The sequence below is a fragment of the Peribacillus sp. NPDC096448 genome (assembly GCF_044762675.1).
Lineage (GTDB): Bacteria > Bacillota > Bacilli > Bacillales > DSM-1321 > Peribacillus > Peribacillus frigoritolerans_B.
The window spans coordinates 115,343-230,685 of sequence record NZ_JBIWEU010000009.1 but is presented as its reverse complement, the minus strand read 5'-3'; the positions used below and the strand labels follow the sequence as shown (position 1 = coordinate 230,685).

At 40.5% G+C, this 115,343-nt stretch carries 107 protein-coding genes, 4 pseudogenes and 3 riboswitches (2 of these 114 running past the window's edge); of the genes and pseudogenes, 21 read left to right on the top strand and 90 right to left on the bottom strand.

The genetic code is table 11. The features are described 5' to 3' along the window. The 5 genes in view from ACIQ0C_RS16890 to ACIQ0C_RS16870 are tightly spaced (at most 44 nt apart) and all read right to left on the bottom strand, a layout consistent with a single transcriptional unit that may run on beyond the window. Window positions 1-499 carry the 5' end (the start) of an amidohydrolase family protein gene (locus ACIQ0C_RS16890; protein WP_403062017.1) on the bottom strand. 500 nt of this gene lie to the left of the window's left edge, so only the first 499 of its 999 coding nucleotides appear in the window; its start codon is at window positions 497-499; its stop codon lies off the left edge, out of view. Further along, window positions 484-1,044, bottom strand: coding sequence for a 3-hydroxyanthranilate 3,4-dioxygenase (locus ACIQ0C_RS16885; protein ID WP_403062014.1), 561 nt, complete (start codon window positions 1,042-1,044; stop codon window positions 484-486). Before ACIQ0C_RS16885 ends, ACIQ0C_RS16890 begins: the two co-directional genes overlap by 16 nt. Window positions 1,045-1,088: 44 nt before the next feature. Continuing rightward, window positions 1,089-1,838, bottom strand: a complete 750-nt coding sequence (locus ACIQ0C_RS16880; RefSeq protein ID WP_403062011.1) for an IclR family transcriptional regulator — start codon at window positions 1,836-1,838, stop codon at window positions 1,089-1,091. A gap of 32 nt (window positions 1,839-1,870) precedes the next feature. Beyond that, window positions 1,871-3,352 carry a 4-hydroxyphenylacetate 3-hydroxylase family protein gene (locus ACIQ0C_RS16875; RefSeq protein ID WP_403062008.1) on the bottom strand — a complete coding sequence of 494 codons (1,482 nt, stop codon included), beginning with the start codon at window positions 3,350-3,352 and terminating at the stop codon, window positions 1,871-1,873. Window positions 3,353-3,363: 11 nt separating this feature from the next. Beyond that, window positions 3,364-3,831 carry a flavin reductase family protein gene (locus tag ACIQ0C_RS16870; RefSeq protein WP_403062005.1) on the bottom strand — a complete coding sequence of 156 codons (468 nt, stop codon included), beginning with the start codon at window positions 3,829-3,831 and terminating at the stop codon, window positions 3,364-3,366. A 270-nt stretch (window positions 3,832-4,101) separates the two neighbouring features. On the opposite strand from ACIQ0C_RS16870, the gene ACIQ0C_RS16865 reads away from it, so the two are divergent. Together ACIQ0C_RS16865 and ACIQ0C_RS16860 are read left to right on the top strand one after the other, a co-directional pair. Beyond that, window positions 4,102-4,887: a protein kinase domain-containing protein gene (locus ACIQ0C_RS16865; RefSeq protein WP_403062002.1), complete on the top strand. Its 786-nt coding sequence runs from the start codon at window positions 4,102-4,104 to the stop codon at window positions 4,885-4,887. Continuing rightward, complete coding sequence (locus ACIQ0C_RS16860; protein WP_403061999.1) at window positions 4,878-5,108, top strand: hypothetical protein; 231 nt, start codon at window positions 4,878-4,880, stop codon at window positions 5,106-5,108. Before ACIQ0C_RS16865 ends, ACIQ0C_RS16860 begins: the two co-directional genes overlap by 10 nt. A gap of 333 nt (window positions 5,109-5,441) precedes the next feature. On the opposite strand, the gene ACIQ0C_RS16855 is transcribed toward ACIQ0C_RS16860, so the two are convergent. The 16 genes from ACIQ0C_RS16855 to ACIQ0C_RS16780 form a co-directional block, all read right to left on the bottom strand. After that, a complete protein-coding gene (locus ACIQ0C_RS16855; protein WP_403061996.1) occupies window positions 5,442-5,714 on the bottom strand; it encodes an HU family DNA-binding protein in 273 nt (90 codons plus the stop codon). A gap of 176 nt (window positions 5,715-5,890) precedes the next feature. Then, window positions 5,891-7,402 carry a cobyric acid synthase gene (locus ACIQ0C_RS16850; RefSeq protein WP_403061993.1) on the bottom strand — a complete coding sequence of 504 codons (1,512 nt, stop codon included), beginning with the start codon at window positions 7,400-7,402 and terminating at the stop codon, window positions 5,891-5,893. 14 nt (window positions 7,403-7,416) lie between these two features. After that, window positions 7,417-7,953, bottom strand: coding sequence for a cob(I)yrinic acid a,c-diamide adenosyltransferase (locus ACIQ0C_RS16845; protein WP_403061990.1), 537 nt, complete (start codon window positions 7,951-7,953; stop codon window positions 7,417-7,419). A 14-nt stretch (window positions 7,954-7,967) separates the two neighbouring features. Next, window positions 7,968-8,531, bottom strand: a complete 564-nt coding sequence (locus ACIQ0C_RS16840; protein WP_403061987.1) for a nitroreductase family protein — start codon at window positions 8,529-8,531, stop codon at window positions 7,968-7,970. Next, window positions 8,510-9,319, bottom strand: a complete 810-nt coding sequence (gene cobA / locus ACIQ0C_RS16835; RefSeq protein WP_402841251.1) for a uroporphyrinogen-III C-methyltransferase — start codon at window positions 9,317-9,319, stop codon at window positions 8,510-8,512. The genes ACIQ0C_RS16840 and cobA overlap by 22 nt, the downstream gene beginning before the upstream one ends. Before the next feature lie 38 nt (window positions 9,320-9,357). Beyond that, a complete protein-coding gene (locus ACIQ0C_RS16830) occupies window positions 9,358-10,749 on the bottom strand; it encodes a cobyrinic acid a,c-diamide synthase CobB (protein WP_403061984.1) in 1,392 nt (463 codons plus the stop codon). Between the two features lie 16 nt (window positions 10,750-10,765). Further along, window positions 10,766-11,890, bottom strand: coding sequence for a cobalt-precorrin 5A hydrolase (locus tag ACIQ0C_RS16825; protein WP_403061981.1), 1,125 nt, complete (start codon window positions 11,888-11,890; stop codon window positions 10,766-10,768). Next, entirely contained in the window at window positions 11,887-12,663 is a 777-nt protein-coding gene (gene cobM, locus ACIQ0C_RS16820; protein WP_403061978.1) for a precorrin-4 C(11)-methyltransferase, read from the bottom strand. The genes ACIQ0C_RS16825 and cobM overlap by 4 nt, the downstream gene beginning before the upstream one ends. Further along, on the bottom strand, window positions 12,660-13,367 hold the full coding sequence (gene cobI / locus ACIQ0C_RS16815; protein WP_402841240.1) for a precorrin-2 C(20)-methyltransferase: 708 nt from the start codon (window positions 13,365-13,367) through the stop codon (window positions 12,660-12,662). The genes cobM and cobI overlap by 4 nt, the downstream gene beginning before the upstream one ends. Further along, on the bottom strand, window positions 13,360-14,574 hold the full coding sequence (gene cbiE, locus ACIQ0C_RS16810; RefSeq protein WP_403062092.1) for a precorrin-6y C5,15-methyltransferase (decarboxylating) subunit CbiE: 1,215 nt from the start codon (window positions 14,572-14,574) through the stop codon (window positions 13,360-13,362). The genes cobI and cbiE overlap by 8 nt, the downstream gene beginning before the upstream one ends. Beyond that, window positions 14,558-15,670, bottom strand: a complete 1,113-nt coding sequence (locus ACIQ0C_RS16805; protein ID WP_402841237.1) for a cobalt-precorrin-5B (C(1))-methyltransferase — start codon at window positions 15,668-15,670, stop codon at window positions 14,558-14,560. Before ACIQ0C_RS16805 ends, cbiE begins: the two co-directional genes overlap by 17 nt. Window positions 15,671-15,675: 5 nt before the next feature. Next, complete coding sequence (locus ACIQ0C_RS16800; RefSeq protein ID WP_402841234.1) at window positions 15,676-16,323, bottom strand: precorrin-8X methylmutase; 648 nt, start codon at window positions 16,321-16,323, stop codon at window positions 15,676-15,678. 12 nt (window positions 16,324-16,335) lie between these two features. Continuing rightward, window positions 16,336-17,106, bottom strand: coding sequence for a precorrin-6A reductase (gene cobK / locus ACIQ0C_RS16795; RefSeq protein WP_403061975.1), 771 nt, complete (start codon window positions 17,104-17,106; stop codon window positions 16,336-16,338). Further along, the gene (locus ACIQ0C_RS16790; RefSeq protein ID WP_403061972.1) at window positions 17,103-18,023 is read right to left on the bottom strand and encodes a sirohydrochlorin chelatase; all 921 of its coding nucleotides are present in this window, start codon (window positions 18,021-18,023) and stop codon (window positions 17,103-17,105) included. The genes cobK and ACIQ0C_RS16790 overlap by 4 nt, the downstream gene beginning before the upstream one ends. An 18-nt stretch (window positions 18,024-18,041) precedes the next feature. Then, window positions 18,042-19,679 (bottom strand): precorrin-3B C(17)-methyltransferase, encoded by a 1,638-nt coding sequence (gene cobJ, locus ACIQ0C_RS16785; RefSeq protein WP_403061969.1) that lies wholly within the window; start codon window positions 19,677-19,679, stop codon window positions 18,042-18,044. A gap of 14 nt (window positions 19,680-19,693) precedes the next feature. Then, window positions 19,694-20,062 carry a (2Fe-2S) ferredoxin domain-containing protein gene (locus ACIQ0C_RS16780; RefSeq protein WP_402841223.1) on the bottom strand — a complete coding sequence of 123 codons (369 nt, stop codon included), beginning with the start codon at window positions 20,060-20,062 and terminating at the stop codon, window positions 19,694-19,696. Window positions 20,063-20,213: 151 nt separating this feature from the next. Continuing rightward, a riboswitch (cobalamin riboswitch) is annotated at window positions 20,214-20,403 on the bottom strand. Window positions 20,404-20,603: 200 nt separating this feature from the next. Continuing rightward, window positions 20,604-20,799, top strand: a riboswitch (cobalamin riboswitch). Here ACIQ0C_RS16780 and ACIQ0C_RS16775 point away from each other — a divergent pair. The 5 genes from ACIQ0C_RS16775 to ACIQ0C_RS16755 all read left to right on the top strand — a co-directional run bounded on the left by ACIQ0C_RS16775 (window position 20,783) and on the right by ACIQ0C_RS16755 (window position 23,658). Beyond that, window positions 20,783-20,941, top strand: coding sequence for a hypothetical protein (locus tag ACIQ0C_RS16775; protein ID WP_403061966.1), 159 nt, complete (start codon window positions 20,783-20,785; stop codon window positions 20,939-20,941). It overlaps the preceding riboswitch by 17 nt. Window positions 20,942-20,974: 33 nt before the next feature. Beyond that, complete coding sequence (locus tag ACIQ0C_RS16770) at window positions 20,975-21,718, top strand: energy-coupling factor ABC transporter permease (protein WP_402841218.1); 744 nt, start codon at window positions 20,975-20,977, stop codon at window positions 21,716-21,718. 1 nt (window position 21,719) lies between these two features. After that, window positions 21,720-22,031, top strand: a complete 312-nt coding sequence (locus ACIQ0C_RS16765; protein ID WP_095390296.1) for an energy-coupling factor ABC transporter substrate-binding protein — start codon at window positions 21,720-21,722, stop codon at window positions 22,029-22,031. Further along, window positions 22,018-22,794 (top strand): cobalt ECF transporter T component CbiQ, encoded by a 777-nt coding sequence (gene cbiQ / locus ACIQ0C_RS16760; RefSeq protein ID WP_403061963.1) that lies wholly within the window; start codon window positions 22,018-22,020, stop codon window positions 22,792-22,794. Before ACIQ0C_RS16765 ends, cbiQ begins: the two co-directional genes overlap by 14 nt. 18 nt (window positions 22,795-22,812) lie before the next feature. Continuing rightward, window positions 22,813-23,658, top strand: coding sequence for an energy-coupling factor ABC transporter ATP-binding protein (locus tag ACIQ0C_RS16755; protein ID WP_403061960.1), 846 nt, complete (start codon window positions 22,813-22,815; stop codon window positions 23,656-23,658). A gap of 110 nt (window positions 23,659-23,768) precedes the next feature. On the opposite strand, the gene ACIQ0C_RS16750 is transcribed toward ACIQ0C_RS16755, so the two are convergent. From ACIQ0C_RS16750 to ACIQ0C_RS16705, 10 genes and pseudogenes are all read right to left on the bottom strand, one after another. Next, complete coding sequence (locus ACIQ0C_RS16750) at window positions 23,769-23,987, bottom strand: YozQ family protein (RefSeq protein ID WP_370022896.1); 219 nt, start codon at window positions 23,985-23,987, stop codon at window positions 23,769-23,771. 167 nt (window positions 23,988-24,154) lie between these two features. Next, complete coding sequence (locus ACIQ0C_RS16745; RefSeq protein ID WP_403061956.1) at window positions 24,155-25,582, bottom strand: alanine/glycine:cation symporter family protein; 1,428 nt, start codon at window positions 25,580-25,582, stop codon at window positions 24,155-24,157. Between the two features lie 444 nt (window positions 25,583-26,026). Next, window positions 26,027-27,601 carry a class I adenylate-forming enzyme family protein gene (locus tag ACIQ0C_RS16740; RefSeq protein ID WP_403061953.1) on the bottom strand — a complete coding sequence of 525 codons (1,575 nt, stop codon included), beginning with the start codon at window positions 27,599-27,601 and terminating at the stop codon, window positions 26,027-26,029. A 27-nt stretch (window positions 27,602-27,628) separates the two neighbouring features. Continuing rightward, window positions 27,629-28,801: an acyl-CoA dehydrogenase family protein gene (locus ACIQ0C_RS16735; protein ID WP_403061950.1), complete on the bottom strand. Its 1,173-nt coding sequence runs from the start codon at window positions 28,799-28,801 to the stop codon at window positions 27,629-27,631. A 166-nt stretch (window positions 28,802-28,967) separates the two neighbouring features. Then, window positions 28,968-29,873 carry a LysR family transcriptional regulator gene (locus ACIQ0C_RS16730; RefSeq protein WP_403061947.1) on the bottom strand — a complete coding sequence of 302 codons (906 nt, stop codon included), beginning with the start codon at window positions 29,871-29,873 and terminating at the stop codon, window positions 28,968-28,970. 116 nt (window positions 29,874-29,989) lie between these two features. After that, on the bottom strand, window positions 29,990-31,228 hold the full coding sequence (locus ACIQ0C_RS16725; protein ID WP_403061944.1) for an MFS transporter: 1,239 nt from the start codon (window positions 31,226-31,228) through the stop codon (window positions 29,990-29,992). A gap of 281 nt (window positions 31,229-31,509) precedes the next feature. Further along, window positions 31,510-33,501: an alkyl/aryl-sulfatase gene (locus ACIQ0C_RS16720; RefSeq protein WP_403061941.1), complete on the bottom strand. Its 1,992-nt coding sequence runs from the start codon at window positions 33,499-33,501 to the stop codon at window positions 31,510-31,512. Between the two features lie 354 nt (window positions 33,502-33,855). Further along, entirely contained in the window at window positions 33,856-34,341 is a 486-nt protein-coding gene (locus ACIQ0C_RS16715) for a DUF2975 domain-containing protein (RefSeq protein WP_403061939.1), read from the bottom strand. 214 nt (window positions 34,342-34,555) lie between these two features. Beyond that, window positions 34,556-34,869 (bottom strand): annotated as a pseudogene (locus tag ACIQ0C_RS16710) (transposase); the annotation flags it as partial. 240 nt (window positions 34,870-35,109) lie between these two features. Continuing rightward, a complete protein-coding gene (locus ACIQ0C_RS16705; RefSeq protein WP_403061936.1) occupies window positions 35,110-35,988 on the bottom strand; it encodes a LysR family transcriptional regulator in 879 nt (292 codons plus the stop codon). 244 nt (window positions 35,989-36,232) lie between these two features. Between ACIQ0C_RS16705 and ACIQ0C_RS16700 the strand changes: the two genes are divergently transcribed. Both ACIQ0C_RS16700 and ACIQ0C_RS16695 read left to right on the top strand, forming a co-directional pair. After that, window positions 36,233-36,862, top strand: a complete 630-nt coding sequence (locus tag ACIQ0C_RS16700) for a chromate transporter (protein ID WP_403061933.1) — start codon at window positions 36,233-36,235, stop codon at window positions 36,860-36,862. 49 nt (window positions 36,863-36,911) lie between these two features. Beyond that, window positions 36,912-37,457, top strand: coding sequence for a chromate transporter (locus ACIQ0C_RS16695; RefSeq protein WP_403061930.1), 546 nt, complete (start codon window positions 36,912-36,914; stop codon window positions 37,455-37,457). Window positions 37,458-37,811: 354 nt separating this feature from the next. Here the strand turns inward: ACIQ0C_RS16695 and ACIQ0C_RS16690 are convergent, their stop codons facing one another. The 4 genes from ACIQ0C_RS16690 to hutG all read right to left on the bottom strand — a co-directional run bounded on the left by ACIQ0C_RS16690 (window position 37,812) and on the right by hutG (window position 42,011). Further along, window positions 37,812-39,119, bottom strand: coding sequence for a Na+/H+ antiporter NhaC family protein (locus ACIQ0C_RS16690; protein WP_403061927.1), 1,308 nt, complete (start codon window positions 39,117-39,119; stop codon window positions 37,812-37,814). A 189-nt stretch (window positions 39,120-39,308) separates the two neighbouring features. Further along, window positions 39,309-39,416, bottom strand: a riboswitch (SAM riboswitch). 411 nt (window positions 39,417-39,827) lie between these two features. Next, window positions 39,828-40,499 (bottom strand): SOS response-associated peptidase, encoded by a 672-nt coding sequence (locus ACIQ0C_RS16685; RefSeq protein WP_403061924.1) that lies wholly within the window; start codon window positions 40,497-40,499, stop codon window positions 39,828-39,830. A gap of 60 nt (window positions 40,500-40,559) precedes the next feature. Then, on the bottom strand, window positions 40,560-40,715 hold the full coding sequence (locus tag ACIQ0C_RS16680; RefSeq protein WP_153246094.1) for a hypothetical protein: 156 nt from the start codon (window positions 40,713-40,715) through the stop codon (window positions 40,560-40,562). A gap of 339 nt (window positions 40,716-41,054) precedes the next feature. Beyond that, on the bottom strand, window positions 41,055-42,011 hold the full coding sequence (gene hutG, locus ACIQ0C_RS16675; protein ID WP_403061921.1) for a formimidoylglutamase: 957 nt from the start codon (window positions 42,009-42,011) through the stop codon (window positions 41,055-41,057). Between the two features lie 240 nt (window positions 42,012-42,251). On the opposite strand from hutG, the gene ACIQ0C_RS16670 reads away from it, so the two are divergent. Then, window positions 42,252-42,491 (top strand): GyrI-like domain-containing protein, encoded by a 240-nt coding sequence (locus ACIQ0C_RS16670; RefSeq protein WP_403061918.1) that lies wholly within the window; start codon window positions 42,252-42,254, stop codon window positions 42,489-42,491. A 659-nt stretch (window positions 42,492-43,150) separates the two neighbouring features. Here the strand turns inward: ACIQ0C_RS16670 and ppsA are convergent. Beyond that, window positions 43,151-45,766: a phosphoenolpyruvate synthase gene (gene ppsA / locus ACIQ0C_RS16665; RefSeq protein ID WP_403061915.1), complete on the bottom strand. Its 2,616-nt coding sequence runs from the start codon at window positions 45,764-45,766 to the stop codon at window positions 43,151-43,153. Between the two features lie 599 nt (window positions 45,767-46,365). Further along, window positions 46,366-46,770: a VOC family protein gene (locus tag ACIQ0C_RS16660; protein ID WP_403061912.1), complete on the bottom strand. Its 405-nt coding sequence runs from the start codon at window positions 46,768-46,770 to the stop codon at window positions 46,366-46,368. A gap of 470 nt (window positions 46,771-47,240) precedes the next feature. Between ACIQ0C_RS16660 and ACIQ0C_RS16655 the strand changes: the two are divergent. Next, window positions 47,241-47,324, top strand: a pseudogene (locus tag ACIQ0C_RS16655) (ArsR/SmtB family transcription factor); the annotation flags it as partial. A gap of 82 nt (window positions 47,325-47,406) precedes the next feature. After that, the gene (locus tag ACIQ0C_RS16650) at window positions 47,407-47,904 is read left to right on the top strand and encodes an SRPBCC domain-containing protein (protein WP_403061909.1); all 498 of its coding nucleotides are present in this window, start codon (window positions 47,407-47,409) and stop codon (window positions 47,902-47,904) included. Between the two features lie 97 nt (window positions 47,905-48,001). On the opposite strand, the gene ggt is transcribed toward ACIQ0C_RS16650, so the two are convergent. The 4 genes from ggt to ACIQ0C_RS16630 form a co-directional block, all read right to left on the bottom strand. Further along, the gene (gene ggt, locus ACIQ0C_RS16645) at window positions 48,002-50,077 is read right to left on the bottom strand and encodes a gamma-glutamyltransferase (RefSeq protein WP_403061906.1); all 2,076 of its coding nucleotides are present in this window, start codon (window positions 50,075-50,077) and stop codon (window positions 48,002-48,004) included. Between the two features lie 218 nt (window positions 50,078-50,295). Next, the gene (locus ACIQ0C_RS16640) at window positions 50,296-52,290 is read right to left on the bottom strand and encodes a TRAP transporter permease (RefSeq protein WP_403061903.1); all 1,995 of its coding nucleotides are present in this window, start codon (window positions 52,288-52,290) and stop codon (window positions 50,296-50,298) included. Then, window positions 52,283-52,789: a DUF1850 domain-containing protein gene (locus ACIQ0C_RS16635; protein ID WP_403061900.1), complete on the bottom strand. Its 507-nt coding sequence runs from the start codon at window positions 52,787-52,789 to the stop codon at window positions 52,283-52,285. The genes ACIQ0C_RS16640 and ACIQ0C_RS16635 overlap by 8 nt, the downstream gene beginning before the upstream one ends. 80 nt (window positions 52,790-52,869) lie before the next feature. Further along, complete coding sequence (locus ACIQ0C_RS16630) at window positions 52,870-53,844, bottom strand: TAXI family TRAP transporter solute-binding subunit (protein ID WP_403061897.1); 975 nt, start codon at window positions 53,842-53,844, stop codon at window positions 52,870-52,872. Between the two features lie 436 nt (window positions 53,845-54,280). Between ACIQ0C_RS16630 and ACIQ0C_RS16625 the strand changes: the two genes are divergently transcribed. Beyond that, on the top strand, window positions 54,281-55,192 hold the full coding sequence (locus ACIQ0C_RS16625) for a LysR family transcriptional regulator (protein WP_403061894.1): 912 nt from the start codon (window positions 54,281-54,283) through the stop codon (window positions 55,190-55,192). A 526-nt stretch (window positions 55,193-55,718) separates the two neighbouring features. Here the strand turns inward: ACIQ0C_RS16625 and ACIQ0C_RS16620 are convergent. Further along, window positions 55,719-56,549: pseudogene (locus ACIQ0C_RS16620) on the bottom strand (NAD(P)/FAD-dependent oxidoreductase); the annotation flags it as partial. Between the two features lie 38 nt (window positions 56,550-56,587). Between ACIQ0C_RS16620 and ACIQ0C_RS16615 the strand changes: the two are divergent. Further along, window positions 56,588-56,746, top strand: a pseudogene (locus ACIQ0C_RS16615) (NAD(P)-binding protein); the annotation flags it as partial. 200 nt (window positions 56,747-56,946) lie between these two features. Here the strand turns inward: ACIQ0C_RS16615 and ACIQ0C_RS16610 are convergent. From ACIQ0C_RS16610 to ACIQ0C_RS16595, 4 genes are all read right to left on the bottom strand, one after another. After that, complete coding sequence (locus tag ACIQ0C_RS16610) at window positions 56,947-57,195, bottom strand: ferredoxin (protein ID WP_402841174.1); 249 nt, start codon at window positions 57,193-57,195, stop codon at window positions 56,947-56,949. A gap of 89 nt (window positions 57,196-57,284) precedes the next feature. Continuing rightward, complete coding sequence (locus ACIQ0C_RS16605; RefSeq protein ID WP_403061891.1) at window positions 57,285-58,079, bottom strand: alpha/beta fold hydrolase; 795 nt, start codon at window positions 58,077-58,079, stop codon at window positions 57,285-57,287. A 218-nt stretch (window positions 58,080-58,297) separates the two neighbouring features. Next, window positions 58,298-59,086: an SDR family NAD(P)-dependent oxidoreductase gene (locus tag ACIQ0C_RS16600; protein ID WP_403061888.1), complete on the bottom strand. Its 789-nt coding sequence runs from the start codon at window positions 59,084-59,086 to the stop codon at window positions 58,298-58,300. Window positions 59,087-59,456: 370 nt separating this feature from the next. Continuing rightward, on the bottom strand, window positions 59,457-60,737 hold the full coding sequence (locus ACIQ0C_RS16595; protein ID WP_403061885.1) for an MFS transporter: 1,281 nt from the start codon (window positions 60,735-60,737) through the stop codon (window positions 59,457-59,459). A 733-nt stretch (window positions 60,738-61,470) separates the two neighbouring features. On the opposite strand from ACIQ0C_RS16595, the gene ACIQ0C_RS16590 reads away from it, so the two are divergent. Next, the gene (locus ACIQ0C_RS16590) at window positions 61,471-62,493 is read left to right on the top strand and encodes an NAD(P)H-dependent amine dehydrogenase family protein (protein ID WP_403061882.1); all 1,023 of its coding nucleotides are present in this window, start codon (window positions 61,471-61,473) and stop codon (window positions 62,491-62,493) included. 302 nt (window positions 62,494-62,795) lie between these two features. Here the strand turns inward: ACIQ0C_RS16590 and ACIQ0C_RS16585 are convergent, their stop codons facing one another. The 24 genes from ACIQ0C_RS16585 to ACIQ0C_RS16470 all read right to left on the bottom strand — a co-directional run bounded on the left by ACIQ0C_RS16585 (window position 62,796) and on the right by ACIQ0C_RS16470 (window position 88,031). After that, window positions 62,796-63,551 (bottom strand): IclR family transcriptional regulator, encoded by a 756-nt coding sequence (locus ACIQ0C_RS16585; protein ID WP_403061879.1) that lies wholly within the window; start codon window positions 63,549-63,551, stop codon window positions 62,796-62,798. 163 nt (window positions 63,552-63,714) lie between these two features. Next, complete coding sequence (locus ACIQ0C_RS16580; RefSeq protein ID WP_403061876.1) at window positions 63,715-65,439, bottom strand: PAS domain-containing sensor histidine kinase; 1,725 nt, start codon at window positions 65,437-65,439, stop codon at window positions 63,715-63,717. Between the two features lie 23 nt (window positions 65,440-65,462). Then, window positions 65,463-65,924 carry a GAF domain-containing protein gene (locus ACIQ0C_RS16575; RefSeq protein ID WP_403061873.1) on the bottom strand — a complete coding sequence of 154 codons (462 nt, stop codon included), beginning with the start codon at window positions 65,922-65,924 and terminating at the stop codon, window positions 65,463-65,465. Continuing rightward, window positions 65,914-66,567, bottom strand: coding sequence for a response regulator transcription factor (locus tag ACIQ0C_RS16570; RefSeq protein ID WP_402841099.1), 654 nt, complete (start codon window positions 66,565-66,567; stop codon window positions 65,914-65,916). The genes ACIQ0C_RS16575 and ACIQ0C_RS16570 overlap by 11 nt, the downstream gene beginning before the upstream one ends. Window positions 66,568-66,665: 98 nt before the next feature. After that, window positions 66,666-67,319, bottom strand: coding sequence for a sensor histidine kinase (locus tag ACIQ0C_RS16565; RefSeq protein WP_403061870.1), 654 nt, complete (start codon window positions 67,317-67,319; stop codon window positions 66,666-66,668). Between the two features lie 188 nt (window positions 67,320-67,507). After that, window positions 67,508-69,016, bottom strand: a complete 1,509-nt coding sequence (locus ACIQ0C_RS16560) for a nitrate/nitrite transporter (protein ID WP_403061867.1) — start codon at window positions 69,014-69,016, stop codon at window positions 67,508-67,510. Next, window positions 69,009-69,296 carry a hypothetical protein gene (locus ACIQ0C_RS16555; protein WP_403061864.1) on the bottom strand — a complete coding sequence of 96 codons (288 nt, stop codon included), beginning with the start codon at window positions 69,294-69,296 and terminating at the stop codon, window positions 69,009-69,011. The genes ACIQ0C_RS16560 and ACIQ0C_RS16555 overlap by 8 nt, the downstream gene beginning before the upstream one ends. Beyond that, complete coding sequence (locus tag ACIQ0C_RS16550) at window positions 69,283-69,594, bottom strand: hypothetical protein (protein ID WP_402841089.1); 312 nt, start codon at window positions 69,592-69,594, stop codon at window positions 69,283-69,285. Before ACIQ0C_RS16550 ends, ACIQ0C_RS16555 begins: the two co-directional genes overlap by 14 nt. 5 nt (window positions 69,595-69,599) lie before the next feature. Continuing rightward, entirely contained in the window at window positions 69,600-69,791 is a 192-nt protein-coding gene (locus ACIQ0C_RS16545) for a hypothetical protein (RefSeq protein ID WP_403061861.1), read from the bottom strand. Continuing rightward, window positions 69,781-70,308 carry a Rieske (2Fe-2S) protein gene (locus tag ACIQ0C_RS16540; RefSeq protein ID WP_403061858.1) on the bottom strand — a complete coding sequence of 176 codons (528 nt, stop codon included), beginning with the start codon at window positions 70,306-70,308 and terminating at the stop codon, window positions 69,781-69,783. The genes ACIQ0C_RS16545 and ACIQ0C_RS16540 overlap by 11 nt, the downstream gene beginning before the upstream one ends. Before the next feature lie 11 nt (window positions 70,309-70,319). Then, a complete protein-coding gene (locus ACIQ0C_RS16535) occupies window positions 70,320-70,880 on the bottom strand; it encodes a 4Fe-4S dicluster domain-containing protein (protein WP_402841081.1) in 561 nt (186 codons plus the stop codon). Further along, window positions 70,881-73,052 (bottom strand): molybdopterin oxidoreductase family protein, encoded by a 2,172-nt coding sequence (locus tag ACIQ0C_RS16530; protein ID WP_403061855.1) that lies wholly within the window; start codon window positions 73,050-73,052, stop codon window positions 70,881-70,883. Beyond that, window positions 73,039-74,121 carry a hypothetical protein gene (locus tag ACIQ0C_RS16525; protein ID WP_403061852.1) on the bottom strand — a complete coding sequence of 361 codons (1,083 nt, stop codon included), beginning with the start codon at window positions 74,119-74,121 and terminating at the stop codon, window positions 73,039-73,041. Before ACIQ0C_RS16525 ends, ACIQ0C_RS16530 begins: the two co-directional genes overlap by 14 nt. 448 nt (window positions 74,122-74,569) lie before the next feature. Then, window positions 74,570-75,565, bottom strand: coding sequence for a 5-oxoprolinase subunit C family protein (locus ACIQ0C_RS16520; protein WP_403061849.1), 996 nt, complete (start codon window positions 75,563-75,565; stop codon window positions 74,570-74,572). Beyond that, window positions 75,562-76,320, bottom strand: coding sequence for a 5-oxoprolinase subunit PxpB (pxpB, locus tag ACIQ0C_RS16515; protein ID WP_403061846.1), 759 nt, complete (start codon window positions 76,318-76,320; stop codon window positions 75,562-75,564). Before pxpB ends, ACIQ0C_RS16520 begins: the two co-directional genes overlap by 4 nt. A gap of 22 nt (window positions 76,321-76,342) precedes the next feature. Beyond that, the gene (locus tag ACIQ0C_RS16510) at window positions 76,343-77,134 is read right to left on the bottom strand and encodes a putative hydro-lyase (protein WP_402841070.1); all 792 of its coding nucleotides are present in this window, start codon (window positions 77,132-77,134) and stop codon (window positions 76,343-76,345) included. An 88-nt stretch (window positions 77,135-77,222) separates the two neighbouring features. Then, on the bottom strand, window positions 77,223-78,362 hold the full coding sequence (locus tag ACIQ0C_RS16505) for an NRAMP family divalent metal transporter (RefSeq protein ID WP_402841172.1): 1,140 nt from the start codon (window positions 78,360-78,362) through the stop codon (window positions 77,223-77,225). A 120-nt stretch (window positions 78,363-78,482) separates the two neighbouring features. Then, a complete protein-coding gene (gene pxpA / locus ACIQ0C_RS16500; protein WP_403061843.1) occupies window positions 78,483-79,241 on the bottom strand; it encodes a 5-oxoprolinase subunit PxpA in 759 nt (252 codons plus the stop codon). 254 nt (window positions 79,242-79,495) lie between these two features. Further along, a complete protein-coding gene (gene solA / locus ACIQ0C_RS16495; RefSeq protein WP_403062089.1) occupies window positions 79,496-80,260 on the bottom strand; it encodes an N-methyl-L-tryptophan oxidase in 765 nt (254 codons plus the stop codon). Window positions 80,261-80,582: 322 nt separating this feature from the next. Continuing rightward, on the bottom strand, window positions 80,583-80,720 hold the full coding sequence (locus ACIQ0C_RS16490; RefSeq protein ID WP_403061840.1) for a hypothetical protein: 138 nt from the start codon (window positions 80,718-80,720) through the stop codon (window positions 80,583-80,585). 217 nt (window positions 80,721-80,937) lie between these two features. Continuing rightward, a complete protein-coding gene (gene hutI, locus ACIQ0C_RS16485) occupies window positions 80,938-82,236 on the bottom strand; it encodes an imidazolonepropionase (protein ID WP_403061837.1) in 1,299 nt (432 codons plus the stop codon). Continuing rightward, window positions 82,233-83,909: a urocanate hydratase gene (gene hutU, locus ACIQ0C_RS16480; RefSeq protein WP_402841053.1), complete on the bottom strand. Its 1,677-nt coding sequence runs from the start codon at window positions 83,907-83,909 to the stop codon at window positions 82,233-82,235. The genes hutI and hutU overlap by 4 nt, the downstream gene beginning before the upstream one ends. Window positions 83,910-84,944: 1,035 nt before the next feature. Further along, window positions 84,945-86,414, bottom strand: coding sequence for a helix-turn-helix transcriptional regulator (locus ACIQ0C_RS16475; RefSeq protein ID WP_402841051.1), 1,470 nt, complete (start codon window positions 86,412-86,414; stop codon window positions 84,945-84,947). 297 nt (window positions 86,415-86,711) lie between these two features. Then, window positions 86,712-88,031 (bottom strand): MFS transporter, encoded by a 1,320-nt coding sequence (locus ACIQ0C_RS16470; protein WP_403061834.1) that lies wholly within the window; start codon window positions 88,029-88,031, stop codon window positions 86,712-86,714. A 456-nt stretch (window positions 88,032-88,487) separates the two neighbouring features. Between ACIQ0C_RS16470 and ACIQ0C_RS16465 the strand changes: the two genes are divergently transcribed. The 3 genes from ACIQ0C_RS16465 (at window position 88,488) to ACIQ0C_RS16455 (ending at window position 91,258) form a co-directional block, all read left to right on the top strand. Next, window positions 88,488-89,093: a TetR/AcrR family transcriptional regulator gene (locus ACIQ0C_RS16465; protein ID WP_402841045.1), complete on the top strand. Its 606-nt coding sequence runs from the start codon at window positions 88,488-88,490 to the stop codon at window positions 89,091-89,093. A 156-nt stretch (window positions 89,094-89,249) separates the two neighbouring features. Beyond that, window positions 89,250-90,692 carry an FAD-binding protein gene (locus tag ACIQ0C_RS16460; protein ID WP_403061831.1) on the top strand — a complete coding sequence of 481 codons (1,443 nt, stop codon included), beginning with the start codon at window positions 89,250-89,252 and terminating at the stop codon, window positions 90,690-90,692. Further along, the gene (locus ACIQ0C_RS16455; protein ID WP_403061828.1) at window positions 90,689-91,258 is read left to right on the top strand and encodes an MFS transporter; all 570 of its coding nucleotides are present in this window, start codon (window positions 90,689-90,691) and stop codon (window positions 91,256-91,258) included. The genes ACIQ0C_RS16460 and ACIQ0C_RS16455 overlap by 4 nt, the downstream gene beginning before the upstream one ends. Window positions 91,259-91,507: 249 nt before the next feature. On the opposite strand, the gene ACIQ0C_RS16450 is transcribed toward ACIQ0C_RS16455, so the two are convergent. Beyond that, window positions 91,508-92,392: a DMT family transporter gene (locus tag ACIQ0C_RS16450; RefSeq protein ID WP_403061825.1), complete on the bottom strand. Its 885-nt coding sequence runs from the start codon at window positions 92,390-92,392 to the stop codon at window positions 91,508-91,510. Then, the gene (locus ACIQ0C_RS16445; protein ID WP_403061822.1) at window positions 92,393-93,349 is read right to left on the bottom strand and encodes a DMT family transporter; all 957 of its coding nucleotides are present in this window, start codon (window positions 93,347-93,349) and stop codon (window positions 92,393-92,395) included. A gap of 111 nt (window positions 93,350-93,460) precedes the next feature. On the opposite strand from ACIQ0C_RS16445, the gene ACIQ0C_RS16440 reads away from it, so the two are divergent. Beyond that, window positions 93,461-94,804 (top strand): aminotransferase-like domain-containing protein, encoded by a 1,344-nt coding sequence (locus ACIQ0C_RS16440; protein WP_403061819.1) that lies wholly within the window; start codon window positions 93,461-93,463, stop codon window positions 94,802-94,804. Between the two features lie 526 nt (window positions 94,805-95,330). On the opposite strand, the gene ACIQ0C_RS16435 is transcribed toward ACIQ0C_RS16440, so the two are convergent. From ACIQ0C_RS16435 to ACIQ0C_RS16405, 7 genes are all read right to left on the bottom strand, one after another. Then, a complete protein-coding gene (locus tag ACIQ0C_RS16435) occupies window positions 95,331-95,930 on the bottom strand; it encodes a nitroreductase family protein (protein WP_402841028.1) in 600 nt (199 codons plus the stop codon). 109 nt (window positions 95,931-96,039) lie between these two features. Further along, on the bottom strand, window positions 96,040-97,017 hold the full coding sequence (locus ACIQ0C_RS16430; protein ID WP_403061816.1) for a ring-cleaving dioxygenase: 978 nt from the start codon (window positions 97,015-97,017) through the stop codon (window positions 96,040-96,042). Between the two features lie 438 nt (window positions 97,018-97,455). Continuing rightward, on the bottom strand, window positions 97,456-98,379 hold the full coding sequence (locus ACIQ0C_RS16425) for a DMT family transporter (RefSeq protein ID WP_403061813.1): 924 nt from the start codon (window positions 98,377-98,379) through the stop codon (window positions 97,456-97,458). Between the two features lie 470 nt (window positions 98,380-98,849). Beyond that, window positions 98,850-99,035, bottom strand: coding sequence for a 2-oxo acid dehydrogenase subunit E2 (locus tag ACIQ0C_RS16420; RefSeq protein WP_403061810.1), 186 nt, complete (start codon window positions 99,033-99,035; stop codon window positions 98,850-98,852). Continuing rightward, on the bottom strand, window positions 99,036-100,019 hold the full coding sequence (locus ACIQ0C_RS16415) for an alpha-ketoacid dehydrogenase subunit beta (RefSeq protein WP_402841017.1): 984 nt from the start codon (window positions 100,017-100,019) through the stop codon (window positions 99,036-99,038). Window positions 100,020-100,031: 12 nt separating this feature from the next. Then, window positions 100,032-101,027, bottom strand: coding sequence for a thiamine pyrophosphate-dependent dehydrogenase E1 component subunit alpha (locus ACIQ0C_RS16410; protein ID WP_402841014.1), 996 nt, complete (start codon window positions 101,025-101,027; stop codon window positions 100,032-100,034). 533 nt (window positions 101,028-101,560) lie between these two features. Beyond that, window positions 101,561-102,013, bottom strand: a complete 453-nt coding sequence (locus ACIQ0C_RS16405) for a MarR family winged helix-turn-helix transcriptional regulator (RefSeq protein ID WP_403061807.1) — start codon at window positions 102,011-102,013, stop codon at window positions 101,561-101,563. 122 nt (window positions 102,014-102,135) lie between these two features. On the opposite strand from ACIQ0C_RS16405, the gene ACIQ0C_RS16400 reads away from it, so the two are divergent. Continuing rightward, window positions 102,136-102,576 (top strand): GNAT family N-acetyltransferase, encoded by a 441-nt coding sequence (locus tag ACIQ0C_RS16400; protein WP_403061804.1) that lies wholly within the window; start codon window positions 102,136-102,138, stop codon window positions 102,574-102,576. A 239-nt stretch (window positions 102,577-102,815) separates the two neighbouring features. Here the strand turns inward: ACIQ0C_RS16400 and ACIQ0C_RS16395 are convergent, their stop codons facing one another. Both ACIQ0C_RS16395 and ACIQ0C_RS16390 read right to left on the bottom strand, forming a co-directional pair. Next, a complete protein-coding gene (locus ACIQ0C_RS16395; RefSeq protein WP_403061801.1) occupies window positions 102,816-104,084 on the bottom strand; it encodes an erythromycin esterase family protein in 1,269 nt (422 codons plus the stop codon). A gap of 29 nt (window positions 104,085-104,113) precedes the next feature. Beyond that, a complete protein-coding gene (locus ACIQ0C_RS16390; protein WP_403061798.1) occupies window positions 104,114-104,485 on the bottom strand; it encodes a hypothetical protein in 372 nt (123 codons plus the stop codon). A gap of 304 nt (window positions 104,486-104,789) precedes the next feature. Between ACIQ0C_RS16390 and ACIQ0C_RS16385 the strand changes: the two genes are divergently transcribed. Beyond that, complete coding sequence (locus ACIQ0C_RS16385) at window positions 104,790-105,314, top strand: divergent PAP2 family protein (protein WP_403061795.1); 525 nt, start codon at window positions 104,790-104,792, stop codon at window positions 105,312-105,314. A 167-nt stretch (window positions 105,315-105,481) separates the two neighbouring features. On the opposite strand, the gene ACIQ0C_RS16380 is transcribed toward ACIQ0C_RS16385, so the two are convergent. From ACIQ0C_RS16380 to ACIQ0C_RS16340, 9 genes are all read right to left on the bottom strand, one after another. Beyond that, window positions 105,482-106,189: a GntR family transcriptional regulator gene (locus ACIQ0C_RS16380; RefSeq protein ID WP_034312712.1), complete on the bottom strand. Its 708-nt coding sequence runs from the start codon at window positions 106,187-106,189 to the stop codon at window positions 105,482-105,484. 262 nt (window positions 106,190-106,451) lie between these two features. Then, complete coding sequence (locus tag ACIQ0C_RS16375) at window positions 106,452-107,504, bottom strand: YeiH family protein (protein WP_402841003.1); 1,053 nt, start codon at window positions 107,502-107,504, stop codon at window positions 106,452-106,454. 45 nt (window positions 107,505-107,549) lie between these two features. Then, window positions 107,550-108,299: a PIG-L family deacetylase gene (locus ACIQ0C_RS16370; RefSeq protein ID WP_403061790.1), complete on the bottom strand. Its 750-nt coding sequence runs from the start codon at window positions 108,297-108,299 to the stop codon at window positions 107,550-107,552. 152 nt (window positions 108,300-108,451) lie between these two features. Beyond that, window positions 108,452-109,804, bottom strand: a complete 1,353-nt coding sequence (locus ACIQ0C_RS16365) for an aminotransferase (RefSeq protein WP_403062086.1) — start codon at window positions 109,802-109,804, stop codon at window positions 108,452-108,454. Window positions 109,805-109,954: 150 nt separating this feature from the next. Beyond that, complete coding sequence (gene xsc / locus ACIQ0C_RS16360; protein WP_403061787.1) at window positions 109,955-111,718, bottom strand: sulfoacetaldehyde acetyltransferase; 1,764 nt, start codon at window positions 111,716-111,718, stop codon at window positions 109,955-109,957. 174 nt (window positions 111,719-111,892) lie between these two features. Continuing rightward, on the bottom strand, window positions 111,893-112,723 hold the full coding sequence (gene phnX / locus ACIQ0C_RS16355; protein WP_403061784.1) for a phosphonoacetaldehyde hydrolase: 831 nt from the start codon (window positions 112,721-112,723) through the stop codon (window positions 111,893-111,895). Between the two features lie 69 nt (window positions 112,724-112,792). Then, the gene (locus ACIQ0C_RS16350) at window positions 112,793-113,251 is read right to left on the bottom strand and encodes a hypothetical protein (protein ID WP_403061781.1); all 459 of its coding nucleotides are present in this window, start codon (window positions 113,249-113,251) and stop codon (window positions 112,793-112,795) included. Window positions 113,252-113,415: 164 nt separating this feature from the next. Continuing rightward, window positions 113,416-114,828, bottom strand: a complete 1,413-nt coding sequence (locus tag ACIQ0C_RS16345) for an amino acid permease (RefSeq protein WP_403061778.1) — start codon at window positions 114,826-114,828, stop codon at window positions 113,416-113,418. Between the two features lie 373 nt (window positions 114,829-115,201). Further along, on the bottom strand, window positions 115,202-115,343 hold the final stretch of the coding sequence (locus ACIQ0C_RS16340; protein ID WP_403061775.1) for a YitT family protein. Its footprint extends 491 nt past the window's final position; the window shows 142 of its 633 coding nt (coding positions 492-633); the start codon falls outside the window, past its right edge; the stop codon is at window positions 115,202-115,204.

Sequence of the window (115,343 nt, the reverse complement as noted above, 5' to 3'; positions counted from 1 at the left end):
CAGCCATTTGAAAGAATTCCAATAATACAGGTGAATCCAGATTCTCTCCATTTACGTTAGTACCTATCTCGATCCCCGCCAGGCCAAGTTCAAATTTACATCGTTCCATTTCACCAATTGCCGCTTTCATATCCTGAAGCGGTACAGTACCTAGACCGATGAACCTGTCAGGATGCCTGTTCACAGTTTCAGCAATGAAATCATTCTGGAACTGGGACAAGTATAGCGCCTGATCTATTGGCGCCCAGTATGAAAATGTCACTGGCACCGGTGAGAGCACCTGCATATCGACTCCTTCGGCATCCATATCCTGAATGCGCTTTTCAGGGTCCCATACCTGGTCAGTCACTTTCCTGAATAAATTTCCGCTTACCATGATATCCGCTCCGCATGAACATTTCCGCTCTAGAACTGGCCAGCGTCCCTGACCAAATTTACCGGTTAAGTCGGGCAGGTCCAATGGAAGAATATGTGTATGAAAATCTATTCGCATTTCCAAGCCTCAACGTTTTCTGACATGACATGACCGCATTCACCACAGGTGCGAAGTTCTTTACTACCGTTGAAGGCCTCGATGGCTTCTTTTACCTGGACCTCAATATTCGTCAATTGGATCGTAACTTTGTGCATCTCATGGTTACAATTCCCGCAGAACCAAACAAAATCTTCCAGCTCATCTTTAGCACGCTTGCGTTCCATGACAATGCCGTAAGTATCAGGTACACGATGAGGGGAATGAGGTACATCAGCAGGCAGCATGAACATTTCCCCTTCTTTAACCTCCACTACTTCGCGTTCGCCGTGTTGGTTGATGCATTCTACATAGCAGGAGCCCTTTATCTGATAAAATAGCTCGTCAGAAGGGTCTACATGAAAATCACGCCGATAATTCGGACCACCCAAAAGCATGACAATGAATTCGGAATCCTCCCAGAGCACTTTGTTATTAACCGGCGGTTTCAATAAATTTTTATTGTCTTCAATAACTTTCATTAGATTTAATGATCTAGCCTGTAATTTTGAAGATTGAGCATATCCTTTCATAAATAAACTACCCCCTATTTTAATTTCCACAATAGTCCAAAAATTCACACTAACGACATATAACCCACTTGTTTTGAAATCATTTGTGCTGAACGAATCACAGACTGAATAATTCTCGTTTTTTCCTTCCCAATCATATAATTCCGCTCCCCGACAAGGTTAAGTGCCGCAATGACTTGGCCATTATACGATTTAATGGGTGCTGCAACACCATATAACCCAAAATCATTTTCATCATCACTAATCGCAAATCCTTGTTTACGGATGTCCTTTAACTCTTCATTCAGTTGATTAATGCAAGTAATCGTGTTCGTTGAGTGCTTCAATAGCCCTTTTGCAAGGGTAGGCTGAATGAAGGATGGGTTAAAGGCAAGTAATACTTTCCCGGTGCTGGTACAATGAGCTGGTTTTCTTGCTCCTATATATGTGGTCATATGCTCGGCATGAGGGGACGACATTTTCATCACAAACCTGACTTCGCCTTCGTGAAACATCCCGATGTGAGAATTACCTCTGAATTGCAGAACAAGATTACTGATAATTGGACCTGCCTCATAATGAATATCCTGCTGATACATGACTTTACTGCTCCACTCAAGCAACTTCCATCCAAGCCGGTACTTTCGATCTTTGCCTTGGATCAGCATCCCATCCTTGCACATCGTTTTCACTAGATGATGAGAAGAGCTTGGACTCATATTCAATTTTTCAGCTATTTCCTTATTTCCAAGTGAAGGTTCTTCATTTGTGAATAAATCAAGTATCTTTATTAGCTTCTCAACGGACGAAATCATGACGTTCCCCCCTCCCTATTCAACTATAAAAATTACTGTTTAACCGCATCGATGGCTACTTGCACCGGTTTGTTAAGTACTTCATCGACCATGGCAAAGTTCTTGTTTTTCTTATATTTATTATAAAAAATCGCTCTTTTCCGAACTGGATCACCCGTGTAATAGCGTTCGTATTGAAGGAGGCGCTGTCCAAATGCTTCCCCGCATAAATCCCAAGCCAGTTTAAACACCCGAACGCGCTCTTCCGCCGAAACCCCGCTTCGTCCTCCATAATATTTATCGATATCTACTCGCAATTCCGGATTATCAAAATCGGCTCCTGTCGGAGACATCAACAGCCCGCCAGCTCCGATGGTCTGGATAACCTCGATGGCACGGGGATACATCTCAGGAAGGAAGCCGCGAATCGTTTCCAATGCATCCGGATTTGGCCGGGCCTCACCGTAGTCATTAATCGTATATTCATATTCCGCTACCCGAAGCAGTGAACGGATGACTTCAACGGATTGAACAAGTTCACCCAAATCACGCTGTACATGCAGGAATCCATCAACTCCGATAGAGTCTGCCACTTTACAAGCAACCTCAACGGCAAATGCCAGTTTAATATATCCACGCACTCCTGATTGGTGAGCAGGCTGTTCAGCGATCCCCGTCATTGGATACAAGCGGTTTGCCGCCTCCACATTGTTGTATAGGAAGACGCGATTCCAAGGAACCAGTACATCATTGAATACTAGCAGTGCATCCATCTCCTCATAGCGGGAGGCCAGGGGATGGTCGAACATCGAGCGTGTACCGTCCTGCATTGGTTCCCGGCAGATTATGCGCAGTCCGGGCGTATCGATCGGCAATGCAAATGCAACCGCGTGACGTTCATCTCCTGGTGTGAATCCTGGGAAAGAATAGATAATCACTTCATCTGTAATCGGTGCCAGGGTTGCTAACATTTTAGCACCGCGTACAAGTATTCCTTCTTCTCTTTCCTCAACGGTCCCTAAGTGGGTATATGTTTCTTTTTGTTCATGGGATTGCTTGCTTCGATCATTTTGAGGATTAATGATTGCATGCGTTAAGAATAAATCATTGTCACGAATATAGGTATAATAATCCTTGATGTTCTTTGACCATTCTTTGTTGTATTTATCAAGAAACCAGGAGTTATGTGCCATGGATGTGACCACGACATTTAAAAAGTCCGGCGTTCTCCCCATGAGTCCATATGTCATCCTTGCATACACTTCAAATAATTTACTTCTGTTTTGCAAATCCTCCGATGTCTTCGGGAATAAGAAAGCATTGTTAACACGTTCTCCGGTTTCTTTGCATATGTGAGTGATTTCATCTTGATATTCCGGGTCATGTTGAATGTCATACAACTTCGCAATTTCTTGAATTGGCTGTTTAAAAATTGGCTCATTATAAATATCCTCAACAACTCTTCCACCAAGCCAGACTTCCGGTTTCCTTGATTTAATTCTATTAATATATTCTTCGCCGGTTTTAATGCCCATAAGAATCCCCCTTATTTTACAAGTTGTTTAGCAGACCCCATTTTCCCCCGATAAAAAGTAAGCGCTTCCAAATCCTCGAAATGTAACTCCTGGATTTCACCGATGAACAATACATGGTCACCAGCATCATACTCTCTCCATGGTTTGCATTCCATCCAGGCAACACTTCCATTTATTTTTGGTGATATCCCCTTGTTATCCCAGTCAATTTCAAGTGTTTCCTGTTTGCTGCCCGCAAATTGCCATGCAATGGATTCTTGTTCATCCGACAAAATATTAATGGTAAAAGATTTATCTTTCATGCTAGTGCAGGCTTTTGCTTCTTTATGAATTGATACTAAAGCAAGCGGGGGATCCAAGGAAACCGAGGTAAATGAATTCACAGTGATGCCCTTTTGAACTTTTTCATCAAACCAGCTCACTATCGTAACTCCGGTTGGGAATTTACCAAAGCAATTTCTCAACTCGCGCCCATCCATCTAATCACCTCCTACTCTTTTATTATGAATTCATTATAGTAAACTTAATAATTTTAAAAATCATATAATTTCATATTATGAAATTTAAGGAAAAACTTTTTAATAGCTCTTTTTAATTATAAAAGAACTCTCCGAATAAAAGACTTTCATTACCGCATCACCAAAAATCAGTGTTAAACTAACCATGACCATACATATTTCCAGCATAGTTATAATGGTCTTTTTTGGTCTTGACTAGAATATTTGAAAGTGGTGAGGGAAGTTTCAATTTTGCGTTCCTTTAGAAAGTTCTACCAATTCATTGTGGATATTCCTTTTAAAAAAAGTGTTGTTTTGAATTACCGCTACGAGGTAAAAGCTGTAATCGGAACAGGAAGCTACGGTATTGTTTATCGTTGCAATGATTTGAAAATGAATGAAAATATCGTGATCAAGCAGCTCCGAAAAAGTAAACGCCGCAGCAAAAAAGAGCTGAAACAGTTTGAAAATGAAATTTCCATATTACGAATGCTAAACCACAAAAACATCCCCAAATTTCACGAGAAATTTTCACAAGACGGAAATGTTTATTTTGTGATGGATTTCATAGAAGGGGATAATTTAGAAGACCATATTTTCTTGAATCAAATAACGTTCAATGAGAAAGAGTCTCTATTATTTCTGGATGAGCTGGTCGGTTTAGTATCTTATCTACATGACCATGACATTTTCCATCAAGATTTACGAATACCAAATATTTTACTTAAGAACCATCAGCCCATATTGATAGACTTTGGTTTGTCTAAGATGATCAATTCGGCCAACCTCGCAAAAGACTCCATTTTGCAGCTGAAAAGGCAGGATTTTTACGACTTGGGGGAAATACTTCTATATGTACTTTATACGACGTACGCTTCCAAAAGTAAAAAGGCTCTTCCTTGGACAGAAGAGCTTTCGTTAGAAAAAGAAACCGTGCATATACTGAAAAGGTTATTAAGCATCCAAGAACCTTATTCAGATATTAAAGAAATCTCAATGGACCTGCAGGCTGCATTGAAGTCAAAGAAATGGAATTAGCTGCTGCTGCCCCGCCCTTTTCTCTTGTAGCGGTCACTTCCACTCATGGGATACCTTTTGTATCCCCGGCTGCTGCTGCTGCTGCCTCGGCGATAATGCCCATGTCTTCGCTCACTGCTGCCTTGGGAAAGCTGTTTGATTTTTTTCATTATTTTCTTCAGCATATCTTTCACCTCTTTTATTTTGGTTTTAAAGCTTGTTATTCATTTAGCCTAACATAGTCACAGTATAAACCTTATTAATAAGTACTATTTTTTTTTTTCATTTGTGTTACATTCCATTACTGCCTTATGGAGTGGGCTTCTTTCATTGTTGAGCATGGAACGCCCTAAATCCCTTCGATTGAAAACGGCACCAAATATCAAAAATATCCAATCATTAAAACTCCTAATGGCCTTTTCAAAATCGAATGGGTAACAAAATCGATTGTTTACCCTTTCCCAATTCAGTGAACTTTTGGTAACTTAAGATTGATATTAGCCAGGTTAAACCGAATCAGTAAACAAAAAACCCTGGCGAATATTGCATCGCCAGGGTTTTTCTTCGTTCACCTTTTATTTTACAGCTTCTTTTAATTCCTTACCTGCTTTAAAAGCAGGTACTTTACTAGCTGCAATTTGTATTTCTTCGCCAGTTTGCGGGTTTCTACCTGTACGGGCAGCACGGGCACGCACTTCAAATGTACCAAAACCAACTAATTGGATTTTTTCTTCTTTAGCAAGTGTAGCAGTGATTGTTTCAAACAATGCATCCACTACTTTTTTTGCTTCGTCTTTTGTCAGTTCAGCCTGTGCTGCAACACTGCTCACTAATTCTGTTTTATTCATATGAACACCTCATCCTTTTATTTTGTATAAAATATGTAGAGAAGACAACATAACATATCTTGTATGCCTCTGTCACTTAATATGGCTAAATAAAAGGAATTGTAGCTCAAAATTGATCTTTTTTGAAGATAAAAGGGCTTTGATCAACATTAAACTAAGCACCGTCTGACTCTTGTTCAACTTTCTGCAGTTTCCAGCTGCAGCCATTGATAGATGGTATCCATATCAATGTTTTCTTCCAGATGGGATGCCAAGAGATTGTACGCTTCCTCTCTACGTTCCGAGTCGCTTTGGACGTTTTCCTTCACTTCTTCCAACCCCTTGTCCCGTCGAATTTGGTTAACTAGTATTCTAGTGAACAGGCGATTATGGAATATCCCATGAAGATATGTTCCCATTACTTTGTTGTCATCGGAAATGGCTCCATCCTCTCTTCCATCCTTCAATAAAAGAAAGGGCCTTACTTGTGTCTTCGTTCTGCCTAAATGTATTTCGAAACCTTTAAGATTCATTTGACTTTCCATTATCCCAGCAGAAAGGACACCTTCCATTTGTACCGTTTTCTTTTCTGCTTGAAATACGGTTTCCACCGGGAGAAGCGAGAGCCCCTCTGCGTTCTCACCGTCACCCTCGACAGCGTCAGGGTCGAAAAGTTTAGTCCCTAGCATTTGAAAACCGCCGCATATGCCAAAGATCATCTTTCCTTGTTTCCGCAGTTCATTGATGGCTCCATCCAATCCCATACGTTTCAACCACGCTAAATCTTCCATCGTGTTTTTTGTACCCGGCAAAATGAGCAGATCGGGATTACCTAACTCATGGACACTGCTTACCAGTCGGACACCTACTCCGGGTTCATCGAAAAAAGGGTCCACATCTGTAAAATTGGAGATCCGCGGAAACCTCAGGACGGCTACATCGATCGGAAACTCAGCCTTTTTAGGTTTTTTAAAACGTAAGGAAGAAAGGGCCAGTGAATCTTCCGCTTCAATATTCACGTCTAGATAGGGCAGCACCCCGAGAACCGGAATCCCGGTTTCCTTTTCCACCCATTCAATGCCATCGTCCAACAATTCACGCATGCCACGAAATTTATTGATGATGATCCCCTTTACACTATCTCGTTCATCTTGATCCAATAAAGCAAGTGTGCCAATGATGGACGCAAATACTCCACCACGATCAATATCGGCCACTAAAATGACAGCCGCATCCGTGAGTTTAGCCATTCGCATATTCGCGATATCCCGGTCCTTAAGGTTAATTTCAGCCGGACTTCCTGCCCCCTCGAGTACGATGATGTCATAGTCTTCCTGAAGTTTTTCAACCGATTTTTGGATGATGGGCATGGCTTCCTGGACAAATTGGGACCGATAGCTTTTTGCATTCATATCAAGAAAATGCTTTCCGTGCACGATGACTTCCGAAACCATATCCTGCTTCGGTTTCAGTAATATCGGATTCATATCGGTCGTTGCCGTGATCCGTGCTGCTTCCGCTTGCACTCCCTGAGCCCGTCCGATTTCACCGCCATCCAAGGTTACATAAGAATTCAAAGCCATGTTTTGTGATTTGAATGGGACGACACGTAATCCTTTATTGGAAAATACCCGGCAAAATGCCGTACAAATCAAACTTTTCCCTACATCGGATGACGTCCCTTGTATCATGATGGATCTTGCCTTCATTACGCTCACCTCCTTTAAAACTCCAATCCTTTGACAGCGCCGATGCCCTCGTCATAATAATGCTTGGTCGCCTCAATCGATGAAACCAAATCGGCCATATCCATAAGCTCTGGCTTGGCATCCCTGCCGGTAATGACTATATGCATATGAGCGGGACGATTTCGAATCGCATCGATGACTTCAGTCAATGGCAAGACATCTTCAATCGGGAATTTGGAAATCGCTAATGCATTGTTCAACTCATCCAAAACAAGTAAATCAATGCCGGGATCAGTAAGGGCCAGTTTCGCCTTTTCCCAAGCCAACGATAATGCATTGCGATGCTCTTCTGGTGTTTTGGTCCATGTAAAACCAATACCTAGCTGTTCCATTTCAACTCCTAATTTTCTCAAAGCCAATGCTTCCCCATATGTACGCTCTGGAGATTTTATGAACTGAAGGTATTTGACATTCATTCCTCTGCCGATTGCCCTTAAAGTCACCCCTAATGAGGCAGTCGTCTTCCCTTTCCCGTTTCCCGTATAAATAAGCATTAATCCTCTGCGTGCCACTCACTCACCTACCTTCATAGCCAAACTGTTTTTTCTATGTATGAAGTCCTTTTAGTAGCAGGAACCGGTTGATCGCCTTTAGGGTATCCGACAAAAATGGTGCCGATCACTTTTTTATTTTCCGGTGAACCGATAAACTCGTGCAGGCGTTCATCCCTGACAAGACCCACTCCTCTAGTGCGCCAAACGAATCCAAGACCAAGTTCTTTTGCCGCAAGCCACATCGAATGGACGGCACAACAAGAAGCGAATACATTGTCTTCGGATGAATCTGGATCATCAGGCAAAATATCAGAAGTCACGACAATGATAAGCGGTGTCGTCTTTACAACTTCCAATGAACTGTCAATCAATTTTGGTTTGGTCGGGAAGCGTTCATGTAAATACCTTTCTGCCAACCTTTCATAACGTTGCTTCGCTTCTCCCTTGATTACATAAAAACTCCAAGGTTCACGCAATCGGTCGTTAGGGGCATAGGTAGCCGCTTCCAATAGCTGCCTGATCTTTTCGTCTTCCACTTCTTTTTCTTCGTAATTCCTTATTGCCCTGCGTTCCTTCAATTCTTGAATGATGGACATTCCGACTCATTCCCTTCAATAATGGACTCTGATTCAATCACTCTTTCAAACCATTGGATTTTTTCTCTTAATTGGACGACATCCCCTACTAGAAAGATTGACGGATTTTGAATTTCTTCTTTTATAGCCTTCAAAGAAATCGAATTCAAAGTACCGGTAATCGTCCTTTGTTTATCTGTCGTGCCCCATTCAATGACAGCCACTGGCGTTTTGCCGTCCCTGCCATGCTCCATCAATTTTTCACAGATAAACGGCATATTACCTATTCCCATATAAAAGGCGATGGTATCGATGCCTTGAGCCAATGCCTGCCAATTCAGGTTATCCTGCCCCTTGTAATCACGGCCATGGCCTGTCACAATGGCATAACTTGAGGCATGATCACGGTGTGTTACCGGGATGCCCGCATAGGCCGGTGCTGCGATTCCCGCTGTGATTCCTGGGACGATATCATATTCAATCCCGTTAGCAGCCAGTATCTCCGCTTCCTCACCGCCCCGCCCAAAGACAAATGGATCCCCACCCTTCAGACGGGTGACGTTTTTCCCCTGTAAGGCTTTCTCCACTAAAAGTTCATGTATTTCATTTTGAATGAGATGATGTTTTCCTGGTGATTTCCCGCAATACACCAGTTCTGCATCTTCTTTTGCATAGTTTAATAGTTCTGGATTGACAAGCCTGTCATATGCAATGACATCCGCCTTTTGGATACATTCCAGTCCATATACCGTAATCAGTTTCGGATCTCCGGGACCCGCACCGACCAGATGAACTTTTCCCGGTTTCATGCTCGCGCCTCCTCTTAATCTTCAAAAAATACCTTTTCCTAGTTGATAGTTTCATGGGTAGATCTGTTTTTTTGTTTTAAGCAAGCATCGATCCAGTTCTTTGCAAGCGTTGGATTGGAAGCAAAATGAAAGTGAGTATACCCAGCAACAAGGTTACCTAATACACATCCCTCTTGTTTCGAACCGAATCTGCCTTTGGCTTCATAAGCATGTGTAAGATCATCATCCGCTTCGAATGTCGAATAGTGGAATTCATGACCTTTTGCCTGCTCCACTTCATTGATCAAAAAATTGCCTGGAGTTCCTGTAATTTCACGGTACCCAAGTGCTGCAAGTTTTTTCTGCATTTTAATCCTGCCCGGTATAATACCTGCCATCTGATGCGTTTCTCCGGAAGTCGTTTCAATCGATTTGCTCAAAAACATGAAACCGCCACATTCCGCTAGAGTCGGCATCCCCTTTTCAATGGAGCTTCTGATGGATCTGATAGCACCCACGTTACTGGAAAGTTCAGCTGCAAATTCCTCAGGAAAACCGCCTCCAAGGTATAAACCATCAGCATCCGATGGAACTTCTTCCCCTTTTAATGGAGAAAAATACTTGATGTTCGCCCCATATGCTTCAAGCAACTCAAGGTTTTCCTGATAATAAAAATTGAAGGCTGCATCTTTTGCGACGGCAATGCACACGCCCTTTCCATGTTGGGATTGAAATATATTTGAGTTTCCACTGGAAACGGAGCTCGTCTTGGACAAACGGTACAACTGATCGATATCGATCGTTTCCATGACTAATTGTGCAAGTTTATCGAAAAACGGATTTAGTTCCCCGCGTTCAATGGCAGGAATTAAACCCAAATGACGGCTAGGAATATCAATATCCATTTCCCGCTTCATATACCCGAGCACCGGAACATCGCATTCTTGCTCAATGGCTGATTTGACAATTTTGTAATGCCCTGCACTTCCCACCTGATTGGCAATGACCCCAATGATGTTCGGACCGGTCGAAAACTCTTGAAATCCTTTTACAATGGCAGCTGCACTCCTTGCCATGCTGGCACAGTTGACTACCAACAGGACAGGGCTTTGCGTGATGATGCTGATTTCAGCCGTCGATCCTGTATTGGCTAAAGGACTTTTGCCATCGAAAAAGCCCATGACTCCTTCGATGATCGATATATCAGCTCCGGTGCCTGCTTTGTTAAGTATTTCCCGGACAGTGTCATGTTCGAACATCCAACTGTCAAGATTGCGTGAAATACGCCCTGTAACTGCGGTATGATAAGTAGGATCAATATAGTCTGGACCACATTTGAATCCTTGGACAGTATAGCCTTTCTTCAGGAGGGCTGCCATGATCCCGATGGTCAATGTCGTTTTACCGACCCCGCTTCCGGTACCCGCAATTACCAATCTTCTATCATTCATATTTGTTCCTCCCTCCTTAAAAAGGAATGATCCCCACTGATATGGTTACGTTCCCCGATTTTTTCTTAACCAGCTCCAATTGTTCAGCTTTAGTATAAATCCTCACTGCCGGTTCACTCACGCCATAAGCACCCGTGTATTTAAACACTGTATCGGACGGCGCTTCGATTTTGGCTTGATTAAGCTCTTCCGGTTCATAATACACGAATTCCCAGCCATATTTTTCAACCACTTCATTCAAGCCGATTTCGTCTTTCTTTAAGGAAATTGTACAGATTGCTTTAACGCTTTTTAATGAAAACGATAATTCGGCTAGCGTTTCTGCAATCACCAGCTCAATTTCAGCAGCCGTCGTTCCCCTATTGCACCCGATACCGAGAGCAATGACTTTTGGACGATATACGATCCCATTTTCAAGGATCCTCGTTTCCGACTGGTTAAGCATGCGGTGAGTCACGACCAGAGCTGCTTGCGGCTTTGCTTGAAGCGCTTCTTCAATGGATGGGTATACGATTATTCGTTCAGGTAATGCCGTTTCATAAGGCCACCAGTTCCGTTCACCTGATTCCTGTACAACGGCAACATGCTCTTCATTTACAACGGATGCACTTACTGGCGTCAATTTTTCTGCGGAATCCCAAATCCAGCCGAAGCGCTGGCCGAATAAGTCAACAGGAATCGTTTTTTGTACATCCGAAGCCGTCGTGATTATAGCTCTTGCGTCAATGGCTGCAGCCACTTCCTTAGTCAGTTCATTTGCACCTCCCAGATGCCCTGAAAGTACACTGATAACATTTTCCCCTTTATCATCAATGACTACGACACCTGGATCCGTTTTCTTATCCTTTAAAATTGGTGCAATCATCCTGACTACTGCCCCGAGTGAAATAATTAATATGATTCCTTTATATTCCTTGAATAAAGCTGGCAATAGCATACGGACACTGCCCGAAAAAAGCTGGATCTGTTTATGCTCTTCGTCCCCTTTTTCAAACTTGCTCATGTAATATAGATCGGAATTCGAAAAAACGGTATGTAATTTTCGTGCCAGCTCGACACCATGCTTTGTAATCGCCACGATCGCATAAGTATGGTACCGTTTAATGGGAGCAAGTTCCGCTTCTTTCAATTCAATGATCATGGTTTAACACCTTTTCTGAAACCGTGGGTAAAACTAGCATCATATAGTTTGGAACGGTATTCATCTTTATCATGGATGTTAGGGTCCAAAGCCCATCCAGCCAAAATCATCGCGTGCTTGCGGATACCATTTTGACGCATGGCATCATCTAAGTTCACTAACGTGGTTCGAACGATTTTTTGGTCCGGCCATGTTGCCCGTTGAATGACCGCGACCGGTGTATCATCCTTCCAACCGGCTTCCTGGAGTTCTTTAACGATTTTTTTGGTCAAGGTCGCACTCAAGAAAAGGGCAATCGTACAATGATGACTTGCCAAATCACGTAACTTCTCAAATTCCGGAACAGGCGTACGTCCTTCAGCTCTCGTTAATATGAGTGTCTGGGTTAAATCAGGGATAGTCAGCTCTGCTCCTATCGCCGCTGCTGAGGCGAATACCGAACTCACGCCAGGAACCACCTCATAACCAATGCCCTCTTTCTTCAATAGGACAATTTGTTCCATGATTGCACCGTACATAGCAGGATCACCTGTATGGATTCTGGCAACCATCTTTCCTTCCTTAACACGATCAACCATGATGCCAACAATTTCTTCCAAATGCATTCCAGCCGTTTTCAGCACCTCGGCATCGGGTTTTGCCTTAGCAATCAATTCTTCATTCACTAATGAATCCGTATATAAAATTACATCGGCCGTTTGGAGAATGTTCAATCCTTTTACAGTAATCAAATCCGGGTCACCCGGGCCGGCACCTACAATATATATCTTCATTTTCTCACCACCATCAATGTTAAGTATTCTAGTTCAAGTCCTTCCAATTCACTCACTTTCCAAATCACTTCTTCATCGGAAGTGACTTTGGTTACGACCGAGGCCTTATCAAGCAAGTCCAAATCTTTTAAAACGGTGATCATTAAATCGATGACCTTTGCCACCTTGATGAAAACCACGGCATCATGATCTTCGATCGCCTTCTTCATCGCTTCATAATCATCCCTTGCAGGAACTATTGCAACATGATCATCACCATCAGCCAAAGCGATGCCCAGCCTTGACGCTGATCCATTAAAGGAAGAAATGCCCGGGACCGTCTTGATTTCGACTTCGGGATGCAACTCCTGCATCAATTTCATCATATGTATGAACGTACTATATAAAAGCGGATCGCCTTCCGTAACGAAAGCAACATCTTTACCTTCATTTAATTTTTGCCAAACTTTTTCAACCGTTCCGTTCCATTCCCGATCCAAAATGGCTTGATCTTTCGTCATCGGAAAAACAAGGCCCAGCATATCCTTCTCTTCAGGACGAATGTAAACTTCAACTATGCGATGGGCGTAGCTTTTACTCCCTTTCCTTTTTTTGGGATACGCAATGACCGGAGATTCCTGGATCACGCGAAATGCCTTTACTGTAATAAGCTCTGGATCGCCCGGGCCCACGCCTAGGCCATATAATGTACCAAGATTACTCATTCATGTCTTCCTTTCGTTGTGCAGTAATGATAAAAACCGGATTAAGCGGTACAAATCTGTTCATTCCCAATATTGGCTTACTTCTGGAGATTTGCGCATGCATGATGGCTGTGTGAAAACCAGCTTCCGCAAATGCCTCATTAGCCCGGTAAAGATTCTCGATCGTTGCGGCATTCAGAACGATCCTGCCGCCTTCTTTAAGCCGTTTGCAGCAAATATTGATCAGCTCTCCCATTTCGCCGCCAGTCCCGCCAATGAAGATCGCATCAGGATCAGGAAAAGTTTCCAATCCCTGTGGGGCTTTACCATGAATCGCCGTAATATCGGTACGGAATTTACGTTGGTTTTGATAACAGTTTTCTAAATCAGGTTCATTTTTTTCAATTGCGAAAATTTGACCTTCGGATGCAAGCTTGGCGGCTTCAATTGCCATTGAGCCCGTACAGGTCCCAACATCCCAAACTATGCTGTTTTTCCTGAGATTCAACGCATGCAGGCTCAATACCCGAATTTCCTTTTTGGTTATGAGTCCTTTATCCGGCTTCCGCTGCGAAAATTCTTCATCTTCTATCCCCAAGGACCAGCTTGGACCTTCTGATTTCCTTTTCAAAATGACGACATTCAACGGGGAAAATTCCCGCTCCATCATTTCATCAAGTTCATACCAGCCAGAGTCTTCGCTTTCCCCTTGAAGGTTTTCAGCCACAAATGCCCGGTATTCCGTCATTCCAAATGAAAGGAGATATTTAGCCAGTTGATTGGGACTATTTTCACCGTCTGTAAGCAAGGCAACTTTCGCTTTTCCATCAATCCTTTGTGCCAGCCCTTTCATACTGCGGCCATGAATGCTAACCAGGAAGGCATCTTGCCAGCTTTCCCCCATTTTTGCAAAAGCAAGCTGAATTGAACTGAAGTATGGGTAAATCTCCATGTTGATTTTGCTGGAAAGATAGCCTCCCATTCCATAAAACAATGGGTCTCCGGAAGCTAAGACAACGGTTGGACGAATTTCATCCTGCAGTTGTTCCACCACCTTTTTCAAACCGCCCTTTATGACAATCTTTTTGCCAGAATAGTTCGGAAAGAAGGATAAAACCCGTTCACCTCCGACCAGCACTTCACTTTCTTCTATCCATTGGGCATATTGAGGCAGTAAGCTTTCCTGACCGTTATCCCCTATCCCGATTAATTTAATCGATTGACTCAATTCCAACAGCCCTTCCCAATAATTGTCCTTTTAACGAATAAATCGCCGTTTCCATTTCAATGCCGCCCTTCACTTGGTTTATCGCAGAGTGACAGCAGGATTCACATAATTTATTAAAAAAGTCAAAATTATTAATGGCTGACATCATATCCCCGACTTGTGACGCTGTATTTGCATTCTTGATTTCAAGTACGAGATCATCGTCAGCTCCGACGCTTTGGGCTATTTCCGATAGAAAACCAAAGTCGACCGGGGCACTTTTAGAATGCACCATCATCACACCTTGAGCCACTTTTGAGAATTTACCCATCATACCGACCAGTGATACCTTTTTAATTCCCTGCCTCTTACATTGCTTAAGTGAAAAGCCAACAAAGTCACCCATTTCAATAAAGGCTTCCTCAGGTAAGTCTTGAAGCAGGCCCATTGCATACTTTTCACTGCGCCCGCCAGTCGTTAAGACAAGATGATCACACCCGCTCGCTTTGGCGACACTGATAGCCTGGACGATACTTGCCATATAGGCGGAACTGGAAAAAGGGACGACAGTGCCCCTTGTTCCCAAAATGGAAATGCCTCCCACAATCCCCAAGCGGCCATTTAATGTTTTTTTCGCTATTTCTTCACCTGCGGGTACGGAGATGACGACCTTCACGCCTCTATTGACCTTAAATTCTTCCAGTGTTTGCTGCACAGTGGTTAAAATCATTTTGCGCGGTACAGGATTAATGGCCGCTTCCCCTACAGGAACGGGAAGCCCGGGTTTGGTCACACGACCAACTCCGGTCCCTCCATCCAGGAAAATCCCAGGTACATCCGACCAGCTGACAGTAGAGATAATATGTGCCAGATGGGTGGCATCGGGATCATCTCCGGCATCTTTAATCGTTTCTGCACTAACCGCATTTTCCGATATTTCATATTTCTCAATAGTGAAAGTGGCATCTCGGCCGATTGGCAAGGAAATGGTTGCCTCCTCAAGTGCATCCCCCGTGATCAAAGCGGTCAATGCCGCTTTGGTCACGGCTGTCGAACACGCCCCCGTCGTATAACCATGACGCATTTGTGAGGGGTCTTTTTTCACTTTCTTTTCCATGTTTTTTACCTATCTGCTAAAAGGGAAATCGCGTTCAATGCTGCAACCGTGACAGTACTTCCACCTTTTCGGCCAATATTCGTAATGAATGGAACTTCTGTGATCTTAGCCAGTTCCTCTTTCGATTCTGCTGCAGAAACAAACCCAACAGGCATTCCAATGATTAAGTCCGGTTTTGCAATCCCTTCTTTAATAAGGCGAATGAGCTCAAGTAAAGCTGTAGGTGCATTGCCAATGGCATAAATGCCCCCTTCATTTTCCTTTACGGCTTTTTGCATCGAAATGATTGCCCTTGTCGTATTCAAACGTTTTGCCTCGACCATCACATCCGGATCTGAAATATAGCAATGAACGTCCCCGCCATGCTTTTGAAATCGTTTTTTGCCTGTACCGCTCTCGATCATTTGCACATCCGCAATGACATGTCTGCCTTTGCGAATGGCTTCCACACCAGCTTGAATGGCATTTGGATGGATGATGACACTTCTTCCCAATTCAAAATCCGCTGAAGCATGAATGACCCGGCGGACGATCTTCCATTCATCTTCAGAAAAATCATGATTGCCCATTTCTTCAGCTATGATCGAGAAGCTATAATCATATATTTTGTCTGGGTCCACCGTTAGTGGTTTAAAATCCGTTTTAAAGTCCATCTTGCATTCCTCCTAATTTTGATTTAGCTGTTTATTCAATTCGGCGATGACATGATCAAAACTTGAATGAACATTTTGATAGTCAACATCCGGTCGCGATATCATGATTGTCTCTATTCCACATTCCAAAGCGGCTTCCAATTTCTCATCAACCGCACCGACCTTGCCACTTTCTTTCGTTATCATCAATGTGACCCCATATTGTTCATATAGAGCTTTATTTAATTCTTTGGAAAATGGCCCTTGAATCGCAACGATATTTTTTTGTTCAATGCCCAGCTGCGCACATTTTTCCATATTGTCCATGCGAGGCAGCATTCTCGCTATGACTCTGGTATTCTCGAGCCCTACCAATTCTTTTGCAAACACGGCCAGGGTTTTACTTCCGGTCGTAAGCATGATGACTCCCCGTTTTGCTGCGGCAAGCTTGGCAGCTTCCTCATAATCACGGACGACTATCAATTTATCATTCTGAAACCGTTGACTTTCACGCTCATAACGAATATAAGGAACATTGGCTGCCTTTGCTCCGTTAAGGGCGTTTTTGGATGCTTCTTCGGCAAATGGATGACTTGCATCGACTACAGCCTGAAAACCTTTTGCAGTTATTAAAGATGTCATATCTTCTGCAGATAATCGGCCAATCCGGGTGGATATGCCTGCATCTTGCAAACTTTTAGCTGCCGACCCGGTTACAACAGTTGCCAAAACCTTAAATCCCACCTGCTGCATCTCAACCGCTAATTCCCTTGCATCACTTGTACCCGCCAAGAACAAAATCATTTTGACGACCCCACCACTTGCCCATCATGATCATGATCGTGGTCGTGATGATGGTCGTGATGATGGTCGTGACCGTGGTCGTGGTCATGATGGTGATGATGGTGAGCATGTCCATGTTCCTCGACATGTTTACGATAGTTTTCCAAATCACGTGCCCCGCTTGACCTGCCTTCACTGGCTTCAATAACTCGTTCTTGCAGAATGTTCTGTAATGTTGGATGATATCCAAAATACTTCGCTAAAATGAATTCTCGATCATGATATTGCTCTTGATAGCCTTTCAGCATATCCTCCATTCTTTCCATCAACACCCCAGTGAAGAGGAAATATGGCAGCATCACTATTTTTTTTGCCCCTAATCGGATGCATCGTTCAATCCCTTCGTCAACGTGCGGGTCCGTTACACCCATGAAGGCCGTTTCGACCCATTTAACGTTTAATTTTTCCCATAATAATCGTGAAATTTTATATATATCACTATTTGCATCAGCATCACTGCCACCTCGGCCAATTAGCAATATCGCTGTCTCATAATGTTCAGAGGTCGTATCGAATCCCGCTTCCTCAAGACGGTCTGTCAGGATCGTCAATACATCATGGTGGACCCCGATCGTTTGGCCGTATGTGAATTTCACTTCTGGATACTTGGTTTTCCCATCCTCTATTTCAGCTGGGATATGTAATTTCGAATGTCCTGCATGCAACAAAATGATCGGTATGACGATGACTTCAGTAGCCCCTCGTTTTACACAATTATCAATGCCTTTGGATATATTCGGTGCCGCAAATTCCAAGAAGCACGTTTCTACTAGGAAACTCTCATCCAATGCCGGAATCATATTTTCAATAAAATGAATGACTTCTTCGTTTCCCGAAGCCAAGCGGCTTCCGTGTCCTACAAACAAAACTGCTTTCATTTACTTTCCCCCTCTTGATTAGTCTTCACAAGGCGCAGGCTCTATGTTTATTTTGGGAGCGATGTCCTGATAAGAAAAATTCTGTATCTTTTTCGAACGTTTGAAGTATTTAAAAAGCCGCTCATTTGGATGGGCATTTTGCTTATACTCCGCGACAATGTCCGTAATCAGTTCAACAAGCTGTTCCGGTTCAATGCCTTCCGCAACCGGCTGACCTGGATGGGCTGTTCTTCCAACCGGTTTAGCTCCAAGAAATAAGTCGAACTTCCCTTTTCGGAAGACAATCCCGATATCATCCATAACAGCACTGTAACACGCCATCCCACACCCATTAAAACCGATGTTCAGTTCCTTGGGCATTTTCATTCCGCCAAGCACCCGGTGTATTTCATCCGCATAAGGAATGGATTCCGCTTTTTCACCATCACAGAAATCACAGGCTTTTAATGTCAGTACATCTCCAATCGGCGATAATAAAAAGTTTGCTGATTGCAATTTCCCCGTAATGACTTCCGGATCCGTTGTCGGAATCTTTAATACGATTTTATGATTTGGCGTGTATTCCATCGTTCCCTTTTCCCCGACTACTTCCGCAAGAGTCATCATTTGTTTGGGAGTGAATTGTTTATTCGCCACACCTGGACTAACGGCAAGTTCGAATACCGACTCCATTTTTTGCTGAACAATTGGCTCAATGGATTGCTGAACGGTTTGACCCTTGACTCTTGACAGTGCTTCCATTGCCATTTCAAAGGAAGCTGGCTTCTTTTCTGGTGCTTTTGTAAGTAATCCAACTCCTACAGCGGACTCGGTTAAGTCTTCTTGATCTAATGCCCACGGTTCCGCTTCCTTTTGCAGTCGCTGATGAGGCTTCAATGTTTGCTTTTCCGAATTCAACGTATATTTTCTTTGATAGCCTCTCGGTGTGATGATTTTGTCGTCATATAAAAAGGTGGATGAATTACCGATGATGACGGTGGTCAACATTCCAATATCGTGATTCAACATATCCTTTAAATTGGTAATGACAATATCCTGCCTATCGCGATAAGCACTTTTCACCAACCCGACAGGAGTATCCGGCGAGCGGTAGCGAAGAAGAATTTTCTGTGTTTCAACAATTTGCCGGGTCCGCCTGCCGCTGCGCGGATTATACAGCGCAATGACAAAGTCTGCCATGGCAGCTGCTTCAACCCTTTTCGCGATCAGTTCCCAAGGAGTTAAATGATCACTGAGGCTGATCGTACACGAATCGTGCATGACTGGAGCCCCTAGTAAAGACGCACATGAGTTGATTGCAGAAATGCCAGGAATGACTTCAATGCCCACTCCAGTTTCTTCTTTCCAGCCTTTTTCAATCAATACTTCATAAACTAACCCTGCCATTCCGTAAACTCCGGCATCCCCACTGGAAATCACCGCCACTTTCTTTCCCAACTCCGCTTGTTTCACTGCTTCCTGTGCACGTGAGACCTCTTCGGTCATCCCCGTACTAATGATCGTTTGATCTGTAAGCAGTCCCTGAATGAGTTCAACATAAGTTTTATAACCAATGATGTAGTCACTTTCCTGAAGGGCTTCGACGGCACGTTTGGTAATTTGTTCAAAATTCCCTGGTCCAAAGCCCACGACGAATAATTTACCGTTTGTACTCATTAAGACATCTCCTTTTACGCTTTGTTCTTTGAAATACCCGTATGAGCTGGAAAATCTGGATTAGGGGTCATATCCCCGTCATTGAATTGGTAGATCATCTGTGGAACAAACCCACCATCATCGATATTATTGACGATCTGCCGGCCGAAATCGGGCGTTTCCACTCGATACCAGTTTCCTTGGGGATAGGCAATCACTACGCAGGCATCCTTACATCTTCCGTTACAGCGTGTCCTGGTTGTATGGATTTTCAGATCCAGTCCTTTTGAAGTAATTTCATCGCGAATCGCTTGGGTTACTTCTTCCCCGCCCTTTTTCATGCAGCTGCTCCCATTACAAATCAGCAGATGCGTATTTGTACCCGTCAAGTTCCAAGTAGTCATCTTCTTCCTCCTGAGTTCAGGGAAAAGGCAAAATAAAAAACCTTAACATTAAGAGTCAAGGTTTAAAAAACTATATGAATGAGGAGCTAAAGGCAAGTATGCCAAATCCCCCCAAAATCGTCATAGTCCTTCTACCTTTCCCTCCGAAAAGTATCATGCAATTTTAAAAGCAGGTTTCCTGGCTTACGCTTCATTTTACTTTGTCCCTTCCCGGCATCATGCCAGTGGCTATCGACAATTTCATCAGCGTTTACAGTAGCGGGGGCTGCATCGGATTTTCACCGATTTCCCTATTATCCCTTGCTTATTCACACAAGGGCACTTTTAAAATGAAATATTTGGTTTTATTACACATTTCTAACTAACATAATCTATCATATAACAACTTTATCAAAATTCAATAGTTTATTCCGACTGTTTAGAAAAGTTTAATAGTGTAAAACCAGTTACAATCCTTACCTCGCAACAAACTTCGGCCCGAAAAAAAAGATAGTGTAGCTGGAATTATTTCTTTATGGTACACTATACGAGAATTTTCAAATAATTACATAAGTTTCATGGTGTTGAATTTTTCGGAATTCAGCTTAAAAGGGAAGCCGGTGAAAATCCGGAGCGGTCCCGCCACTGTAAAGGGAAGTTCCATTACTTTAACTTAAATCCACTGTCAAATAAGATGGGAAGGATGTAATGGGATGATGAACCAAAGCCAGGAGACCTGCCATGAAGCGTGAAACTGTTTCAGCCTACGAGGATGGGCGTGCGGATCAGGCAGAATGGCCCATGGTTGGTTCATGCTGCAAAATTCCTGTTCATTACGCACTTCTTTCCTTTGGGAGAAGTGCTTTTTATTTTGGGCGCCGCTTTTCTTCTCAAGATTGATCAGAAAAATTATAAGTGTTGAAAGGAGAAAGAATGAAAAGGACCAATTGGAAAACTATTTATTTTGTCATTTTACTGCTTTTTGTTCCAAAACGGGCATCGGCCATGCATATAATGGAGGGCTTTTTACCCATAGAATGGGCTATATTCTGGTGGGGTTTGACGCTTCCATTTTTAATCTTGGGTTACCGGTCCATTAGGTCCAAAGTAAGGGAAAACCCAGAAACAAAAATGATACTTGGCCTATCGGGCGCATTTGTATTTATATTATCGGCGCTAAAGATTCCTTCCGTTACAGGAAGTTCTTCGCACCCTACCGGAGTTGGTTTGGGTTCCATATTATTCGGACCATTGGCCATGAGTGTCGTTGGCTCCATCGTTCTGTTATTTCAAGCTGTTTTACTGGCTCACGGAGGATTGACGACATTAGGCGCCAATGCATTTTCCATGGCCGTTTGCGGACCGTTCATTGCATACTTTGTCTTCAAGGGCGCAACTAAATTGGGGTGGTCTTTTTCACTTGCCGTATTTTTGGCAGCTGCTTTTGGGGATTTGGGAACCTATGTGGTAACTTCCGTTCAACTTGCTCTTGCTTTTCCTTCCGAGGTAGGAGGATTCATGGCCTCTTTCAGTAAATTTGCAGGGATTTTTGCCCTGACCCAAATTCCCTTGGCAATCAGTGAGGGGTTATTGACAGTCGTCGTGATGAATTTCTTGAAAAAATACAATCTAGGCGAATTGAAATTGCTGCGAGTTTTATCTAAGGAGGCCCGTTAACATGAAAAAAAGTTTACTGCTGCTTTTCCTGGTCGTCATTCTTGCCACCATACCGTTAATCACCCAACAAGGAACGGAATTTGGCGGTGCAGACGGCGAAGCTGAAGAGGCCATCACTAAAATCCAGCCGGAATACAAGCCATGGTTCAACAGTATTTGGGAGCCGCCGGGTTCAGAAACCGAGAGCTTATTATTTGCGCTGCAAGCTGCAATCGGAGCTGGTTTCATTGGGTATTTCATAGGTGTAACGAGACAAAGGAATAAGCAAACCAAACAAGAAATCCCCGAAAAATCGAAGCATGTTACTCATTGATAAATATGCCTATTTCAATGGGCTAAAGGATGTACATCCGTTGGAAAAGATGGTTTTTGCACTCTCCCTTTTGCTATTTACATTAACGGTAAGGGATATGGCCGTTTCGCTCATCACTTTTACGGTGATGAGCGCTTTAATCATTTTTGCGGCAAAAATCCCGCTTTCTTATTATTTTAAATTACTTCTATTACCGGGATTTTTTATACTATCAGGAACAATTACCATCCTTTTTTCTTTTACAAGTAAATTTACTTCGATTTCGGATTTATGGTGGTCCTGGAAGTTCGGGAACTGGCAAATATTCATCAGCGTTGACAGCGTCAGTACGGTGGCCAATTTGATCACTGTCGTATTCGGCAGTATCAGCTGTTTATATTTCCTTACCTTAACTACACCCATTACAGTCATCCTATCCGTGCTGCGAAAACTTAAAGTGCCTTCCTTATTGGTCGATTTAATAGAATTGACCTATCGCTTCATCTTTATTTTTTTAGATACAGCTTTGGCCATTCACCAATCACAAGCTTCACGGCTGGGATATGGTTCGTTAAGGAAAGGCATTCGATCTCTCGGATTACTAATCTCATCATTATTTTTAGGAGTATTGCAGCGCTCTAGACAGTTGACGATGGCCATGAACGCGAGAGGCTATCAGGAGAACCTTTCTTATATCGAGGATACTTACGCCTATTCCTCACGCAATTGGCTGATCACGATTGTAATACTAGGAAGCTTAATCTTTATTAATGGATATTTGTAAATTGGAGGCAACCCAACAATGGACGAGCATATTTTTCATATAGAAGGCCTCACCCATCAGTTCACAGATGGAACCTTCGCTTTAAAAGAACTTTCGCTATCGGTACAACACGGTAAAAAAATTGCATTATTAGGTAATAATGGTGCTGGCAAATCAACTTTATTCCTTCATTTAAATGGTCTATTACAACCTACTGCGGGAAAGATCAGGTTTAAGGGCAAGAAAATGAAATATGACCGTAACGCATTATTATCATTAAGAAAGCAAGTCGGTATCGTTTTTCAAGATCCCGACTCTCAGCTTTTTTCCGCTAATGTACAACAGGATATATCGTTTGGACCAATGAATTTAGGATGGGATAAAAGTGCAGTCCAGGAGAAAGTAAATTGGGCAATGGCTGAAACGGAAGTAACGGAACTGAAAGACAGACCTACCCATTTTTTGAGCCTTGGGCAAAAAAAACGTGTTGCCATTGCAGGGGTACTTGCCATGGAACCCGATGTCTGGCTCCTGGACGAGCCTACCGCTGGATTGGATCCTTATTTCTCCAGACAAATCATGAATCTGCTGGACAGTATCCACCACCCTGACAAAACGATAATCCTATCAACTCATGATGTTAATTTAGCTTACCAATGGGCTGATGAAGTCGTGGTCATGAACGATGGTAAGGTCATATACCAAGGGGACCCTGTTTCCGTTTTCCATGATGAAGACGTTTTGCTGCAGGCACATCTGGAGAAACCGTGGGTTTTTGAAATGTTTCAAGCCCTTCTTCAATCAAGGAATCTTGCAGAAAGGGACCTTTTCCCAAGAACGAAGGAAGAATTGCTTCAAAAATTGGAGACAGAAAGGATTTATTAATAAAGTATCCCCTAGCTTCTGTTTCATCTTTCCAAAAGCTAGGGGATCACCGATATATCTTTAAAATAGCTGGCGAAAATCCTTGTTCCTAAAAAACAAAAATCCCAGTATTACTTTTCTTCCTCTGATCTTTCTTTTGCAATCTCTATATCTCTTCCGTTTACATCATCAATGACTGCCTTTATCTCGCCCTCCGCATAAGTATCCGAGACTTGTTCGTGGGTTCTAGCCAGTCCAGAAGATAAAGGATCTTCCCGTTTATAATCGCTGACATCATATATTCTCCCCGCAACTTCTGAAGATTCATTTTTTGATTGCTTGCTATCCATTGTTTTCACTCCTAGTTTTTATTTTATCATTGCAGTATTAAAGACAAAGGTATTTTGTGTAAAAAACGAAGCAATATTCAGCAATGATAAAAAAAGGAGGAAAAAGCAAAAAAAGCTTACAAGTAAAATCCCCTTTCAAGGACTTTACATGTAAGCTTAATGAGAGCTTAGCCCTCCTTCTTCCCATCCACATTATCGGATGGGTCCCCCCAACATTCCACATTCTTCAAACCTTTAATATTGTTCACATGGAAAACAGGATTTTTCCCACTTTTCTTTTGCTTTTGATAATCCGCCAGTGCAGCAAATGCAATTTTCCCTAGTAATGCAATGGCGATCAGGTTGATAATGGCCATAAGGGCCATAAGCAAGTCAGCCAGTCCCCAAACAAAATCCAGTGAGGCAAGCGAACCGAATATCACCATTCCTACGACTGCGACGCGATAGATGTTTAACCAAACCTTATTTTCATTGATGAAGCCAATGTTCGACTCTCCATAATAATAGTTGCCCACAATGGAGCTAAAGGCGAATAACAGTACAATAATGGCAAGAAAAATACCTGCCCAAGATCCCAATGCCGTCCCAAGGGCATTTTGGGTAAGAACGATACCATCCGTTTCCTTCGATGTATAAAGACCAGAAAACAAAATGATGAAGGCAGTCGAACTGCAAATGATGAGTGTATCGACAAAAACACCTAGAGACTGAATGAGCCCTTGCTTGACGGGATGACTGACATCAGCTGTAGCACCAGCATTTGGTGCACTACCCATCCCGGCTTCATTAGAAAATAGGCCGCGCTTGATCCCCTGCATCATGGCGGCTCCCAATACTCCGCCAGCTACTTCTTTTATTCCATTGAATGCACTTTCAAAGATCAATGCAAAAACACCAGGTAATTCGGTAATGTTCATGATGATGATAATCAACGCCACTATCACATAGGCTCCTGCCATGATCGGAACGATGACTTCAGAGACCTTTGCAACCATTTTGATCCCGCCAAAAATGATGACAGCCGTGACCATAGCCAAGATGATTGCCGTAACCCACTTTTCAATCCCAAACGATTCGTTGAATGCGCTTGTAATCGTATTGGCTTGTACTGAGTTGAAAGCTAGTCCAAATGTAAGCGAAATCAACACAGCGAAAGTGATGCCCATCCAACGGGCATTCAATGCCTTTTCCATATAATACGCAGGACCGCCGCGGAATGCATCCCCATCCTTGACCTTATAGATTTGGGCAAGTGTACTTTCAATGAATGCGGAAGCAGACCCAATCAGTGCTATTAACCACATCCAGAAAACGGCTCCAGGTCCGCCCGTCGTGATCGCGATGGCAACACCTGCAAGGTTACCCGTTCCTACCCGCGATGCCGTACTTATGCAAAATGCCTGAAAGGATGTTACACCTTTTTTATCCGCAGTGGCCCCTTCTCCCAAAAGCCTGAACATTTCCCCTACCATTCTGAATTGGACAAACTTCGTGCGGATGGTAAAATAAAGACCCAATCCGACCAACATGATGATCAATATGGAAGACCATAACACATCATTTGTCTCACTAATAAAATTTTCTAAAATCTCCATTAAGACAAACACCTCTACTTAACTCTAATTATTATTATAAAAACATATACAACTATAATTTATTTCCCGATTCATTAGGGAGATAAACAAATGAAGCCCATAAAAAAAAGGAAATTCCAGAATGAATCTCCAATACAATAATATTATATCCTAACATTCAATTTTTTTCATTCATGAATTGGTGGAATCGATAGAAAAAAAATAATATTTCAATATCATTAAACATTCTTCCACACTTCAATTAACATTCACTGCAACGTTTTTTTATTCCATTATTTTCAATAACACTCAAAAAACACCTTGGATATTAAAAGCCTCACACGTCCTGATTCCCAGATTAACGTGTGAGGCTTTTTTCCATTCCTCTGCTCTATCTTATATTCCGGTTTGCTGTAGGTGTAAATGTTAAATTAGGCCTGTTATGATACCCTTGTTCTGCCTCTCCTAAATGGTTAGAATACCTTGTGCATACAGCTTTCTTAATTCTTTCTTATCTATTTTTCCGATAGGCGTTAATGGAAACTTATCAAGAAAGTAGGCTACTTTAGGAACCATATACTTTGAGGTTCTTTGTTTGCAGAAATCAATTAATTCCTCACTAGTACAGCTCAATCCTTCACGCAGTGTTACCACGACACACACTACTTCTCCCCAATCTGGATGGGGAACGCCGATGCAAGCACTTAATGCAACAGAAGGGTGCTGGTTCACCACTCGCTCCACTTCTGAAGAATATACGTTCATCCCGCCTGTAATGATCATATCTTTCTTCCTATCTACAATATAAAGGTAACCGCTTTCATCCCATTTGCCAATATCCCCGGTGTAGAACCAGCCATCACGGATGTATTCTTGGGTGAGATCCGGCCTTTGATAATAGCCCACCATCATCGCTGGTGATTTTACGATGATTTCTCCAAGCTCGGTTGGTTTTACATCATTTCCATTCTCATCTATCATTCGAACTTCAGTAAGAATGCATGGTTTTCCACAGCTTTTCAAAATCTCCGAATTATTATGATAAGCCCAAACATGAGCGCTCTTCGATAATCTGCTAATGACAATATTACATTCTGTCATGCCGTATTGCTGACGCATGATAGGGCCAAATACTTCAAAAGCTTCTTTAAGGCGCTTTTGAGAAATCGGTGACGCGCCGTAGAAGATATTGCGCATGGAGCTCATATCATATTCCATCTTCTTTGTCTGATCAAGGAGCCTGTATAACATGGTCGGTACCATGAATGTCGTCGTAATTTTATATTCCTTTATCGCCTGTATGAATGCTGCAGCGTCGAATGAGCGCATCACATAGATATGGACGCCCGAAACAAGGGATCTCCAAAGTAATGAACCAGCTGAATGCACAATGGGCGTACTTAGCAATACCCGGTCACGGTCGTCCAGCGGGTCTTCGATGGCTGCAGAAAGTATGGCTGCCCCGAGTCCTTTCTGGGAATGCATGACGCCTTTGGGTGTACCCGTTGTCCCTCCTGTATAGGACAGAAGGGCAATGTCATCTTCTCCAGCTAATGGCAAGTCTAAATTATTTATTTCACCAGGCCATTGAAACCGTTCAAACTCCTCCGGATAATGAATATTAAAGCCTGGGAGCCCAATGACATGAACATCTTCCTTCTTCATTTCTCCTAAATACTCAAAGAAGGTGTCAAAGTGTGTCTGTGTAGCAATTATGACCACTTCTGGTTTTGCTTCCTTTAAAATGAATTGTATTTCTCGTTTCCCCAGTTTTTCACTTAATGGCACTAAGGTAGCCCCGCATTGCTGGACGGCCAAACCAAACATCACACTTTCCAAACTGTTTGGAATGATGGTCGCTATGCGGACGCCCCTTCCTGCACCTAAACGCAGTAAATAAGAAGTTATAAGTTCTGTTTTCTTCCATAACTCCTCGTAGGTTATCGTTTCTCCGTTTGGCAATAAGGTAATAGCTGGCAGTTCGCCGAATCGTTTCATTCCTTTATTCATCAGTGACTGAAATGTCAACTTATGCAGCATATATTTTTTCCTCCTTCGAAAAAGTTTTTACCCTTTTAATAGTGCTTTGGCAATTGTATTTTTTTGAATCTCTGACGTTCCGCTCAGAATCCGATACATCCGTGCACTCCTGTACATTTTTTCTACTGGATGCCCTTTTGCCAAGCCTTTGGAGCCAAAGATTTGGACAGCCTTGTCAGCCACACGGCTATTTACCTCTGAAGCAAACAGCTTGGCCATCGACGTGCCGGCCCGATCCTCTTTTCCTTGATCAATTTTTTCAACCACATCATAGACCATGCACTTTGCTGCATAGATTTCCGTCGCCATTTCTGCGAGCATATGCTGAATTGCCTGGAAGTCACCGATGGGCCGGCCATGTTGGACTCGCGTTTTAGCATGTACAATAGATAAATCGAGTAGGTGTTGAGCCATTCCGATGAAGCCGGCGGCATGGGATGCGCGATTTGTGTTTATTCTTTTTAATCCGAGCAGCAATCCTTTTCCTGGCTCACCGATAATATTGGCGGCAGGCACCCGACATTGATTGAAATTCAATTCAGCATGTATGCGTTCTCCTGATAGGGGAACTTGAATGTCTCCTAGTTCAAACCCAGGATGTTGGGGTGTTTTTTTATCAACTAGGAAAGCAGTGATCCTTTCTTTTTCTCCTTGTTGGGTTTCTTTCGCTATGACAATGGCGAAATCAGCATAGGGTGCAGCACTGATAAAATGTTTTTTTCCGTTTAATATATAATCATTTCCGTCTTTAACGGCTGTTGTTTCGATAGCAAAGGCATCCGAACCGGCATTGGGTTCTGTAAGGGCAAAGCAGCAGCTTGCTTCTCCCGTCACAACGGGCATCACATATTTTTCTATTTGCTCCGGTGTAAAACTTTCCAACATCTGACCAATTCTTAGCGGCCCGCCAATCTCCCCTATAACCTGCCCCCATAAAACCGCCCCGGAACGTGCCAATTCTTCCTTGAACATGCATAATCCTTTTAAGCTTACATCTTGTCCACCATATTTTTCAGGGAGGTTAATTCCGTAAAAGCCCAATTCCCTGGAACGTGTCCTTGCCCATTTTATGGCTTCCATCGGAATATCCTCTTCAGCGTTCAATCCATGCTCCTGTTCATATGGAAGCAATTCATTTTGAATGAAATCCTGCAACTTTGTTTGAAGTACCTCTAATTTTTCTTCCTGGGTCGTTACCATGATTTTCCCCTTTCACTTTTATCGTTGTGTACTTTTCAAATATTTTAAATATTATAAAATTAATTTTAAACGTAAATAATATTTAAGTAAAATAAGGATATATGATGTAAATATAAAAAAAATTGATGTAAACAAAAAAATATTAGTTCCCTATCATCATAGGAAACTAATATTTAAGATTGGTGTAGAATTCGAGACATTTAATAAACTCCCTGGCAGCTTTTGAAAAATACTGCTTCTTAGAGCGAACGTAACCGAATTCCATGGTGTTATTTTCCAGTTCCACCAAAGGAATGGCCACAAGTTCCCCGCTTAGGAAATAGGGGTCGCTGTTAACTCCAATATCATAGGAAAAGGCAATCGCTAATCCCTCAGCGACGGTTTTTTTGATGATCTCTGTATTATTTGTGTAAAACAAAATATTCATCTCACCGTAATGATCAAAAAAACCTTTAATGAACGACTTCATTCTTGGTCCATTGTAAACGACCAAATTTTCGTCCATAAGCTCTTGTGGGGTTATGCTTTTACGTTTCACTAAAGGGGAGTTCTTACTGACCATCACAATCACTTTAGCTTCCATCAAGGGTTGGAATTCCAACTCAATTTCTTTTGGTTTGACCTTTGGAATATTCAATAGCCCGAAGTCAATCTTACCATTCAGCACTTCGTCGGTTATCTCTTGTCCCCCTTTTTCTTCAATGACAATTTTCACTTCGGGATACTTTTTCTTAAATAAGGCCAAGGATTTAGGCAAAACCGTAAGAAATAAACCTTGAGTAGATGATAGGCGCAACTCTTTTTCCATCGTATCTGAATGTATTTGGGCACTGTCTTTAATTTCTTCCAATTTGCTTAATACTTCATGAGCTTTCTGGATGATTTCCTTTCCGTCTTCTGTAGGTATGGTTCCTAACCTTGACCGCTTGAAGATTTTTATACCTAATTCCTTCTCCAGACTCGTAATGGCCATGCTGATTCCAGATTGAGAGATATGGAGGCTTTCTGATGCCGTGGAAATCGAGTTTACCTCGGCTACCTTGATGATATATTCCAATTGTTCAATATTCATGGTTCATTCTCCTTCTAGCCTATTACTAACATCATACCTCGAACAGAAAGCCCTTTCAATTTTAGAGAAGTGAAATCAGAACAGCTCCAGCTGTCTCTTCAAACGCAGAATCCGTTTTATACAATGGTAGTTGTTTTTTCATATTCTTTAGCGGGTTGTGCCTGATTATTTTTAATAGATACGGCAACAACCGTTCCCAATAACGCTATTATCACCAAAAACAGGAAGGCTGCATTATAGGAGTCATTAAACAAACTGATAATCAAACCGAGGGCTAAAGGAGAAACCGCACCTGCAATTTGACCGGCAAAAGTTACGAGTCCGGAGGCAGAGCCGGTAAGTTCCTTTGGTGAGTATTTTATGATTATCGTATAAAGAACGGTTCCAAAGAAAGACAGCGCTACGGAGTTGAGAGTGAGATAAGTGATGATAAGTACTATAGACGTGGCGTTAGACATTAAAAAGAGAAAAATTGCCGATAATAAAGCGCCTGCAGCGGCAAGATACTTCTCCCGGTTGGCCATATGCTTATCCAGAAGCCATCCGCTTACATTAAACATCAAGAAACCAAAAATATAAGGGATTGCCAATAACCCCCCGGCGGATATTAAATCGACCCCTTTTTCTTTAACCAAATATATAGGCATCCAAGTGATCAGACCATAGTTGATAATATTTGATATAAACTTGAAAGTTATGAGTTTCCAAATATTTTCGATTTTAAATAACAGTTTCAGAGCAACCTTTTTTTGTTTCGGTTTGTCTTTTTTAACCACTTGATTTCCGTGAGGCTTTAGAATGAACCAAATTCCGAAAGAAACCAATATCCCTAGAATTCCGGCAATGGTAAACATGCCCCGCCAACCGAATGCTACCACCATGGAGGCGGCAAGTGCAGTACCTAATATCCCGCCAATATTTTGGGCAGACAAGAAAAATGAATTTGCCCGGCCCCGTTCTTCTTCCGGGAAGTTATCCCTTATGGTGGACAAACTGGCAGGATAGAAAGGCCCCTCACCTAACCCGAACAGAAAACGGATGAATAATAAAGACATAAATGACCAAGCAAACCCAGACATTACAGTGAACAAAGACCAACTAAACAAAGACACAGTAACCATGACTCTGGCGCCATACTTATCGGTCATCCATCCACCAAGCGGTTGCATGAGTGAGTAGCTAACAAAAAATATACTAATTAAAAAACCTGTCTGGGACGTATTAAGTTGAAACTCATCTGCAATAGGAATAATCCCGACATTTATGGCAACGCGATCAAAAAAGCTTAAAATCATTCCAACAAATAAAAGGCCGCTAATCATTAATTTTCGTTTCTTACTTGCATACAGCTGCATTCCCCATCACTCCATTTTTTATATTTTCACAAAACTCCAGCCTTGTAGGAAGCGCTTACAATTCCTTTCAGTTTATGAAACTTGAAAGTTTCTTTACGGTTATTGATTTTTGTTCTGTGACTGCTTGGAGCGTTTCATTAAAAAACAATGAATGAATTTATTGAAACGAAACTGGATGCCTATAAATTTATTCGATACAAACCCACGTGTCTAAACATAGACTCGTGGGTATATATTGGTCACCGGCCCATCCTGCTTACCGAATATAAAGTAGTCGATTATCACGGAGTAACAATATTAACCTTTGGTTGAAATTGATCCAACAAAGTCAGGAAATCTTCAAACTGCTCTTTATCACCGGAAATGGAAACTTTACCGGCAGATTCCATTTTGGATAAATCTTCACGTCCTAGAGCAATCTGATAGAAGGTTATTCTATCTAATGTCAATGTTGCATCAGGGTTGGACGCCATTTTTCCTATTTTGAAATTCAATACAGAATTATCCAGATCGATCATATAATTGGTTTTCGAATCTGTAAATGTCAAATTGAATGCCATATTTTTATTTTCAGCTTTTGTTCCGTTTAATTTAATGGACAAGAATTTCAGGAAATCATCCATTGGCATATTGAGCAGCGTATCGAGATTCATCATTCCCCCACTTCCCTTCGAGTCCGCCACGCCGTTCCTTAACTCATCTGCGCCGGTAAGATAGAAATTACGCCATACAGAAGATTCAGCTGTGTATCCTAATTGCTCATAAGCTTTAGCCAGTAAATTTTTCGCTTCTGTATTTTTGGGGTTAGCCATGACTACATGTTTTAATACTTGAGCCACCCAGCGATATTCCCCTTTTTTATAATCAAGTTTTGCTCGTTTAATGACCTTCTTTTCCCCACCCATATATTCTATATATTTAGCACCGGATTCCTCTTGTGGTAATGGATCCAGGTCGGATGGATTACCGTTGAAATATCCTAAATAAAAGTTGTACACCGCCTTTACGTTGTGTTTCAATGTTCCGTAATACCCCCGATTGGCCCAAACTTTATCCAACTTTTCAGGAAGCTTCAACTTTTCCGCGATTTCATCAGGTGTGAGTCCTAAGTTAGCTAATCGTATTGTTTGATCATGAATATATTTGTACAAATCACGCTGACTTTCCAACTGCTCCAGAACATTGTCCCTTCCCCAAACGGGCCATGTATGGGCTGTAACCATAGCATCTATATCTTCATTTCCAAACAAATCGACTGTTTCATCAAGTGCTTTCACCCATTTTAAGGTATCTCTGGTTTTAGCTCCCCTTAGTGTATAAATATTATGTAACGTGTGTCCGGTGTTTTCCGCAACCACTAAAGTTTTGTAATCATTGATATAATAATGCATTTCAGATGGAGCTTCCGAATCCGGCGTCAATAAAAATTTAAATGTTATTCCGTCTATTTCCACCGTTTGAATATCATCTTTCACTTCCATTGTTGGAGGTAAATAGCTAAAAGTTCCGTTACTTAATCCCGGGCCAATACCAGAAGTAACAAACCCTCTTTCATTTGCGGGTAAAAGATTTCCAAACATATAACCTGCACGGCGAGACATTATATTACCTAAAAGAATGTTTTCACTTAGCGCTTCATCGTTAAAACCTGCTGGGACAATAATCGGCACTTTAGCTGGATTTTCAGCATATTGAGCAATGCCTTTCATACCACCGAAGTGATCCGCATGACTATGACTAATGACTATTGCACTTACTGGGTTTTTGGGTCGATGTTCAAAATACAGCTCCATGGCTGCTTTGGCCGTTTCAATTGTAGAAAGTGTATCCAAAACTATTAATCCTGTTTTTCCTTCCACAATGGTAAGCACTGATAAATCCTGGCCCCGAACTTGATAAACGCCATCCACCACTTTAAATAAGCCTGATATATTTTGTAATTGAGCCTGTCTCCACAAGCTTGGGTTTACAGTAAAACTTGCCGGCTGTTCTTCTTTGATGAATGAATATCGATCACTATCCCATACTACGTCACCTTTTGAATTATTAATTGGATTCATATTCAAAGGCGCCATGAATCCTTTATGTGCATTCTTGAAATCTTCCTTATCTTTAAAATTCAACTGTTCATAAAAAGCCTTATTTGCTGAAATTGTTGCATCTGTCGCCGGCATCGGCTCATCTGACGCAGCCTTTGTAACAGAAGACCCTGCTAGTAAAACAACAACAATGGGAACGGATACAATTCCTTTAATAAAAGATACTTTGGACATTTTCATACCCCTTTCTAAGTAGATATCATGTATCTATTCCAAATGTTGCAGCAGTAAACTTTCTCATTTTTTAGAAATTTTTAGAATAATATGAATTTATTTTATAATTAATTTGTCTTTAAGTATATTTCCTATCTCTAATAGTAACTTCAATTTTATTTATATAAAGGCTATGTTAAATTCTAATGTTGATATTTGACCATAAGAAAACCGCCTTGGTGAAAAGGCGGTTTATTGAGCTATCGTCCCCGTAGTTAAATAAATTAGTTGTGTCTGTTTTTATTGAGTGTCTTCGTCGCTTTTGTACTCCAATAATCACCTGGCTGACAATCCAAAGTCTTACATATCCGTTAATCATTCATTTTTTGACATTATATCTGGGGCATTTTTTAATGGCTTTTGAAGTGCGTCCACAATGGCTGCGATGATACTTGTTGCTAAAACACCCATTAGACATAATGATGTAGGACCCGCTGCATCATCACTACCTGTAACTTTAGCAAGCACCCTTAAGCTTACTATTCCTAACAAAATGAGGAAAATGACTGTAAAAGTACATTTCTTTATAATCTTCAAAGATTTAAGGGATAATTCAGAGAAAGCATTGTTCTTTTCGATGTAGGTTAATAGTCTATATGCTTGATACAACGCAACAGAAAACGCAATACAGAATCCGTATGCACATACTAAAAAGGGGATTAGGAAGTAAGCCGTATCTGGATGTACCCTTGCATCTCTAACGGCGATCTCAGGCAACCAGATACACAAAGCAAGCACTGCAATTCCAGCCAGAAAAATAATTACCTTTAAGAAAGTGGTTGAACCTCGTTTAACATTCATTTAAAACACCTCACTTATTTAATGACAACATGATTTTAGCATATTATTTATTGTATTACAGTAAATTTATATTGTTTTTATTTATATTATTATTGTTATTGAAATATCTTTTTAATTTTGACAAAAATAAAAAGCACTTCTCATTACAAAGAAATGCTCTTACTTTAAAATGTTAAATTTACAACTTGTTCAACAAAACTGCCCGTTTAGATTTATGTGGTCTTCTGGTGCGTTGAAGAGGCGTGTTTGTGAGGTCGTTGAAGGTTTGATGGCAGGCTTTACAGCTGTAACGCTGCTGTTTCACCTCTCCAGCACATGTTTTGATACGTATTTACCAAATCGCACAACAAAATGGCTGTCGCAATGTGGGCAGACAAGACTAGCTTTATGCTTTTGTACCTGGATTTCATCAATTGCACGAATAGGAGCCGACAGCGGTTTCGTTCGAGACTGCAAGAAATATACAAGTTGCTGTTCACCGCTTTCATTTAATGCATTGGCGAGCTTCTTTATTTCCTTTAACTCCACGCTATATCATCTCCGAACCATCATTAATATCTTTTATTATGCCCATTAATCCCTTTGTTTGTCTAACCGAAGACTGAACAACCAAATACAAAATGCCCCTCCCAATAGAGAAGAGCTTTAATAATCAATGTGGTATATTCAATTTACCATGACTTTTGCTTGCTACCGGGGCAACACCGATAACCACGAAACTGAAAACGCTGCCAAATAATAATAGTAAACCAAGGCAGCTTTCAATCCTTATTGAAGAAAATCAACAAATTTAGACACCCCTATTTTATTAAAACGCTTATTTTTCCTCACTAGCCATAAATTTCTTGTCATATCTATTCTGGAAATACCCACTTCCCGCAAAAACCCTTGCTCCAATTCCCTGGCCACTGTCAGCCTTGGCAAAATGCTGATACCAAGTCCAGCTTCAACCGCACTTTTTATCGCTTGTGTGCTGCCAATCTCCATGTAGCTTTCAATTTTTTCTAATACCTCATGCTCCCTTAGCATGTTTTCTACGATAAGCCGTGTTCCGGAAATGGATTCACGCCAAATCATCCTTTCATTTCCCAATTCCTCTAGCTGAATTTCTTTTCTGTCTTTCCACGGGTGGTCGGATGGACATACCAATATCAATTCGTCTTCGGCGAACTTGTCTACAATAAAATCAGTGTTTTCCACAAGTCCTTCGACCAAGGCCAAATCAATGACATCGTTTGAAAGATCCTCCAGAACCCGGGGCGTATTTTTTATCGTCAATGTCACTTTTATTTCAGGCTGTTGTTTTTTAAATCTCCCAAGCAAGCTCGGCAACAAATACTCACCGATAGTCAAGGAAGCCCCTACTATGAGATTTGCATTGTACTTCCCCGTCGATTGCTGAATCACTTCTTTTGAATGGTTGAAGTCATTTACAATAGCTTTTGCAAAAGGGTATAACAGCTTTCCTGCTTCTGTAACTCTCAGCCTTCCTTCCTCACGGTCGAATAACAAAGTGTTATAATAGTTTTCCAGTTGATGGATCTGCCGTGTTACAGCGGGTTGAGATAGGAAACTTAACCTCGCTGCCTGGCTTATACTTCCTTCATCCACCACTAAACAAAACATTTTCAGATTTTCCAATTTCATGAAAACGCCCCCATGTTTTTAGATAGTTTATTAAAATGATAGCATCATTAGGTAAATGGTGAAATGAAAATAGTGTGTTACATTCTGAGGCTATTCAATTATTGGCGGCATTCTTTATAAAACGGATAAATCTTCTGGGTATAACGTTTTGTTATACCCGATGATTTTGTTGCAATTTACCCAGCCCTTATTCTTTGATATGTTAATAATAAGAATTAAACAAAGCATGCAAAGGAAGTGACGGATGTCAATGAAAGGACAATGGAAAACTCTATTCCAATTATTTTGGACCTTTTTTAAAATAGCACCTGTCACATTCGGAGGCGGGTTTGCGATGATCCCTTTAATCGAAAAAGAAGTGGTCGAAAAAAGAAAATGGATGAAAAGCGAAGAAGTGACGGATGTTTTCGCTTTATCTCAGTCCGTACCGGGAGCTGTCGCCATTAACTCCGCCACCTTTATCGGCCATCGGATTGCCGGAATGAAGGGAGCAATGGCAGCAATGATCGCTGTTTCATTACCTACCTTTTTAATTGTACTGCTCCTGGGCATTTTGTATTTTTTCATTCAGGATAATCCGAAGATAGAATCCGCATTCATATCGATCAGAGCTTCCATAGTAGCCATCATCGCCTATGCGGCTATCAAGATAGGAAAAACGGCTATTGTAGACAAAACAACTTTCTTTATTTTGATAGCAGGAATTCCCGTCCTTTTCTTTCTGCACCCTGTGATGGTTATATTAGCAGGAGCTGTAGCTGGTATTGTGACCATCTCCATTAAGAGAAAATTAGGTTACGATGTCAAGATGGGCAGAAAAAATATAGGAAATGGAGAAAATGATTTCGAACCTTTCATGGGTGCTGGCATATAGTTAAATCAAAAAACGGTCCTAACTAATTTTCAAGAAAGCGTGTGATGGAATGATGGAATTGTGGGAGTTGTTTAGCACCTTCTTTATTATCGGCTTTGTATCGTTCGGAGGCGGATACGCCATGATTCCCGTAATAGAATCGGAAGTCTCACAGCATGGATGGATGACGACGCAGCAATTTACTGATATCATCGCCATTTCCGGAATGTCCCCAGGACCTGTAACCGCCAATAGTGCCATTCTCGTAGGCTATTCGACTGCTGGATTAGCAGGAGCCATATCATCTGCTCTCGGAATCTTGCTTCCTGCTATTATTTTCGTAACCGTTATAGCCTCCTTCTTCAGCAAATTGAATCATTACCCGGTTATTCAATCCATGTTTTATGGCTTAAGACCCATTGTCACTAGTTTAATCCTCTTTGCAGCGATCAGCTTTGCACTCTCAAATCATATGATAGCCGTGAACTTTTCATGGCATACGATAAGCTTATTACTCGTTTTTGGTTTATCGTTATTTGCCCTAATGAAATTACGCTGGCATCCAGCCTATGTAATCATTCTTTCTGGTTTAGTTGGTGTTGTCCTCTATTCATGACAGGTGTCGTACACAACCATCATTAATTTGGACCGGAATCAAGCAGATGAATTGAAGAATGCTTGATTAAGACATAAGAGTGATGATGACTTCGGAAAATTCATGTTTTATTAATTCACCCATACAGAAAACACCCTGTATCCAATGATTCAGGGTGTTCAGACTGTAGACAAACTCAATGAAATTTTAGGGGTTTGTACAATTTGAATGTTGTTGATTCCCCCTCCAGGCACTCGCTTTCCGCGGGCGGTCCGGGAGCCTCCCTCGGCGCCTTTGCGCCTGCGGGGTCTCCCCTGGACTCGCTTTTCCCGCAGGAGTCTCGCACACCCGCTCCAATCAACTTTGTTTTAACTTTTAGTTCTTCGATCCATCATTTCCCGGCTGAAACCGTGGAAAACCAATCAGGATGGCAATGACGCCACAAAGTCCAATCAGGATTGGGTAATATGAATACGGCAAGATGCTTAACGGAGAAATCTTTGCTACCCCTGCTGCAACAAGCAGTTGTGCTCCATATGGGATCAACCCTTGGATACAACATGCAAAAATGTCAAGCACGCTCGCCGATTTACGCGGATCAATCCCGTACTTTTCAGCAATATTTTTGGCAAGTGGACCGGCAATGATAATCGAAATCGTGTTATTTGCCGTTGAAAGGTTCGTTAAACCAACAAGCCCCGCAATGCTGAATTCCGCCCCTCTTTTTGATTTGCTATTTCGGGTCACAAGGTGAAGTAGATAATCGATGCCACCATTATGTTTAATTACAGCTACCATACCTGCAATTAAAATGGCAAGGAAGGAAATTTCATACATTCCCGCCATTCCTTCCCCAACTTTTTGAATGACACCCAACGGTTGATAACTTCCATCGGCCAACCCGATAATTCCGGCAAATACGATTCCGATGGAAAGGACCAGGAACACATTGACTCCTGCCAATGCAGTGATCAATACGCAAAGATATGGAAGAATCTTCACCCAATCATAAGACTGTTGGGAGATGTCAGCTTGTTCACCCATCGTTAAAATTCCTAGGATGGCACATGTGATGATGGCTGCAGGTAAAACGATGAAAAAATTCACTTTAAACTTATCCTTCATTTTCGTTCCCTGCGTTCGAACAGCAGCGATTGTCGTATCTGAAATGAATGAAAGGTTATCCCCAAACATCGCACCACCAATAACGGCCGCCATTGAAAGGGCAAGTGAAATATCTGTTTGCTCACTAATCCCTACCCCGATAGGTGCCAAGGCAACAATCGTTCCCATGCTTGTCCCCATGGATAGAGAAATAAAACAAGCGATGATGAAAATCCCTACCATTAATAGATTTTGGGGAAAAACGGCTAAGGCAAGATTCACGGTTGATTCAACTGCCCCCATGCCATTGGCAACTTCGGCAAAAGCTCCGGCCAAAAGGAAAATGATAACCATTAACATAATATTGGCGTCCCCGGCACCTTTACAGAAGATATCAACCTTTTCATTGAATGACTCTTTCCGATTCATCGCCAATGCAGCTGCCGATGCAATTGAAATCGCTACAATCACCGGAAATGAATAAAAATCTTTAGTGATGATTCCGGATCCAATAAATAAAATTAAAAATACGACAAATGGGATCAATGCCCATGGATTCCCTTTATTGTTTGCACTCATGATGTACACCTCTTTTTATTTTTCCCGCGACATGTGTCACAGCTCTTATTCTATTAACAGTTTTCGCAAATAACTCCAATTTGAACCTACCTGATTATCCAGTCATGGAGCTGTAGCAAAAAACTGGCATAAAAAAGACCCCTTCTATTTAACAGCAAGAAGAGGTCTTTTAATTTATAAAAAACACCCTCCTTATCTTTCAGGCAAAAATCAGCCTGCTGGATTTGGCACAGCACTCCATTTAAGTCCGCTGCCGAGACATCTTCGGGCCAGTCCCTCCGTCTCTCTTGATAAGAAGATTACATTATATAATTTATCAAAAATTACGATGCCTGCCAGAAAAGTACCGGGCTGAAAACTTGCCGAAACCATCTGAGTTTGTGAAAGTGACATCGAAAGTCGTTTTGAAAAGCAAATATAACAGTACAGCATTTTGTCTATTTTCGCAAGGGTTAATTTTAAAGTATTTCACATGCACTCCTTACTGTTCATAAAGAGAACAAAGTTGGTTGGAGCGGGTGTGCGAGACTCCTGTGGGAAAAGCGAGTCCTGGCGAGCCCCCGCAGGCGCAAAGGCGCCGAGGGAGGACCACCCGCGGAAAGCGAGTTTCTTGAGAGGAGATCAACGTTCAAATTGTACAAACAAAAAAAATGTAGACAAACTCGATTTTCATCAAGTTGTCTACAGTCCTAGAGGTCTAATGACCTCTCAGCAAATTTGTTGGATTAGGTTAGGTGAATTATTTTTAGTCGAGTTCACATCAGTCGATACTTCAAATGCTTCCATCTGTTCCGAATCGAATGACTTTAAATACTGTTGCAGATAAGCAGGATCATTAATGGAAGGATTCAACCAATCTTTTTCATCTTCCGGTTTAAGGATGACAGGCATGCGATCATGAATGCTGGTCATTAGCTCATTAGGCACGGTTGTTATAACGGAGCACGAATAAATGCTGATGCCTTCAGGAGATTTCCAGGATTCCCAGAGACCGGCCATTCCAAATGGAGCATGATTCTTCAGTTTTATTCGCATCGGTATTTTTCTTTCTGGCGTCTTCTTCCATTCATAAAAAGAGTCAGCGATTATCAAGCATCTCTTCTTCTCATACGCATTCCTGAAGCTTGCTTTCTCAGCAATGGTTTCCGCTCTGGCATTGATCATTTTGTAGCCCACTTTTACGTCTTTTGCCCAGAAAGGAATGAGTCCCCACCGAAGATATCCAAGTCGATTCCTTTCCCCATCATTAATGACGGAGAGCACGGATTGGGAAGGAGCAATATTGTAGCTGAATTGGTATTCCTCATCAAATGATCCTTGAATATCAAACCGTTCTTTTATTTCTTCTATGTCAGTGAAAAGAGTGAAACGTCCACACATAGTATCGCCTACCGTATTAAGATTTCTTACAGTGTATCAAATGGAACGGGCAGGCACAAATCAGCGTTCTAAAATCCTGATGTCGGTAAATGGTTGATTAAATAATTCACTGGAAATCAAAAGAGTGCCAAGGACTTCTCTTTCGTCTTCAGCTTTAATGATTTCCGACAAAATTAAGGTACTGCCATTCCTGACCGTTACTTTATACTCATTCATGGAACCCCTCCTCAAAAGGCTAGATGGTTGTTATTATAAACCAAAAACCTACAAGTATCAGTATTGAACTTAGCAGAGTCTTGGAGAATCTACATGCCTTTATACTTTAAAGGGTTAGTCGAACGAAGCAATGCCCGGGACCCTAAATCCTTGTAAAGAAAGCGCAAAAAAGACTGTCCATGAATGATTCATGGACAGTCTGGGCGCTGTCAAAGGTGTTTCGCTTCTATACTGATAATTGATTATGGAAATAGCATTGAGGAAAGCCCCAACAGTCGGTACGAAAAGGAACTCCCTTTCTGGAAGGACCGAATTGGAGTTGCCCCTATTCCATGTCCATTATTTAAAATGCAGCAAAACCTCATTTATTAAATGCCCTGCCAATGTAACGGTCTTATTATTTTCGTCCAACGAAGGGTTCACTTCCGAGATATCAAAGGAAAGGATCTTTTCATTCGATACGATATGCCTAATAATGGCACGGACCAATTTCGGATCCAGTCCAAACGGCGATGGTGCACTTACCCCAGGTGCGTAGGCTGAATCAATAACATCCGTACATAATGTAAGGATGATATAGTCATTTTCCTTAGCGAATTCATTTATCCTCCGCTTCGTTTCATCCATTTCGTTCAATGACAAATCTTCTTCCAATATGTAGTCGACATTACTGCTCTCGGCAGTTTGAAACAGCGCCTTCGTATTCCCCTGCTTCTGAATTCCGACACATAAATAGCCACAACTTTGATCTTCGTCCAAAATCTGCTTAAACATCGTCCCTGATGAAGTTTCTTTTTCATAAGGCCTCATATCAAAGTGAGCGTCAATATTAATAATCCCTAATCTAGCTTTTGATCCAATGGATTGCCTAATCCCAAGATAATGGCCATACAGGGTTTCGTGCCCTCCCCCAAGTATGATGGGAATCGCTTTACTCTCCAATATCCGGGCAACAGCTGATCCCAGTTGAGATTGGGCGGCCTCCATCTCTGTACTTTCACATATTACATCGCCAGCATCCACCAGCTCGGTTTGGGAAGGTAAATGACAGGGTAATTTTGCCAACGACTGCCTAATATGATCAGGACCCTCGGCAGCACCAATCCTGCCTTTATTCCTTTTGACGCCTTCATCACATTTAAAGCCAATCAGTCCAAAAGTTCTGGATGCATTGGAAGAGGTGGCTAATTCCGAAATCGGTGCCAAGCGCACTCTTTGGTGGTATCTGAAGCTGTCCAGGTCAGTTTGGGAATCAATTCTTCCATTCCAATATTTTAAAGTCGGATGAGTATACATAATTTCTCCTTTATTTAAAAAATTCCGAAATATCTTTCTTAAAAATTATAATTGAGATAATGTATAATTACCAATACAAAAATTTAATATTTCTATAGAATAGCTAAAAAAAGCAAATGTATCTCCTTATGCACGGACAAATATTTCTGTGGGGAATATCGTCGCCGTTTGGCATTGGTTGCTCAAGAATCGTTCAGTACAAGTAACAAGACCCAGGTAAATCTGAAAGGAGCAGAACCAATGAAATATGAAATTATTGAAAGAGATGCTTTTCAAGTGGTTGGGATTAAAGAAAAACTCTCATGCGCTACTAAGGAAACGGATGCATTTATTCCAAAGCTCTGGAGTAAAGCCAATAATGATGGAACCATCGATTCATTAGCTCAATTAATTAATGGACAAAATCAAGGTTTATTGGGTATCACAGATAATTATCAAGAAGCGGAAAACGTCATGGGTTATTGGATTGCAACAGAATAAAATGGTGATGTACCTGATGGATTTTCCAGCTTAGAAATACCAGAGGCTATCGTGAGTAAGTGGAAACAAAATTTTTCGGAATGGTTCCCATCAAATCGATGCGAACATGCTGAAAATAGCATCACTTGAAGTATATCAAGGAGCTTATCCGAATCCATCTTGTGAAATATGGGTTCCAATAAAATAAAATGATTAAAAGCGCTTTAGGGACCGATTTACGATAGGAGTCTATTACATTTACTAATTGAATAAATTTCACATGTTTCAGTTATCAAGCTACCTAAAATAAAAACGTATTCTTATTCCAAGAGGGGCGCCCTTAAATTCAACACTGTGCTCTACTTTAAGGCGTTTTAGTGGCCTATAAGAAAAACAAGCCGTTATAAAATTCTAAAGCTGTCCAAGACGAATACGTAGTTTACATGTCTTCAATGTAAAACCCTCATTAAATCAAGATTTTTCACTTCTAAGAATAGATAATTGCGAATTTACAGCGATAATAAAACCCAAATATAAAAAGCCCAATTTCCCGGTGTTGTAAGCGAGAAATTGGGCTTTGGTTATTGCATAAAAGCGGCCCTTTAATAAAGGCTCGATTTCATGATTTCAATGATTCTCCTAATTCGAATGCTCTTCTTTTATGATTGAAATGTAATGAATTATAGTATTTCTATATACCCTTCTGTTCCATTCACCCTGATCTTTTGTCCATCCTTGATCATTTTCGTAGCATTTTCCACACCGACAACGGCTGGTAAGCCATATTCACGTGCGATGACTGCCCCATGGGTCATCAGTCCGCCAACTTCGGTGACAAGTCCTTTTATGGATACAAACAATGGTGTCCAGCTAGGATCGGTAAAGGTTGTAACCAGTATATCTCCATCTTCTAGATCTGCATCTTCCATGTTTAAGATGACGCGTGCTCTGCCCTCTATAACTCCGGAAGAAACCGGTTGACCTCCAATAGCTTCGGCTGGGAGATTTTCTCGTTTGTATTCACCTACAATGATTTCACCATCAGACGTGATAACACGTGGTGGAGTAAGTTTTTCATATAATTTGTACTCGTCTTTTCGTTTGCTGATGATCTGGTAATCTAGTTTATTAGTGCGTACGACTTCGTGAAGTTCTTCAAAAGTGAGATAGTATATATCTTCTTTTTCACGAATAACGTTGGCTTGTACGAGTTGTTCAGCTTCTTTCAGTAAAGCCTGCTTATAAACGAAGTAGCGATTAACCATGCCGTATTTTGGATATTCCCGATAACCGATGAAATTCCGGATTAGGCCGATCATTCGTTTTGTTTCTTTGGCTTTTTGTTCACCATCCGGTAATTGCTTCAATCGACCTAATAACTCTTGTTCCTTTTTCAAAGCTTCCTGTCGCCCTTGCTCAAATTTCCGATTGCTAGCATTAGGCTCAAAGTTTTTGATATTACTAAGAATCACGGGGACAAGTGTAGTTGGTTTTTCGCTCCAACGAGTTTTAGTAATATCGATTTCTCCGGTACATCGCATTCCGTATTTGCTCAGATAATCGAAGATAGCGTCTTGGGTTTCCTGTCCACCATCAAACTTAACCAGTTTATCCAAAAAGTTATCATCTTTAACATTTTGTAAATAATCAATTACTTCTGGATAAGGACGAATCACATCTGCGACATCCAATAGCGCGAGACCCATTTCTGAAGTAATATTGTTTGGTACAGATTGAGAAAGCGTGTCGGCTGCGTTTTTTTCACCTAACCACTTATTCATTTTTTCATTGATCCATGATGAAGCATCTATAGCAGCCATAAACACAGCTGAACTTTGTGGGTCAAATAAAATCTTCTTTAAAATCTGGATATCTTCCAGAATAAAATCAAATAAATCCGATCCTAATTTCGTTTGGATGTTTTGTTTTAACTCTTCTATCGATGTTTGACTACCCTTAATCAAATCAGAAACGATTGTCGGGTCGTTTTCAATTTGTGCTTTAAAACCCGAAGGCGATATACCTTTATTGCTTTTACTGGCACTCGGTACTTTATTATCATCTGGTGACGATTTTATAAAATCTTCTCGCTCCATTATGGTCATGAGTGCGTCTTTCATAAGCGGATCGTGTTGTCCCATGGCATCTAATAACATTTTTCTGCTATCAGGTGAAGCCAGCATATGTGTGACATCCACAAATAACCTTCCGCCAGCTTTACGCATGGGTGCAGGAGTCGTTAACAGCCAAAAAGACAATCCCAGTGGTTTCATGGAATCGGTCATCATTTGTTGATGACCGACAGATACATAAACGTGATTCTCTTGATCATTTGCTTCAGGGATGGGGTATAAAGTAGTGATTGGACGACTCTGGACAATATAAAATGTATCATCAACCAAACACCATTCGATATCTTGCGGACAGCCAAAATATGCTTCAAGCTTTCTGCCGATCCTTTCAAGCTCCAACACTTGCTCATCTGACAGGGTCGATAAAATCTGCTGACCCGGCTCAATTTCCTTTTCCACCGTTCCGCCTTCTTTTCGTGCATATATAGCCAACTTTTTGGTAGAAATCTGCTTCTCCACAATCTTACCTTCCCGCACTTTATAATTGTCCGCAGACACTAAGCCAGAGACAAGTGCTTCACCCAGTCCAAAGCTAGCATCGATCGACAGCACCTTGCGGTTTGAAGTAACTGGATCAGCTGTAAAGAGTATTCCGGAAGCTTGTGGAAACATCATCCTTTGAATAACAACAGACAGATAAACCTTACGATGGTCAAATCCGTTTTGCATTCGATAAACCACAGCACGATCAGTAAACAGTGAAGCCCAGCACTTACTAATATGTTGTAAAATCCCCACTTTTCCTTTGATATTTAGATAGGTATCCTGTTGACCTGCAAAGGATGCAAATGGAAGATCTTCGGCTGTAGCGCTTGATCGAACAGCATATGCATGCTCGAAGCCAAAAGTTAAGAGACATCGGTCGATATCTTCTTCGATCCCCTTGTCGATCTCGATTCCCTCAATCAGCTCACGAATCTTCCTGCTAATTTCACTAATTCTTTTTCGGTCGTCCACTTTTTGTACTGCTAGTTGATCCAATAATTGATGAAGCTCATCATTTTCCGCAATGACTCTTTTAAATGCCTCAGTGGTAACACAAAACCCTTCTGGTACTAGAATTCCATCAATCCTCGAGCATTCACCCAAATTCATCCCTTTGCCACCGACCACCATTAGTTTCGTTTTATCGATCTCCCGAAACTCCAGTACATATGGTTTCATTTCTTTCCTCCCCATTCATCGCTCAATTCCAAGACGAATCATATGACAAAAATTATTCATGTAATCAAATAATCATGCTGTCCACTCGTTCTTCCTCCTGGCCAAGTTCCATGTTCATATCAAACACTCCTTTAAAAAAATAAAAATAGGGATTGACTGAAAAGGATTTTATGATGTATATTTATAATAGGGTATAATATACATAAAAACATAAAATCGGTGTATCTATATAAATTTATCATATTTTCTCATTTTTTTCAATGTATTTCCACGACCACAATTGTAGTAAATTCAAAGGCAGAAAAACCCCATTTTACAAGAAAACTCACTCACATAAATGATATCCAATCATTTATTGCAGCCTCAGGAAAATACGGATGTACTGCCTTAAGAAATTCCAATATTAAAAAGCCCGATTTCTTAGTATTAATATTAAGAAATCGGGCTTTTTTTGGTTACTCTTAAAGCGTCCGAGTATTAATGAGGATTTTAAAACCTTCTCAATAATTGATTATCCCCCTACTTATATATTCTCCAATTTCTGTCCCTAACGACTTTACAAAGAAGGATGTCTTCTGAACTTAGATTCAAGAATAGTTTTAATTGACAGTAAACATCCACGAAACACCAAATTTATCCTTCAATGAACCGTGAAGTTTCGCAAAAAATGTTTCATGAAGATCCATATTTATAGATCCATCTTCTTTTAATATGTTCCATGCCTTTCTAGCTTTTTCCTCCGAGTTAAGCTCCACACTTACAACCATTTTGTCACTATCATTCAATTCCCGGTTTGAATCAGAACCCATTATAATTCCATCTTCTGTTAATCTTAATTGTGAGTAAAGAACAAGGTCTTTATCACTCTCTTCAACAGGAAAGTCTGGATTTGATGGGATTTCACTATATTTTTGCATAGCAATAAGTTCCCCACCAAATGCCTCAATATAAAGTTTGAAAGCCTCTTCACATTCTCTGTTAAACATTAAATATGGTTTAATCATTTTCATTCTCCTTTGAATCAAGATTGGATTCCTTAGTAATAACCGCTATCGAGATTGTCTTCGTTACAAGTATACACGAACATTAGTTCTTTTTTCGAATAAAAACTGCTGAATCATTCTTTTTTATAAAAAACTTAAACCTGTATCATTATGTACAAAAATATCATTGTTTTATTCTCAACGTACAGCTTGGTAAAATGGTTTCCTAATTTGAAAATGATGTTATCTACAAAACTTATACTATTCTTCCACAATCGGGCGCTATCCTGGAACAAGGGTTAGCGCTCATTTTCATTTAAGGGGAAGTATATTATTGGTACCTCCTCGTGTAGTACAACAAAAACTACCTCCCCTTGCTATATGAAGTTAATTCGGGATAAATATTTTATCCAATATTACTTGACTGGAATATTCCTGTTTGTTTATATTTCTCCCAAAGGAATATAATTCTAATAAATCGTGGTGTAAAGATGAATACTACATTATTAAGTGCTCTTGCAGAGCCAAATCGATTAAGGATTGTTGAACTCCTAAGAGACGGACCTCTCACCGTGAATAGTAAGAAAAACTCGACAGCTTGGAACTTTATCTGAAGGAGCTACAAACATAATAAAAAACAATGAGCGGAGGAACAAAATGTTTCCAAAAACCGAAATCACCCGTAGTTTCAATACTCCTCGCGAGCTTTTATTTAAGGCATTTACCGAATCAGAACACTTACAGAACTGGTGGGGGCCTAAAGGGTGGGCTTTTGATATTTCTAAGTTTGAGCCTCGCCATGATGGTGTCTTCCATTACAGCCAGACATCTCCTGACGGAAATGTAATGTGGGTCAAATTTGTTTATCATGAAGTAAATTCCCCAGATAAACTCGTTTACACCTCTTTCTTTTCTGATGAAACGGGAAACATCGTACGTGCTCCTTTTAACGACAACTGGCCATTGGAAACTCTCAATACTTATACATTCACCGAGCATGAAGGTAAAACAATACTTACGATGATTGGGGCACCCGTATCCCCAACCGAGGAGGAAATGAAAACTTACGAGGAGTCGCAGGAAATGGTGCAGGAGGGCTTTTCAGGAACCTTCGTTCAACTGGCTGACTACCTCTCTAATATTTCATATAACTAAAAAACAACCCCAGACCTCTCTTTACATAGAGAATTCTGGGGTATTCAAGTTTAGGTTCATTTAGTATTCAATTTCCCGAGCAGACTTAGAAAAGCAATCAATTCGTGACACTGCCATCTTCGTCCGGATCTTCAATATCCGCCGGATCTTTTTCCAATAGTGCCTCTTTGTCTTTTTCGTTCCATTTTGTTTTATACCCTAATGATTTCGCTACTCCTAACACCGGTAAATACGATTTTTTATCTGGTTTAAATGTTTCTAAATCCCCTGTTTGGATTACACCCAAACCAAGTAGCAATTTATCTGATTGGATATAGGGTTTTTCATCTATCAGTTTCATTTGTTCAGCTGTATAAGGATAAACGGCTCCATTCACTTTTAAGGTAAACGGTCCCTTTTTTTCTTCTTTTATTTCTTTTGGCTTTTTCGATTTATGGGAAACATTATACACACCTTGAACAGTTCCTTCTCTCGTATTATCGGCTCCTCCATACATTTTTCCCTTTTCATAATCATAAATAACAGCTTGCACATTTCCGATATGTTGCGGTTTTTCTTCATAAACATGGCCTTTAGCCATTAACTCCAGCCTTGTATTTTGTTCAATTCCCGGTTCCCATCTTACTGTCGGATAACCAGCAGAATAAATACGTGGCGCATATATGGCATCTTGAATTAGCATTTTATGATCAAGCACGTTCATGATCGTTTCAGATACCGATGCGATTATCGTCGCTCCTCCTGGTGAACCAATGGCCATGAAGGGGTTTCCATCTTTTAATACGAAGGTCGGGGACATACTGCTTCTTGGTCTTTTTCCTGGTTCCACCTGGTTAACTCCACCCGGTGTGGCATCAAAATCCGTCATTTCATTATTTAGCATGAATCCATAATCAGGTACCATGATACCTGATCCGAATACTTGCTCGATTGTAGTCGTATAAGCAACCATATTTCCCCACTTATCCATTACAGAAAAGTGAGTCGTCTGTCCGATTGGGGTTTTCTCTTCTTTTACTTTCTTCATTGCAGTGGGTTCTTTGCCCTCATATTTCCATGGATCGCCTGCTTTTACATCAGCTGTTGATCTATTTGGATTAATGAGTTTTCTTCTTTCTTTTATATAATCTTCATCTAATAGTCCTTCTGTTGGTACATCATAAAAATCTTCATCCGCCATATAGGCAGCACGATCGGCAAAAGCAAGATGCATGGCTTCGGTTAGATGATGAAGATACTCAGGCGAGTTGGCCCCCATCTTTTGCACATCGTATCCTTCCATAAGCTCCAGGATTTGTAGAACAGTCAAACTGCCTGAGCTTGGTGAAGCTGCCCCTACCACTTCAAATCCCCTATATTCCGATTTAATTGGCTCTCTTTCTTTCACTTCATAGTTTTCCAAATCCTCAGTTGTCATCGTTCCTTCACGTTTTTGAACTTCTTTTGTAAGTGCTTCCCCGATTTCACCTTTATAAAAGACGTTAGAACCTTGATTTTTTATTAACTTAAGAGTCTTTGCCAGATCTGGCTGAACGAGGGTGTCTCCCTCTTCCAACGGCTTTCCGTCTGGTACAAAAACTTTTGCAGCCGCTTGGTTATTTTTAAGCTTTGTTACATTTTCATCGATATATTGTGCTGTTGCCCAATTAACTTTTACCCCTTCTTCAGCTTGTTTAATGGCCGGGCCTATGACTTGTGATAATTTCAATGTTCCATATTTCTCAAGAGAAGTCTCCACCCCCATCAGAGTCCCAGGAACTGCAACCGCTTTCCCTGATGTGTGCCGCTTACTAAAAGGAATAGGTTTTCCCTTTTCATCTAAAAAAAGTTCAGGCGTAACATTTTGAGGTGCCATTTCGCGATTTTCGATCATCGTTATTTTATTTTCCTTTTTATTATAAATCATGATAAAACCACCGCCGCCGATTCCAGACATCATTGGCTCAACTACATTTAATGATAATTGAATGGCAGCTGCTGCATCGACTGCATTTCCACCTTGTTTTAGTATCTCTATACCCGCTTCAGCTGCTAACGGATGAGAAACTGATACGATTCCATTTGTAAAACCCTTTCCCATTGACCCATCCACTCCAGGGACACTTGCAAAAGCCGGTGTGATCATACAAAAGAAACTGAAAGTAACTAAAATAAAACTTTTTAAAAATTTCATGAATTAGTCTCCTTTCAAAATAAAACAAATTGGGGTTTTATCATAAGGCAGGTGGATACGAGCAGAATTCTCTAGTAGGAATATGCTGGTTGTCTCGATAAAAAACAGTCTGCACATTCCCCTTTGGGCGTTGCGTTCTCAATGATGTTTCACTTCAAAAAATCACCCCCCCGAATGGTTCAGCTCTACCCTATACTTCCGGATTGATATCCGCAGGCTCAATTTTTCTCAATGCTTTGGTTATTTTCCAAGATTTTGGAGCTACCGTGATTGTCACTCTTCCAAAGATATTGTAAAGCCAGTAACACGATAAAAGCGGATATCCCAATGATGTCCGATACCGTTTCAGGATAGATTAATAGTAAACCTACGATTATGGCGAGGACTCTTTCTAACCAGTGCATCCCCCTCATCCAGTAACCTATGACACCCGCACCAATTGCAATCATGCCGGACATTGCCGTAAGAACAACCCATGCAACCTCCATCCAAGTCGTATCGATCATTAGCATTTGCGGGGAGAGAACAAAAATATATGGAATGATGAATGCTGCGATGGCAAGTTTCGATGACTCAATCCCCGTTTTTATCGGCTCGCCTCCCGCTACCCCTGCCGCAGCAAATGCCGCTAATGCAACTGGAGGAGTTATATCTGCTATAATGCCAAAATAGAAAACGAATAAATGTGCAGATAAATCAGGAACACCTAGCAAAATTATCGCAGGCGCTGCAATCGTCGATGTGATTACATAATTGGCGGTCGTAGGTGAACCCATCCCTAATATAAGTGCCGCTACCATAGTTAGCATCAGCGTTGGAATCAAATATCCACCAGATAAATCGATCAAACCATTAGCCAGCTTAAGCCCTAGCCCAGTTTTCGTGACGATACCGACAATAATGCCTGCTGCTGCAGTTGCAGCGGCAACTGCAAGAGCTGTTCGGGCTCCATCCACCAATGCATAAATGATATCGATGAATTTCATGCGGACATCCTTGTTTATGAAACCTACAAGAACCGAGATGGCGATGGAATACAGTGCTGCATGTGTTACCGTGATATTCGCCATGAGCAATAAAATAATGGCAAGGATCGGTATTAGTAAATAAAACTTGCCGAACACTTCCTTTTTACTTGGCATCTCTTCTTGCGTTAACCCACGCAGCCCAAGTCGTTTCGCTTCAAAATGGGTCATGATCCAAATTCCTGAAAAATAAAGGATAGCTGGAATCGCAGCCGCCTTTGCTATATCCCAATACGTTATTCCATTCCCAATGAACTCAACCATTAAGAATGCCGCTGCCCCCATTACCGGAGGCATCAATTGACCGCCTGTCGAAGCAGCCGCCTCCACTGCCCCCGCAAATTCCTTCTTATATCCAAGATTTTTCATCATCGGTATCGTAAATGCTCCTGATGTGACAACATTAGCCACAGAGCTCCCGCTAATCGTTCCTTGAAGAGCACTTGAAAAAATCGCAACCTTTGCAGGTCCCCCTATCCTTCTGCCGGCAATGGCGGTAGAGAGATCATTAAAGTATTGACCGACGCCGGTTCGGACTAGAAAAGATCCAAACAGTAAAAATAGGAAGATGAATGTCGATGACACCGCTAACGGAGTGCCTAAAATTCCCTCTGTCGAGAAGAACATTGTTTGCACCAGACGCTCCAGAGTCAAACCTCGATGAGCAAGGAATCCTGGCATATACTGTCCAAAAATCCCATAGAAAATGAATAATAAAGCAATGACCATGATAGGGAGACCAACTGCACGCCTGGTTGCTTCCAAAACAAGCAGAATGGCCATTAAACCGACTGCAAAATCCAATACGCCCAAACGTCCTACATTCATGACGATATCTTCGAAAAATAAGGGCCAATATGCACCGACCCCGATACTAAGGATCGCTAATATGATATCGTACCAGGCAATTTGAAATTTTCCTTTTTGACGCTTCTTTCGGTTTGCAGGAAATAGTAAAAAGACCAAGGAGAGTGCAAACCCTAAATGTATCGTCCGTTGGATTTGTGCTGTAAAAACGCCAAAAATAGCTGTATATAATTGGAATAACGAAAAAGCTAAAAGTCCAAAAAATGCAATGTGGCCCAAGACACCAGTTAATTTTCTAGTTCCGGCTTCTGGATCATATTTTTCCAATAACTCCTGTTGTTCTGCTTCGGTTAAATATTTCACTTTTTCATTATCAGCCACTAATCTTCACTCCCTTCAACTGTTCCCATAATGAAATTCTTTCCGATGAAATCCTGACCCATGTCCCAGGTTTAATAAAGTCTGCCAATGTGTATGTTTTTTCATCATATATTAAACGATGGTTAGCTTTAACTTGTCCTACTCGTAAATCTATATAGGTGAAATTGCGTTTCATATTTTTTATGAAGTAGGTACCGTCTTTCTCTTCGAATACTTCCTCCCCCTCTGCATTGGAAGGCATACCGACTGCAAAATCATGATAAGCAAGTTCGGTTTGTATGATTTGCTTATCGGAAAAACGATATGATTCCAGTACATCCGAAAGGTGGATGGAGTGTGTATACTTAATATGAAATTTTTTTCCATATTTCAATGGTAAGTACGCGACTAGTTCCCCTTGGTCCTGGTAGGAAAATGCAATGACATGTTTATACGGAAAAAATATTAAAAATGCGATGATCAGAGGTATACAAAACGCCATGAATATCTTGAATTTCATAGGTACCTCCTTTCAGAAATCCCATTCAGAAAAAAACGAAGCCGATAGGCCACATAAAGCGAGCTACCGACCCAATTGCATTACTTGGAAACACCTTTTTCTTTAAAGTATTTTGCTGCTCCAGGATGAACTTCCATATCCCCCAATCCTTCAAGTGCAGTTTCTGCTGTAAGGAACTTGCCTTTTGCATGTGTGATTTGATCTGTGTTGTCATAAATAGCTTTAGTCATTTCATAAACTAAATCTTCATCAAGATCCTTGGTAACCACTAACATCGCTTTAACGGCAACTGTTTTCACCTCGGATTTGATTTTGTACGTACCACTTGGAATTGTATCTTCAGCATAGTATGGATACTTTTTAACCAATGCTTGGATTTTGTCCTCTGCAATAGGCAGGACCATGATATCATTTTGGACGGACAGCGCCTCGACTGCACCAGTTGGCGTTCCGGCAGTAATGAAAGCTGCGTCAATATTTCCTGCTTGAATTCCTTCGGCCGACTCATCGAAAGACAGATTTTGTCCTTTAATATCTTTTTCAGACAAACCATGAATCTCCAGGATTTGCATGGCATTGATGTAAGCACCAGAACCCGGTGCGCCTACTGATACCTTTTTCCCCTTTAAATCCTCGATTGATTTAATTCCGCTTTTTGCAGTCGTTACAATTTGAACAGTTTCAGGATATAAAGAGCTGATCGCCATTATATTGTCAATGGGTTTCCCGTCGAACATTTCTGTTCCTTCAAGTGCATACGCGGCGATATCCGTTTGCGAAAAAGCGATTTCAGCTTCTCCAGCCCTTAAAGTTTCCATATTTTCGGCGGAGGCGCCAGATGTCTGAGGTGTTATGTTCGCTTTTGTTTTATCGGAAATGATTTTTCCGATTTGTCCCCCAAGCGGATAGTATGTACCTCCGGTTCCACCAGTCAACAGACTCAAGTTTTGGTTACCGCTGCCTGAGACACCTTCACTACTGTCTTTACAAGCCGTGATAATACCGGTGACCGTCAAAATCATGACCAATAAAAAGTACTTATGAAATTTTTTCATAAAACTCCCCCCCTCATGTGTATTCATCATCCGCAAAAGATGATAATGTTATTATTCTACCGACCGCCTCACTTTCCCTTTTTTTACAAAATTAGACACACCGTCCATAAGCACTAGTAATACATTAATAAGTTTTATAGAAATTAAATCATCAAGCTTAAATGTATACAAACACCTATTAAAAACAAGGGAAATCCGTTATCGAATAGTAATATTTTACCGTTTATTACCTATTTTTCCTTTCTTTAAGGATAATATTGACTCTTCCATTTTAGAAATATATTATTGTTATAAACTTATAAGTAGATGTTATAAAATGAACATCCTAGTACAGCTAACCTTAAATCGTTATTTCCAGCTTTAGTTTGAGAGGGAATTAAAAGATCATCCCTTTCTTAGCCTTGTATTTTCAAATCCGACTGAAGTGGGTGATTGTTTGAATTACCTATCCCTCCGCTATTTCATAGAGGTTTCTAACCATCTTAGTTTCAGTGAGGCTTCCAAAACCCTGCATATATCCCAGCCAGGACTTAGCCAACAGATTTCATCCCTCGAAAAACAATTAGGCTTTAAACTATTGAATCGAACGACAAGAAAAATTACATTGACGGAAGAAGGAGAGTACATCTATAAAAAACTTGCTCCTTCCTTTGAAGATATCGAGAAAACAGTGAATTACATAGTTGAAAATAAAGCTATCCCAAAACCTAAATTGAAGATTGCTACCGTTCCTTCAGCGGCTAGCATATATATCCCGAAGTTATTGAAAAAGATCGTAGGGCAATACCCTGAAACAGAATTTTACGTGCATGAAACAACATCTTCAAGGGCAGTAAAACTCGTAAACCAACAAAATTATCACATCGGTTTCATCCGAACGCCCATTCACGGTGACATCATCGCGAATGAAGGATTAAGCATGATTGAATTCATGAGGTTCCCTTTACAATTAGTCGTCTCCATTGATCATCCACTAGCCCAAAAAGAGGCTATACAATTAAACGAAGCAAAAGACGAACTTTTTATCCATTATGATGCCGTTCAAGCGCACTCCCTTCAATTCCTTTTGGAAAAGGCTTGTCTGACTGCTGGATTTTCACCTAAAGAATTATGTAAAGGCTCTGAATTACTTACGATTGCCAATCTAATATCCAATAACTTAGGCGTAGCCCTCATGCCGGAAGATATGGTGAGTTTGTTGGGAAAAAGCCAAGTTAAAGCCTTGAACATCGATAACTCGGAATTATCCAGTTCGATATCGGCAGTTTGGAAAAACACGGATGCCTCAATTCTGACAAAGCATATTTTGAAAACGTTAAAGAATGATCATGATTTTAACGATATTTGAGATTCTTGGTTGGAAAAATGCTGTGAAACTACTTGGAGTGTAAAGGGGAGGGTCAATTAATCGGTGTTAAAAAAGCCCCATTTCTCTTTTATGACACTGAGAAATGGGGCTTTTAATATTGGATAATCTCACCATTTAAGCTTCTTATTGGCGATGGGGCGGTCCCCGTTATATAACATATAAAAACCTGAAATCTTAAAACCTTACCATCCTTATTTGATCCGTATCTACCGGAAGTTTTACAATGATAAATATTATGAAGAATCGCTATAGGGGCGTTACTTAAAACAATCTAAAAAATCGAATTCCTAATCGTGCAGGAATTCGACTTTTATTTTCAACAATCATATTAGCCTGTTCCCTTGTTAGGCAACAAAACATGTAAAGCCTCGAAATATATCCGCTTTACTTTTTTTCGATTTTAACCTGGACAATCGAGCCTCCTATCCATAACTTATTACTTCAGGGGGCCTGCCTATGTACCTTTAATACTTTTCTTCAGAAAAGTCTTGTTGTTTGATAGAGTTCACCCAAATAAGGAAGTACTGTGCAACGGCTGAACTTTCGCCAGAGGATCAATATAGGCTTTGGCATTATTAACTGCCGTAGGACCTTCACCAAATCCTGAAGCAATTAATTTAACCTTTCCATCGTACGTACAAATATCCCCGGCTGCGTATATGCCTGAAATATTTGTTTCTTGTTTGGAATTAACGATAATTGCATTTTTATTGATGTTTAGACCCCATTCTTTAATCGCTCCAAGAGAAGAGACAAAGCCGTAATTAATAATTAAATCATCTACGTCAACTACTTCTTTTTGTTGAGTCTTAGTCTGTTCTAAAACAATTTGCGTAATTTGATCTGCTCCAACCAATTCGGAAGGAATATAAGGTGTTTTGATCTCAACAGAGGAATTCACTAATTTTTCCACACTATGTTCATGGGCACGGAATTTATCTCTTCTGTGTATCAAGGTTACCTTTTCAGCAATCGGCTCTAGCATAAGGGCCCAATCAACAGCAGAATCTCCACCGCCTAGAATCGCCACTTTTCTTCCTTTAAATTGGTTCATATCATTCACGAAATAATGCAAATTCTTATTTTCGAACTGTGTTGAATCTTCCAATTCCAGTTTACGAGGCTGAAAGGCTCCATTTCCAGCCGTAATGATCACTGATTTAGAGAAATGAGTATCGAGGTTTGTGGTGATCTTAAATGTTCCGTCTGCTTGCTTTTCCATTTGTTCAACTGCTTCTTCAAGACAAATTGTTGGTTCGAAAACTTTCATTTGTTCTTTTAAATTCTCTATCAATTCCTGCGCCCTTACTTTTGGAAAACCAGCAATATCATAAATGATGAACAACCAACCTAGAAGAACAAGGAGTGATTACATTGACGGAAGAAAAGAAGATCTATGACATAACCATTATTGGCGGCGGCCCAGTTGGCTTGTTTACTGCGTTCTATGGCGGAATGAGGCAAGCGAAGGTGAAAATCCTCGAAAGTCTTCCTCAATTGGGTGGACAGCTTTCGGCTCTTTATCCCGAAAAAAACTACGGAAATTGGCGTCACTAGTTTTTAAAGGGGGGTATCCCTAAATCTTATCCCTCATTTTGGGAACCGGAAAAATTAAGAATAACTTGTAGAAACATTACAAGTTTATCCCTTACAACCAACAGTGAATCATGTTCAGTAAAGTCCCTAAATCTATAATCATTTTCAAACATCTTCATTGATTATATCTATAAATATTATTCAAATTTATTAGGGTTACCATCAAAGGATGTTTGAGCCACTTTTATAGAATCGGTTGGACATCCTTCTGAAGCATCTATCATATCTTCCTCGAGTTCTTCAGGTATAATCGCTGCCCCCACATTATTATCCAATATAACAAACGCAATACCTTCTTCATCGTAATCATAAATATCTGGAGCTGAAGCACCACAGGCTCCGCAAGCAATACAAGTTTCTTTATCCACGATTGTATAATTAGCCATTTTCCCTACCCATTCCTCTCTTAAATCTAAGCCCTGGTTTTTTACTAAGTCATTTATAGAAGCCTTAAGCAATAGAATTCGTTTTTTCCTTACTCGATACCGTTCAAAAATTCCAAAATGCTCGAATTAAACTTCCTGGGATTTTCCTGGTAACACAAATGGCCGCCATCTGGAATTATCACTAGCCGGGAGTTTATTAACTTTTCATGAATTGCTTCTGATTCCTTTATAGGAGTTACAATATCCAACTCACCACAAATCACAAGAACAGGCACCTTTATATGAGATAACAAACTCATTTGATTTAGATGATATAGCGAATATGCTACCGAGCGATACCCTGCCGGCCTTATCTGTGTCATAATCTCTTTGACCCGTATATGGACATTTTCTGAAGCATTGGGAGATAACAGTGCTTTTATCCTCTTTTCCGCTATCTCCTTAGTAGATAGGTTTTCGATTGAGAATAATCGATTTTTCAATTTCGTCTCGTTCTCTTCTGGGGTTAGAGCAGCAGCCCCCCTTGTCGAGTCTGCTAATATAAGTTTATTAATCTTATTAGGGTACAGGCAACAGTACTCTATCGCAATTGCCGCTCCCATTGAATGGCCTAGCAGATGGATTTTTTCCAACTTTAGCTGATCTAGCATGCCGTTCAGAATACGTGCAAACTCTTTAAAATTTCTATATTCTTCGGCTGGATCTGAACTTTTCCCATAACCCGGAGCATCCCATGCAATTACTGTATAATGCTCCTTTAATCCCTGGATTTGTTCCTTCCATGACTGTGAATTATTGCTCATACCATGTAATAATACTAAAGGCTCTCCACTACCTTCTATTTCATAATGAATACTTAAATCTTCTACTTTTACGTATGGCATAATATCAGTCCCCTTCTTAAGGTAAGTCTCTAACTCTTAAAGCACCCATACTCGATATATCTTTCTTAAATTAGAGAAGATTTACTATTTTTATATTTTGCTTGGAAATAGCAAGTTTTCGTTCTTATAAAGAAAGTGCTTCCTTTCAGATAAGCAGCAAAATCGCCTTCCGTTCCCGTTTTACAAATTAGCTAACCGTATTCAAAAACCTTGCCAGTTTAGCCGAGTCCCCGCACTGACAATCCCCCGTCGCTGGAAATGATTTCACCGGTGATTGCGCGTGATTCGTCAGAAGCTAACAGTACATACGCCGCAACGTGATCTTCCGGCATCTGGGCAAGTTGAAGAATATTCCGTTTTTTAATGCTGCTTGCTTTCGTATCATTATCGACGATTTTCACAAATGGACGAAGCGGTGGAATCACCGTGAGTGCTGTCAATGTACCCCCTGGGGCTACCGCATTTACCCGGATGGAAGGAGATAGTTCGAACGCAAGCTGTCGCATCAATCCAATTTGGGCGTGTTTGCTCGCTGTGTACCAAACACCGCCGCCATCCGGATAAAAACTTGCACCGGACACGGTAAAAATAATATTGCCATCTGTTTTTTTCAGTTCTTCAAGTGCAGCTTTAGCTCCGAAAAAAGAGCCTTTTACGTTAATATTGAATAGGAAATCATATGCTTCGGAAAGCGCCTCGGGAGTCACATCGACAAATTTTGCAAATCCATCGAACACGCCTGCATTCGCAACGAAAACATCTAACTTTCCGAATTGCTCAACAGTAGCTTGGACCGCTTGCTCATTGTGTTCGTATTTGCTTACATCTCCCTGGTAAGTAATGATATTTTCACCAAATTCCTCTTTCATTTTCGCTAATTTGTCTTTAGAGCGGCCGATAATGCTTACTTTTGCTCCTTCTTGTATAAAACGGCGTGTGACAGCTTCTCCTATTCCGTAAGCTCCCCCTGTAATCAAAACGACTTTATCTTTTAAGGCCATACCCATTGTCTCCACCCCTTCTGTTAACTTTCAAACGTGATGAACGGTTATACAAAGATCGGTTCCCTTCATGTATACGGTCTGGTAAGCGAGCACATATTTTTTTATAACGACCCTAAATTGTTTTATATACAAAACAATGTTTCTTAATATAAACAATTCTAAAATGTAATCGCTTTATTGTCAATGTTAGCTGTAAAAAAAACTGATACTATCGTTTAAGAATACGTTCCCTTGTTGTATCAGTTGTGGTCGTCCTTACTCCTGTGTACACGTCATTGAAAATTCAAGATTTTATTGTGGTTCTCAGTAAGAATCTAGCATTCCTTCTTACTGAGAAACCCTTCTAAAAAACGTATATTAACTTTTTTGCTCTCTATAAAGTTACTTTGTTTCCTGTCGTATTACTTAGGTGATTTTCGGCAACTTCTTGTTTAATCATAAACAAGTACGCCATGAACCCAAGAGTGGCTGCTACAATCAGCATGACAATGGAGGGACCAAAATCACCGCCAGACAAATCGCGGCTCCATCCCATAATATAACTTGAAAATCCACCCATAATATTTGTGAATCCCATTAAACCGGCCGCGCGGCCCGCTGTTTCAGGTGTTGAAAATTTGATGATGAAGAAATTGGTTAGATGAAACATTCCTCCCTGAGTTCCCATGGCGAGCCCCATGGAAACTCCGGCCAAAATAGGATTTGGTGCAATGACAGCGATTGTCAAAAATACAGCTGTAAGTATGAAAAGAATCGTCGCAAGCAAACTCGGGCGTTTCGTTTTGTCCGCCAGAAATCCGCCAGCCAGGACAAATCCAAGCGCGAATAGCCATGATAATGAGGTAATCCCTGTCATTGCATCTCTTTCAAAGCCTTTGGCCTCAACGAGATATGTAGGAAGCCAAATACTGATTCCAAAGAAAAGAAAGGACGACATCAAATTGCCAAACCAGACAATCCAATAACGATAATCCTTTGCGAAGAATTGCTTCGACCGCACATCATGCGCTTCGTCTTTTTGGCGAATATAGGAGACTTCTTCTTTACTCATGCGTGGATGTTCTTCTGGCGTATTACGAGCCAAAAACAGGAACATTGGAATATTTATAAACAAGTTAAAGGCAGCGAGAGCAAAGAACGCGGCCTGCCAATGAAATGTTGAAATAATTAGGATGAGCATAACGGTACCCACGGCCGGGCCAAGGTAGTTTCCAGTAATCCAGAATGACTGTGCCCTGCCAAGCTCTCGTTTATTAAACCAATTCGAAATGAACTTACCCGATATCGGAATCATCATGCCTTCCCCAATTCCGAGGATGATTCTACTAATTAAAAACATTTCGTATGAAGTGGACAGCCCCCCCATGACCATTGTCGCTGTCCATACCAGTAAACCTAAAACTGCTGTTTTCCGTGCCCCTAACTTGTCGATAATAACTCCCCAAAAAATGTTGGAACAGGAGTATGAAATCATGAATATAAAGGAGATCAAGCCAATTTTTGCATTTTTATCCGGGCCAGTCAGACCAAGATCACTTAAAAATCCCGGATCGGTTTGGATAACAGAGATACCTACTTTATCAATCTGACCGAAAAACCAGAAGAAAAAAATAGGAATCGCAATGTACAACCATCTTTTTTGACCTTGTAACATGTTATTTCCCCCTTATAATAGGCTCATTTGAATGCGCTTTCATGATTTTCGATAGGAAATGACTATCATGCTATCAAACTTCACCAATTCCCCCTTTCAAAAGATAGTGGCAATTATTGTTTTATATAAAAAACAATGTTACCGATATTTAATGTTATATTGAATTTTCGTAATAGTCAATAATATTCAGAATAATAATTTTCCAACAGAAAAAGTAGTTTTATATACAAAACTAAATAAGATATTGTTTCGATCAAAACAACCCGAAACAATACCTTAACCATGTAACACATAAAACCGGATAACGTTTCTGCCAATTCTAGTGCCTTAGGCAATGCTACATAATAATTTTATTTGAAACTTCATTAACCGCAGCAAAAAATGTCCAACATGCTCAAAATCGCAGATGCTTCGGACTGAAGCGCTAATAAGTCTAGAGTCCGTTCAAGGTTTTAACCGGGAAAAGTATGGCGGTTTCTCCATAAGAGAAAACCATGGATTCTTGTCCAACACCCCAACTTTTGCTGATAAATTGAGGTGAACAATTACCGCCAACCAACTATCCCTTAGAGAGGTAAACCCAAAATTGAAGAATGATTCTTCTTCCGCTCATTCGTTGCGGCCTTTTCTTTTATAACGATTCTTTATAAATATATAAAAATTAACTATTTTTCTTATTTATCACTCAATGTTAGCATTTTGTTATAAGTTCATTTGAAAGGATGAGAGATGTATGACTATCCAATATTCTGAATTCGCAGTATTCGGGCTCGGTCCCATCGGAATTGAAATTCTACGCAGTGCATATCAAACGAATCCTCAATCGATTATCGGTGTTGTCGATATTGATCCCGATAAGGTAGGGAAGGATATTGGCTTACTGATCAATGAAAAGGAAACGAACAAGTGTGTAGTCCCCCATATACAGGAAGTAAATACTGAAGCTGTCCAACCTATCGCCCTACATGCAACAGGTTCCAACGCACAACAGGTATGGCCCCAAATTAAAGAGCTGCTAGATCACGGCTTTTCAGTGGTTTCCACCTGTGAACAGCTTTCCTTCCCTTGGCATCGCTACCCTTTACTTTCAAAGGAAATAGATGATTATGCTAAAGCAAAAGGACTTAGTGTCATCGGGACCGGAATCAATCCAGGGTACATCATGGATACTATGGCCATTTCTTTTACAACAGTATTGACCACTGTTAACCAAATTAAGGTCATTCGTAAAGTTGATGTTTCGAAAAGGCGCCTCCCTTTACAGAAAAAGGTCGGAATCGGGATGACCAGAGAAGAGTTTGAATTTTTAGCCCAACAGGATAAAATTGGGCATGTAGGCCTTGAAGAGTCTGTGAGGTTAATTGCTTATGGGCTGAATTGGAAACTTTCAAGTGTTACCAATACCATTGAACCAATGATTGCAAGCGAAAATATGACCGTTCCGCTAACTGCCTTAAAACGAGGGGATGTTATGGGGCTTCATCAAATTTCCACAGGGAAGACTGTGGACGGAAAGGAAATTTCCTTGGATTTAACGATGGCTGCAGGTACTAAACAGGAAGATGAAATCGTTATTGAGGGGAACGAAACCCAAAGGTTGATTGTTCCAAACGGCATTTTTGGAGATACCGCAACCGCAGCAATGATCATCAATACCGCTAAGCAAATTGATGCCCTCCGTAAACCAGGTTTACTAACAATGGCTGACATCGGGGTGCCGAGAAATATAAATCAATCACACTTTGTCCGTATTTAATGGTTAACCAACAATCCGTTTAAGTCTTACGATATTAGTAAAGGTGAACCCCGAATGGTTCACCTTTTCGTCTTGGTTCTGTTAATGTTTGCTACTCAAGATCAACCATGATGACATTCAATGAAATGGTTGCTGATAAGCACTTCCAAATAAAGCGGCAAACATTACACCAGTTACGGCTGAGCATGCCCACATGACAAAAATCCACCATAAGCGGTGGCTTTACTAGGAATCGACCATCTTATGTAAGTTATCTTATTTCAGGAAAATATATTCCGAAAATGACATGATTTCTATCTTCATTAATGTATTTGAGAACCAAGTTTCATGGAAATCGACTTGGCGGCTTTCGTTACTTTTTCAATCAATTCAGGCAAGCGATCTTCCTGAAATCTCGCTTCAATCCCAGCCACACTAATACCAGCTACTATTTGACCTTTGCCATTGAGTATCGGTGCACTTACCGCTTTTGTATAATCCTCAAGTTCTGATGAAGTTATCGTATAACCATTCGATCTCGCTTCATCCAATGCGTGACGAAGTTTAGTTTTATCTGTAATCGTTCCCATGGCGATCGGTTTTAATTGGATGTTCCCTAAATAATTTTCACGCTCTTCTTCTGGCAAAAATGCTAGGATGATTCGAGAATCGCCAGCGTACAATGGTGAACGTCTTCCAATGGATGTATAAAGACGAACAGGATGCAGGGTGTCCACCTTTTCAATATACATCGCTTCATCTTTATCCCTCACAATTAAATTCACTGCTTCTTCAACATCATCCCGAAGGTCTTTCATGATGGGATAGGAGATTGACCTGATATCCAAACGCTCCCCTACCAGTTGACCAAACTGCAGGAATATCAATCCAAGTGAATAATGGCCATTCTTGTCCTTTGTTAAAAACCCCATTTCTTCCAATGATCCCACCATACGGTGTAACGACGTTTTCGGCAAGTTGGAAAGTTCCATCATTTCATTAAAGGTGAGTTTCGGATGATTTATGAAAAGGGTTAAGATTTGCATGGATTTCACGACCGTTTTGTTATGTGCCTGCATACGATGTCTCCTTTCATGATACATGTTTCTCTTAACTATCATTCTAATATAAAACATGGAAGAAAGGATGTAATTTTATTTTCTTTAACAGTGGTTAATGGCTAATCAAGCTCATAGTTAGTTCGCTAATCGTTAAATGTCGGATTAATTTGCTTGAGCACATTCACCACAAAGGCATTTTCAAAATTACTTTTGTCCCTTTCCCTTCGCCAGAATGAAGGAGAAGGTTTCCACCGGAAGCTTTGGCTCTTTCCTCCATACTGAATATGCCAACTCCCCGGGTGACTTTTTCTATATCAAAGCCCATTCCTTTATCTTCTATTTCCACTTGAACTTCTTCCTCTATTTCCCGGATCGTCACTGAAGCTTCTTCGGTTTGAGCATATTTCCGAATATTTGTTAATGCTTCTTGGATAATACGGTAAATGGTAATTTCTTTGTTTGTATTAAGACGGCAATTCAAATAGCAGTCAAAACGGACCTTGATATGATGATGCTCTGAAAATTGCACCAATAAAGAGCGAATGGCAGGGAACAGCCCAAGATCATCAAGTACAGATGGCCTTAATTCCCAGGATAGTTGCCGGAGCGCTTCGATAATTTCGGTAGTTTCATCCTGCATCTGATCTAACAGGGGATGATCCATCTCCGTCTGCAGCCTGTTAATCGTTATGAGGTGGCTGTATAAGTTTTGTCCGATATCATCATGAAGCTCTCGGGAAATGCGTTTTCTTTCTTCTTCCTGCACATCAATGATTTTCCCGGTCATTTTCTGAATTTCTTCTTCCGCATGCTTACGCTGGGTCACTTCATGACGAATCGCTAAATATTGGTAAGGTTGATTGTATTCATCAAGAAAGGGAACTATTGTAGTATCCACCCAATAATAACTATTATCCTTGGTCTTATTTTTAATCTCGCCTTTCCATACTTCACCTGCAGAAATTGTTTTCCAAAGATTCTTGAAAAACTCTTTCGAATGAAAACCCGAGTTAATAATTCGATGATCCTGTCCGATCAACTCTTCCTTTGAGTACTTTGAAATCCGGCAAAATTGATCATTGACATATTTGATCGTCCCTCTTTGATCGGTTATTGCTACAATTGAGGAAGCATCCAAAGCAAATTGAAAATCGGTCATTTTATTTACGGATTTTCCTAATTCCTCTAAAACTCGTTTATATTCAGTAATTTCCTTCCGGATTGCCAAATATTTATAAGGGTTTCCTTTTTCATTTAAGAAAGGGACAATTGTGGTATCCACCCAGTAATAGGTTCCATCCTTCGCTTTGTTCTTAATTTCACCCCGCCATACACTTCCTGATGAAATTGTTCGCCAAAGTCCTTGCATAAATCCCTTTGAATGATAACCTGAATTGATAATTCGGTGATCCTTCCCAATAAGCTCAGCTGCTGAATATTTGGATACCTCACAAAATTTCGTATTAAAGTTTATTATCTTTCCCTTTTCATCCGTAAATGCAACAATCGTTGATTCATCAAGTGCGTAACTTAAATCAACCAGCTCATTTAACGGATAGGATTGCTGCTGATTAATCCGTGATTGGTCTTTTACTTTATGGACTACGATTAAGTAATAGAGCTCTTTGGCAAGCTGAAAGGCGTTCACCCTGAAAAAGAGTGAAAAAGCATGACCATCCCGGTGAATACCAATCTGGTGGATGAATTCCCCTTCCCTACTGGACAGAAGGTTTGCCCCTGGTATAAGCTTCAAAAGCTTTTCCCCGTTCAATTCATGATGTTCATAACCAAAGTTTTCATATACCTGTTGATTTGCAAAAGAGATGACTCCAGATTCATTGACAAGGATCGTCGCATCGCTAGATCCAGGCGAAACCTCTTTTTCCATATGTTTATTCAAGTCCATACATAATCCTCCTTGTTGCCATGTTATATTGAGCTGTTCAATTCCTTTTCCAATTTTTTCGCTGCATCAAGGATCGTATGCTGGTCACTTTCAGAAATAGGCTGATCTATTCGTTTCCCCACTAATAGTACCCCTTTTGGAACACCTTTAAATTCAATTGGAACCGCGAAGGCGTAACTGAGATTTTCCGCGAGCATGATGGGATACTCTAATGCTTTGCCGTGAATATTATTGGGAAAACCCTCAATTTTCATCGGCCTCCCCGTTGATATTACCCTGCCTGCTATTCCTTTTCCATATCGAACTGTTATCCTTTTGTATTTATCATTTCTGTTTCCGGCGGCATAATGCCAGCTTATGTCAGGACCTTTACTGTTTTGTAAAGCAAGGCCAACAAAATCACAGTTCATTTCTTCTAATACACGTTCACACGCTTTTTTTAATGATTGATCCGCGTTCGATTGACTGCCCCCTTTATATTCCATACCCTAATAACCCCTTTTTTAAAGCGAATGCAACAAGTTCATGCCTTGTTTTCATCTTGAGCTTTTCCATTAAGTTTCCTTTATGACTTTCAACCGTTTTCACGCTTATGACAAGCTGTCCGGCAATCTCTTTATTGGAAAACCCTTTCGCAATCAACGTCAGTACCTCTTTTTCACGGTCAGACAACAGATTGAAAGAATCAGCGGTCCCCTGCTTCACACTCCCTATGTATTCTTCCATAACCCTTTTTGTTGCAGATGGATGAAGGTAAGCATTTCCGTTCGATAAAGATCGGATGGCTAACAATAATTCTTCATGTGGTGCACTTTTTAAAATACAGCCTGAAGCCCCTGCTTGAATAGTTCTGAACAAATATTCATCATCATCATGCATAGTAAGTATTAATATGGCCACTTCAGGCATTAGTTTCTTCAGTTCGGAAGTTGCCGATAAGCCATCTTTTCCATGAGGCATGCTTAAATCCATGACTACCACATTAGGCTGGAGCTCCAGTGCTCGTTGTATTCCTTCATTCCCATCAGAAGCTTCCCCTATGACGTCCATATCAGCATGATTATTTAATAGCATTTTTAAGCCCATTCTTACAACGGCGTGATCATCGCAAAGCAAAATTTTTATCAAAGCTGCTCCCCCTTAGCTTTGTTCGTATTTTTATCGTTTATAATGAATATGAAACAACAAGGGGGATTGCTTAATTCGCAAACCCCTTGTTTAGCATTCTAATATAATGGTAGAGAAATCTCTATAGAAGTACCATCATCTATTTTTGAAAAAACGGTACAATTCCCGCCAATCAAATGCATTCTTTCACTCATGGCAGCAAGCCCGCTCAACTTATTCATGGCAGATTCAACCTCAAACCCTTTTCCTGAATCTTTAATCATTATCATTAACCTGCTTTTTTCCCATATGAATATCATACTTGCCTTCGTTGTATCTGCATACCTTGCTATATTCATCAATGCTTCTTGGCAAACCCTGAAAAGTGTAATGTTATCTCTATCGGAGATTTGCGATTCAATACCCAAATTCTCTATCTCAACCTCAATGCCATAGGTTGAAGTGTATAATTTAATATAGCTTTTCATAGCAGACATCAGCCCCAGAGTTGTAAGGGTGGGAGGATGCAATTCTACAGCCAAGAGCCTGATTTCTCGAATTGTCTTTTCCAATAACTGGTTCATATCACCTGCATAGCTTTTCATGGCAGGCTGTTCGATTGTCTTTTCAAAGAGCTGCATACCTGTAAAAAGACTGTAGAGGGACTGTCCCACACCTTCATGAAGCTCCATTGCAATTCGTTTTATCTCTTCTTCATGTGTTTGTATGATATAAGAACTTATTTTGTTTTTGAGTGGCTGAGTATCATTCATTCCCATCCTCCTTCTTATTGTCGCTGGATATTTGCCATCCGAAATCGCCATTCTCCCAATTAAAGCTTTTCGGTCAAGCAGTGAAAACACTGACGTAACTTTCTTTCCCATCGGAAAATTAGCATTGGAACTTCTTGTTCGGAAAACTCCCATTCAGACTTCAAATTCAAAGATTTCATCCGCATATTTCATTTTATGCTTTTTTCACTATGACTTGAAATGTCACTAAACATTCCGGCATATTGAACAACATCCTCAGCATCATCTTTAATTGCACTAATCGTCAGCCATTGTAGGTATTGTTGCCCATCTTTTCGGCTATTCCAGATTTCACCTTGCCAGAAACCATTTTTTTCAATAGATTTCCACATATCCTCATAAAAAGTTTGAGGCTGCCTGCCTGACTTAAGTAAACTGGGGTCCTTTCCAATTACTTCATTTTCTTGATAGCCAGTAATCCTTGTAAACGAAGGGTTTACTGAAATGATCTTACCGGTGGTATCGGTGATCAGAATCCCTTCTATTGTATGATCAATCACTTCTTTGGCAAGCCCCATTTTACCTTGGAAATACATCCAGACTACTAAAATCAAACTTGCAAGGGCAACTTCTGATAATGCCATGAACCCGATTGCATAATGGCCTGTGATATTGAATAGCAAGGAAAGAATTAACGGTGGGAAAAATCCTCCCAAACCGCCCATTGCGGACACGATCCCATTCACAATACCAGCCTGCTTTTGGAAATACATGGGCACGAGCTTAAAAATAACACCATTTCCTATTCCAGCGCAGAGAGCAATACTTAAACAGCCAAATGTGTACCAGCCAATTGATGGAGCAAAGGATAGGATCATTGCTGAAATCGTATAAACTCCAAAAACAAACATGAGGAGAATAAGAGAATGGAAGCGGTCGGCAAGCCACCCGCCAATAGGCCTCATAATGGTAGCAAGAACAATAAAGCCTGCTGTCCTTACACCCGCATCAACTTTGTCTAATCCAAAGTTCGCTACAAGAAAGTTTGGCAGATAAATAGTAAATGCAACAAAAGAACCGAATGTTATAAAGTAAAATAAGCTTAGCAGCCATAGTTTTTCATTTTTGTAGACACCCTTAATTTGTTCTAAAAGCGGTGTTTTAACTCTCAGTTCCTTTTTATCCCCTAATAGGAAGTTACCTGCGATAAAGACTGCCAAAATAACGAGATAAAGCTGTACGGTTGTTGACCAGCCAAACTTCGTAGCTACAACAGGTGCAGCAAACGCTGATATAGCCGTACCGAGGTTTCCTGCACCATAAATTCCATTTATAAAGCCGTGGCGTTCCTTAGGATAATACTTCGGTAAAGAGGTTACTCCAACAGAGAATACGGCTCCTCCAATACCAAGAAAAAGCCCCCCAATCAACAAATCAGCAAGAGAATCCGCAATGCTGATATAATAAACAGGGAATACCAGTGATATAAAGCTAATCAGGAAAATTTTCCTTGCCCCGAACTGATTGGCGTAAAAGCCAAGGGGAATGCGAAGAATAGATCCTAAAATAACCGGCACAGCTGTTACCAGTGCAAGCTGACCATCCGGTATTGCGATATCTTCTTTAATAAACGGCAGCAGGGACGATATTAATACCCACACCATAAATCCGACAACGAGGTTTAAGGTTTGTAATGGAAGCTGAATTCTTTTAAACATCCTGACCACTCTCTCTTCTAATTACATATTGTAAACTCGCTTTTTCGTCAAAAGCTGACCACTCATTTGTATTTTTAGTTACATTGGAAATCAACGGGACAGCGAAAAAATTAATGTCGTCAAAGTAAATACGCAGATGTGTTATATCAGGACAAAGTTCCACCTTAACAATCGTTTTAGTAACGAAAGGAGCTTTATCCTGGCCATCATCATCCAAGATGGCTACACTTGCTTTTTCCGATATCAATGGTTGTATATCTTCTATTTTAATGTGATCCACAGGTATTGCATCCTCTCTTTGCTGTGTATACATTCATTTGATAACCCTGCAAATATTTCCAGAATGTATCTTCTGCATGATTCTCGATAAATTCAATTGTTTCTTCTTCAGACTCCCATTTGCCCATTCCCTTGACTTCGGCAACTACAATGTCGACCCCATCTATTGACTTTTCATCCAAATACCAGTTAAGAAGAACACCTTTAAAAAGTTCTGAAAGGAGCTTATCGATTTCAGCAGCAAAATTTCCAGATGCTTCTTTTACAAAACAAAAATCAAGGTATGTTTCATTGTTCATGTGATTCACGCCTTTTCGTTTTTCGTTTTTTTATAAATAATTAACGCTAATGGAAATACCCCAAGGTTTAATCCCCCAAATATTAAAACATTTACATAATTTTCATAATAATATTGATGAACCATGAATTGCGTAAATACAATATTCATCATCAAGAAGGCACAAAGCAACGCGACACCAAAAAATTTATGATCCATAACGCTTCACCCTTACTGCGTATACCCCGCCATTTTCAACTTTCACCTGAATTTCAGGCAGCGGCCTTCTTGGCGGACCCGCAGTTGGAGCACCTGTTTCAACATCAAATTTCCCATGATGACAAGGACAAACCATCTCTCCTTCATCCTTCACCCAGAAAACCGGGCAACGAAGATGTGTGCATGCATTTTGGTAAGCTACGTATTTCTTTTCAGACAATCTGATCAAAATGGCATCATCATGATCACCAGGAAATTTAAAATCTACTGCGTCACCAATTGCAATTTTGCTTACATCTGTGATTTTTTTGTGAGGATACTCCTTTTCCCCAAGTCCCAGCAATTCTTTAGCCGCTACCGCTCCCCAAGGAAGGGACGAAATTGCGAATACACCAGCCGCACCCACTAATGTTTTCATGAACCCACGTCTGTCGAGCTTTCTTTCATTATTCCGGTCAATATTATGGGTGTAATTATCTTCATTAAAGGGAATTTTATTATTTTTATCTGACGGCATCTTAATCCCTCCTAAAATAGCTTCGTAATCCCCTGTAAAATTCCAGGCAAATTTACTTTAACGTTCGTTTCACCTTCAAGATACGGCATACTAGTCACCCATTTTCCATTATCTAGATGAAATTGTTTTTTCTTATTTTCAATTTCTTCATCAGTTAGCCATTGAAGTGTATTAGACGGGCAAACACTTGAACACATTGGCGGGATACTGTCTTTTGTTCGGTCGATACATAAATCGCATTTGTACATTAAATTTTGTTCTGTGTCAAACTTCGGTATTCCATATGGACAAGCAATCGTACAGTTTTGGCAGCCAATACATTTTTCAACGAGAGCGGATAATACGGCCCCTGTTTCATGGATTTGGATTGCCTGGGCCGGACAGCTTCTTGCACAGGCCGGATTCACACAATGAAGGCACATTAGAGGCATGGTTTGCCGATTAACCATAGGGTTTACATCGTAAACATAGTTCCTGTTCCGTTCTTCATGCCCTCCGCATTGTGTACATGCTGCAAGGCATGAACGGCATCCTATACAGTTTTCAAGTTCTAAGTACAGCCTCTTTTTCATTTATTGCACCTTCTTCTTCATTTCCACTTTTTTCAATTGAACCGCACAAACCTTAAACTCCGGCATACGGGACATTGGATCAAGCGCTGCAATGGTTAATAGATTGATAGATTGCTCGTGACCAAAATGGTATGGAACAAATACGGTATCATTACGAATTGCTTCTGTAATTTTCACTTTATAGTTTGCTTCGCCTCTTCGGGTAATTAGGCGGACACTTTCTTCATGTTCCATATTGTATTTTTTTGCTGTTTCCGGATGCACTTCGACGTATGGCTCCGGACACATATCACGCAAGAACTGGATTCTTCTCGTCTGGTTCCCGGATAAGTAATGGTAAACGACACGTCCAGTTGTTAAACGAAGCGGATATTTTTCATCTGGTTCTTCAGCAGGGGGACGGTAAGGAAGCGCACAAATTTTCGCTTTGCCGTCTGCGTGATAGAATTTTTTATCCAGGAACATATGCGGCGTTCCCTTATCATTTTCATCCTTACAAGGCCAAAATACCCCGTCCTGTTTATCGATTTTCTCCCATGTTGCACCGTAATAATCGGCATATCCACCTTTACTAGCCAGTCTGAATTCATCAGCAATGTCCTTTGCTGTTTTCAGGTAGGAAAAATATTTTCCTCTTCCAAGACGTTCTGCAAGTTCTATTTGTATTTGCCAATCGGGCTTAGATTCACCGATTGGTTCTTGTGCTTTGTTTATCTTAATAATTCTTCCTTCAAGGTTTGTAACTGTTCCTTCATCTTCTGACCACGTTACAGACGGCAGGATCACATCCGCAAACTCTGCAGATTCAGAAAGATAGAAATCCGAACACAACATAAAATCCAGGTTTTTCATCGCACTTCTGACGAAATTCAGGTTCGGCGCAGATACTGCAGGATTAGAACATAGCAGATACAATCCGCGGATCGTTTTTTGTTCCATCAGTTCAAACATTTCATAAGCAGAAACACCCGGCTGAGGCATTTCCTCCGGAGTAATTTTCCAAACTTTACAAACTTCTTCAACATGTTTAGGGTTTGTAATTTTACGGTATCCTGGCAATAAATCCGCCTTCTGGCCATGTTCCCGTCCACCCTGTCCGTTTCCTTGACCAGTGAATGTGGCCACTCCAGACTTCGGACGGCCTATCTTACCTGTTACAAGCGCCATGTTTGTATATCCAGATACATTGTCAACACCCTTATGCTGCTGTTCAATTCCACGGGCAAACATTACAACTGCATTCGGTGCTTTTCCATAAATATCTGCTGCCCGAATAATTTTTTCCGGTGCCACCCCTGTAAGCTCACTCGTATATTCCGGTGTAAATTCTCGTACAAGCTCTTTAGTTTCTTCAAATCCGTTTGTATGATTATTAATAAACTCTTCGTCAGCATAACCATTTTGAATTAATAAATGTAAGATTCCATTAGCAAGGGCAAGATCTGTTCCCGGTTTCAGGTCAAGGTGCACATCTGCTCTTCTCGCAACAGGCGTTTCGCGGGGATCCACAACAATAATGTAACCTCCTCTTTCTTGAACGCTCCAGACTCGGAACATGGAAGTTGGATGACATTCCGCTGTGTTGCTTCCTGCAATAAATAAGCAATCTGTTTCATGAATATCAGTCCAGGGTATTGTTGAACCTCTATCTACCCCAAAAGAACGAAGGAATCCCCCCGCCGCACTTGACATACAAAATCGCCCATTATAGTCAATGTAACGAGTTCCAAGGGCCACACGTGCAAATTTTCCTGTTAAATAGCATTTTTCATTTGTCATTGATACCCCGCTGAAAACGGATAATGAATCTTTTCCATATTTATCTTGAAGTTCCCTGAACTTTTTTGCGATTAAATCATACGCCTCATTCCAGCTTGCTTCCCGGAAGCCTTCCTTTGTTCCCTTTAATGAAGCATCGTCGCGAATGAGCGGTTTTAAAATACGATCAACATGATTTGTCTGCTGGTAAGCTGTAACCCCTTTTGGACACATTTTCCCAACGGTTACTGGCCAGTCATAACGGGGTTCAACCCCTATGATTTTATTCGTCACTGCATTTACCCTTAAATTCATTCCGCACTGCATTCCGCAATATGCACAATGGGTTTTGACCAATGTTTCATTAGGGTGCATCACGTTCTTTTCTTCTTTAAAAAACTTATCCCTTTGCATTCTGGTTTGCCTCCTTAACTTTTACCTCATGGATAGGAAACCCGGAAAATTGGGCAATCCGGTATTTTCTCCGACAAGGAAGACACATTTCAGCGAGATGGTGCCCATCCTTCGTTTGAAATTCTATATCATTCTTATTGAGCACCTCTATGACATCTTTTGATTGTTCTGTTGAAACAAACTCATGGCCGCAAACTTTACAGCCTTTCATGGATTGTTCCGCATAATGTTCTCTGTAGTTTCTTGCAAAAACACTCAATGGGCGAAAAGGTATGTGTGCAAGCTTTCCAAACGGAAGATAAATCAATGTAATAATGACTGACCATTGGTGAATCAGTGACATAGCTGGCTGCCCTGCACCGTGTATGAAAATATTCATAAACGTTAGTGCCAATCCGGTACCGCTTACCAATAACAGCATGAATAATGGAAGGAAGTCATATATGAGTTGTTGTTCCGCTCTTGCCTGCATATTTTTCAAGCGGCGGTAAAGAGCCATGCATACACCGGCAATCACCATCACTGCTGTAATGTTCAGTGCGTTATATGATAACTTCGCAATAAGCCCATTAGCTGGTACTGTCATTACTTGGATCCCCATTGCAATGATGTTGTAGTAACCGTTATCGTCCATTGTGAAGTACATCCATCCAAACACTAGAGGAAATGTAACGAAGCAGGAAAGAATGCATCCCCAGCCCATTAGAACGTGCTGAGTCCATCGGTAAATTCCCCTGTTCCAGATGAAATTATATGTTGCTAAATGGTCAACTGTAGTTTTAGGCGTTGATTTTCTAAATAGAATTCTGATTCCTTTCTTTATAAAAACCTTTGTTGGCGGCCTTTCTCCCCATGCGATAAACCTGTAAAAGAAACCCCCAATAAAAATAAAAGTTCCCACCATATAGCCATAAAGGTTTAAATCTACGTGTGTAAACATTCTCGTACCAATAAAAGATAAGAATACAAGTCCGCAAACTGCTAGAAACATAGACTTGGCAAAATGTGATGCAAAAGCATCATCAATCGATTTTCTTGTTTTTTGATTCGCTGTGACTTTTGCCTGCATTACTATTCCTCCTTATTACAAACAATTACCATACCCTAATTGTAAGATCTTTCCCGATTGTTCCATATCGGGGAACTTCCCTATCCTTTTGGAAAAATCCCCTTAACTTTTGCAAATAAACAGCAAATCAGATGTCAGAATGGTGATTACTCCCGAATTTCCATCATTCCGATTTCATAACTTTTTAATTAGGAATGGGTAATAATGTAAATAAGTACGTACGAGGTTGGTTAGGTTTCAAGATTTTTCTGGAGAAAAAAATGCATTTCAACTTCTCCTCTCTTCGAAATTGCAAACCGGGTCTAGCAAAAAAAGAATCTTTGAAAGACAGCATTGCATATAAGGGAAGAAAGGAAGCGTCTTTATCAAGTACTTTGTTTATTGAAACAAAAAAAGAAAGCACTCTATAAGAGTACTTTCTCATCGTTTGCTTTCTTTGCAGAAGCAATTATATATCCAGCCATTTGTTCAAGGCCAATGAAATCGAAACTTGCAATTCCTTCAATTGCCGTTCTTTTTGAAGGAACAGCCGTTCAGCCTCCTTTAAATTCACCCGTGAGAACTGAATGGATTCTCCCGGTTTAACCTGAGCGATAATTGGTAAATCCGCCGTAATCACCTGAGCTATCTTAGGATATCCGCCCGTTGTTTGGCTATCTGAAAGGAGGATGATCGGATTTCCATCTGGAGGAACCTGAACGGACCCATTTGTGACCGCTTCGGATAATAACTCCCCATTATCCTTTAATTTCAGTGTAGGGCCCGATATTCTATATCCCATGCGGTCGGATTGATTGGAAACTTTAAATAATCCCGCTACAAAACTATCTTTACTTGAATCTGTGAAATATTCATATTGGCTTCCATCGATGAAACGGATGAGAGGTTTTCCCCCTGGCATGAACTCCTTCTCATTGACAAACCACTTTGGGAAGGAAAATGAACCTTTGAACTTCCGATCACCAAGATTTTTCGAAGGTTCCTTAAACTCCAAGACATCATCAGCCTTTAATGCTCTCCCCATATAGCCGCCAATCCCAGCTCTTAGATATGTGCTTTTACTCTCCATAACTTCAGGAATAGCAAAGCCTCCCGCTACAGTTAAGTACGCCCTGCAACCTGATTTACACCCTTCAAATCGAAGAATCGATCCACTTTTCACAAGAATGGGCTTCCACATCGGTACAAACTTATTATCAAGTGTAGGTGATAAATTTCCACCTGTTATCGAAATCAGGCAATTTTTCTCTACTTTAACGGTCGGACCCATTAATGTAATTTCCAAGGCCGCTTCTCCTTCTTCATTGCCAACCAACATATTGGCAATTCGTAAAGAATGTGCATCCATCGCCCCGCTTACAATAACCCCATGTTGCCGGAATCCTTTTCTTCCAAGATCCTGTATACTGGTCAATAATCCCGGTTTGATTACGCGCAGGCTCACTGTACCACCTCCTTAAGAATCATTTCTTTATATTCTTGATCCGTAATCGGATGGAACTTCACAATGTCCCCTGCTTGTAATAAACTTGGAGGATTACTATTTGGTAAAAATAGTTTGGTTGGCGTTTGTCCGATCAATTGCCATCCACCAGGCGTTGATATGGGATATACACCCGTTTGCATACCAGCAATACCTACTGCCCCTGCCGGAATGGTCACCCGGGGAGAGGAACGCCTAGGTGTCGCGATGTTTTCTGACAGTCCGCCAAGAAACGGGAAACCCGGTGCGAACCCAATCATATAAGCCAAATACTCACCGGTTGAATGAATATGAATGACTTCATCCGTAGTCAAATCGTTATAGCGGGCAACATATTCCAAATCGGGTCCATATTCATTCCCATAGCACACGGGAATGGTAACCGTTCGATGTACTAGTTTCTTATCTTCTTTTATATCCTGTAATTTCATTTCCAAGATGGAACGGACCACTTCAAAGGGAGAAATGGTTTCACTACCATAGCTTTTATTTTGATCCTTATAAATAACGAGTGGATCATAAAAGACCGTCAAATTAGTATAAGCCGGTACACATTCTATAAACCCTGCAAAAGGTTCATCTTCGAGCAAATCCTTTAACAACTTTATTTTTTTGTGAACGCTGTATTCCATTCCATTCCCGAATGTTATCACGATTGCGGAATCGCCTAATGGAGAAAGTGTACATGCAGTTTTTTTCAATAGCTTTTCCGGCATAGGAATCATCTCTTTCTGTCAGTTATAAAACTCCTAATTTTTCATCACGAATGTCCGTTATGAACATATGTCCAGGTGCATGCGTGATCATGATCTCCGGTTTAGTCTCCATGGCAATGGATTGGGGTGTTACACCACATGCCCAAAATACTGGGACTTCCCCTTCACGAATCGTTACTGGATCACCAAAATCCGGATGCTGAATGCTGGAAACACCGATCGCTTCAGGGTCTCCAATATGAATCGGAGCGCCATGAACAGCCGGAAACCGCGATGTCACTTGAGCTGCCCTCACCACATCCTTTTGTGGAATCGGCCTCATGCTAGCCACCATTTTCCCATGAAAAATCCCTGCTTCAATACAAGGGATATTGGTTTTATACATAGGTACATTGCATCCCTCTTCAATATGACGAATCGAAATATCATTACTCAAGAGGGCGTGTTCGAATGTAAAGCTGCACCCAATTAAAAATCCAACCATATCGTCTTCCCAGTAGTTTGAAATATCCGTTACTTCTTCCACTAATTCTCCATTTTTATATACCCTATATTTCGGAATATCGGTGCGTATATCCCCCGAATTTGCTGCAAATGCGGGAATGGGTGAACCAATTTCCGTAACGTCTAGCAATGGACAGGATTTAGGGTTACGCTGACAGAATAATAAGAAATCAAAAGCATGCTCTTTTTTTAAGATGGCTAAGTTCGCTTGTGCATAACCGTTAGCCATGCCAGCGGTCGGTTTTATCAATTCATTTTTTCGAATCATTGAACGCAACTCAGCCGGGGTAGCTTGAGAAAGGTCGATCATTAGTATTCATCTCCTATTGCGAATTGGCAGCCAGTGACAAACTGATGCCACGCCCACTTTTATTTATTGGATTTTCATTCATTAATCATTAAAAAAGTGCGGGCAGTTGTTTCATTAATGTATATACGCCCATCAACGCCATGATGACTACCACGAATACACCGGAAATCGTTAACCATAAAGGATGCTTATAATCACCCACGATGTTTTTCTTATATGCGGCAATAAGCAATGTTCCAAGGGCAATTGGTAATATCAGTCCATTAATGGCCCCAACTACAAGCAGTACTTTAACCGGTTGACCGATCAATAGAAAGCAGATGGTCGATACGACTATAAAGCCAATGATTATCCAGTTAGCCTTATTATTTATCTTTTCGCTGAAAGTTCTGATAAATGAAACCGAAGTATATGCAGCTCCAACAACAGACGTGATAGCTGCTGCCCACATGACAATACCGAAGATTTTATATCCTATATTACCCGCAGCGAGTTGAAAAACGGATGCTGCAGGGTTATCCGGATCAATTTGCAAACCTTTCGATACAACACCCAGTACTGCTAGAAATAACGCAACACGCATGACCGTCGTTATCAGTATCCCCATTACCGAGCTCTTCGTGACTTGTGGCAATGAGTCAACGCCCTTCACTCCTGCATCCAATAGTCGATGGCCACCCGCAAAAGTAATGTAGCCGCCTACAGATCCACCCACTAATGTAACGATGGCGATAATATCGATTTTATCAGGCACAAAGGTCTTCACTGCCGCTTCCCCTACAGGAGGAGAGGTTGTCCAAGCAACGTAAATCATCAAACAAATCATGAAAAATCCGGCGATTTGCGTAAAACGGTCCATCGCTTTTCCTGCTTCTTTCACTACAAAAATCAGTACGGCGATGACTGCGCTTATTGCGGCTCCAGTAGTTGGGGATATTCCCGTCATCGCATTTAAACCTAATCCGGCTCCTGCTATATTTCCAATATTAAATGCCAGCCCGCCCATGACGATTAGTGCTGCCAGTACATAACCCAGTCCAGGAAGGACCATGTTTGCAATCTCTTGACCCCTTTTTTCGGATACAGCAATAATGCGCCATACATTTGTTTGGGCAAATATATCAAGAATGACCGAAATAAGTATAACGAAACCGAAACTTGCCGCAAGACTTTGGGTATAAACGGTCGTTTGCATTAAAAAACCTGGTCCTATTGCCGAGGTTGCCATTAGGAATGCTGCACCTAACAATAAAGTGCGGTTCGTTTTTGGCTTAGTCAAATTCTTTTTCTGTACTGTTGTATTTTTGATTGGCTCCAATGGAATCTGCCTCCTGATTGTTTATTTTTTTCAAGAAAAGGACTTGACTGTTATTTCAGATAATTGCAAAGATTCCTTAACATGCCGTGCAAAGGATAAAGCATGTGCCCCGTCTCCGTGAATACAAATGGTATCCGCTTTTAAAGCCACATCTGAGCCTTGTTGGGACAGTACCTTCCCTTCCTTCACCATGCGAATGACTTGGGCAACGGCATCATCATCGTTTTCGATCAATGCATCCTTTTCCAATCGGGAAGTCAATGAACCATCATGTTGGTAGGTACGATCGGCAAATACTTCACTCCCGGTTTGCAATCCGATAGCCTGTCCGGCACGTATTAATTCACTCCCCGACAAACCAAATAAGATAAGCTCGGGATTCACTTTATATACCGCTTCGGCAATGGCCATGGATAACTCTTTGTTCTTTGCGGCCATATTGTACAATGCCCCATGCGGTTTCACATGCTGCATACTTCCGCCTTCGGATTGCAGAAAGCCATTTAATGCACCAATTTGATAGACGACAATATCATAAGCTTCCTGTGGTGAAATATTCATATTGCGTCTGCCAAATCCTATTAAATCCTGTAAACCTGGGTGGGCTCCGATTTTTACATCTTTCCCCAAAGCAAGCTGAACCGTTTTTCTCATGACTGTCGGATCACCAGCGTGGAATCCACAAGCTACATTGACAGATGTTACATAATTTAAAATCTCTTGATCATTACCAATCCGGTAAGCACCAAAACTTTCTCCTAAATCACAATTCAAATCAACCGTGTTCATACTACCCTCTCCTTTAATAACGGAAATTTCAGTTAATAATATGTAAGTGATCTTTCAATCACTCAAATGCATAAGTTCCGAAATTCGGTATTAGTGTTTCATATTTCGGAATATTCTAATTCTAGCATATTTTAATTATTCCGACAATATATTGTTAGAAAACCTAACATTGCAGTTTGATACAAAAAAGCCGTTGTTTCCTTTGAAAGGAAGCAACGGCCATGATTACAGCTTAAAGTTTGGAGTATATTAATTCAAAATCGGTTAATTGAAAACAATGAAATATCTTCCTTGCTCGTACCCGAGATAATCAAGTCACTCAAAATTTCTCCCATGACACTGCTGAATTTAAACCCGTGTCCAGAGAAACCTGCTGCTATAGCAATATGTGGATAATAAGGATGTTTATCCACTATAAAATGCTCATCAGGGGTCATGGGGTAGATGCAAGTTTTCCCATATTTCATTTTTTGATCAGCAGGCATATATTGCCCTAAAAACCTCATTAAATCTCCCTCATCTTCATCCAATTCACCAAAACCTTCAATACAGCCATCAGGATTTATCCGTTTTCCTCCATCATGTCTCCCTATTTTCAGTCCAGAACCATTTATACTAGGAATGCCATAGTAAGTACCATCTGAAGTATCAAAAGTAAAAGCCGGAAAATTATTATGATTATATAATTTCTCATTTGCATGAAACCAGGCAAATGTTTTTCTGATGGGTTCCAGCGGCAGATCTAAATCTAACATCGCCAATATTTTCGGTGCCCACGCCCCAACTGCAACCACTAAAGATTCTGAGTGGAATATCTCTTCATCCGTTTTAATCGTGACCCCATTGCTATGAGCAACTATCTTCCTTACTTCACTGTTTACAATGATGTCGGCACCATGGGATTTCGCAAGTTGTTGATACGCCCTTAAGCACTCTTCACTTTTCAACACGCCCGAAGTTGATTCATAGCACCCAATGTAGTCTTCTGGCAGTGTCATCCCTGGCCACCTATCATGAATTTCAAGGAATCCCCTCCATATTTTGATTCATCAGATATATTGATTCAAAAAAACACTAGAACTATAACTCTCTGTTAGTGGGGCAGAAATTAAATAAAACAGATTTCAGTTCTCACAAAATAATGATATTTTACTGACCTTACCAAACATGCACGTGAGTAATTTTGAACTTAAGTTAGTTTTAATTAGGACTAATACGATAATGAAAAACAGCTATGAATATTATAAAATAATAACCTTTTTATAATTTATATCAATTCAATCTACATTTTAATCTCTATTTAAATTATAATCCATCCGCTTAATTTTAAGATTCAACTAACTATAAATCATTGAAATAAATGACTTCACTAAGGATTTTACAGCCTTCCATTACCTCGAATTTATCCCTTGCTTCCTTTTCAGTGCTAAACTCAAACATTTTTATGCCATTTTTCGAATGGATAGTGATTATCCACATAAAATTCCCTCCACATGGAAGATTCATTCCTTAAAACACTTTCATTCAATTTCACTGTAAAGCAGTAAAGTGTTTAACGCTGAAAAGGGGTAGGATGATAAACCACCATCCTACGATTGGAGCACCATTACATTTGTTAATACTTCCAAAAGCCCATTCCATCCCCTGAATTTTTCAGCGGATGGAATGGGTGGACATTGATTGAGAATACTGATTTTTAAAGGCCAGTCAGGCTTTTGGAATCAGACTTCACTTTATCATTCACAACTTGCACACCATTTTTCCATACAGTCTTAACATGGTTAACCCCAAATAAATACTGCAATTCCTGATAGTTTTCTACATTCCATAAAACGACATCCGCTTGTTTTCCCACTTCAAGCGAGCCTACCTTTTCTTGTCTGTTGATTGCACAAGCAGCATTGTATGTTGCCGCGGTAAGCGCTTCAGCAGGGGTCAGCCGCATCGAGATGCATGCCAGGTTCATGACAAGCGGCATGGAAGTCGTCGGTGAGGATCCGGGATTGCAATCGGTCGAAATGGCAACAGCTACACCTTCATCAACCATTCGGCGTCCTGGGGCGGCATCTTCTCTTAAATACAAAGCTGTGGCTGGAAGCAAGCAGGCAATGGTTCCTGACTTAGCCATGGCTTGAATTCCCTCTTCGGAAGCCTTTAATAAATGCTCAGCTGATATAGCCCCTATTTTGGCGGCAAGTTCCGCTCCCCCGTAAGGCTCAATTTCATCAGCATGTATTTTAGGGATCAAGCCGTACTTTTTCCCCGCCTTTAAAATCCGCTCTGATTGTTCAGGGGTAAAAACCCCTTTTTCACAAAAAACATCATTGAATTCAGCAAGCTTTTCTTCAGCGACGATTGGAAGCATATCATTAATCAGATGATCGACAAATTCATCCTCACGGCCTTTATAATCCTTTGGAACCGCATGTGCTCCCATAAAAGTAGGAACTAGATCAATCGGATGTTCTTCCTGTAACTTCTTCATCACCCGCAACTGCTTCAATTCGGTTTCCAAATTCATTCCGTAACCGCTTTTACCTTCTACTGTAGTCACGCCATGAGCGAGAAACGAATCAAGGCGTCGGATGGTTTGTTCCATCAACTCTTCTTCACTTGCTTCCCTTGTCATGCGGGTGGTTGCATGAATGCCCCCACCTGCGTTCATGATGTCCATATATGTTGCACCTTCTAGACGCATTTCGAATTCACGCTCACGACTTCCACCATATACAACATGCGTATGGGGATCAACAAGCCCTGGTGTCACCAAATGGCCAGAAGCATCGAAAACTTCAGCTTCATGCATTCTATCAGCATAGAGTTTTTCCAATTCCTTGGTTGTCCCGACAGCTTGGATCAACCCAGATTCCATCCATATACTTCCATCCTCTATCAAACCAAGCTCTGACATTCCCTCTTTGGAACGCGGACCTTTCCTTTCAGAGGTAAGGGTAGCAAGTTGAGTGGCATGTTTTATCCAAATCGGCTTTGTCATTGTTTATCAATTCCTTTATCAAGCATTGGGATATTAATACCTCTTTCACGGGCTGTTTCCTCTGCAAGTTCATATCCTGCATCAACATGGCGCACAACGCCCATCCCAGGGTCCGTTGTCAGCACTCGCTCAATCCTGGCTGCTGCTTCTTCGGTGCCGTCTGCCACAATTACAACGCCAGCATGCATTGAGTATCCCATTCCTACGCCACCGCCATGATGTACGGATACCCAGGTTGCGCCGCCCACTGCATTCACCATTGCATTTAAGATCGGCCAGTCAGCCACTACATCCGAACCATCCTTCATGGCTTCCGTTTCACGATTCGGCGAAGCGACAGATCCCGAATCCAAATGGTCACGTCCAATCACTATCGGGGCCTTCAATTCACCGCTTGCAACCATATCATTAAGGATTTTACCAAAACGGGCGCGCTCCCCATAACCCAGCCAGCAAATGCGGGAAGGAAGACCTTGGAACTGGATTTTATCTTGAGCCATTCTTATCCAGTTACATAAATGCTCATTATCAGCGAATTCACGTAAAATGGCTTGGTCTGTTTTATAAATGTCTTCAGGATCACCAGATAAAGCTACCCAGCGGAATGGACCTTTTCCTTCACAAAATTGCGGGCGGATATATGCTGGAACGAAGCCAGGGAAGTCAAAAGCATTTTCTACACCTTCATCTTTCGCAACTTGACGGATATTATTGCCATAATCAAACGTCACGGCTCCTTTTTCCATCATTTCAAGCATTGCTCTTACATGTTTGGCCATTGAAGCTTTAGAGAGTTTAATATACTCTTCTGGATTCGAATTCCTTAATTCTGCCGCCTCCACCATTGACATTCCTGAAGGTGTATATCCGTTAAGCGGATCATGGGCGGAAGTCTGATCCGTCAAGACATCCGGAATGAAGTTCCTTGCAATCATTTCTGGAAGAATATCTGAAGCATTCCCAATCAAACCAATCGATAATGCTTTTCCTGCAAGTTTAGCTTCTTTGGCTAAACGAATGGCTTCATCCAAAGAATCCGTTTTCACATCGGTATAACGAGTCTCGATTCTCCGGTCAATTCTTGTTTCATCAACATCGATTCCGATACAGACCCCACCGTTCATCGTAACTGCCAGTGGCTGTGCCCCACCCATGCCTCCTAGACCTGCAGTAAGAGTGATTGTGCCTTTCAACGAGTTATTGAAATGTTGTTTAGCAAGCTCGGCAAATGTCTCGTAAGTACCCTGTACAATTCCTTGAGAACCAATATATATCCAGCTGCCGGCTGTCATTTGCCCATACATCATCAATCCCTTTTTATCAAGTTCATGGAATGTTTCCCAGTTCGCATATGCCGGGACGATATTTGAATTGGCAATCAGGACACGGGGTGCATCCGTATGCGTTTTAAAAATTGCCACCGGTTTCCCTGATTGGACAAGTAACGTTTCATCTTCTTCAAGCTCTTTTAGTGATTTGACGATTGCATCAAAGCATTCCCAGTTACGTGCTGCTTTTCCAATCCCTCCGTATACCACCAAATCTTCTGGACGTTCGGCGACTTCAGGATCCAAATTATTCATCAGCATTCTAAGCACTGCCTCTTGTTGCCAACCCTTCGTATTCAAATCGGTGCCTCTATAGCGTGTAACCTTGTTTGTAATCGTGTTCATTTCTCATTTCCCCCTTGTTTTTGTTATATTTTCATTCTATAAGAAAAATTCAGAATAAATAGTTATAATTTAATGATAATTTTATAATTTGTTTCAACCTTTTGTAGTTAACTTTATTTTTTTATAAACTATTTCATTAATTACATTGTTTTGAAATAAATAAAAAAGGACGATTCACTATTACTGAATCGTCCTTTCAATTGTTCGAGGAAGTGTATAGGGTAAAAGGGCTGGTGATTTGTAAGCTGCATCTGAGGCAACGGCTTAAGAAGGCTTTCCACTTTCTCAATTACTTGTTCAACAAGAGGCTACACTGGCTTTCACATATGAGGAATGTACCAATATATGCTCTGCACTTATCAGTTCTATTTCAGAACCTTTCATAACCAAGGCTATAAAAAATCTGTTCAAACAGGTCAGAATCTTTATAGCGTCGCTTATAAATTTTCCCGAACGTAGAGGATTGAGGCACTTTATCATGGAAATCTTAACCTGAAAGGCATTGGTAGGCCATGTTGATTTTTACTTCTTAAATCGTTTTACGCATGGTACGATTACCGAAGGTATATTGAATGAATGTCCGTTTAATTAAAATAATACGACTTTTACTTGCGAGTCCTACCACTGAAAACATATCTTTCATAAGTCATGAATGAATGAGAAATCCATTGCTGCCTCCCCCTTTCCAAATGATGCTTTGACACCAGTTAATCTAAAGTAATCATTTCAAGTTGATCCCGCTGAATAGAATCATGTTTTTAAAGGATCATTATCACCTGAAGTTATTTTCCTATAAAAAAACAAAAAGACTGTAAGCAAAAGGAGTTCTATCTTAAACAAAGTTGATGGGAGCGGAAGGTACGAGACTCCTGCGGGAAAAGCGTGTCCATGGGAGACCCCGCGGGCGCGATGGCGGCGAGGAGGCTCCCGGACCTCCCGCGGAAAGCGAGTTCCTGAGTGGAAATCAACGGTCAAATTCAATATCCGAGTTTGTCTGCAGTCTAAAGGACGATTCAATAAATGAATCGTCCTTTTTTATAAGCCTGACCGATATGCTGATGGTGTACAGGCTTCAAGCAATTTGAATTTGGCATTGAAATAGGTTTGATGTGAATAGCCGGCCAATTGTGAGATTTCCTCCAATGATAAATCCGTTTCCTTTAATAAACGTTTAGCTTCCCTAATTCGAACTTGATGCAGCGTATTTCGAAAAGACTCGCCGGATTCAGCGGCAAAACGACGGCTGAGTGTACTTTTATTGATTCGCAGAGTATCCGCACAACTCGCTAGATTCCACTGGGCATCCCAATAGTTGGACTCGATCAGCTCCCTTGCCTTTTCGCTAATTGTGCGTGCCCCTTCCTGTAATTGTCCATGATCCTGCAGAAGCATATGGGTGGTGAACGCATGCAGCTCTTTCACTATTTGATGAATGACAGGTTTATGTACAATTTGCTGAAATACATCATAGTAAATGGCTTCCAGGGAAGCATTTTGCAAGTTGTATGATTTCATATGCCTGCGAATCTGTGCAAGTACGCTTGTAAGGCGGATACGAACGATTTCCGGGTCGGGGTATGGCCGTTCGAAGGTGAGGAATTCACGTTCAATCCAGTTCCTGATGGCCTTCGCATCCCGTCGTTCGAGCATTTCTATCCATAGTCTTTGTTCAAGAGGAGTGAGGAATGGATCCATCTCTCGAGGCGAAGTCTGTTGACTTTCGGCTAAAATGATATCATATCCATCGAAAAAGATTTGTCTCGTAAATTCACGTGTTTGCTGATACATCCTTTTTAAAGACTCATCTGAAGTTGCCGCCTTTATTATGATGGCAAGGGGCTCATCCATTCTTTCTTTCCAATGGGCAAGAAACGCTTGATATTCTTCCTTATATATCTCGATTTCCTTTGTTTCCTGGACACATAAAATAAAATCCGATAAAGCGAAGATTTGATTCTTCCCAGTAAAAGAATATCGTTGCAGTTCATCATAAACCAATGGAAGGGTCTTGTTATCAGGTGTCAAAAAAGCGACCATGGTTATTCGGCTTTCATGCTTCCGGTCCGTCAAGAAGAAATCTGGATACCCAATATCCAAAGCATTCTCATCATCCATGGTGTTTGACGAAAGAAGACCTGGACCATTTCTTAATTGAAAACGTAATTGTTGAATATGTTTTACCAAATCCGCGGAAGAAAAAGGACGGAATAAAACATCTTCAGCACGAAAACGTAAGGCTCGATAAGCCGTTTGAAAGATTCGCTCAGATGAAATCCCTAACCATCGAATTCCCCTCCGCTTTAACGAAACACCCATCGCCTCACTTTCATCCGTCCAAATATCCATATCCAAAATAACGAATTCAGGTTGCTGATTGCGCATGCCCTTTTCGAATTCTTCAATCGTTTTCCATAAGACCAGTCTAACTCCCGTTAGGTGGGACTCAACTATCCAACGAATTCCTTGAGCCTCAATCTCATCTTTTGCCACCAAATGAATTTCCACATCATCACCTCATTCCTGCTTTTATTCCTCTAATGAATAAATATGAAGTCAGCACTTTAAAAGAAAAGGAAATCGATGATCTTTTCGAAAGCACTTTCATCCCATCTCCATTCTAATCCCGCCGAAAACTACAAACAAGTCTTATTGGGCAGAACCTGCGATTTTAGATTAAATTTTGACATGCTCAATTGATTGTGCTTCCTTTATGAAAATATAAAAAGAAACATCATGGAAACTCTGTGGCTTCCAATGATGTTTCTTTTTTATCACTTTTAATCTTCAACACATGTAGAACCGTTATAATCGATTAATATTGACTTCAACTTCTTTTACGATGTTTTCATCTGAAGCATCTGCCAATTTTAATGATAATAAGGTGATTACACCTATTACAAGTAATCCAGATAAAATAAACATACCTTGGGTAAATGCAACAGTTCCAAGAATCATCGGTCCTACAAAACCGCCTAAAGCCGCAAGTGAATTGACTATGGCTATCCCAACTGGTGCAGTGGTCTCAGTGAAGAAAAATGTCATATAGGCAAAGAAACATCCACTGAACCCGTATAAACCGAAAGAGGTAATCGTTAACATAAGCACCATCATAAAGACACTATCTGAAAAGCCGCACCCGATAAATCCGACAACTGCTATCATGAGGCAGACGAGCAAGTGTGTTTTATGTGCATTGGTCCGATCTGAATTCCAGCCTGCAAACATAATGGCAGGTATACCGATTAATGATGGAATCATCGCTAACCAGCCTATTTCTAGATTGGTTGTTGCATTTTCCGATAAAGATTTAATGATGGTTGGCATCCAGAATGACAATCCATAGATAGATGTGTACCCTGCGAAATAAAAAAGGGCCAACTTCCAGATTTTCGCATCTTTCAGCATAGCAAGCTTTGTGACTTTATTCATTTTCGCGCTAACTTTCCTTTCCGCACTCAACTCCCCTTCCAACCAATCACTTTCTACCTTAGATAACCATTTAGCGTTAGTCGGTCTATTAGTTAAATAGAAAACAACAACAATTCCAATAATAATGGCCGGGATACCTTCAAGGATGAACATCCATCTCCAGCCGGCCATACCGAACCAGGAAATATTGTCAAGAATCCACGTCGACACAGGCGCACCGATCAATCCGCCAATCGGCAGGGCTAAAAGCAAAACCGCTGTTGCCCGTCCTCTTTCGCGCGCCCTGAACCAATAAGTTAAATACAAAATTATACCAGGGAAAAAACCAGCTTCGGCGACACCTAATAAAAAACGGAGTATATATAAATGCATCGTTGTTTGCGCAAAACCTGTTAATATTACCACAAGACCCCATGAAATCATTATTCGGGCAATCCATATCCGAGCTCCCACTTTATGCATGATCATGTTGCTAGGAACTTCAAAGAAAAAATAACCTATAAAAAAAATGCCTGATAGCAATCCAAAAACTTCAGCGGATAAGGCTAATTCTGCATTCATTTGTAAAGCAGCATAGCCTAAATTGACCCTGTCCAAGTAAGCAATGATATAAAGGAGCAAGATAAATGGAAGAATGCGTTTCATCGTCTTACTGATCGTTCTTTTCTCTATTTCGCCACTGGCATGATTCATGATTATTTCCTCCCTTTTCATGCTGCTATTTCCCATAAAATAATCCGTTTACCGCACAATTCTTCTCCTGCTTCCCGACACTCTGGTTCATTCCTAGGACCATCAAGTTTATCCTGATACCACCTCCCTCCATTTACATATATTGAATCGAATCCAACAACATTATAAATACAATCCATATACTCAGGGCTAAAGGGGAATAAAACTTTCTACAAGACAGTAACCGATTGTATAGGAATCCTTGAAAAACCTCCTATTTAAAATGAATTAACCTTCCCCATACTTGATCCCAAAATATTGTAAGCGCTTTCTAAACGTGGGAAATGCAATTAAGAAAGCGTTGTGATTATTCATGATCTACGTTAGATTAAATAGACCACCAATCATTTAACTAGACTGTAGTCTGATATTAAACCATGCAGGAATATTCTGTCAATTATCATTTGGAGGTTTTTTATGATTGAACCCAGAAAGAAACAGCTTAGGGGAGAAAAGACTCGTGAAAAAATTTTAAAAATATCATTAAAGCTATTTAGCGAAAAAGGTTATGATAAAGTTACCGTTGACGAGATCGTGAAAAAAAGCGGCACATCAAAAGGGTCATTTTACCAACACTTTTCAGCAAAATCGGACATTTTTTCAGTGAGATTCATAGAAGTCGATAATTACTATCGCGAAGTCTTCCGTTCGTTCCCAGTCGATATGGACGCCACAGAGAAATTGTTTATTTTCATACGGAAATTGATGCGTTTTCTGGAAGAAGAAATGGGCAAAGATTTAATGAAAGTGATTTACAGTTCCGCTTTAGATTCAAAAGAACATACTTACTTTTTAAATTCAAATCGCTCACTCTTCCAAATCATTCGTTCATTAATTGAAGAGGCGAAAGAACAAAACGACATTGACACTGACCAATCAGTTAACGAAATTTCACAACTTATCACCCAAAGCCTGATGGGAATCATCTATCATTGGGGATTAAACAACTCAGAACAAAGCTTGGAATCACTATCCATACCGCTAACCAAAACAATCATTAATGGGCTGAAAACCAAGAACTAGTACATAAATCAAAAAGATTCATTTTCAAAAAATCTAACATTTAATTCAAATTTAACCCCAATCTCACTGAATGGTCAGGGTAACTCCATTAATCTATAAAGTTCATTCTTTTTCTTTATTTCAATTAAGTTTCAGACAAATTAAACGAGGAGTCGAATGCCAGATATCATGAAACGATTTTTATTTATCACCCTATATGCACTATTATTTGGATTATCACTGCTGGCCTTTAATTTCAAGCTTGACCACCCTATTGCAGAAGATATCAGCCGGCTGATGCCAGTTAAAATGAAAGCGATAATGGCAGAAGATAGTGAAGAAGCAATCAAAAAGGTCGTTTTGGATGCCAAAAAAAACGATGATCCCATTTCCATTGCCGGAATGCAGCATAGCCAAGGAGGTCAGACATTATATCCAAACGGCATCCTGCTCGATATGAAGCACTATGATAAAATACTTGATTTGGATGTAAAAGAAAAACGCATAACGGTCCAAAGCGGAGCAACCTGGGCTGCTCTCCAGGAATATATCAACCCATATGGACTTGCGCTGAAGGTCAGTCAATCTCAAAACATTTTTACCATTGGTGGGTCTTTAAGCGTTAATGTCCATGGCCGCGATATCCGTCACCATGCCTTAATAGAAACCGTTGAATCTTTTAGATTGCTTGACGCAAAAGGACAAATCATTACAGTTAGCCGCGAAGAAAATTCGGAGCTCTTCCATACGGTTATCGGCGGGTATGGATTGTTTGGAGTCATACTTGATGTAACACTCAACCTTACCGATGACGAACTTTATACCATTAAAACTAAATCACTTCATTATGATGAATATACGTCGTACTTTAAAAGAGAAGTCCTTCAAAACGATGATGTTAAAATGCATCTTGCAAGAATATCCGTTGCTCCTGGCTCCTATTTGGATGAAATGTATGTAACGGATTATTATAGGGCAAATGAACAAACAAGGCTATCAGACTACAATACTCTCAAACGGGAAACGATCATTGCCGTGCCTAAATTCTTTCTTGGCCTCTCACGTTATAATGACTGGGGTAAAAAAAGGTTTTGGGAAACTCAAAAAACCTACACGGCCAATATTGATGGCAACTTGGTTTCGAGGAATAATGTGATGCGGTCGGATTCGGCATTCATGGATTACAGCAACCCCAACAAAACTGAAGTGCTGCAAGAATACTTCGTTCCGATAGATCAATTTACTGATTATATCGATGACTTAAGAAGAACCTTATCTGATGAGGAAGATTTTAATTTATTAAATATCACAATTCGTTATGTGGAACATAATGATGAATCACTCATGTCATATGCCAAGGATGATATGTTCGCTTTAGTGATGCTCATCAATCAAGGGACAGATGACGAAAGCAAGGAAAATACCGGAAGGGTCATCCGTAACATGATCGATATTACGCTTGACCATAACGGCAGCTACTATCTGCCCTATTATGGGTATCCAACCAAGACACAATTATTTGAAGCGTATCCGCGTACGGAGGAATTCTTTCGATTAAAGAAGAAATATGATCCTGATAATCGCTTCTTGAATCTTTTCTATGAGGAGTATCATCCATGAATTATAAACGTTTTGTTTTTTACCAAGGCACTGTTGGAATGGCTGCCAGCATGATTTTCCCCTTTTATATTTTGCTAATCAAAAATGTAGGCACCAGTTATACGCAATTCGGGTGGGCATATGGAATATTCTCATTAACTGCAGCACTTAGCTATCCTCTAATCGGAAAATTCACTGACAAAACAGGTGACAAAGCATTTCTCCTTACCTATTCATGGGGGATGGCACTTATCCTACTTGCCTTTCCTCTCGCATATGAAATTTGGCATGTCTATCTCCTGCAAATCATTATGGGGGTACTTGGGGCAGTACAAAAAAACACTGAAAAAACGGTACTGGCAAGATATGTTACGAAGAAAACAGCGGGTGAGGAAATCGGGAACTACCATGTTTGGACATCCGTCGGTGCGGCAGCTGCGGTGATTGCAACCGGATATTTAGTCGACTTTTTAACGATCGGCAGCATCTTTTACATTGCCTCCTTAATGTTTGCCTGGAGTGGATTTATTATAATGAAGATGGAGAAAAACACTTCACTATCTAATGCAGAAAAAATAAAAATATAACATTTATTACTGGTTAGCGCCAATAAATCAGTTACCCCTTTTAGTAGAAGAAGCACCTGCATTAACATCAGCAGATGCTTCTTCTACTATATAATCATTTGCGGATCAAAAAACAAAATATGATCTTACAAAAAAATATTAAACCTGCTGCCCCTTTTCTCAATTTGGTTCCGTTAAATATACGAATACTAAAATTACTGGTTTATTAGTACAATTAAAGATGACTGACAAAGCACATATAATAAAATACTACTTTCTTGTCAATTTGGTTATTATTTTTCCGTCTAAAAAAAATAATGACATCATAATTATACCCATTCCAACCAACTGATGAATAGACAACGCTTCATGTAAAAAGAAAAAGCCTAAAATCATTCCGATGACAGGCACTATATAATTACTATATGAAGTAAATAATGCGCCTTCTTGCCGAATCAGCCTATTAAATAATGCATAAACAACACCTGCATGGAAAATGCCTAAAATCGCTAAGTAGATAGATTGAGCTCGTGCTAAATCCAATTTGAAAGATTGCTCAAACGATAGGGACATGGGAATGAGCAATGCACTGGCAATCAGTAATACATTTCTCATATGAATAACGGAAGATCCCTCGTTTAATTTCTCCATGAAAATCAATGATAATCCAAAACTCATGGCAGCCAATATCAATAGGATGTTACCCTGAACACTGTTAGAAAGGTCTTGGAATCCTTGTGTTGGCCAGGAAAGGAGGACAATACCTACAAATCCGAATAGGATACTTGTAATCTCCTGCCTTGTGCTTTTTCTTTTGAAAAATGCTAGTAAAAAGAGGATGGTAAAGACGGGAACCATTCCAATCAGCACCGCTGCGATACTGCTAGGCACCGATTTCTGGCCTTGTGCAATAAAGACGAATGGTAGCACAACCTCGAAAAAAGCAATGATTATATACCATTTATAATAACTCCTAGGTACTTTTCGCTCTTCTTTTGATAAAAAAAAACCAAAGAAGAGTAAACAGATACCGCCGATACATGCTTTGATGGCTGACAATGTAATAACCCCAACATTTTCTATGACTAATGCAATAAAGAAGAATTGAGATCCCCATATACCACTAATCAAGAGTAACAACACATATTTATTCATTCACTCTACCTCCCTTTTCAGCAATGGATCGGCAAAAGTCTTACTATTATGCTTTGATTGAATTCCACCAAAATAATTCGTGCCGATTACCCCAGCAAGAATAATCATTGCACCTATTACATGATAATAATGAATCGATTCATGTAAGAAAATCCCCCCTGCTATGATCGTAATCAATGTCGCTAAATTACTAAAAACGCTCATTTTAGATGCTGGTAAAATGGATAATGCATAGTTTGATAAAAAAGCAGTAAGCAGGGACGATAATACCCCAAGATATACGATTGAAATGAGGAATGCACTACTTGTGAAGGGTAATAAAAAGCTACTAATAGATTGGTTATTTATATGGTTGATGACGGCCATACTATTAAAAGCCACAAAACCAAAGAACGTCATCAGATAAGTTAACGTAAATAGTGAATATTGCTTTGTTACCTTCCTCGCTACCACATTATAGAGAGCGGCAGCAATCGAGGATAATAAGATCAGGATCGTTCCTTTCAAACTGTGAGCCGCAAGTTGCAAGTCATTCATGACAAAGATAAAGATAACTCCCATCACAGATAAATAAAGAAAAAATTTCTGACCGCTACCAGCGTGTTCTTTCAAAAATAATGAAGCTGATAATAACGTAAAAATTGGTATGGTCGCTTGGATAATACCCGCTTCTGAAGATGAGGTATAAACGAGACCAAACACTTGTAATGTAAAGAATAAAATTGGATAAAGGAACACCAACGGAAGAATTTTCAAAGTATCCTTTGCACTCATTTTCACTGATGTCCTCCTATACAGCTTAAAAACTATCGCGATCAACAAAGCCATCGTAAATCGATGTGCCAATGTATCTAGCGGACTAGCTTCCATTAATGATATTTTTGTAAAAATAAATGAAAATCCAATAATAATGGCATAAAGTATCGCCGCAAAATAGGCTTTTTTATTTTCTGCCATATTGATCCCCCTTTTCAACACCCGGCCGGTTGTTAGTATCGTATTAAAAGTTCCACTACGATACAATACAAATAAGTAGCATCTGTAACGGTACAGTTTTAGGAGGTATTCATGCTAAAATACGTAGCTTTGTTTAATGAATTTGAATCTCTAATCCAGAATGGACGGCTCAAACCGGGCTTTAAACTTCCATCGATTCGTCAATTAATCGATCAACATCAATGTAGTAAAAGTACAGTCTTGAAAGCCCTGCAAGAATTGGAAAAAAGGCATTTAATCTACGCGGTTCCTAAAAGTGGATATTTTGTCGTTCAAAAAGAATTTGATGGTAAAAACGAACCAACAACGGACATCGACTTTGTTACCTCAGCTCCCGACTGGCACCAATTTCCATATCATGACTTTCAACATTGCATCAACAAAGCAATCGATACCTATCAGCAAGAATTGTTTATCTATGGCACTCCAAAAGGACTACCCTCTTTAATTAAAGTGATACAAAAACAATTAGAGCAGTATCAGGTTTTCGCAAAAGAAGAACAGATTTTCATTACTTCTGGCGTGCAGCAAGCACTTTCCTTATTAACGTTAATCCCCTTTCCAAATGAACGTACTCATATACTTGTTGAGCAGCCTAGTTATCATCTATTTGTGGAGCAATTGAAAGCGTACAAAATTTCCGTGCTAGGAATTCAACGAACTGCAGAAGGTATTGATTTAGAGGAATTAGAGCGGATTTTTAGCAGTCAGGAAATTAAATTCTTTTATACGATGCCTCGTTTCCATAATCCGTTAGGGACTTCTTACTCTAAAAAGGACAGAGAGGAGATACTAAAACTTGCTGTAAAGTATGGTGTCTATATTGTAGAAGATGATTATTTAGCAGATTTCGAAGAAAATATGAAGGTAGACCCCATTTTTTCCGAGGATACCCATAACATGGTCATTTATTTAAAAAGCTTCTCTAAAATAATGTTTCCAGGATTACGCATAGGTGTTGCCGTATTGCCTAAACCATTAACGGACAGCTTCCAACTATATAAAAGGACTGCTGATATTGATAGTTCCATGATTTCACAAGCAGCCTTGGAAATCTACATAAAAAGCGGTATGTTTGAACGCCATAGAAACAAAGTGCGTCTCTCCTATTTAGTCCGTGCAAACTTGCTATATGATGCTCTAGAAAAGCATTCCACTCCAGGCTTTTATCGCCCAGCATCCATATGTATGAACGCTCATATCGTACTGCCTCATCGTTTAAATAGTACTCACCTCATCAATAACCTACGGAATCAACATGTACTGGTAGAGACGATGGGTCAAAATTATTTAGATGGCTTTCACCAGGAAAAATTATTAAAATTGAACGTGTCCAATACAAATATACAAAAACTTGACCAAGGAATAGCTCTCATTTTTAAAGAATTGAAGAACAAACAGAACTATTACTTATAAAGCTTTTACATAAGGTTATTAAACAAAAAAAGCAGTAAAAATATTTTTTCTGATAACAACGTAAAGCCATTAGTTACATACATTAACACTAGTAATCCTGAAATAGCATATGCAAATTGAGCTCAACCAAAAAAAGAGCTAAATAGAATTAGCTCTCATTTTATAGACAAAAGGGGTTCGGAATGGTCTCTTCCCGAATCCCTTTCACGATTTTATCTAGGGAATTATTATCATAATTTCAAAACAAGACTTGATTATATTCCATGAATTTTTACTGTTTTAAATGGGATGGAACTATCATTGTTGAAGGAAATTTCGACACTCCTGCAGAAACTGGCTAGCCCAGATACCAAAGACGCTTGCTTTTATGAGGCTTGGCAGACAGTCGGCGGAAAAGGAGCGGATTCCTGAAAACAATTTAAAGAAAAAAACTGCAGGCAAACTCACTTTTTCTTCGAGTGTTTGTCTACAGTCTGAGTGCCAATTAGAATTGGCACTAAAAAAAGTTTAACGTAATAGTCCACTTTTATTTATAAAATTTTATCCGATCCTCAAGTGGTTTGAATTCTTTATCACCTGGTTGAGCTGTTGGATTTCCAAATGGCATTTGCGCAATCAATTTCCAATTGCTTGGAACATTCCATTCTTTTTTCACTTCATCATCAATTAAAGGATTATAATGCTGTAAAGTTGCTCCCAATCCTTCTGCTTCAAGTGCAGTCCAAACAACTAATTGATGCATGCCTGATGTTTGTTGTGACCAGATTGGGAAGTTATCGGCATAAGTTGCAAATTGCTCTTGAAGTGATTTCACAACAGATTCATCTTCAAAGAATAATATTGACCCATATCCCGCTTTAAACGAATCCATTTTTTGTTGAGTGCCAGAGAAATCTCCCTCACCAACCGCTTTCTTTAAAGCCTGCGTCGTAATATCCCATAATTTATCATGTGCCGAGCCTGTCAAAACAACTAGGCGTGAAGATTGGGAATTAAAAGCCGATGGCGTGTGTTTTACCGCAAATTCAACAACTTCTTTAATTTTCTCATCCGATACTCCAACCTCTTTATTAATTCCATAATATGAACGTCTCTCTTTAATGGCCGTGTAAAAATCTTTTGTCATGATTCATTCCTCCAGAGCATTTTTTCAATTTCAATGATTATTCCATTTTTATTTCTACCTGTATTAGTATGGGCATATACCAATAAATCATTCGCCTAAAGATCGTCAATTATTCTTTAATGAATTCCTTGGTGCTTCTTACTGTATCAATGGGACGGACCAACTTTTCGATTTGATCCCGTTTCGGTTCCAGGAACGGTGGTAAAGATAACTTTTCACCGAGCGTTTCATATGGCTCATCCCCCATAAATCCAGGACCATCCGTGGCAAACTCGAATAAAATTTGCGGTGCCACTCGTACGTAAAGCGACTCAAAAAAGTGACGATCGACATAACCAGACGTATGAAATTGGAAGCTTTCCATTCGTTTGATCCATTCTTCCAGAACGGAACGGTCTTCAACGCGGAAGGCTGTATGGTGAACAGTACCAAAACCCTGCCGTGCCTGAGGAAGGATCGAATTATGCTCGACGATCACTTGTGCACCATTCCCACCTTCCCCTACCTCAAATAGGTGAAATGATCCTTCCTTGTCTATTTCTTTGAATAATAGAACTTTTTCCATCATTTCTTTAAAGTAATCGAAGTTGGCGATACGAATGAAAATTGGTCCTAATCCTGTAATAGCGTATTCCAGAGGAATCGGTCCTTTTTGCCAAGGAATCCCAGCTGCAACCCCTTCATTATTTTCATCTGAGATCAATTGATATTGCTGTTCATCAAAATCCACAAATGAAAGGTTCTTTTTACCAAATTGTTCTTGGATTCCTGTATTCCTTACTTCTAAACGTTCGAAGCGCTTTACCCAATACTCCAATGCCGCATCATTCGGTACACGGAAGGATGTTTTAGAGATCTCATTAGTCCCATGCACCCCTTTAGGAATTCCCGGAAAATCGAAGAATGTCATGTCAGTACCCGCACCGCCAACATCGTCGGCAAAAAACAGGTGATAGGTTTGGATATCATCTTGGTTAACAGTTTTCTTGACTAAACGCATGCCTAATATATTTGTGAAAAATTCATAATTTTTTTCAGCACTGCTTGTTATGGCCGTTACGTGGTGTATACCTTTTAATCCATTCATAAATTATTCCTCCCATTAAAACGATTCAATTTTTGGATGTTCAGCTTTTTCATTAATCCCCTATATTTTTCCGTCAAAAAGAATGGCTATTCATTAAAGGGGTTTGATAAGGTGTTTACTTACTCATTATCTTGAATTAATATATCTTTATTTAAAGATAATTTATCATGAATACCATTCACTGTCAACAACATTATCTCAAATTAACATATCTCAAAATGAAAATAATTTCAGACAAAATAACACACTGTCAATTTTCCTTAAACAAATACCATTCTTATATGGGTTAATGTCTATAGCTATGAATAGCGGCAAAGAAAATCAATCACTTCTTTGGCAAAAATGAATAAGAATTAAGTATAACGATTAATGTGTTTCAATACGAAAGCCCCCGGCATAAAACAAATCTTTACGTGAGGGCTATTTCGTTTTGGTTAATTATTTCACGTGATGCAATTCCGCTTGTTTTCCGGATGAAGAGTTTGTGCCATCAGTTTCTTTTGACTTCTTAGAGGAAAGATAAACTCCTGCGAAAATAATCAGCAGGCCAATAATTACATTAGGATTAATTGCTTCTCCAAGCAGGACATAACCCCAAACCATAGCGGTTGCAGGAATAAGGTATGTAACAGATGCGGCTAACTCAGGGCTGCCATTTTTATTGATGTAGAAATAGATCAGCTGGCCGATCCCAGAGCCAAAGCACCCAAGACCGACTATGGCGAAAATCGTCAGCGGTTCCATCAACATCACTGGCTTAATCGGCTCTGTTACTAGCATCCCGATCAAACCGATAATGGCACCCGTGAGCAGCGTAAACGTCGTAATGACCAATATGCTGGTACTGGAAAGAAATCTTTTCGTAAAATGACCGGCAAAACCATAACAGATGGACGCTAGCAGCATTGTCCCAATCCCGATGAATTCCTTTCCGAAGAGCTGACCGATTTGAAAATCCATCAATACTATAATTCCGAAGAAACCAATTAGAATGCCCATCCATTGTCGGGCGGTTAGAACGTATGAAAAAATGATAAATCCGATGATCCCCGTCCAGATCGGAGTGGTTGCATTTAGAATCGATGCCGTACTGCTGTTAATCTCTGTTTCACTTAAAGGTATTAATCCCCATGCTAATCCGCAATTGAAGATTCCGACAACGACCAGTGCTTTCCACGGCAATTTCCAATTGATTTCCCTGCACTTCCACCATAAAATGGGAAGCAGAACAACAGCACCCGCCAAACAGCGGAGAAATACAATCCCCCAAATGCCCGCAGGCGGTAGCAGCCACTTCATAAAAACAAACGATAAACCCCATATCAAACTAAGACCGATTAAAGCCCCGTATAATCGAAGCATGATGTTCCCCCCTTGCTACTTTCAATGTTCGCCAATCACTATACTGCGTTCAACATTTAATATTGCTAATAATTTGCGTGACTATCGACAATTACAATTCCATAATATGTACTTTCAAACGCCATACCTGATAGTTTCCATTATTCATCATAAGTCTCCTTTGCCTAGTATCCTTTACCATATAATACCACGCACTTTATTCAATACATATTTACGATATAAAAATTTTTCAAAAAATCACGGCGAAATAAAGTGCTCATTAAAGTGGAGATATTACATCCCCTCTCTATCGTAATCCAAAGGAATATTTTTCATAATAGATGATTTATTTAGTGCAAAAAAAAGCCTGGCAACCTTTTTTATCGTTGCTAGGCTTAAGTTCATTTTTAAGATTCAACCTCAATATAAACTATATAAACGGTTGAGTTTGATAATTATATTCTGATGATGTGAACTATTAATGTAAGGTATTACCCTTCTGCCATATCTTCAGGTTTCACCTTTAATGTTCGTGCTTTTTGGGCAAGTTCACGGACACCATTGGCGATTTCCTTAATAGATTTTTCATCAACATGATTAATCACGGGAACGAACAAAGCTTTCCCCAGCTGGGGTATTTTCATTTTTCTATATTCAAGGTTCGTTATGCCGATCATTTAATAGGCAACCAGGTCCCTCAATGCCTTTTCCACTTTTTCAGGATTCACCATGAATGATTTCTCTAACGATGGTGAATATGGCATTGCTGGAACATCCGGGCCAGCGAGTCTCATGATTGGGGCATCAAGATCGAAGAGGCAGTTTTCTGCAATGATCGCCGATACTTCACTAATGATGCTTCCTTCTTTATTATCTTCAGTAATCAATAGGACTTTTCCTGTTTTAGATGCAGCTTCCATAATGGCTTCTTGATCTAATGGATATACGGTTCGTAAATCAAGTATATGAACGGATATGCCATCACTGGCCAGCCTTTCAGCTGCCTGAAGCGCAAAATGAACACAAAGGCCATAAGTAATCACTGTAACGTCCTCGCCTTCACGTTTTACATCCGCTTTACCAATCGGTAAAACATAATCATCATTCGGCACTTCTTCTTTAATTAGGCGATAGGCTCTTTTATGTTCAAAGAAAAGGACCGGGTCATCATCCCGAATGGCTGCTTTCAATAAACCTTTAACGTCATAGGGTGTAGAGGGCATGACAATTTTTAGTCCCGGCTGATTCGCAAAAATGGCTTCAACGGATTGTGAATGGTATAACGCCCCATGTACTCCTCCGCCGTATGGAGCTCTGATGACGATAGGACAATGCCAGTCATTATTGGAGCGATAACGGATTTTTGCAGCTTCCGAAATGATTTGGTTGATTGCCGGCATAATAAAATCAGCGAATTGCATTTCCGCAATCGGCCTCATTCCATACATGGCCGCTCCGATGCCAACTCCTGCTATTGCGGATTCAGCAAGCGGTGTATCAATGACACGCTGTTCCCCGAATTGTTCGTATAATCCTGAAGTCGCTTTAAAAACCCCGCCTTTTACCCCTACGTCCTCACCTAATACAAATACACGGGGATCCCGTTCCATTTCTTCCCGCATCGCCATTATCACGGCATCTATATAAGATATCACTGCCATCTTCTTTCCTCCTTACCTTTCTGCGTAAACGTATTTTGAGAGCGTGTCTTCATTTGCAAATGGAGCATTTTCCGCATAATCCGTCGCTTCGTTCACAACTTCCATTATTTCCTCGTTCAATTGTTTCTCCATTTGATCATCCATGATTCCTACTGCTTTTAAATAGGCACCGAAAGTAATGATCGAATCCAATTTTTTCGCCTCCGATACTTCATCAGGCGATCTGTATTGACTATCATCATCATCGCTTGAGTGTGGTGTAAGCCTGTAGGAAACCGTTTCGATTAAGCTTGGTCCTTCACCACGCCTTCCTCTCTCGGCCGCTTCTTTCACCACCCGGTATACTTCGATCGGGTCATTTCCATCAACCGTCACCCCTGGCATGCCATAACCAATGGCCCGGTCCGACACTTTCCCGCATGCCAATTGCTTTTCAATCGGGATGGAAATGGCATATTGATTATTCTCGCACATCAAGATGACCGGAAGTTTATGTACACCTGCGAAATTCGCTCCTTCATGGAAATCACCTTGGTTTGATGAACCCTCTCCGAATGTAACGAACGAAACAATATCTTTACCTTCCATTTTTGCAGCGAGGGCAATCCCCACTGCATGTGGCACTTGAGTGGTAACTGGCGAAGATCCCGTCACGATGCGATTCTTTTTTTGCCCAAAATGCCCAGGCATTTGACGCCCGCCTGAATTTGGATCTTCTGCTTTTGCAAAACTGGATAACATTAAATCCCTGGCGGTCATCCCAAACGCAAGCACTACCCCGAGATCCCGATAATAGGGAAGGACATAATCCTTTTCACGATTCAATGCAAATGCAGCACCCACTTGTGCGGCTTCTTGCCCTTGACATGAAACGACAAAAGGAATTTTCCCTGATCTATTCAACAGCCACATCCGTTCATCTATTCGTCTTGCCAACAACATTATTCTATACATCTCAAGCACCTGCTCATCACTCAGACCTGCCTGTAGATGGCGGTTTTCAACCATATGTCATCATCCCTCCTAATAATTAAAACTTTTCCCTGTTAAAACCAGAATGTTTTCCTCATGCTGGCACCCAATTTAAAAATAGATCTCTGTATCACGAAATTACTAACCTTTCTTATTAGCTGTTTGTTTGTCTCGCAAACTGAAATTCTGTTATGTATCCAAGGAAGAAAAAGCTCTTTTATGTATGCATGCTTGCCATTCAACACCCTAAAATGCGTTATCATCTAGTATTATTACCTGGTACTAACTCAATGCAATATTATCCTACCACTTTTCATCTCACATTTTCAAGTTAATTTCACTTTGTTAAAGAGATAGTTCTGTTGAATTAAGAAGACACAATTGAGGAGCGGAGTTCTACGAAGATCTTAACAATGGTCAGTTTACTTAAAATGCAGCTGGATAATGAGAAAGAGGCTCAATTTCCAATCGGAATCGAGCCTCTTTTTATAAAAGTCTTATCCACAACCATTCCATTGATGCTTACTCCAATAAGTCATCCTTAAATCAGGGATAACATATAAGCTGAATCAATACCCCCTTTTATTTCCCTTTTTCACAAATTCCCAATCTACCTCAATATTTTTTCTCACCCTTTGAAGAAGTTGAAGCATCGTTTCCGTTTCTTCCAAAGAAAATCCGGATAACGCAACCTTGTCGGTATACTCTCCTTCTTTTTTCAAAAAGGGATAGACCTTTTCACCTTTATCGGTTGCATATAACTTTTTAATTTTTTTGTTTTCCTCATCATTTTTCTTTTCAATAAAACCTTGTATTTCAAGTTTTTTAATGGCACGAGCTGCTGTCGTTCGGTCAACCTTTATCATTTCTGCTAACTTTTCCTGAATGATTCCTGGGTTTTCACATATTCGAACAAGATACAAATACTGCCCTTTAGTAAGGTCAAATTCTTTAAATTCGATATTACTTATAGAGTCCAATGCCCTTGCTATCATGCCAATTTCGCGGAGTATTTCCTTCATTCAAAAAGCCCCTGACTTTTTTGTTGTATTTACAACAAAAATGATTTCATTTATACTAAAAAAAGATATACATGTATTATGACTTGTCTTTTTAAATAAATCTAGAAAAGGGATGAAGAACATTGGATTCAAAGAGAATAACCACTGAAAATGATTTAAAAATAGCCTTTCATATCAGAAAAGAAGTATTTGTGGAGGAACAAGGTTTCCCATTAGAAATTGAATTTGATGAATTTGATACACTTGATGCTTTATCTGAGCACATATTAGTCAATTATAATGAAAAACCAGTCGGAACTGGAAGGTTAAGAGTTGTTGATGGTTTAGGTAAATTGGAGAGAATTTGCATCTTGGAGCCATACCGTAAATTTGGTCTTGGTAAAATAATAATTAAAACGTTGGAAGAAATTGCAAAAGAAAAGGGTATTACTCAGGTTAAATTACATGGGCAAACACAGGCAGAGGGTTTTTATAAAAAACTCGGCTATCGGACTTCATCCGATGTCTTTATGGAAGATGGCGGTCCACACCTTTTAATGATAAAGGAATTAGTTTACGAATAAGTGTGTTAAATGTGAGTAAAAATTAACCTTTGATGGGGCTCCTACGATTAACCCAGGTCGTTCTTTAACTACCCAATCAGAGCTATCATGATATTTTCAACTGCAAAGAACAGAATTATTGGGTCCACTAACTGCTTTAATGATCGCTTTTCATAAGGCTTAAAATAAAAAGCAGCATTAGGAAAGGCACGAATAAGCCCTTTATAACTTGAATTGTTATAAAGGGCTTCGTCTTTATATTACATAACGGGTGCTACTTCATGCACAAGCGGGCGAAGGGCCTTAGTTTCATCAATGAAAATAAAAGCATCATATCTATCTGACATTACAGAAGGTACATAGTTTCCGTATTGTTCATATTCCGGCCGGTATACAACCCCGATAGCCCGATGTCCGATTCTGTCTTGGAATAGCTGACGATTTTCATCGGTGAAAATGAGCAACTTATCATTTGCGCCTGAAAGGTGCATAGCCTCCTCCCAACTTCCATTCATTGCCGGGGGTACTGTTTTTATTTCAAAATCCCTGCCCCATTCATCTGCTGCAATAACAGTTCCCCTGTAGGTTCCGAAACCTGTGATAAATACATCTTCCGTTGGGTTTTGTTCTCGAATGATTTGGCCGACGTTAATCATCCCGGAATCTCTCATATCTGTAGCGCTGGCATCTCCAATATGGGTATTATGTTCCCATACAATCGCCTTGCCTTCAGAACCGTAAAAATCCATAATTTCATTAAGTGCATCCACCATATGCATATCTCGAATATTCCATGATTTATCATCATGAACGACCATTGTCCTGTAATAATTTTCTGCATTATACGCTACCAATGCATTCACTTGAAGGTTCAAATTCAATTCTTCATGATGAGGGTATTTTTCTTTTTTTCGTTGAATTGTTGTCAGTAATTTGGCTACCTCCTCTATACAGTCTTCTGAAAAGATGCCTGCGGAAACTGCGTACTCCTCATTATTCCGATTGAATGGCTCAAAACAAGTGAATGCCTGTCTGGCAGCCTCGAGGTCAGGTGAATCAATTTGTTTTAAGTAATGGATGACTTCATCCATGGATTCCCAAAGACTATAGATATCTATCCCATAAAATCCAACTTTCGTTTGATTTTGTCCAGACTGATTGTATTCCTTCATCCATTCAATCAGGTCGATCATTTCCTCGTTTGCCCACATCCAGGTCGGCCAGCGGTCAAAACTTTTTAGCACATCCTTTGCGGATTTAGTCACTAGGTCATAGCCTTTAACATACCTATTTATTGCCTGGCATGCGGGCCAATCGCCTTCAACGGCTACAAAGGTGAACCTTTTTTCTTGAATCAGCTTTTTTGTTATTTCAACTCGGGCCGTGTAAAACTCGGATGTCCCATGCGATGCCTCACCAAGCAAAACAAATTTTGAATTATTAACTTGTTGAACGAGCTTATCCCAATCTGCTTTATTTGTAAGCATGACTGATTGTTCGATTATTGACTGAACAAGATTATGTTGCACGTGTTTTTCCTCCTTGTTACTTAGGAACATTATCGTTTGTACTCAGCATTATAAGAATTTGAACCTGCGTGTACTGACAGTAAAGTATCGGCGTAACCCACTAGACGATTTATAAGTTCATCACAAATAGAGTAAACCAGCTGAAAATTTTCTTCCTCAAATAGAACAGGATCATCCAGTATGACCGTTGTGTTAATGAACATATCTTTGTTTCCATATAGGTTGTAGTGAACGATAGCCTTTCCAGCAGCTCCCTCGGTAACTGGATCATTAAAGCCGGGAATGAAAACGAACCATTCTTCAGCAGTAGCGGACCTGAAGTTTTTTGTGAAAGACATTCCCTCGGTTACCGTCATGATCTTTTTTAACTCTTTTGGATTCATATCCTTGATCTTGTCCATTCCATTGCCACCTTAACACCATGTTAATAATCTTCCGTTATATATTTTCCTTAAATGATCCATCCTATAAATATTATTATTAAGTGGTGACCTTTCCGTAAAAAACAAGCCAGAACCGCTAGGAAATTTAGCTTCAATTGAACACGGACACAGAAAAAAGTGTTGTTTTGATCCATTAAGCAGGCTGCTATTAAATGCCGATAATCATGGAACTGCTGCATATAAAAATTATTATTGGGGTATCAAAAGAGGGAAGAAAAAATCCTGGATTGGGTTGGACTAGTCTGGAGCGGAGGAGTTGCTCATGGAAAAGATGAATCGGGGAATTTTAACGGCGCTGTCGGCGATCGGCATTGCGCAAGGGCTGAAAATTTTAACGCATTATAAGCTGACCGGAAAGTGGGACTTGAAGCAGGCTTTCACCACTGGTGGCATGCCTAGTTCGCACTCGGCCGGTGTGTCCGCTCTGGCATCCTATGTGGCAGCGAATAAAGGCTGGCTGCATACGGAAACAGCGCTTGCGACAGTGTTTGGCGTGATTGTGATGTATGATGCTCAGGGGATTCGGCGCCATACAGGCGAAATTGCCAAGCTAGTGAATGATCTTGAAGATAATATGGCGAAATTTTCCGGAGAGTTTCCGAGCTTTGAGTTTGTGGAGCGTGAGAAGGAATTGAATGAACTGCTCAGGCATCAGCCTGTGGAAGTGGGAGCAGGTGCGTTGCTTGGAGTGGTACTTGGGCTTATTTCGGCTAAATTGGAGGATGGCAATCCCTCCAAAACCAAACACCTGAAAACATTGGGCAAGCTTAGGTATACTATATCTTGAAAAAGGGTATATCAGTTAATCAAAACAATAGATTATATTAAAACATGCCTATTTTTTCATTTTAAATATAATTTCTTAGATAAACCGAACTAACTCAATGATTTTTGAACCTAAAAGACCTAAGCCTCTCTGCTTCTTGGAAAGGCTTAGGTCTTTTCATGTGAAATTCAATTCTTCCGAGACATTTTCATTGCGAATGAGTACATATCCGATCGGAATAACCCTTTATAATATTCTACTAAGTTACCATCAGAATCAAAAATCATTCGTTCTGTAATCAGCAAGCACATCGTTTCTGCTATACCTAAATGTTCTGCATCTTCTTTTGTTGGAAAGCCGCAGGTTATGATTTGTTCCGCTTCACAAAAGTCAATGTTTAATTCTCCTTCAAGTGCATCATACAATACGGTTGTACTTAAATCGAATTTCGTCAATTTTTTCCCTAGGTCCAAAGAATAATAATGCAATTCAATGGCTATTGGGACATCACCCTGTAACCGCAGCCTTTTAATATGGTAAGATTCATCCTCAAACCCATTTGCATCAGCTATATTTTCAGGTGTCATTACACGGCCATGATCTAGTAGTTTAATCCCCATACTTTTAGTGGTTTCCGTAAAACTTATCATCTTAAGCCATTCTTGTACAGGTTTAAGGGAAACGAACGTTCCCTTCCCATGCCTCTTTTCCAATATTCCCTCACGAACCAGGATGGATACGGCTTCCCGTACAGTGCTCCTGCTGACAGAATACATATCCATCAGTTCCCTTTCACTCGGGATTTTGTCTTTATAATAACCTTCCAAAATCTGATTTTCCAAAATGGTTTTCAATTGAGCATGTAAAGGGATTGGATTTTTAAAGTCTAGCTCCATAAAATTTCCTCCAAACAGAAAAAGACATCGTAATGTTCGTATCAGTTCTTATATTGTAAACCAAATAGTTATAATATTCAAACATGCCGGTGTTCAATTTTTTCCTTAAATTAGGATTATGTTGAATTTTCAGCGTTCATATACCGGTTTTCTTCGAGTGAATAAAAAAACCTGAATAGCTCTAAGTATTCAGGGCTTATCCTATATGCAACCTTCATCACGTTTCAGGCAAATTTAATTGGACACAATGAAAGCTTATATATTAAACGATAAAGTACGATATTATGGAAAGCAGCAAAGAGGTAATGGTCATGGCTAAAAGGGGACGCATGGCTTTTGTTCGCAGTGCCTGCAGGCTTACATTCAGTCCCAGACCAATCATGGCCATAGTCAATATAAATGTAGTAGTTTTGGAAATGCCATCCATTACGAGAGGAGACACCGTAATATATCTTCCGAACACATAACTTCCTATTAAACTCATGATTATAAAACCGACGAGGAACCAAGGAAAATCAATTTTGGCATCATGGCCCATTTTCCCGGATGTGCGTTTTTTCATCCAATACATAAAAATGAAACATAAAGGGATAAGTAAAAAGACACGGCCCAATTTTGCGAGGAGTGCAATCGCTAGCGCATCTTCACCAGCCGGTGCTCCTGCCAGAGCAACATGGGCGATTTCATGTAGACTGATCCCAGACCAAATTCCATAATCCAAAGCAGATAGCGGAAGGATCGGACGTAAAAGTGTATAAGCAATGGAGAAAAGTGTTCCCATTAAAGCAATTATCCCGACGCCTATGGCTGTATCCTCTTCTTTCGCTTTCACGATTGGTGATATTGCCGCGATGGCTGCTGCACCGCATATTCCGGTTCCTACAGCAAGAAGGAGGGAAATGGAGGCGTCTGCCTTAATCCACTTTGCAATCAAAACCATCACGACTATGGCAAATGTTACTGTCCCAATGTCCCGTACCAACAATGGCAGTCCCTGATTGAAAATCACATCGATATTTAACTTCAACCCGTATAAAATAATGGCAAAACGCAAAAGTTTTTTAGCGGAAAATTCAATTCCCGTCCGGAACTTTTCTGGATATCCCGCAATTTGACGATAAATCACGGCAATGATGATAGAGCATGCAAGAGGACCGATTCGATTGAAACCTGAAATCTTGGACAGCCCCAAGCCTAAAAGGGCAATAAAAAAGGTGAAAGCGATACCGCTTAGCCACAAAAGCACCTTATTTTGAAGTGGTTTTTGCTGCACCTGAGGTGTTTCTTCCAGTGGCTCATATTTTTCTAATTCCATACATCCTTCCCCCTTTCCAGATAAAAATATACCCCAAATTACGTATCATCCCATCCTTTCAATCGTTTGAAAAAAATCGTTTTCTCCTATATTAGGAAGTGAATCCCCTTTGATAAAATACTCGGATTCCTTTAAAAAAGGCAAACTTGGATTTTGATTCCCCCACAATTCAGGAACCGCTAAAGTCTGGGAACGATGTGACCTTAAGGCACGGATCTTTTTCTGTAAAGTCCCTGCTATATTCACTTCTGTGATACTGCTCAGCCCGTTTTCCTTTAACCATTCATCATAAAAAGCATGCCAAAGGACAAAGTACAGACTATGAACCTTAAAAGCTGGAAATACTGGATCTGGATAAAAATCGGGATCACCGGATTTTAAGAAAGCAAATGCTGCAGCACGGCCAATCGCACAATGATCTGGATGCCCCCCGTATTTCTCATGGAATGTAACTAGTGCCTCCGGTTGAACTTCACGAATCAGCTTTACGATTCTCGTCGCCAATAAATCGAAGCTTTCAAATTCAATCGTTTTATCTCTTATGTTTAAAAATCGCAGGTCACTGATCCCCAATTCTTCACAAGCTCTTTTTAACTCCTCTACCCTTAGTTCTGGCAATGTCTCCCTTGTTGTAAGAATGGGATTTCCCATGCGTCTGCCCATTTCGCCTTTTGTCGCACATAGTAAAGTTATCTGAACACCTTGCTCGGACATTTTAGCAATGGTTCCGCCACACAGGAATGACTCATCATCGGGATGTGCTAGAACCACCAATAACCTTTGTTGTGATTGCATATTTCCTCCTACTTCGGTTTCTCCAGTTTTCCCACACGGTTAGACCTAATATGAAAAAATGGACATGGATGTCAAATCGGCTAGACATATCATGCCCATCTTCATATTCTTCTATATAATAGATAGCACCCTAAAGCTCATCATCTTTTTGGTTAGCATAATTCACATAAAACGGATTTAACCGTTTCTATGACAAAGCGTAAATCTTCAACGGTCGAAGATAAAGGCGGTGCGATGATGAGTACATTACCATATCCAGGAACCGTATCACCATTACGGCCGATGATAAGACCCTTTTCCTTGCATGCCCCGATTATTTTACCCATGAACTCATCGGAAACAGGCGTTTTTGCCTTTTTATCTTCCACTAATTCGATGCCATATAAAAAACCAACTCCCCGAACTTCCCCTACTTTATCCAGGGCTGTCAATTCAAAGAGCTCATTTAGTGTCGATTCACTAAGTTCAGATACTCGTTGAACGATGTTTTCATTTTCCAAGATTTCAATGTTCTTTAGCGCAACTGCGCAAGATGCAGGATGGCCTCCATAAGTTGACACATGTCTGAAATGATTTAAATTTCCGTTCTCTTTGAATTTCTCATAAATCCTGGAATTCACTGCCGTTGCTCCAAGTGGAAGATAACCGCTGGTCAAACCCTTTGCCATCGTAACAATATCCGGTTGAACCCCATCTGAGTGCATGAACCCAAACATTTTTCCGGTTCTTCCAAAACCTGAAACCACTTCATCCACAATCAATAGAACATCATGCTTCTTACAGATTTCCGAAACCCTCGTTAAGTATTCTTTTGAAGGAATAAGGACCCCGCCACCAGAGATGATTGGTTCAAGGATTACACCCGCTACCGTCTCAGCTCCTTCAAAGTTAATGACCTGATCGATATATTCAGCTGCAAGCAAATCGGAGTTTTCAACGTTTTCCCCAAACGGGCTTCGATAACTGTACGGTGGCGGCACATGCAGGAAACCTGGAACGGCCGGATCATATTTCACTCTCCGATTAGCCTGTGCAGTTGCGCTTAGCGCGCCAAAAGTATTGCCATGATAAGCTCTATACCTTGAGATGAACTTGTATTTACCCTGCTTGCCATTTTGGGAATGATATTGCCTGGCTATTTTAAAAGCTGTCTCATTCGCCTCAGAGCCGCTGTTCGTAAAAAAAGTTGTATAAGAGCCCTTTAAATGTTCACTTATTTTTGCAGATAATTCGATTGCCGGCTTATGACTTAACGTTAAAGGGAAGTAAGATAAGTTAATCATTTGTTCATAGGCTGCCTGGGCAATCTCTTTTCGTCCGTGACCAAGGTTCAAGCACCATAAACCGGAAACACCATCTAAATATTTATCCCCTTTAGTATCTGTGAACCATGAGCCGGATCCTTCTGTAGCCATCATGGGAGCATCCTTCTCATTATAGCGATGCATCGCATGCCATAAATGGTCTTTATCCATTTGAACAAGGTCTTTCGTTTCAGTTTCCATCTTCACTATTGAAACCCCCTTATTTTTCATTGAATGCATTAAGTTAAGTTCCCATGCTGTTACAGACCTTTTAAAGTGAATTGGTGATGGTGCGATGACCCAAATAGTTCACCAAGTCACCGCAGCTGTCCTATCACCTTTTTCACACTCTTATTTATCCCAGTTTTTATAATCTAAATGAGAATATTTTTCTAATAATCTAGTAGGCATTTTTAATGCATCTTTTCTAAATGGCGGAGCCAATTGTGTTCCATCCACTTGTATATCAATGACAGTCGGTTTGTTTGATTTTATTGCTTTTTCAATGACAGCGCCTAACTCGTCAGCTTTTTCCACCCTAATACCTACAGCACCCATTGATCGGGCGACTTCTGCAAAATCAGGATTTTGGATATCCGCCCCTACAAAACGGTTATTATAAAAATCGACTTGATTCTTTTTCTCTGCGCACCATGCATTATTATTGAAGACACATGCTATGACCGGTATGTTTTCTTCAACGGCCGTACTCACTTCATGTAAGCTCATGCCCCACGCACCATCTCCAACAATGGCTAAAACAGGCGTATTCGGCTCAGCTAATTTGGCACCCAGTGCGGATGGGTAAGCAAATCCCGTATTCCCGAATGTTAGCGCAGCGATATGCCTGCGTCCCTGATTGAATTTTAAGTAAGCGTTTGCAGTTGAAGATACATTACCGATATCTGTAGTAACGATGACATTTTCAGGCAACACTTTAGTCAATTCCAATAGGGCTCGACGCGGATTGATCGGGGTTCCATCGATCATCGCAAGTTTCACCAATTCTTCTTCCCATTTTTGTTTTTCATTCGTAACTTCTACTATCCGCTCTTTTTCTTGTTTTAGGTTTGGTTTACTAGCCTTCAACCGTTTCAGGATTTCACGACTCGCTTCGCGGGCATCCCCGATGATCCCGACCTCCACAGGGTGCGTCCTCGCTATTTGCCTTGGGTTAATATCTATTTGGATGATTTGCGCATCTTTAGGGAAATAATCAATGTCATAGCATGGCAGCGTTCCAAATACCGATAATCTTGTGCCTACCGCCAATATGACGTCCGCTTTCTTAAGTGTATTCATGGCAGCCTTTGAACCCATGTAACCGATTGGGCCGACTGACAATGGATGATCAGCAGGAAATGCATCATTATGCATATAGGAGACAGCTACCGGAGCTGTTAAATATTCTGCAATATTCTTAATTTCCTCAATGCCATCGGAATCAACCGTTCCCCTACCGGAAATGATGACCGGATACTCAGCTTCTGCTAAAATTTCTGCCGCTCTATCCAAGGATGCAGAAGATCCGCAGCCCCTTTCATCTACGCGATATTGATGTGGCTGAAGTATTTGATCTTCCACTTCGCCATAGAAGTAATCACGCGGGATATCGAATAAAACCGGTCCCCTCTCGGCATAGGCAATCCGAAATGCTGTCCTAAGGCAATCAGCGACCCGGCCTGGGTGTGTCACTCTAACCGTTTCTTTCGTGATTGCCTTGAAGATGGAAACCTGATCGCATTCCTGGAAACCATCCCATCCAACTGTAGGTGTACCAGCTGAGGGTGATATGACCACCATTGGAGTATGAGCTTGATTGGCCGCTGCAACAGAGGTGACCATATTCGTCATTCCTGGTCCGTTTTGCCCGATGACAACTCCTGCAACACCAGAGACACGACAATAGGCATCTTCCATATGTGCTGCACTTTGTTCATGGCGGACACCAATGAAACGAATGCCGGCAGTTGGCAATAAATCAAGCATATCCATGAAAGCAGATCCCAGAATTCCCGAGATATGTTTAACTCCCTCGGCCACTAATGTCTCAACGATGGCTTCACTTGGTGTCATTTTAACTTTCGTACCTCTTAACATTTTTGTTTCGACCATAGCACATTCTCCTTAATTTATATTTATTTCTGATAATGACGTAGCGACGTCCGTACCAGTTATAAGATGTATAATACTACCATTAGGCGTAACAGTCAATAAATAATTTGAATATTTTGAATTAATTTAAACCACCGACCATCATAGTCACTAACTCATGTATTTGACTCTTTTTTAACCAATAAATATATCCTTTTTTTCTGTCAATCTGTAGTTGATCCTATCGATGATCTCCAATAAATCACCTATTTCATCAATTACGAAATCGGCACCTGCATTCAAAAAGCGGTTTTCTGCATGTTTCATCCGTTTTTGCAGATCATAAGGTTCCATTTCATTGATTTCTGCTTCTGAAAGTCCGATTTCACTGCCGCCTTTCAATACGGCAACAGTCCACATTCCCGCAGAAATGCCTTCTTTGATATCACTGATCGTATCTCCCACTTTAACGATTTTGCTGAGTGGATACACTTGGAGATTCATCGCCGTCTTAAAGCACATCCAAGGGGCGGGCCTTCCTGTTGGCACTTCGGTAGACGCAACGATGGAATCGGGTTGATAGCCCCATTTTTTCACCTCTTCTTTAACAACATCAATCATTTCACGAGTATACCCTGTTGTCGAACCGATTTTTATTCCTTGCTGCCTTAAACGGCCGACTAATTCAATTACGCCGGGTATTGGCTTGGCGTTATCCTTTAGAACCTTAAAAAGCAAAGCCTCAAAGTCCTTATATAATGAATTTAGATCTCTTTCGTCCGGTTCTTTCCCGAATTTAGCAATCCATGAATTAGAAATTCGTTTCATTTTCAGGAGTTCCATAATATGATCCATTTTCAATAAACCCATAGGTTCCCTTGCTTCCTTAATGGTAATATCTATCCCCCTTATCCTGAATATCTCAACAAATGCTTGGACCGGCGCAAAACAACCATAATCTACCGTCGTTCCTGCCCAATCGAATATCACTGCCTGAACCTCTTTGCATTCTTTTGCCCTTTCCAATCTATGCTCCCTCCTCATCTTACCTCCTCCAAAATCACCAAACGTGCTAAATCCGGGTATAAAGAGAATTCAATTCACTTCTTCCAAAAATAACTGTAGATCTTTTTTAGTAGCTACAGAGAGTCGTTTAATCTTTTCAAGATCTTTTTCCGGATTCCCTGACTCCCCAATTAATGGGTAAAGGTTTTTCTCGATCCTTTCATACCAATTTGGGTATTCATTTTCCACTTGCTTTTCTATCGAATCCCAAACAGAACTGATTTCCTTTCCCATTTCTTGAATTTTCTTTGTATCCGCCTCTGTACTTATTTCTGTTTCCAATCCTTTTATGGATTGAATCACATCGCCGACACCTTTTTTAATAAGCTCTTCATTTTTGGTTTCACCCGTATTTGCATCCGGATTTTCATTCATGACTGGACTTTTTTCTTGTTGAACCTCGTCCGGTTTTTCTGAATTATTGCAGCCTGACAGCAATATGACTCCAAGGACAACCCCATAAGTTATTACACGAAAACCATTCAACATAATCCCTCCTTCATGATTTAAAAGACAGATGGCACCAAGCACTTATTGGCACAACTCTCTTTTTCAATGGGAAATCATATTCTAGCTGATTAGTGATTGAAGAATTTTGTCTGAGGAATTCCATAGAAGTAACCTTAAATTAAGCCAATGGTTCAGAGCCAAAGCTATAACTTTTCAGAATTAGGGGAACCAGAAACAATATTTAATTCATTCTCCATATACTTCGCTTTTTTTCGCCGAATGAAAAAGAATGAACAAATAACGATCAAGCTAAATAGCATGGTAAAGATGAACTGTGGACGCTGCGAATCGATAAAGGCCATTAATATTAATACGGAAATCATGGAAATTATGGTTGCATAAGTCAAATACGGGAATAACCACATCTTGATCTTAAAAATTCCGGGATTTTCTTTCTCCATTCTCTTCCTTAATCGGAGATGGGAAACCGCAATGGCCAGATAAACAAGAATTCCGACTCCGCCCGAGGAATTCACTAAAAAGAAAAAGATTTTATCAGGTGAAACATAACTGAAAATGGTGCTGATAAAGGCGAATAAAGTAGAGCCGACTACAGCAAATATTGGTACGCCGTTCTTGCTCACTTTAGAAAATATCTTTGGGGCGTCACCCTTTTGTGCAAGGGAAAATAACATTCGTGAACTCGTATATAATCCCGAATTCAAACAGGAAAGCAATGCAATGAGAATCACTATATTCATGATCAGGGCAGCAGAAGGGATTCCCAGCATTTCAAGTACGGCAACAAATGGACTTTTCAGCAAAGAAGCCGAATTCCATGGTAATAGCGTCACTAGTATGGCGATGGACCCAATATAGAAAATCAGGATTCGCCAAACCACACTATTCAATGCACTTCTAACTGATTTAACCGGATCACTGGTTTCACCCGCGGCAATCGCTGGAATCTCCACTCCAACAAATGCATGAAAAACAATTGCGACACCAACAAGGACAGAACTTAGCCCATTTGGAACAAAACCGCCAAAATTCAAAAGATTGGAAACGCCAGGTGGTTTTATCGTTGGGATAAACCCTAATATCACTGCCACACCAAGGCACAAAAATAGTATGATACTGATTATCTTAATGATTGAAAACCAGTATTCGAACTCACCAAACGATTTTACGGAAAAAATATTCGTCATTTTCAATAGGATGATCAATGACAGACTTATGACCCAGACGGGAACGGAAGGAAGCCAGCTGTGTATGATTGCTGCTCCAGCCGTTGCTTCCAAAGCAATTACGATAACCCAAAAGAACCAATATAACCAACCTGTTGTAAAACCGGCCCATTCACCTATCCCCTCTCTTGCGTAAACGGCAAAAGATCCAGTAATGGGATTCACTGTGGCCATTTCCCCAAGCATCCTCATGACTAAAACAACGATCAAGCCTGCCAAAACATATGATAATATCGCCCCGGGGCCCGTTTGACCAATAATGATACCACTTCCTACGAATAAACCAGCGCCTATGACACCACTCAAAGATATCATCGTTAAATGCCTTTGTTTCAGACCTGGTTTCAGTTCTTCCTGTTGATGTTTCATACCCTCCACCAACTTTCAATATTTTGGGGAATCACTAAGATAATCGCTACTTGAATGTAAAAACAGGCTTTTAAGCTGCCTGTCCTTTAAACTTTCACAAAGATAGTGGGAACTTGGAAACATGGCATTTTCAAACAACACAGGGTAAGACGCTATGAACTTAAGATTCTATTATCACTAGTCCTCCTTCCTTAAGGCTATTTTGAAATTCGAAGCGGATCTAACATCATTACGTCATGATGTTAGTACCACTTTCTATGTGTTATAATACACTCTGATTTTTTTAAAGTCAATTTAAAAATCAGAATATTTAGATAACAAAATGAAAGTTTTCAAGTAAAACAAACGGTCTCCTTTAAGTCTGCAATTTTATTTATTTTACTTCTGTAACCCTTGGGGTTTCATCCAATACACTTTCCGTTGCTGACTTCACTGCCTTCTGCTTCCTATCCAGCATTTTCTTTAAAAGGTATGAAAAAAACAATGTAAAGGCTATTCCCTTAACAATCGATGCA

Excerpts from the sequence above, each read along its gene's own strand:
- ACIQ0C_RS16885 (WP_403062014.1), bottom strand. The coding sequence starts at position 1,044 with ATGAAAGGATATGCTCAATCTTCAAAATTACAGGCTAGATCATTAAAT.
- ACIQ0C_RS16880 (WP_403062011.1), bottom strand. The coding sequence starts at position 1,838 with ATGATTTCGTCCGTTGAGAAGCTAATAAAGATACTTGATTTATTCACA.
- ACIQ0C_RS16875 (WP_403062008.1), bottom strand. The coding sequence starts at position 3,352 with ATGGGCATTAAAACCGGCGAAGAATATATTAATAGAATTAAATCAAGG.
- ACIQ0C_RS16870 (WP_403062005.1), bottom strand. The coding sequence starts at position 3,831 with ATGGATGGGCGCGAGTTGAGAAATTGCTTTGGTAAATTCCCAACCGGA.
- ACIQ0C_RS16860 (WP_403061999.1), top strand. The coding sequence starts at position 4,878 with ATGGAATTAGCTGCTGCTGCCCCGCCCTTTTCTCTTGTAGCGGTCACT.
- ACIQ0C_RS16855 (WP_403061996.1), bottom strand. The coding sequence starts at position 5,714 with ATGAATAAAACAGAATTAGTGAGCAGTGTTGCAGCACAGGCTGAACTG.
- ACIQ0C_RS16850 (WP_403061993.1), bottom strand. The coding sequence starts at position 7,402 with ATGAAGGCAAGATCCATCATGATACAAGGGACGTCATCCGATGTAGGG.
- ACIQ0C_RS16840 (WP_403061987.1), bottom strand. The coding sequence starts at position 8,531 with ATGTCCATCATTCAAGAATTGAAGGAACGCAGGGCAATAAGGAATTAC.
- cobA (WP_402841251.1), bottom strand. The coding sequence starts at position 9,319 with ATGAAACCGGGAAAAGTTCATCTGGTCGGTGCGGGTCCCGGAGATCCG.
- ACIQ0C_RS16830 (WP_403061984.1), bottom strand. The coding sequence starts at position 10,749 with ATGAATGATAGAAGATTGGTAATTGCGGGTACCGGAAGCGGGGTCGGT.
- ACIQ0C_RS16825 (WP_403061981.1), bottom strand. The coding sequence starts at position 11,890 with ATGATCATTGAATTGAAAGAAGCGGAACTTGCTCCCATTAAACGGTAC.
- cobM (WP_403061978.1), bottom strand. The coding sequence starts at position 12,663 with ATGAAGATATATATTGTAGGTGCCGGCCCGGGTGACCCGGATTTGATT.
- cobI (WP_402841240.1), bottom strand. The coding sequence starts at position 13,367 with ATGAGTAATCTTGGTACATTATATGGCCTAGGCGTGGGCCCGGGCGAT.
- ACIQ0C_RS16805 (WP_402841237.1), bottom strand. The coding sequence starts at position 15,670 with ATGGAAAAGAAAGTGAAAAAAGACCCCTCACAAATGCGTCATGGTTAT.
- ACIQ0C_RS16800 (WP_402841234.1), bottom strand. The coding sequence starts at position 16,323 with ATGGACTTTAAAACGGATTTTAAACCACTAACGGTGGACCCAGACAAA.
- cobK (WP_403061975.1), bottom strand. The coding sequence starts at position 17,106 with ATGATTTTGTTCTTGGCGGGTACAAGTGATGCAAGGGAATTAGCGGTT.
- ACIQ0C_RS16790 (WP_403061972.1), bottom strand. The coding sequence starts at position 18,023 with ATGAAAGCAGTTTTGTTTGTAGGACACGGAAGCCGCTTGGCTTCGGGA.
- cobJ (WP_403061969.1), bottom strand. The coding sequence starts at position 19,679 with ATGAGTACAAACGGTAAATTATTCGTCGTGGGCTTTGGACCAGGGAAT.
- ACIQ0C_RS16780 (WP_402841223.1), bottom strand. The coding sequence starts at position 20,062 with ATGACTACTTGGAACTTGACGGGTACAAATACGCATCTGCTGATTTGT.
- ACIQ0C_RS16775 (WP_403061966.1), top strand. The coding sequence starts at position 20,783 with ATGAAGCGTGAAACTGTTTCAGCCTACGAGGATGGGCGTGCGGATCAG.
- ACIQ0C_RS16770 (WP_402841218.1), top strand. The coding sequence starts at position 20,975 with ATGAAAAGGACCAATTGGAAAACTATTTATTTTGTCATTTTACTGCTT.
- ACIQ0C_RS16765 (WP_095390296.1), top strand. The coding sequence starts at position 21,720 with ATGAAAAAAAGTTTACTGCTGCTTTTCCTGGTCGTCATTCTTGCCACC.
- cbiQ (WP_403061963.1), top strand. The coding sequence starts at position 22,018 with ATGTTACTCATTGATAAATATGCCTATTTCAATGGGCTAAAGGATGTA.
- ACIQ0C_RS16755 (WP_403061960.1), top strand. The coding sequence starts at position 22,813 with ATGGACGAGCATATTTTTCATATAGAAGGCCTCACCCATCAGTTCACA.
- ACIQ0C_RS16750 (WP_370022896.1), bottom strand. The coding sequence starts at position 23,987 with ATGGATAGCAAGCAATCAAAAAATGAATCTTCAGAAGTTGCGGGGAGA.
- ACIQ0C_RS16745 (WP_403061956.1), bottom strand. The coding sequence starts at position 25,582 with ATGGAGATTTTAGAAAATTTTATTAGTGAGACAAATGATGTGTTATGG.
- ACIQ0C_RS16740 (WP_403061953.1), bottom strand. The coding sequence starts at position 27,601 with ATGCTGCATAAGTTGACATTTCAGTCACTGATGAATAAAGGAATGAAA.
- ACIQ0C_RS16735 (WP_403061950.1), bottom strand. The coding sequence starts at position 28,801 with ATGGTAACGACCCAGGAAGAAAAATTAGAGGTACTTCAAACAAAGTTG.
- ACIQ0C_RS16730 (WP_403061947.1), bottom strand. The coding sequence starts at position 29,873 with ATGAATATTGAACAATTGGAATATATCATCAAGGTAGCCGAGGTAAAC.
- ACIQ0C_RS16725 (WP_403061944.1), bottom strand. The coding sequence starts at position 31,228 with ATGCAGCTGTATGCAAGTAAGAAACGAAAATTAATGATTAGCGGCCTT.
- ACIQ0C_RS16720 (WP_403061941.1), bottom strand. The coding sequence starts at position 33,501 with ATGTCCAAAGTATCTTTTATTAAAGGAATTGTATCCGTTCCCATTGTT.
- ACIQ0C_RS16715 (WP_403061939.1), bottom strand. The coding sequence starts at position 34,341 with ATGAATGTTAAACGAGGTTCAACCACTTTCTTAAAGGTAATTATTTTT.
- ACIQ0C_RS16705 (WP_403061936.1), bottom strand. The coding sequence starts at position 35,988 with ATGAAATTGGAAAATCTGAAAATGTTTTGTTTAGTGGTGGATGAAGGA.
- ACIQ0C_RS16700 (WP_403061933.1), top strand. The coding sequence starts at position 36,233 with ATGTCAATGAAAGGACAATGGAAAACTCTATTCCAATTATTTTGGACC.
- ACIQ0C_RS16695 (WP_403061930.1), top strand. The coding sequence starts at position 36,912 with ATGATGGAATTGTGGGAGTTGTTTAGCACCTTCTTTATTATCGGCTTT.
- ACIQ0C_RS16690 (WP_403061927.1), bottom strand. The coding sequence starts at position 39,119 with ATGAGTGCAAACAATAAAGGGAATCCATGGGCATTGATCCCATTTGTC.
- ACIQ0C_RS16685 (WP_403061924.1), bottom strand. The coding sequence starts at position 40,499 with ATGTGTGGACGTTTCACTCTTTTCACTGACATAGAAGAAATAAAAGAA.
- ACIQ0C_RS16680 (WP_153246094.1), bottom strand. The coding sequence starts at position 40,715 with ATGAATGAGTATAAAGTAACGGTCAGGAATGGCAGTACCTTAATTTTG.
- hutG (WP_403061921.1), bottom strand. The coding sequence starts at position 42,011 with ATGTATACTCATCCGACTTTAAAATATTGGAATGGAAGAATTGATTCC.
- ACIQ0C_RS16670 (WP_403061918.1), top strand. The coding sequence starts at position 42,252 with ATGAAATATGAAATTATTGAAAGAGATGCTTTTCAAGTGGTTGGGATT.
- ppsA (WP_403061915.1), bottom strand. The coding sequence starts at position 45,766 with ATGAAACCATATGTACTGGAGTTTCGGGAGATCGATAAAACGAAACTA.
- ACIQ0C_RS16660 (WP_403061912.1), bottom strand. The coding sequence starts at position 46,770 with ATGATTAAACCATATTTAATGTTTAACAGAGAATGTGAAGAGGCTTTC.
- ACIQ0C_RS16650 (WP_403061909.1), top strand. The coding sequence starts at position 47,407 with ATGTTTCCAAAAACCGAAATCACCCGTAGTTTCAATACTCCTCGCGAG.
- ggt (WP_403061906.1), bottom strand. The coding sequence starts at position 50,077 with ATGAAATTTTTAAAAAGTTTTATTTTAGTTACTTTCAGTTTCTTTTGT.
- ACIQ0C_RS16635 (WP_403061900.1), bottom strand. The coding sequence starts at position 52,789 with ATGAAATTCAAGATATTCATGGCGTTTTGTATACCTCTGATCATCGCA.
- ACIQ0C_RS16630 (WP_403061897.1), bottom strand. The coding sequence starts at position 53,844 with ATGAAAAAATTTCATAAGTACTTTTTATTGGTCATGATTTTGACGGTC.
- ACIQ0C_RS16610 (WP_402841174.1), bottom strand. The coding sequence starts at position 57,195 with ATGGCTAATTATACAATCGTGGATAAAGAAACTTGTATTGCTTGCGGA.
- ACIQ0C_RS16605 (WP_403061891.1), bottom strand. The coding sequence starts at position 58,079 with ATGCCATACGTAAAAGTAGAAGATTTAAGTATTCATTATGAAATAGAA.
- ACIQ0C_RS16600 (WP_403061888.1), bottom strand. The coding sequence starts at position 59,086 with ATGGGTATGGCCTTAAAAGATAAAGTCGTTTTGATTACAGGGGGAGCT.
- ACIQ0C_RS16595 (WP_403061885.1), bottom strand. The coding sequence starts at position 60,737 with ATGTTACAAGGTCAAAAAAGATGGTTGTACATTGCGATTCCTATTTTT.
- ACIQ0C_RS16590 (WP_403061882.1), top strand. The coding sequence starts at position 61,471 with ATGACTATCCAATATTCTGAATTCGCAGTATTCGGGCTCGGTCCCATC.
- ACIQ0C_RS16585 (WP_403061879.1), bottom strand. The coding sequence starts at position 63,551 with ATGCAGGCACATAACAAAACGGTCGTGAAATCCATGCAAATCTTAACC.
- ACIQ0C_RS16580 (WP_403061876.1), bottom strand. The coding sequence starts at position 65,439 with ATGGACTTGAATAAACATATGGAAAAAGAGGTTTCGCCTGGATCTAGC.
- ACIQ0C_RS16575 (WP_403061873.1), bottom strand. The coding sequence starts at position 65,924 with ATGGAATATAAAGGGGGCAGTCAATCGAACGCGGATCAATCATTAAAA.
- ACIQ0C_RS16565 (WP_403061870.1), bottom strand. The coding sequence starts at position 67,319 with ATGAATGATACTCAGCCACTCAAAAACAAAATAAGTTCTTATATCATA.
- ACIQ0C_RS16560 (WP_403061867.1), bottom strand. The coding sequence starts at position 69,016 with ATGTTTAAAAGAATTCAGCTTCCATTACAAACCTTAAACCTCGTTGTC.
- ACIQ0C_RS16550 (WP_402841089.1), bottom strand. The coding sequence starts at position 69,594 with ATGAACAATGAAACATACCTTGATTTTTGTTTTGTAAAAGAAGCATCT.
- ACIQ0C_RS16545 (WP_403061861.1), bottom strand. The coding sequence starts at position 69,791 with ATGGATCATAAATTTTTTGGTGTCGCGTTGCTTTGTGCCTTCTTGATG.
- ACIQ0C_RS16540 (WP_403061858.1), bottom strand. The coding sequence starts at position 70,308 with ATGCCGTCAGATAAAAATAATAAAATTCCCTTTAATGAAGATAATTAC.
- ACIQ0C_RS16535 (WP_402841081.1), bottom strand. The coding sequence starts at position 70,880 with ATGAAAAAGAGGCTGTACTTAGAACTTGAAAACTGTATAGGATGCCGT.
- ACIQ0C_RS16530 (WP_403061855.1), bottom strand. The coding sequence starts at position 73,052 with ATGCAAAGGGATAAGTTTTTTAAAGAAGAAAAGAACGTGATGCACCCT.
- ACIQ0C_RS16525 (WP_403061852.1), bottom strand. The coding sequence starts at position 74,121 with ATGCAGGCAAAAGTCACAGCGAATCAAAAAACAAGAAAATCGATTGAT.
- pxpB (WP_403061846.1), bottom strand. The coding sequence starts at position 76,320 with ATGCCGGAAAAGCTATTGAAAAAAACTGCATGTACACTTTCTCCATTA.
- ACIQ0C_RS16510 (WP_402841070.1), bottom strand. The coding sequence starts at position 77,134 with ATGATCGACCTTTCTCAAGCTACCCCGGCTGAGTTGCGTTCAATGATT.
- ACIQ0C_RS16505 (WP_402841172.1), bottom strand. The coding sequence starts at position 78,362 with ATGGCAACCTCGGCAATAGGACCAGGTTTTTTAATGCAAACGACCGTT.
- pxpA (WP_403061843.1), bottom strand. The coding sequence starts at position 79,241 with ATGAACACGGTTGATTTGAATTGTGATTTAGGAGAAAGTTTTGGTGCT.
- ACIQ0C_RS16490 (WP_403061840.1), bottom strand. The coding sequence starts at position 80,720 with ATGTGGATAATCACTATCCATTCGAAAAATGGCATAAAAATGTTTGAG.
- hutI (WP_403061837.1), bottom strand. The coding sequence starts at position 82,236 with ATGACAAAGCCGATTTGGATAAAACATGCCACTCAACTTGCTACCCTT.
- hutU (WP_402841053.1), bottom strand. The coding sequence starts at position 83,909 with ATGAACACGATTACAAACAAGGTTACACGCTATAGAGGCACCGATTTG.
- ACIQ0C_RS16470 (WP_403061834.1), bottom strand. The coding sequence starts at position 88,031 with ATGAATCATGCCAGTGGCGAAATAGAGAAAAGAACGATCAGTAAGACG.
- ACIQ0C_RS16465 (WP_402841045.1), top strand. The coding sequence starts at position 88,488 with ATGATTGAACCCAGAAAGAAACAGCTTAGGGGAGAAAAGACTCGTGAA.
- ACIQ0C_RS16460 (WP_403061831.1), top strand. The coding sequence starts at position 89,250 with ATGCCAGATATCATGAAACGATTTTTATTTATCACCCTATATGCACTA.
- ACIQ0C_RS16455 (WP_403061828.1), top strand. The coding sequence starts at position 90,689 with ATGAATTATAAACGTTTTGTTTTTTACCAAGGCACTGTTGGAATGGCT.
- ACIQ0C_RS16450 (WP_403061825.1), bottom strand. The coding sequence starts at position 92,392 with ATGAATAAATATGTGTTGTTACTCTTGATTAGTGGTATATGGGGATCT.
- ACIQ0C_RS16445 (WP_403061822.1), bottom strand. The coding sequence starts at position 93,349 with ATGGCAGAAAATAAAAAAGCCTATTTTGCGGCGATACTTTATGCCATT.
- ACIQ0C_RS16440 (WP_403061819.1), top strand. The coding sequence starts at position 93,461 with ATGCTAAAATACGTAGCTTTGTTTAATGAATTTGAATCTCTAATCCAG.
- ACIQ0C_RS16435 (WP_402841028.1), bottom strand. The coding sequence starts at position 95,930 with ATGACAAAAGATTTTTACACGGCCATTAAAGAGAGACGTTCATATTAT.
- ACIQ0C_RS16430 (WP_403061816.1), bottom strand. The coding sequence starts at position 97,017 with ATGAATGGATTAAAAGGTATACACCACGTAACGGCCATAACAAGCAGT.
- ACIQ0C_RS16425 (WP_403061813.1), bottom strand. The coding sequence starts at position 98,379 with ATGCTTCGATTATACGGGGCTTTAATCGGTCTTAGTTTGATATGGGGT.
- ACIQ0C_RS16420 (WP_403061810.1), bottom strand. The coding sequence starts at position 99,035 with ATGATCGGCATAACGAACCTTGAATATAGAAAAATGAAAATACCCCAG.
- ACIQ0C_RS16415 (WP_402841017.1), bottom strand. The coding sequence starts at position 100,019 with ATGGCAGTGATATCTTATATAGATGCCGTGATAATGGCGATGCGGGAA.
- ACIQ0C_RS16410 (WP_402841014.1), bottom strand. The coding sequence starts at position 101,027 with ATGGTTGAAAACCGCCATCTACAGGCAGGTCTGAGTGATGAGCAGGTG.
- ACIQ0C_RS16405 (WP_403061807.1), bottom strand. The coding sequence starts at position 102,013 with ATGAAGGAAATACTCCGCGAAATTGGCATGATAGCAAGGGCATTGGAC.
- ACIQ0C_RS16390 (WP_403061798.1), bottom strand. The coding sequence starts at position 104,485 with ATGGACAAGATCAAGGATATGAATCCAAAAGAGTTAAAAAAGATCATG.
- ACIQ0C_RS16385 (WP_403061795.1), top strand. The coding sequence starts at position 104,790 with ATGGAAAAGATGAATCGGGGAATTTTAACGGCGCTGTCGGCGATCGGC.
- ACIQ0C_RS16380 (WP_034312712.1), bottom strand. The coding sequence starts at position 106,189 with ATGGAGCTAGACTTTAAAAATCCAATCCCTTTACATGCTCAATTGAAA.
- ACIQ0C_RS16375 (WP_402841003.1), bottom strand. The coding sequence starts at position 107,504 with ATGGAATTAGAAAAATATGAGCCACTGGAAGAAACACCTCAGGTGCAG.
- ACIQ0C_RS16370 (WP_403061790.1), bottom strand. The coding sequence starts at position 108,299 with ATGCAATCACAACAAAGGTTATTGGTGGTTCTAGCACATCCCGATGAT.
- ACIQ0C_RS16365 (WP_403062086.1), bottom strand. The coding sequence starts at position 109,804 with ATGGAAACTGAAACGAAAGACCTTGTTCAAATGGATAAAGACCATTTA.
- xsc (WP_403061787.1), bottom strand. The coding sequence starts at position 111,718 with ATGGTCGAAACAAAAATGTTAAGAGGTACGAAAGTTAAAATGACACCA.
- ACIQ0C_RS16350 (WP_403061781.1), bottom strand. The coding sequence starts at position 113,251 with ATGTTGAATGGTTTTCGTGTAATAACTTATGGGGTTGTCCTTGGAGTC.
- ACIQ0C_RS16345 (WP_403061778.1), bottom strand. The coding sequence starts at position 114,828 with ATGAAACATCAACAGGAAGAACTGAAACCAGGTCTGAAACAAAGGCAT.